The organism is Prevotella phocaeensis (genome assembly GCF_900065875.1).
GTDB classification, from domain to species: domain Bacteria; phylum Bacteroidota; class Bacteroidia; order Bacteroidales; family Bacteroidaceae; genus Prevotella; species Prevotella phocaeensis.
In genome coordinates, this window is the sequence record NZ_LT160625.1 from 235,344 (window position 1) to 350,686 (window position 115,343).

Annotated in this window: 98 protein-coding genes, 1 tRNA gene, 1 other RNA gene and 2 pseudogenes (2 of these 102 cut by a window edge); 51 read left to right on the top strand and 51 right to left on the bottom strand. The window is 40.8% G+C overall.

Annotation, left to right across the window (positions count from 1 at the left end; genetic code table 11):
* From BN3912_RS07650 to BN3912_RS07745, 19 genes are all read left to right on the top strand, one after another.
* Positions 1-226: the 3' end of a DUF3256 family protein gene (locus BN3912_RS07650; RefSeq protein WP_036859093.1), read on the top strand. The gene continues 383 nt to the left of window position 1, outside the view; 226 of the gene's 609 nt are visible here — the last part of the coding sequence; the start codon falls outside the window, past its left edge; it ends in the stop codon at positions 224-226.
* A gap of 487 nt (positions 227-713) precedes the next feature.
* Complete coding sequence (locus tag BN3912_RS07655; protein ID WP_064972296.1) at positions 714-1,958, top strand: MFS transporter; 1,245 nt, start codon at positions 714-716, stop codon at positions 1,956-1,958.
* Positions 1,958-2,506 carry a bifunctional nuclease domain-containing protein gene (locus tag BN3912_RS07660; RefSeq protein ID WP_023982998.1) on the top strand — a complete coding sequence of 183 codons (549 nt, stop codon included), beginning with the start codon at positions 1,958-1,960 and terminating at the stop codon, positions 2,504-2,506. The genes BN3912_RS07655 and BN3912_RS07660 overlap by 1 nt, the downstream gene beginning before the upstream one ends.
* Before the next feature lie 27 nt (positions 2,507-2,533).
* Positions 2,534-3,280, top strand: coding sequence for a 16S rRNA (uracil(1498)-N(3))-methyltransferase (locus BN3912_RS07665; protein ID WP_023982999.1), 747 nt, complete (start codon positions 2,534-2,536; stop codon positions 3,278-3,280).
* Entirely contained in the window at positions 3,277-4,638 is a 1,362-nt protein-coding gene (locus BN3912_RS07670) for a DUF4836 family protein (RefSeq protein WP_023983000.1), read from the top strand. The genes BN3912_RS07665 and BN3912_RS07670 overlap by 4 nt, the downstream gene beginning before the upstream one ends.
* On the top strand, positions 4,638-5,282 hold the full coding sequence (locus tag BN3912_RS07675; protein WP_023983001.1) for an ATP-binding cassette domain-containing protein: 645 nt from the start codon (positions 4,638-4,640) through the stop codon (positions 5,280-5,282). The genes BN3912_RS07670 and BN3912_RS07675 overlap by 1 nt, the downstream gene beginning before the upstream one ends.
* On the top strand, positions 5,279-6,478 hold the full coding sequence (locus tag BN3912_RS07680; protein WP_023983002.1) for a cell division FtsX domain-containing protein: 1,200 nt from the start codon (positions 5,279-5,281) through the stop codon (positions 6,476-6,478). Before BN3912_RS07675 ends, BN3912_RS07680 begins: the two co-directional genes overlap by 4 nt.
* 526 nt (positions 6,479-7,004) lie before the next feature.
* Entirely contained in the window at positions 7,005-8,069 is a 1,065-nt protein-coding gene (locus BN3912_RS07690; RefSeq protein ID WP_036859095.1) for an alpha/beta hydrolase, read from the top strand.
* Positions 8,070-8,164: 95 nt separating this feature from the next.
* Positions 8,165-8,407 carry a WG repeat-containing protein gene (locus BN3912_RS07695; RefSeq protein ID WP_081710354.1) on the top strand — a complete coding sequence of 81 codons (243 nt, stop codon included), beginning with the start codon at positions 8,165-8,167 and terminating at the stop codon, positions 8,405-8,407.
* A gap of 450 nt (positions 8,408-8,857) precedes the next feature.
* The gene (locus tag BN3912_RS07700) at positions 8,858-9,868 is read left to right on the top strand and encodes an iron ABC transporter permease (RefSeq protein ID WP_023983004.1); all 1,011 of its coding nucleotides are present in this window, start codon (positions 8,858-8,860) and stop codon (positions 9,866-9,868) included.
* Between the two features lie 198 nt (positions 9,869-10,066).
* Positions 10,067-12,661 (top strand): DNA gyrase subunit A, encoded by a 2,595-nt coding sequence (gene gyrA, locus BN3912_RS07705; RefSeq protein WP_023983005.1) that lies wholly within the window; start codon positions 10,067-10,069, stop codon positions 12,659-12,661.
* Positions 12,662-12,685: 24 nt separating this feature from the next.
* Positions 12,686-13,906: a tetratricopeptide repeat protein gene (locus BN3912_RS07710; protein ID WP_023983006.1), complete on the top strand. Its 1,221-nt coding sequence runs from the start codon at positions 12,686-12,688 to the stop codon at positions 13,904-13,906.
* Between the two features lie 492 nt (positions 13,907-14,398).
* Positions 14,399-15,622: a tetratricopeptide repeat protein gene (locus tag BN3912_RS07715; protein ID WP_023983007.1), complete on the top strand. Its 1,224-nt coding sequence runs from the start codon at positions 14,399-14,401 to the stop codon at positions 15,620-15,622.
* Positions 15,609-16,928: a DEAD/DEAH box helicase gene (locus BN3912_RS07720; RefSeq protein WP_023983008.1), complete on the top strand. Its 1,320-nt coding sequence runs from the start codon at positions 15,609-15,611 to the stop codon at positions 16,926-16,928. Before BN3912_RS07715 ends, BN3912_RS07720 begins: the two co-directional genes overlap by 14 nt.
* Positions 16,929-17,060: 132 nt before the next feature.
* On the top strand, positions 17,061-18,128 hold the full coding sequence (gene serC / locus BN3912_RS07725) for a 3-phosphoserine/phosphohydroxythreonine transaminase (protein ID WP_023983010.1): 1,068 nt from the start codon (positions 17,061-17,063) through the stop codon (positions 18,126-18,128).
* Between the two features lie 132 nt (positions 18,129-18,260).
* Entirely contained in the window at positions 18,261-19,178 is a 918-nt protein-coding gene (locus BN3912_RS07730; RefSeq protein ID WP_023983011.1) for an NAD(P)-dependent oxidoreductase, read from the top strand.
* A gap of 72 nt (positions 19,179-19,250) precedes the next feature.
* On the top strand, positions 19,251-20,498 hold the full coding sequence (locus BN3912_RS07735) for a DUF1015 domain-containing protein (RefSeq protein WP_023983012.1): 1,248 nt from the start codon (positions 19,251-19,253) through the stop codon (positions 20,496-20,498).
* 4 nt (positions 20,499-20,502) lie between these two features.
* Complete coding sequence (locus BN3912_RS07740) at positions 20,503-21,096, top strand: IMPACT family protein (protein ID WP_064972298.1); 594 nt, start codon at positions 20,503-20,505, stop codon at positions 21,094-21,096.
* Between the two features lie 43 nt (positions 21,097-21,139).
* Positions 21,140-21,230: transfer RNA gene (locus BN3912_RS07745), tRNA-Ser, on the top strand.
* Between the two features lie 496 nt (positions 21,231-21,726).
* Here BN3912_RS07745 and BN3912_RS12660 read toward each other — a convergent pair.
* The 4 genes and pseudogenes from BN3912_RS12660 to BN3912_RS07755 all read right to left on the bottom strand — a co-directional run.
* A pseudogene (locus tag BN3912_RS12660) lies at positions 21,727-21,813 on the bottom strand (DUF3408 domain-containing protein); the annotation flags it as partial.
* Positions 21,797-21,993, bottom strand: a pseudogene (locus tag BN3912_RS12520) (thymidylate synthase); the annotation flags it as partial. The pseudogenes BN3912_RS12660 and BN3912_RS12520, both read right to left, overlap by 17 nt.
* A gap of 103 nt (positions 21,994-22,096) precedes the next feature.
* Positions 22,097-24,967: an excinuclease ABC subunit UvrA gene (uvrA, locus tag BN3912_RS07750; protein ID WP_023983014.1), complete on the bottom strand. Its 2,871-nt coding sequence runs from the start codon at positions 24,965-24,967 to the stop codon at positions 22,097-22,099.
* Positions 24,968-25,030: 63 nt separating this feature from the next.
* Positions 25,031-25,753, bottom strand: a complete 723-nt coding sequence (locus BN3912_RS07755) for a T9SS type B sorting domain-containing protein (RefSeq protein WP_023983015.1) — start codon at positions 25,751-25,753, stop codon at positions 25,031-25,033.
* A gap of 97 nt (positions 25,754-25,850) precedes the next feature.
* Between BN3912_RS07755 and BN3912_RS07760 the strand changes: the two genes are divergently transcribed.
* From BN3912_RS07760 to BN3912_RS07790, 7 genes are all read left to right on the top strand, one after another.
* A complete protein-coding gene (locus tag BN3912_RS07760; protein WP_023983017.1) occupies positions 25,851-27,215 on the top strand; it encodes an amino acid ABC transporter substrate-binding protein in 1,365 nt (454 codons plus the stop codon).
* A gap of 2 nt (positions 27,216-27,217) precedes the next feature.
* Positions 27,218-27,958: a porin family protein gene (locus BN3912_RS07765; protein ID WP_036858873.1), complete on the top strand. Its 741-nt coding sequence runs from the start codon at positions 27,218-27,220 to the stop codon at positions 27,956-27,958.
* A gap of 10 nt (positions 27,959-27,968) precedes the next feature.
* A complete protein-coding gene (locus BN3912_RS07770) occupies positions 27,969-29,663 on the top strand; it encodes a peptide MFS transporter (protein WP_023983019.1) in 1,695 nt (564 codons plus the stop codon).
* Between the two features lie 377 nt (positions 29,664-30,040).
* On the top strand, positions 30,041-30,223 hold the full coding sequence (locus BN3912_RS07775; protein WP_023983020.1) for a hypothetical protein: 183 nt from the start codon (positions 30,041-30,043) through the stop codon (positions 30,221-30,223).
* Positions 30,224-30,348: 125 nt separating this feature from the next.
* The gene (locus BN3912_RS07780) at positions 30,349-31,461 is read left to right on the top strand and encodes a hypothetical protein (protein ID WP_023983021.1); all 1,113 of its coding nucleotides are present in this window, start codon (positions 30,349-30,351) and stop codon (positions 31,459-31,461) included.
* Positions 31,462-31,489: 28 nt separating this feature from the next.
* Positions 31,490-33,556, top strand: a complete 2,067-nt coding sequence (locus BN3912_RS07785) for an alpha amylase C-terminal domain-containing protein (protein ID WP_230204678.1) — start codon at positions 31,490-31,492, stop codon at positions 33,554-33,556.
* Positions 33,502-34,719: a DUF6057 family protein gene (locus tag BN3912_RS07790; RefSeq protein ID WP_230204679.1), complete on the top strand. Its 1,218-nt coding sequence runs from the start codon at positions 33,502-33,504 to the stop codon at positions 34,717-34,719. The genes BN3912_RS07785 and BN3912_RS07790 overlap by 55 nt, the downstream gene beginning before the upstream one ends.
* Here the strand turns inward: BN3912_RS07790 and BN3912_RS07795 are convergent.
* From BN3912_RS07795 to dinB, 7 genes are all read right to left on the bottom strand, one after another.
* A complete protein-coding gene (locus BN3912_RS07795; RefSeq protein ID WP_023983024.1) occupies positions 34,709-35,179 on the bottom strand; it encodes a hypothetical protein in 471 nt (156 codons plus the stop codon). The two genes, BN3912_RS07790 and BN3912_RS07795, sit on opposite strands and share 11 nt — an antisense overlap.
* A 73-nt stretch (positions 35,180-35,252) precedes the next feature.
* Positions 35,253-35,822 (bottom strand): crossover junction endodeoxyribonuclease RuvC, encoded by a 570-nt coding sequence (ruvC, locus tag BN3912_RS07800; protein WP_023983025.1) that lies wholly within the window; start codon positions 35,820-35,822, stop codon positions 35,253-35,255.
* 15 nt (positions 35,823-35,837) lie between these two features.
* A complete protein-coding gene (locus tag BN3912_RS07805) occupies positions 35,838-36,482 on the bottom strand; it encodes an MBL fold metallo-hydrolase (RefSeq protein WP_023983026.1) in 645 nt (214 codons plus the stop codon).
* Between the two features lie 35 nt (positions 36,483-36,517).
* Positions 36,518-37,144 carry a 16S rRNA (guanine(527)-N(7))-methyltransferase RsmG gene (gene rsmG, locus BN3912_RS07810; RefSeq protein ID WP_036858878.1) on the bottom strand — a complete coding sequence of 209 codons (627 nt, stop codon included), beginning with the start codon at positions 37,142-37,144 and terminating at the stop codon, positions 36,518-36,520.
* The gene (locus BN3912_RS07815) at positions 37,141-37,938 is read right to left on the bottom strand and encodes an RsiV family protein (RefSeq protein ID WP_023983028.1); all 798 of its coding nucleotides are present in this window, start codon (positions 37,936-37,938) and stop codon (positions 37,141-37,143) included. The genes rsmG and BN3912_RS07815 overlap by 4 nt, the downstream gene beginning before the upstream one ends.
* Before the next feature lie 296 nt (positions 37,939-38,234).
* Positions 38,235-39,686 (bottom strand): pyruvate kinase, encoded by a 1,452-nt coding sequence (gene pyk, locus BN3912_RS07820; protein WP_004370410.1) that lies wholly within the window; start codon positions 39,684-39,686, stop codon positions 38,235-38,237.
* A gap of 191 nt (positions 39,687-39,877) precedes the next feature.
* Positions 39,878-41,023, bottom strand: coding sequence for a DNA polymerase IV (gene dinB / locus BN3912_RS07825; RefSeq protein ID WP_051403414.1), 1,146 nt, complete (start codon positions 41,021-41,023; stop codon positions 39,878-39,880).
* Positions 41,024-41,310: 287 nt separating this feature from the next.
* Here dinB and BN3912_RS07830 point away from each other — a divergent pair, with 287 nt between their 5' ends.
* The 6 genes from BN3912_RS07830 (at position 41,311) to BN3912_RS12320 (ending at position 50,266) form a co-directional block, all read left to right on the top strand.
* On the top strand, positions 41,311-41,589 hold the full coding sequence (locus tag BN3912_RS07830; RefSeq protein ID WP_016665122.1) for an HU family DNA-binding protein: 279 nt from the start codon (positions 41,311-41,313) through the stop codon (positions 41,587-41,589).
* 301 nt (positions 41,590-41,890) lie between these two features.
* Positions 41,891-43,465: an Rne/Rng family ribonuclease gene (locus BN3912_RS07835; protein ID WP_004370416.1), complete on the top strand. Its 1,575-nt coding sequence runs from the start codon at positions 41,891-41,893 to the stop codon at positions 43,463-43,465.
* Positions 43,466-43,703: 238 nt separating this feature from the next.
* On the top strand, positions 43,704-45,209 hold the full coding sequence (locus BN3912_RS07840) for a tetratricopeptide repeat protein (RefSeq protein WP_023983030.1): 1,506 nt from the start codon (positions 43,704-43,706) through the stop codon (positions 45,207-45,209).
* 762 nt (positions 45,210-45,971) lie between these two features.
* Positions 45,972-46,433 (top strand): HU family DNA-binding protein, encoded by a 462-nt coding sequence (locus BN3912_RS07850; RefSeq protein WP_016665119.1) that lies wholly within the window; start codon positions 45,972-45,974, stop codon positions 46,431-46,433.
* 95 nt (positions 46,434-46,528) lie between these two features.
* On the top strand, positions 46,529-50,077 hold the full coding sequence (locus BN3912_RS07855; RefSeq protein WP_023983032.1) for a leucine-rich repeat domain-containing protein: 3,549 nt from the start codon (positions 46,529-46,531) through the stop codon (positions 50,075-50,077).
* 12 nt (positions 50,078-50,089) lie between these two features.
* The gene (locus BN3912_RS12320) at positions 50,090-50,266 is read left to right on the top strand and encodes a hypothetical protein (RefSeq protein ID WP_004370427.1); all 177 of its coding nucleotides are present in this window, start codon (positions 50,090-50,092) and stop codon (positions 50,264-50,266) included.
* Positions 50,267-50,570: 304 nt separating this feature from the next.
* On the opposite strand, the gene gap is transcribed toward BN3912_RS12320, so the two are convergent.
* The gene (gene gap, locus BN3912_RS07860) at positions 50,571-51,602 is read right to left on the bottom strand and encodes a type I glyceraldehyde-3-phosphate dehydrogenase (protein WP_004370428.1); all 1,032 of its coding nucleotides are present in this window, start codon (positions 51,600-51,602) and stop codon (positions 50,571-50,573) included.
* A gap of 207 nt (positions 51,603-51,809) precedes the next feature.
* On the opposite strand from gap, the gene mscL reads away from it, so the two are divergent.
* Positions 51,810-52,193 (top strand): large conductance mechanosensitive channel protein MscL, encoded by a 384-nt coding sequence (gene mscL / locus BN3912_RS07865; protein ID WP_023983034.1) that lies wholly within the window; start codon positions 51,810-51,812, stop codon positions 52,191-52,193.
* A gap of 148 nt (positions 52,194-52,341) precedes the next feature.
* Here mscL and BN3912_RS07870 read toward each other — a convergent pair whose 3' ends face one another.
* The 4 genes from BN3912_RS07870 to rnpB all read right to left on the bottom strand — a co-directional run bounded on the left by BN3912_RS07870 (position 52,342) and on the right by rnpB (position 55,033).
* Entirely contained in the window at positions 52,342-52,749 is a 408-nt protein-coding gene (locus BN3912_RS07870; RefSeq protein ID WP_004370431.1) for a YkvA family protein, read from the bottom strand.
* 21 nt (positions 52,750-52,770) lie between these two features.
* A complete protein-coding gene (locus BN3912_RS07875; RefSeq protein ID WP_023983035.1) occupies positions 52,771-53,175 on the bottom strand; it encodes a hypothetical protein in 405 nt (134 codons plus the stop codon).
* A 56-nt stretch (positions 53,176-53,231) separates the two neighbouring features.
* Entirely contained in the window at positions 53,232-54,557 is a 1,326-nt protein-coding gene (locus tag BN3912_RS07880) for a YihY/virulence factor BrkB family protein (protein ID WP_023983036.1), read from the bottom strand.
* Positions 54,558-54,628: 71 nt separating this feature from the next.
* Positions 54,629-55,033, bottom strand: an RNA gene (gene rnpB, locus BN3912_RS07885) — RNase P RNA component class A.
* 334 nt (positions 55,034-55,367) lie between these two features.
* On the opposite strand from rnpB, the gene BN3912_RS07890 reads away from it, so the two are divergent.
* From BN3912_RS07890 to BN3912_RS07915, 6 genes are all read left to right on the top strand, one after another.
* The gene (locus BN3912_RS07890; protein WP_023983037.1) at positions 55,368-56,834 is read left to right on the top strand and encodes a Do family serine endopeptidase; all 1,467 of its coding nucleotides are present in this window, start codon (positions 55,368-55,370) and stop codon (positions 56,832-56,834) included.
* Positions 56,835-56,989: 155 nt separating this feature from the next.
* The gene (locus tag BN3912_RS07895) at positions 56,990-57,850 is read left to right on the top strand and encodes a sigma-70 family RNA polymerase sigma factor (RefSeq protein ID WP_064972299.1); all 861 of its coding nucleotides are present in this window, start codon (positions 56,990-56,992) and stop codon (positions 57,848-57,850) included.
* Positions 57,851-57,871: 21 nt separating this feature from the next.
* Positions 57,872-58,348 carry a hypothetical protein gene (locus BN3912_RS07900; protein WP_023983039.1) on the top strand — a complete coding sequence of 159 codons (477 nt, stop codon included), beginning with the start codon at positions 57,872-57,874 and terminating at the stop codon, positions 58,346-58,348.
* Positions 58,349-58,413: 65 nt separating this feature from the next.
* Positions 58,414-59,310 (top strand): hypothetical protein, encoded by an 897-nt coding sequence (locus BN3912_RS07905; protein WP_023983040.1) that lies wholly within the window; start codon positions 58,414-58,416, stop codon positions 59,308-59,310.
* A 16-nt stretch (positions 59,311-59,326) separates the two neighbouring features.
* Entirely contained in the window at positions 59,327-59,827 is a 501-nt protein-coding gene (locus BN3912_RS07910) for a S24/S26 family peptidase (RefSeq protein ID WP_023983041.1), read from the top strand.
* A 14-nt stretch (positions 59,828-59,841) separates the two neighbouring features.
* Entirely contained in the window at positions 59,842-60,111 is a 270-nt protein-coding gene (locus BN3912_RS07915; RefSeq protein WP_023983042.1) for a PqqD family protein, read from the top strand.
* Between the two features lie 61 nt (positions 60,112-60,172).
* Here BN3912_RS07915 and BN3912_RS07920 read toward each other — a convergent pair whose 3' ends face one another.
* From BN3912_RS07920 to proS, 6 genes are all read right to left on the bottom strand, one after another.
* Positions 60,173-62,536 carry a bifunctional dihydroorotate dehydrogenase B NAD binding subunit/NADPH-dependent glutamate synthase gene (locus tag BN3912_RS07920; protein ID WP_023983043.1) on the bottom strand — a complete coding sequence of 788 codons (2,364 nt, stop codon included), beginning with the start codon at positions 62,534-62,536 and terminating at the stop codon, positions 60,173-60,175.
* Between the two features lie 51 nt (positions 62,537-62,587).
* Positions 62,588-63,880 (bottom strand): serine--tRNA ligase, encoded by a 1,293-nt coding sequence (serS, locus tag BN3912_RS07925; RefSeq protein WP_023983044.1) that lies wholly within the window; start codon positions 63,878-63,880, stop codon positions 62,588-62,590.
* 214 nt (positions 63,881-64,094) lie between these two features.
* Positions 64,095-64,385, bottom strand: coding sequence for a 50S ribosomal protein L27 (gene rpmA, locus BN3912_RS07930; protein ID WP_004370442.1), 291 nt, complete (start codon positions 64,383-64,385; stop codon positions 64,095-64,097).
* A gap of 21 nt (positions 64,386-64,406) precedes the next feature.
* On the bottom strand, positions 64,407-64,724 hold the full coding sequence (rplU, locus tag BN3912_RS07935; RefSeq protein WP_004370443.1) for a 50S ribosomal protein L21: 318 nt from the start codon (positions 64,722-64,724) through the stop codon (positions 64,407-64,409).
* Between the two features lie 238 nt (positions 64,725-64,962).
* Positions 64,963-66,657 carry a putative transporter gene (locus BN3912_RS07940; protein WP_023983045.1) on the bottom strand — a complete coding sequence of 565 codons (1,695 nt, stop codon included), beginning with the start codon at positions 66,655-66,657 and terminating at the stop codon, positions 64,963-64,965.
* A 13-nt stretch (positions 66,658-66,670) separates the two neighbouring features.
* The gene (gene proS / locus BN3912_RS07945) at positions 66,671-68,152 is read right to left on the bottom strand and encodes a proline--tRNA ligase (RefSeq protein ID WP_023983046.1); all 1,482 of its coding nucleotides are present in this window, start codon (positions 68,150-68,152) and stop codon (positions 66,671-66,673) included.
* Between the two features lie 126 nt (positions 68,153-68,278).
* On the opposite strand from proS, the gene BN3912_RS07950 reads away from it, so the two are divergent.
* From BN3912_RS07950 to BN3912_RS07960, 3 genes are read left to right on the top strand one after another with little or no spacing between them, the layout of a single operon-like run.
* Positions 68,279-68,968 carry a YiaD family glycine zipper/OmpA-like lipoprotein gene (locus BN3912_RS07950; protein ID WP_023983047.1) on the top strand — a complete coding sequence of 230 codons (690 nt, stop codon included), beginning with the start codon at positions 68,279-68,281 and terminating at the stop codon, positions 68,966-68,968.
* A 54-nt stretch (positions 68,969-69,022) separates the two neighbouring features.
* Positions 69,023-69,763, top strand: a complete 741-nt coding sequence (mtgA, locus tag BN3912_RS07955; protein ID WP_004370448.1) for a monofunctional biosynthetic peptidoglycan transglycosylase — start codon at positions 69,023-69,025, stop codon at positions 69,761-69,763.
* Positions 69,760-72,132: an ATP-dependent helicase gene (locus tag BN3912_RS07960; RefSeq protein WP_023983048.1), complete on the top strand. Its 2,373-nt coding sequence runs from the start codon at positions 69,760-69,762 to the stop codon at positions 72,130-72,132. Before mtgA ends, BN3912_RS07960 begins: the two co-directional genes overlap by 4 nt.
* A gap of 7 nt (positions 72,133-72,139) precedes the next feature.
* Here the strand turns inward: BN3912_RS07960 and ispE are convergent, their stop codons facing one another.
* Both ispE and BN3912_RS07970 read right to left on the bottom strand, forming a co-directional pair.
* Positions 72,140-72,982 (bottom strand): 4-(cytidine 5'-diphospho)-2-C-methyl-D-erythritol kinase, encoded by an 843-nt coding sequence (ispE, locus tag BN3912_RS07965; RefSeq protein WP_036859106.1) that lies wholly within the window; start codon positions 72,980-72,982, stop codon positions 72,140-72,142.
* Positions 72,983-73,050: 68 nt separating this feature from the next.
* Positions 73,051-75,339, bottom strand: a complete 2,289-nt coding sequence (locus BN3912_RS07970; RefSeq protein ID WP_016665114.1) for an NADP-dependent malic enzyme — start codon at positions 75,337-75,339, stop codon at positions 73,051-73,053.
* A 110-nt stretch (positions 75,340-75,449) separates the two neighbouring features.
* Here BN3912_RS07970 and BN3912_RS07975 point away from each other — a divergent pair, with 110 nt between their 5' ends.
* Positions 75,450-76,076: a TetR/AcrR family transcriptional regulator gene (locus BN3912_RS07975; RefSeq protein ID WP_004370452.1), complete on the top strand. Its 627-nt coding sequence runs from the start codon at positions 75,450-75,452 to the stop codon at positions 76,074-76,076.
* Between the two features lie 328 nt (positions 76,077-76,404).
* Here BN3912_RS07975 and BN3912_RS07980 read toward each other — a convergent pair whose 3' ends face one another.
* The 11 genes from BN3912_RS07980 to BN3912_RS08030 form a co-directional block, all read right to left on the bottom strand.
* Positions 76,405-78,993, bottom strand: coding sequence for a transglutaminase-like domain-containing protein (locus tag BN3912_RS07980; RefSeq protein WP_023983049.1), 2,589 nt, complete (start codon positions 78,991-78,993; stop codon positions 76,405-76,407).
* A gap of 13 nt (positions 78,994-79,006) precedes the next feature.
* Positions 79,007-79,765 carry a copper homeostasis protein CutC gene (locus tag BN3912_RS07985; protein ID WP_023983050.1) on the bottom strand — a complete coding sequence of 253 codons (759 nt, stop codon included), beginning with the start codon at positions 79,763-79,765 and terminating at the stop codon, positions 79,007-79,009.
* 60 nt (positions 79,766-79,825) lie between these two features.
* Positions 79,826-80,266, bottom strand: coding sequence for an RpiB/LacA/LacB family sugar-phosphate isomerase (locus BN3912_RS07990; protein WP_023983051.1), 441 nt, complete (start codon positions 80,264-80,266; stop codon positions 79,826-79,828).
* Positions 80,267-80,279: 13 nt separating this feature from the next.
* Entirely contained in the window at positions 80,280-82,295 is a 2,016-nt protein-coding gene (locus BN3912_RS07995; RefSeq protein ID WP_036859107.1) for a transketolase family protein, read from the bottom strand.
* 187 nt (positions 82,296-82,482) lie between these two features.
* The gene (locus tag BN3912_RS08000) at positions 82,483-83,643 is read right to left on the bottom strand and encodes an aldose epimerase family protein (RefSeq protein ID WP_023983053.1); all 1,161 of its coding nucleotides are present in this window, start codon (positions 83,641-83,643) and stop codon (positions 82,483-82,485) included.
* Positions 83,644-83,721: 78 nt separating this feature from the next.
* Entirely contained in the window at positions 83,722-84,882 is a 1,161-nt protein-coding gene (gene galK, locus BN3912_RS08005; protein ID WP_023983054.1) for a galactokinase, read from the bottom strand.
* 79 nt (positions 84,883-84,961) lie between these two features.
* Positions 84,962-86,278, bottom strand: a complete 1,317-nt coding sequence (locus tag BN3912_RS08010; protein ID WP_023983055.1) for an MFS transporter — start codon at positions 86,276-86,278, stop codon at positions 84,962-84,964.
* Between the two features lie 33 nt (positions 86,279-86,311).
* Positions 86,312-87,406 carry an aldose epimerase family protein gene (locus tag BN3912_RS08015; protein WP_023983056.1) on the bottom strand — a complete coding sequence of 365 codons (1,095 nt, stop codon included), beginning with the start codon at positions 87,404-87,406 and terminating at the stop codon, positions 86,312-86,314.
* Between the two features lie 349 nt (positions 87,407-87,755).
* A complete protein-coding gene (locus BN3912_RS08020) occupies positions 87,756-89,294 on the bottom strand; it encodes a DUF5687 family protein (RefSeq protein ID WP_023983057.1) in 1,539 nt (512 codons plus the stop codon).
* A 27-nt stretch (positions 89,295-89,321) separates the two neighbouring features.
* Positions 89,322-89,939, bottom strand: coding sequence for an outer membrane lipoprotein periplasmic chaperone LolA1 (locus BN3912_RS08025; protein ID WP_023983058.1), 618 nt, complete (start codon positions 89,937-89,939; stop codon positions 89,322-89,324).
* Positions 89,940-89,970: 31 nt separating this feature from the next.
* Entirely contained in the window at positions 89,971-92,406 is a 2,436-nt protein-coding gene (locus BN3912_RS08030) for a DNA translocase FtsK (protein ID WP_023983059.1), read from the bottom strand.
* Between the two features lie 105 nt (positions 92,407-92,511).
* On the opposite strand from BN3912_RS08030, the gene BN3912_RS08035 reads away from it, so the two are divergent.
* The 3 genes from BN3912_RS08035 to tilS are packed head-to-tail and all read left to right on the top strand — an operon-like array spanning position 92,512 to position 95,680.
* Complete coding sequence (locus BN3912_RS08035) at positions 92,512-93,150, top strand: 3'-5' exonuclease (RefSeq protein ID WP_023983060.1); 639 nt, start codon at positions 92,512-92,514, stop codon at positions 93,148-93,150.
* Between the two features lie 24 nt (positions 93,151-93,174).
* Positions 93,175-94,353: a class I SAM-dependent rRNA methyltransferase gene (locus tag BN3912_RS08040; RefSeq protein WP_023983061.1), complete on the top strand. Its 1,179-nt coding sequence runs from the start codon at positions 93,175-93,177 to the stop codon at positions 94,351-94,353.
* Positions 94,346-95,680, top strand: coding sequence for a tRNA lysidine(34) synthetase TilS (tilS, locus tag BN3912_RS08045; protein WP_023983062.1), 1,335 nt, complete (start codon positions 94,346-94,348; stop codon positions 95,678-95,680). The genes BN3912_RS08040 and tilS overlap by 8 nt, the downstream gene beginning before the upstream one ends.
* On the opposite strand, the gene kdsB is transcribed toward tilS, so the two are convergent.
* The 15 genes from kdsB to BN3912_RS08120 all read right to left on the bottom strand — a co-directional run bounded on the left by kdsB (position 95,643) and on the right by BN3912_RS08120 (position 109,036).
* Complete coding sequence (kdsB, locus tag BN3912_RS08050) at positions 95,643-96,386, bottom strand: 3-deoxy-manno-octulosonate cytidylyltransferase (RefSeq protein ID WP_023983063.1); 744 nt, start codon at positions 96,384-96,386, stop codon at positions 95,643-95,645. The genes tilS and kdsB overlap by 38 nt on opposite strands.
* Positions 96,387-96,400: 14 nt before the next feature.
* Entirely contained in the window at positions 96,401-97,117 is a 717-nt protein-coding gene (locus BN3912_RS08055; RefSeq protein ID WP_023983064.1) for a sigma-70 family RNA polymerase sigma factor, read from the bottom strand.
* 28 nt (positions 97,118-97,145) lie between these two features.
* Positions 97,146-98,018, bottom strand: coding sequence for a sigma-70 family RNA polymerase sigma factor (locus BN3912_RS08060; RefSeq protein ID WP_004370470.1), 873 nt, complete (start codon positions 98,016-98,018; stop codon positions 97,146-97,148).
* 454 nt (positions 98,019-98,472) lie between these two features.
* Entirely contained in the window at positions 98,473-99,315 is an 843-nt protein-coding gene (locus tag BN3912_RS08065) for a glycosyltransferase family protein (protein ID WP_023983065.1), read from the bottom strand.
* The gene (locus BN3912_RS08070) at positions 99,312-100,466 is read right to left on the bottom strand and encodes a glycosyltransferase family protein (RefSeq protein ID WP_023983066.1); all 1,155 of its coding nucleotides are present in this window, start codon (positions 100,464-100,466) and stop codon (positions 99,312-99,314) included. Before BN3912_RS08070 ends, BN3912_RS08065 begins: the two co-directional genes overlap by 4 nt.
* Positions 100,463-101,620 (bottom strand): diaminopimelate decarboxylase, encoded by a 1,158-nt coding sequence (lysA, locus tag BN3912_RS08075; RefSeq protein WP_023983067.1) that lies wholly within the window; start codon positions 101,618-101,620, stop codon positions 100,463-100,465. The genes BN3912_RS08070 and lysA overlap by 4 nt, the downstream gene beginning before the upstream one ends.
* A gap of 3 nt (positions 101,621-101,623) precedes the next feature.
* Complete coding sequence (locus BN3912_RS08080) at positions 101,624-102,943, bottom strand: aspartate kinase (RefSeq protein ID WP_023983068.1); 1,320 nt, start codon at positions 102,941-102,943, stop codon at positions 101,624-101,626.
* A 20-nt stretch (positions 102,944-102,963) separates the two neighbouring features.
* The gene (locus tag BN3912_RS08085; RefSeq protein WP_023983069.1) at positions 102,964-103,692 is read right to left on the bottom strand and encodes a cell division ATP-binding protein FtsE; all 729 of its coding nucleotides are present in this window, start codon (positions 103,690-103,692) and stop codon (positions 102,964-102,966) included.
* A 6-nt stretch (positions 103,693-103,698) separates the two neighbouring features.
* The gene (gene hisIE / locus BN3912_RS08090) at positions 103,699-104,313 is read right to left on the bottom strand and encodes a bifunctional phosphoribosyl-AMP cyclohydrolase/phosphoribosyl-ATP diphosphatase HisIE (RefSeq protein ID WP_023983070.1); all 615 of its coding nucleotides are present in this window, start codon (positions 104,311-104,313) and stop codon (positions 103,699-103,701) included.
* 8 nt (positions 104,314-104,321) lie between these two features.
* Positions 104,322-105,086: an imidazole glycerol phosphate synthase subunit HisF gene (hisF, locus tag BN3912_RS08095; RefSeq protein WP_023983071.1), complete on the bottom strand. Its 765-nt coding sequence runs from the start codon at positions 105,084-105,086 to the stop codon at positions 104,322-104,324.
* Entirely contained in the window at positions 105,079-105,795 is a 717-nt protein-coding gene (hisA, locus tag BN3912_RS08100; protein ID WP_023983072.1) for a 1-(5-phosphoribosyl)-5-[(5-phosphoribosylamino)methylideneamino]imidazole-4-carboxamide isomerase, read from the bottom strand. The genes hisF and hisA overlap by 8 nt, the downstream gene beginning before the upstream one ends.
* On the bottom strand, positions 105,792-106,382 hold the full coding sequence (hisH, locus tag BN3912_RS08105) for an imidazole glycerol phosphate synthase subunit HisH (protein WP_023983073.1): 591 nt from the start codon (positions 106,380-106,382) through the stop codon (positions 105,792-105,794). The genes hisA and hisH overlap by 4 nt, the downstream gene beginning before the upstream one ends.
* Positions 106,382-107,245, bottom strand: coding sequence for a formyltetrahydrofolate deformylase (gene purU, locus BN3912_RS08110; protein WP_023983074.1), 864 nt, complete (start codon positions 107,243-107,245; stop codon positions 106,382-106,384). The genes hisH and purU overlap by 1 nt, the downstream gene beginning before the upstream one ends.
* Before the next feature lie 156 nt (positions 107,246-107,401).
* Positions 107,402-107,926 (bottom strand): FHA domain-containing protein, encoded by a 525-nt coding sequence (locus BN3912_RS08115; protein WP_023983075.1) that lies wholly within the window; start codon positions 107,924-107,926, stop codon positions 107,402-107,404.
* Between the two features lie 36 nt (positions 107,927-107,962).
* Positions 107,963-109,036 (bottom strand): HU domain-containing protein, encoded by a 1,074-nt coding sequence (locus BN3912_RS08120; protein ID WP_023983076.1) that lies wholly within the window; start codon positions 109,034-109,036, stop codon positions 107,963-107,965.
* A 142-nt stretch (positions 109,037-109,178) separates the two neighbouring features.
* Here BN3912_RS08120 and rfbC point away from each other — a divergent pair, with 142 nt between their 5' ends.
* The 3 genes from rfbC to BN3912_RS08135 are packed head-to-tail and all read left to right on the top strand — an operon-like array spanning position 109,179 to position 111,892.
* Positions 109,179-109,727, top strand: coding sequence for a dTDP-4-dehydrorhamnose 3,5-epimerase (gene rfbC / locus BN3912_RS08125; RefSeq protein ID WP_023983077.1), 549 nt, complete (start codon positions 109,179-109,181; stop codon positions 109,725-109,727).
* Between the two features lie 11 nt (positions 109,728-109,738).
* Positions 109,739-111,052 (top strand): UDP-glucose dehydrogenase family protein, encoded by a 1,314-nt coding sequence (locus BN3912_RS08130; RefSeq protein WP_023983078.1) that lies wholly within the window; start codon positions 109,739-109,741, stop codon positions 111,050-111,052.
* A gap of 27 nt (positions 111,053-111,079) precedes the next feature.
* Entirely contained in the window at positions 111,080-111,892 is an 813-nt protein-coding gene (locus BN3912_RS08135; RefSeq protein ID WP_023983079.1) for a DUF4738 domain-containing protein, read from the top strand.
* Positions 111,893-111,952: 60 nt separating this feature from the next.
* Here the strand turns inward: BN3912_RS08135 and BN3912_RS08140 are convergent, their stop codons facing one another.
* Complete coding sequence (locus tag BN3912_RS08140) at positions 111,953-112,762, bottom strand: tRNA threonylcarbamoyladenosine dehydratase (RefSeq protein ID WP_023983080.1); 810 nt, start codon at positions 112,760-112,762, stop codon at positions 111,953-111,955.
* Positions 112,763-113,194: 432 nt separating this feature from the next.
* Between BN3912_RS08140 and ftsY the strand changes: the two genes are divergently transcribed.
* Both ftsY and rimO read left to right on the top strand, forming a co-directional pair.
* Entirely contained in the window at positions 113,195-114,148 is a 954-nt protein-coding gene (gene ftsY, locus BN3912_RS08145) for a signal recognition particle-docking protein FtsY (protein WP_023983081.1), read from the top strand.
* Positions 114,149-115,343, top strand: partial view of a 30S ribosomal protein S12 methylthiotransferase RimO gene (gene rimO / locus BN3912_RS08150; protein WP_023983082.1) — the 5' portion only. It continues 104 nt past the right edge of the window; only the first 1,195 of its 1,299 coding nucleotides appear in the window; the start codon lies at positions 114,149-114,151; its stop codon lies off the right edge, out of view.

Here is a 115,343-nt window from a genome sequence, read left to right on the forward strand (position 1 = left end):
CGATGGTGGGCAATTTATCGTCAAGCCCGATACCATGAGCGAGCAGCGTTTTGTCGAATTAAAGGCTATGATAGAGCCTGTTATGGTACAAGCGGAATTGTCTGCCGATTGCGATGAATTATTTCTGCAACTTTCTACGCCACTGCTAAATAGCGAAGACAAAAAGGCTGTCGGGAGTATAATTTCGCAAAGAAAGCTTAAATGGGATGGAGAAATATTTAAGTAATGTTATAAAACCGCACATTAATAGTATAAACACTTGTGAGTTTAAAATATTATAGTAAATTTGCACTGTGTTTTTCATGGTATTAGATTATTAAGGTTAATGAAGATTGGTTGTCGTGAGACAATCAATTTTTTTGTTTCTATATGTATTATGTTTATCAATCATTCAGACTGTATTCTCGTCGGTATGCGTTAAGAATTATCTTACGGCAGAACGAATTGTAATTTGTTGATTATAAAGATATCGCAGGCTGTTTTCTTATATGGTATTATCTAATGAGGATATATGGTCATCTGTCTGCCTTAGATGGTATATTTATCAGAAATAGGAAGTATGTGCTTTGCAAACAACTATATGGTACGACGTTATAAAAACATAAACAAATGAGAGCATGACTCATGCTTCTATGGTATAATTATTGCGTCTTTTGTTTTGTGCTTTCTTAGTTTTGCCGTATCTTTGTGGCAAATTAATACAAAACGCGGAAATGAACTTGAAAATACGTTTGGCAACGATGAACTTCCTTGAATTTGCAGTATGGGGAGCTTATCTGACGTGCATGGGAATTTATCTTGGCCGTATAGGCATGGCGTCGCATATCGGAACCTTTTATGCCATGCAGGGTATCGTGTCGATTTTTATGCCGGCTTTGGTGGGAATTATTGCAGATCGCTGGGTACCGGCACAGCGCATGCTGGGTATCTGCCATCTCTTGGCAGGACTGTTTATGTTTGCGGCTGCCTATTATGGCCTTACCAATGGTGCAAATGCTGCTTTCGGCGTACTTTTCTCGTTGTATTCTCTGAGCGTGGCATTCTATATGCCAACGCTTGCACTTACCAATTCGGTAGCCTACAGCGCCCTTACGCAAGCTGGTATGGATACGGTGAAAGATTTTCCTCCCATCCGTGTGTTCGGTACCGTTGGCTTTATATGCTCCATGTGGTTCGTAGACATCTTGGGTTTCAAGAACGATCATAATCAGTTTATTGCGAGCGGAGTGCTCAGCATCGTACTCTTTTTGTACACGTTCACGCTGCCCAAATGCGCTACGAATACATCAGGCAAGAGCAAAAGTTTGGTTGATGCTTTTGGGCTCAGGGCATTTACCTTGTTCAAACAGAAGAAGATGGCCATTTTCTTTATTTTCTCAATGTTGCTCGGAGTGAGTCTGCAGATAACGAATGGTTTTGCCACGCCTTTTATCGACAGCTTTAAGGTGCTGCCGGAGTACGCCGGAACATTCGGTGTGAAGTATCCGGTTATTCTTTATTCACTCTCCCAAGTAAGCGAGACGCTCTGTATCTTGATGATACCTTTCTTTATGAAGCGCTATGGCATCAAAAATGTCATGCTTATAGCCATGTTCGCTTGGGTGTTCCGTTTCGCCTTGCTTGGCGCGGGCAATCCCGGCAGTGGCGTTTGGATGTTTGTTCTGTCGATGATTATTTACGGTGTGGCGTTCGATTTCTTCAATATAAGCGGTTCGTTGTATGTGGATAAGTCTACCGATCCGCGGTTGCGTTCGAGTGCGCAGGGACTTTTCATGCTCATGACCAACGGCATAGGAGCGACGGTGGGGTCGTTTGCTGCACAGGCAGTGGTAGACAGCAACACGTTCAACGGCATAACGAACTGGCGCCCTTGCTGGTATACCTTTGCTGCTTACGCGCTCGTGGTAGGCGTGAGTTTTGCTCTGATGTTCCGGCCTAAGACGAGAGAGGCAGAATAATGGACAAAATAAGATTGAAATTCAAAGGCATTTCTGAAATCGTAGGCAGCGAGGAAGTAGGTTTGCTGGTTCTCACAGACGAGGAGGAAGCACGCCAGATTTCCATAACCTGCGACAAGGCGATGCTTTATCAGTTCGAACTGCGTATGCAGCGTGCCCCCGTCGTGGGGCGGTTGCTGCCTGAAGTGTTGTGGCAGATTATCAGCACGCAGAGCGAACTTGGTTTCGAGCTCATGATCAACGGCTTGATTGATGGGCAATACCGTGCCTTGATATATAATAAGGAGACGCTGGAGCCCATCTCGCTTCGTGCAAGTGATGCCGTGCTTCTTGCCTATATCAGCAAGATACCGCTCTATATCGAGGCTGGGTTGATGCAGAAACAAAGCGTGGAGTATTACAGGGGCTCCAAAGGAATGGCGCTGCCTGTGAACTCCATCAGCAACGAGATGCTTAGGAGTGCGCTCGATAAAGCTATCAAAGACGAGGATTACGAGCTGGCTTCGCACCTACGCGATGAAATGAGGCGGCGGAAGATAAAGGAGTAGAGAGGTGCTTGCTAAAAGACTGAACCGATGAAAGAAACGAGATATTTCTATGTTCCCGATGCCGGAAGACAAAGCGAATTGCCACCCGACGAGGCTGCGCATGCCTTGCGAGTGCTACGATTGAAAGCAGGAGATGAACTCTTCCTCATGGACGGTGCAGGTTCCTTTTTCCGTGCCGAGCTGACAGTGACGTCCGCAAAGCGCTGTATGTATGCCGTGAAAGCCGTTTTGCCGCAGATAAAGATGTGGCGCGGGCATATTCATTTGGCCATTGCGCCGACCAAGATGATGGAAAGAATGGAATGGCTTGCTGAGAAAGCTACCGAGATCGGGTTCGACGAGCTGTCGTTTTTGGACTGTCGGTTTTCGGAACGCAGGCAAGTAAAGATTGCCCGTGTGGAAAAGATCGTCGTTTCTGCCACCAAGCAGAGCCGTAAGCCGTGGAAGCCGCTCGTCCACGAGATGACAGATTTCAAGACTTTTGTTGAAAGCAGGCGGAAGGGCCGTTGCTTCATAGCCCACTGTTACGACGAAATGCCGAAAGAAGATTTATATGATGAACTAACGAAACATTCCGGCAACGAAGACATAACCGTACTAATAGGGCCCGAGGGCGACTTCTCCATCGAAGAAGTAAACTTTGCTTTGGAGCATGGCTGCGAGCCTGTGTCGCTCGGAGCCAGTCGGCTTCGCACCGAAACTGCCGGCCTATTGGCAGTGAGTATGGCGCAGCTTGCATTTAGAAAACGAACCAATGAAACAGACTTAAAATGAGAAAAATCAGCAGATTGTTATTCGGATACCTCTTATTCTTGGTGTTTGTTTTGCTGTTGGCATCATGCTCCGGCAACGATTATGTGAATGCCATCCCCCGCGAGAGCACGGCCGTAATTTCGATGGATATCAATAAGATGAGCGGCGTGAACAGCAAAGTTCTGTTCAAAACCATGCTCCGCGTGAGCGATCTTCATAGGAGTGGCATTGATTTCTCCTCCAAAATATTTCTTTTTGAGTCGGCTCAAGGCAATTTAGGTCTCTGTGCCAAGGTGACCGACGAGGGGGAATTGTCAGAACTGCTTGGCAGACTCGCTAAAGCGGGCGTGTGCACCGATGTGCAAAAGCGGCGCGGATACAATTTCTGCGTGTTGCACGACGCATGGGTGATGGGCTATTCTGATGAAGCCATGCTTGTGATGGGGCCGGTGGAGCCTGCCGGTCAAGCTGAATTGCAGAACGAAATAGCAAAATATCTCGGGCAGTCCGAAGAAGATGGTATCAGGAATAGCAAGCTCTACGCAAAGCTCGATTCTATAGAGGCTCCCATGGGCATGGTGGCTGAAATGCAGGCGCTACCGGAAAAGTTCGTCGCACCGTTTATGATTGGTGCCCCACAGGGAGCCGACGCCTCGCAAGTGCTGATAGCCGCACGGATGAACATAAGGAAAGGTTGTCTGCTGATCGACGGCGAGACATTCTCGTTCAACAAAACAATAGACAGGGAGCTGAAAAGCGCGGTAGCGACAGTTTATCGCCCCGTCGGCGGGAAGTTCCTAAAATCTATGCCGCGAGAGGCGCCGTTCGGTATGTTCGTGAACGTGAAAGGTGAGGACTTCCTCCGCCTCCTGCGCGCCAATAAGCCCATTCAGGCTATGCTTGCGGGTATTAACACTGCCGTTGATATGGACAATATAATTAAGAGTATCGACGGCGATATGTCGATCGTAATGTCAGAGTTCGCCGACGACCGGCTGAGAATGTCGATGGCTGCCGAGCTTGCCAACAACAACTGGCTGGCCGATGTGGGCTATTGGAAACAGTCGGTGCCACCGGGCGGGCGCATAGTAGACTGGATAAAGAATGCCTACTATTATACCGATGGCAATACGACATTCTATTTCGGCGTGGACGAAAACCGCCTGTTCTTCAGCGGAAGCAGTGCCCAAGAAGCGCTGGCCTCTGTGAAAACTGCAACCGAGCCCCTTCCTGCCGAGGTGCAGGCCGAGGTGCAGGGCAAGCGAATGGCGATCGTCGTAAATCTGTCTTCGGCAGCCGGCGGTAAGGCGGGTGCCGTGACGAGTATGTTGAGTCCTATCTTTGGCCGACTCAATACGATTGTTTATAGTTTTAAATAATGGAAACGATAAAACTACACTCCGTTGTTCCACAGGTCTTTGCGCGGCGCACCGACTGGGAAACCGACGTCTGGGGCATCGATGTGCTCTTCGAGAAAGGGCGGCTGTATCTTGTAGAGGCAGAGAGCGGCGCAGGCAAAAGTACTTTTTGCAGCTATGTCTTGGGATACCGCCACGATTACAGCGGAAAGATAACTTTCAGCGGTGCCGACATCACCGGTTTCAAGGTAAAAGACTGGGTAGACATTCGCCGCCGCCACATTGCGAACCTTTTTCAGGAATTGCGTTTGTTTCCCGAGCTGACTGCATTCGAAAATGTAGAAATAAAGAATAAGATTACTCGGATGAAGTCGCGCAGCGAGATTGCAGAATGGTTCGACATGCTCGGCATTGCTGACAAAATAGACGAGAAAGTCGATCGCATGTCTTTCGGGCAGCAGCAGCGCGTAGCCATGATACGTGCTCTGGTGCAGCCGTTCGATTTTCTTTTGGCCGACGAGCCTATCAGCCATCTCGACGATGTTAACTCGAAAGCCATGGGCGAGCTCATGACGGCCGAAGCCGCACGGCAGGGCGCGGGCATCATCGTAACAAGCATCGGCAAGCATATGGAACTAAATTACGATAAAACCTTGAAGCTATGAATTTGGTTTGGAAACTCCTTCGCCGCCACGTAAGCATTCCGCAGTTTGCAGGCTTTTTCTTCGCCAATCTGTTCGGTATGCTGATCGTGCTGCTCGGCTTTCAGTTTTATTGCGATATACTTCCGGTGTTTACTGAGGGCGACAGTTTCATGAAGTCCGACTATCTTATTGTAAGCAAGAAAATAGCTGTGGCAAATACTCTCAGCGGGCGCTCCAACACGTTCTCCAATGCAGAGTTCGACGATCTCGCTGAGCAGAAGTTCGTCAAGAATATCGGCCGGTTCACGTCTGCCGAATATAAAATCGACGCCTCCATGGGCATCGACGGCACGAATCTGCTTAACTCCGAAATTTCGTTCGAGAGTATTCCCAACGCCTTCATGGGCGCATCCGCGGCACAATGGAACTACCGCTCGGGCGAAACCGTGATACCCATCATTTTGCCCCGCTCATATATAACAATGTATAACTTCGGCTTCGCGCAGAAACACTCGTTGCCCAAAATTTCCGACGGGCTGGTGGGCATGATCGACCTGCGCATCTTCATACACGGAAACGGGCACCGCGACGAATACAAAGGAAAGGTGATTGGTTTTTCCAATCGCCTGAACACGATCCTCGTGCCGCAATCGTTCATGGAGTGGAGCAACGCCCGCTATGCTCCCGTTACCGTCTGCGAACCCAGCCGACTTGTACTCGAAGTTGTCAATCCCGCCGACGAAAACATTGCGAAGTATATCGAGCGGAAAGGTTACGAGGTAGAAGACAACAATCTTGCAGCCGAGAAGACGACCTACTTCCTCAAGCTCGTTGTCGTGATGGTGATGGCAGTCGGGCTGCTCATCTCTCTTCTTAGTTTCTATATCCTTATGCTCAGCATCTACCTGCTCGTGCAGAAGAACTCCACGAAATTAGAAAACCTCCTGCTTATCGGCTACAGCCCGTCCGAGGTGGCGTTGCCCTATCAGGCGCTTACCGTTTGTCTCAACGCAGTTGTGTTGCTCATTGCTTTAGCTGTGCTCTATGGCGTTCGGCTGGCCTACATGGATGTAGTCGTAACCCTATTCCCGAGCATCCCCGACGGTTCTCTGATACCCTCGCTTGTGCTGGGCTTGCTTCTCTTTGTTATTGTGAGCCTGCTCAACATTGTCGCCATCCGGATGAAAATCCTGCGTATCTGGCATCGGAGAGACTGAAACTGTTCACACGGCTGGCAGCATCTGCTGAAGCGATCATGATTTATTATGCATAAAGAAGGGTTGCTATCGTGTTTTGGCTCTTGAAATTCTTCTTCAAGTATAATGTTTACAAACCTTTAGGAGTAAACGTATTTTCTGTTATGACCTGTGACAGTAGAATTTGACGTATAGTATCTCTTTAAGGTATATTTATTTCAACAAGTCGAGAAGAAATTAAATATATATATAAGTGAACTTGTCCATACCACAACTCTGGGTGCCAAGACAGTTGTCAGATTTTGATATCCTGCCGAATAAACAATCAACAATCTTGAAAAAGACGAACGATAATAAAAGAAAATTATTATCTTTGCAACAGATGGGCTGCACTTTGGCAATTTCAAACAAGTTTGATTGCCCGCGGCTTGCACCATCTTTGCAAGTGGCAGGCTGCATCTCGGCAAATTGAAGCGAACTCCTTTGCCTGCGGCTTGCGCTATCTTTGCAGCAGAAAATAACGAACAATTATTTAATAACAAATCGTATGACGAAAAGAATAATAATGATGGCAATAGCCATACTAACAATAACACCAACAGTAACTATGGCAAAGAAAGAACAAAAACAAGTATTGAACCCGTGGGGACTGGTCTACGACGGTGCCCTCGCGGAGAACGTGGCGGGCGGGGTAAATATTCACCCCGTAACGTACGAAGTGGGCGGCGTTAGCGTGTCGGCCAACGTTTACACCCCGGCAGGCTACGACGCGAAGAAGAAATACGCTGCCGTGGTAGTTTCTCACCCCAACGGCGGCGTGAAAGAGCAGGTGAGCGGCATGTTCGCCCAAAAGCTGGCAGAAGCCGGTTTTATAGCCATTGCCTGCGATGCCCGCTGGCAGGGGCAGAGCGGCGGACAGCCGCGCGGCACCGACAAACCGGCCAACCGTATAGAAGACATCCACGGTATGATTGATTTCATATCCCGCTATCCCTGCGTCGACGCTTCGCGCATAGGCGCTCTCGGCATCTGCGGCGGCGGAGGCTACACCGTTGCAGCCGCACAGAGCGACAAGCGGATCAAGGCCGTGGCCGCACTGAGCATGTTCAACACAGGGCGCGTTCGCCGCAACGGATATTGCGACTCCCAGCTCAACACCATTCAAGAACGGCTCAAGCAGGCATCCGAAGCCCGCCGGAAAGAGGTCGAAACCGGTATCGCCGTTTATCCGCCAAAGGCCAAAACGCCAACAGAAGAAGAACTTAAGAAAATGCCCTTCGACCTTTACCGCGAAGGCATCTTCTACTACGCCACCTCTAAATACGCCCATGCCAACGACGGAGCCACCGCGCCCGTCAGCAGCCTGCTCGACCTGATGACGTGGGATGCCACCACGACAATGGAACTCATCGGCCAGCCGCTCTTGCTGATTGCCGGCGAAAAAGCCGACTCTTACTATATGACGGAAGACGCGATGAAGAAAGCCACAGGCACGGCAGACAAAGAGCTGTACATCATCCTCGGAGCCACCCACATACAGACCTATTACGTGCCTGAATACGTGGAGAAAGAGCGCGCAAAGATAGTAGATTTCTTCAATAAGAAACTGTGAAAGGCGCCCGTCGGCAGGCGGTTTCTTCTCCTCGGCAAGCTTGCAGAGCCCACCGAGTTGGCCCAATCCTCCCCACGCGGCTACGGCAGATCGCCATGATCTTTGCCAACGTTCTTTTGCTTGCCTGCTGCAAGAAAGCAGACAGCAACGGTCTGATCGGATTTGCTGACACCCGAGGAAACCTCGTCATACCGCCGAAATACAAATTTGCATACCCTTTTGTAAACGGAAAGGCAAAGGTTACCGACATGGGCATTTTGGTTGTCGACGGTCAGTCTGCAGAACATAACGAGTCTTGGCAGTCGGATAAATGGTATTTCATTTCGCGCAGAAACTGACAGCCCCGCGGTTATAATAAAATGAGCGGCAGTAATATTTGGTGAGGGCAGTTTGTTCGAGCAAAAGAACAATCCGTATGCAAGAAAATTTCTTTGCGGGAAGAAATATTTTTTCTCCCGTATGCAAATAAATTTATAAGCGGGAGGAAATATTTTCCTTACGGTATGTGTGTTAGCAAAATATTCGACACTGCCAAATATAATACGTTAAAAAGTACAGAGAAATTAAAGTTTCTCTGTATGCCGTTTACACCTTTATTATATATACTACACTTTTCTAACATTTCGGGGCAAAGATAGGTAATATATCTTAAACTTGCAAGTAAATGAATGAAAAATATTACAAATAAGATAAAAAGGATGCTTGTTGGGAGTGTTCTGATTAAATATTATGGATGTAGGATGAACGTTTGAAAAAAAATAATTACATTTGCACGTTCATGAAAAGAAATGAATAAAGGATTTTTATATTCGTTGGTCTTAGGTTTGTGCATTTTTATTCTGTTTGCACTGAACTTGTTGCTCGGCTCTGTTGCAATTCCGGCAGGGGATGTGTGGACAATCCTAACTGCCGGAGAAGGGGTAAAGGAAAGCTGGCGGTATATCATTACAGAGTCGCGACTGCCGCAGGTTATGACGGCAACACTATGCGGAGGGGCATTGTCGGTGAGCGGACTTATGCTGCAAACGGCATTCAAAAATCCGCTGGCGGGCCCGTCGGTTTTGGGTATCAACGGTGGAGCCGCGCTCGGTGTAGCATTGGTGATAATGGCAACGGGTGGAAGCGTTTCTGCTTTCATGTTCAGTGCGAGCGGTTTCATGGCCGTATTCACAGCTGCTTTTGTAGGAGCAATGGGTGTTACGGCTGTTATCTTTATCTTTTCGCTTGCCGTTCAAAATCGCATAATGCTGCTAATCATCGGTTTGATGATTAGCTATCTGTCTTCGTCAGTCATTTCTTTGCTCAATTTCTTTGCAACAGACGAGGGTGTGAAGTCTTTCACAATATGGGGACTCGGCGATTTCAGCGGAGTTTCTCTGCAGTATATGCCCATCTTCGCAGGCGTTATTGTTATCGGACAGCTTTCTTCTATCGCACTTATCAAGCCCCTCAATGCGCTTCTTTTAGGCGATAAGTATGCAGAGAGTATTGGCGTTTCGGTAACGAGAGTAAGGAATAGACTGTTGATTACAACGGGATTGTTGACTGCTATAACGACTGCTTTCTGTGGCCCGATAGCTTTTATCGGCCTTGCCGTACCTCATATTGCAAGGCTATTGCTCGGGACAGAGAACCACAGACAACTCCTTCCTATAACAATGCTGACAGGAAGTGCAGTTGCTTTGTTGTGCAATCTGATATGTTATCTGCCGAAAAATGGGGAAATTATTCCTCTGAATGCCATTACTCCTTTGATTGGAGCGCCGGTTGTGATTTGGGTGATGTATAAAAAGAGATAACCTTTTGGCAAGCATCTTATCCACAGTTTTATTTGCTTTGACACTTCTAATAATGCTTAATTTCGCCATATTTTTGTCGGAAATGCCTTATATATGAAAAAAAAATAGTAATTTAGCCCCTCGGAAAACGATATAAAACGGCTTAGAAGTAAAATAAAGGCCGTTCTCGCGAATATTCAACAAAATAACATAGATTAAATGGACGAAAATCAGACAATGGATCAAGACAGGATCATGAAGATCAACATTGAAGAAGAAATGAAATCTTCGTACATAGATTATTCAATGTCGGTCATCGTGGCTCGTGCTCTTCCTGATGTACGTGACGGCTTTAAACCGGTTCACCGCCGTATTTTGTACGGCATGTTGGGAATAGGAAATACGAGCGATAAACCTTATAAAAAGTGTGCGCGTGTAGTAGGAGAGGTGTTGGGAAAATACCATCCGCACGGCGACTCATCTGTGTATGGCGCATTGGTGCGTCTTGCACAAGATTGGAATATGAGGTACACCCTTGTCGATGGTCAAGGAAACTTCGGTAGTGTAGACGGTGATTCGGCAGCGGCCATGCGTTATACAGAATGTCGCCTCTCAAAGATGGGCGAGCATATCATGGATGATCTTGAAAAAGACACCGTTGATATGGCCAATAATTTCGATGATACCCTGCAGGAACCGACGGTTATGCCGACGAAAATACCTAATTTGCTCGTAAACGGAGGCAACGGTATTGCCGTGGGTATGGCAACGAATATCCCGACACATAACCTCAACGAAGTAATCGATGGTTGCTGTGCATATATAAATAATCCAGCTATTGATACAGACGGATTGATGGAGTATATCAAGGCTCCGGACTTTCCGACAGGTGCATATATTTATGGCCTTCAAGGTGTAAAGGATGCCTACGAAACCGGCCGTGGCAGAATAGTAATTCGTGCTAAGGCAGAAATCGAGGTTGGAGAGAACCATGATAAGATTGTTATTACTGAAATACCGTATGGTGTCAATAAGCAACAACTTATCGAATATATCGCAGACCTTGTGAAAGAAGGTAAGCTCGAGGGTATTTCCAATGCGAACGACGAGTCTGGCCGGCAGGGCATGCGTATTGTGATAGACGTGAAAAGAGAAGCGAATGCCAATGTTATCTTGAATAAACTGTTCAAGATGACGGCTCTTCAAAGCTCTTTCTCCGTAAATTGCATTGCGCTGGTGAAAGGTCGTCCGCGGTTGTTGGCATTGAAAGACTGTGTGAAATATTTTGTTGAGCATCGCCATGAAGTAACAATCCGCCGCACACAATTTGAACTGAAGAAAGCACAGGAACGGGCACATATCTTGAAAGGTCTTATCATTGCCTGCGATAATATCGACGAAGTGGTGCATATTATTCGGGCATCAAAGACTCCGGCAGATGCACAGAAGAATTTGGAAAACAGATTCGAACTCGACGAATTGCAATCGAAGGCAATTGTAGACATGCGTCTTTCGCAGCTTACAGGGTTGCGTATGGACCAGTTACACGCAGAATATGAGGAGTTGGAAAGGCTGATTGCTCATTTGCAACAGATACTTGATGATCCTGAATTATGCAAAAAGGTAATGAAAGACGAACTCAATGAGGTAAAAGAAAAGTATGGCGATGACCGTCGTACTAAGATCATTCCAGCAGAACATGAGTTCAATGCCGAAGATTTTTATCCCAATGATCCTGTTGTTATAACAGTAAGTCACCTCGGATATATCAAGAGAACTCCATTGAGTGAATTCCGAGAGCAGGCCCGTGGAGGAGTTGGTTCTAAGGGAGCACGGCATCGCGAGCAGGATTTCACAGAATTTATTTATCCTGCGACAATGCATCAAACTATGCTTTTCTTTACCAAGAAGGGGCGTTGTTATTGGCTGAAATGCTACAATATTCCAGAAGGAGCGAAAGATGCGAAGGGCAGAGCTATACAAAATCTGTTAAATATCGAAAGTGATGATTCCGTTAATGCTATTCTGCGTCTGCGCGGTCTTGATGATGAAGAATTTATCAATTCACATTATGTCGTATTCGCAACAAAGAACGGAACCGTTAAGAAAACAAGCCTTGAGGCTTATTCTCGGCCTCGTACAAACGGAGTTATTGCCATTAACATTGCTAATGGCGACGAAGTGGTAGACGTAAGATTAACCAACGGGCACAATGAGCTGATTATGGCCAACCGTAATGGTAGGGCTGTTAGGTTTGATGAGAAGACCATCAGAACTATGGGACGTACTGCAACCGGCGTGCGGGGTATTCGTCTTGATAAAGGGGATGACCAAGTCGTTGGTATGATAGTAGTTAACGATTCTGTTCAAGAAACGGTAATGGTTGTTAGTGAAAACGGTTACGGTAAACGTAGCGAAGTAGAGGATTACCGGAAAACAAATCGTGGAGGCAAGGGAGTAAAGACCATGAATATTACTGATAAGACAGGACGTCTCGTTGCAATAAAGAATGTTACGGATGATAACGATCTCATGATTATCAATAAGAGTGGTATAACGATCCGCCTTGCTGTAGCTGATTGTCGGGTGATGGGCCGTGCTACTCAAGGTGTACGCTTGATAAATCTGTCGAAAAAGAATGATGTCATTGCAAGCGTATGTAAGACTATGAGTTCTGAATTGGAGGCTACCGTTGAAGAGGAAAGCCGTTTACAGTGGGCGCAGAAGAATGAGAACGCTCCATTGAATAACAGCGAAGAAGGAGACAAAACCATAACGTCTCCGCTTGACTTTGATGACAAGGTAGATGAATAAAGTAAAATTTAAAATAATAAGCTTATGAAAAAATTAATGATTATGGCTTTATTGGCACTTGGTGCCACTACAGTCTTTGCAGGAGATAGCGAACCGTTAAAGGCTATTATAAAAGCTAATGATTTTGCTACGGCGCAAGAATTGGTTAAGTCGAGCCTTTCGCAACTTCCGAATGACGAAGAAAAGGCGAAAGCTTACAATAAGTTGGTAGAATTGGCTATGTCTAAAGTTGAGAAAGAACAGACCATCATTACCCAAAATCAATTGGCTGAACAGTTAAAACAAGGTAAGGTAGAACCTTTTGATACAGCTGGCTACTATTCAGCTATTTATAATGCAATCACTAATGCAATCGAATGTGATAAGTATGATCAGATGCCTAACAGTAAAGGTAAGGTAAAACCAAGGTTTCATAGTGCCAACCAAAGCAAGCTTTATCCTTTGCGTCCGAACCTGATTAACGCCGGTCAAGAGGCGATACAAAAGAAAGATCAAGAGGCTGCACTTAAATATTTCGGTCTTTATGCTGAAAGTGCAAGTGCTCCTCTCTTTAAAGAAGTAGATAGAACAAAAACACCCGATACGTATTTAGGAGAAGTTGCACGTGTTGCATCCGTATATGCTTTCCAAAATAAGAATATGGAACTTGCAAACAAGTATGTGGATATTGCGATGTCTGACACGGCCACTTATAAAGAAGCCTTGGACCTCAAGGTTTACTATATGCAGCAAGGGCTGAAGACGCATGAAGATTCGTTGCAATTTGTTTCAAAGTTGCAAGAACTTTATGTAAAGAACCCGAAGAGCGATCAAATATTTATGACACTGTCTAACTTGTATGGAAGTTTAGGTCAGAAGGGTGAAATGGATAGACTTATCAATGAAAAAATCGCTCAAGAACCTAACAATTTTACGGCATGGGCTATGAAAGGACAGGCTGAAATGAATGCTCAAAAATGGGATGAAGCCATTGCAAGTTTCAAGAGAGCTGTAGAAATCGATACGAAGAATGCCTTGGTATTGACTTATTTAGGGTTCTGTATCAATGCTAAAGCGCAAAATATGAATAATCCTCAAGAACAGAAGAAGTTGTATACTGAGTCTGTAGGATATTTGGAGAAGGCCAAGGAAGTTGATCCGAATAGGGAGAAAGCAAATTGGAGCTATCCTCTTTACCAATGTTATTACAATCTCTATGGGGCTAATGATAGTAGAACTAAAGAGATGGAAGGTATGAATAAGTAATTTATTTAGTATAGTTGGTACATATAGAATAGGTGTGTACCAACTATATTTATACTCTCTATGAAGAACGAAGTTTCTTATACTTTGTTTATCTTGTTGTCAATACTCTTAATATTTGTAAGAAACGGGAAGATTTTCAATCGGGCAAGTCGATATCGTTTGGAGGTAAATACGATTATGAATTAATTTCTTACGGTTAAAGATAACGATTTTTATAATGTACTATTGTGCAAAGTTATTGCAATAGCCTTACCATATAACAGAATATGATAAAGCTACCTGATAAAATAACAGGTATCTTAGAGTAAAATTTTCGTCTGTTTATCCCTCTTGTATCCATAAAATAAAGAATTATAAACCGGCTGAATGATAGATTGATATCAAATTCGTATTTGAAAAGATTAGCTGAATACTTTCATTATACAAAAAATATTGTGTATTAGGTAAAAGAGAGAAAGTCGGGAAAACAGTCTTACATAAAAAGAATAATATATGATAAAGGGGCGACAATATATACTATTGTTTCTATTTTTCTTTGCCTTGAATGCCATTTATGGGCAAAAGAAAGAAATCGCACAGGCCCGTCAGTTTATTAAGAACGGGAATAATTTAGAAAATGCAGAAAGCATGATGACTAAATTATTACAAGATCCGATAAATAAAAACAATACAAAGATATGGAATACTCTTTTTAATGCAGTTAAGAAGCAGTATGAGTTAGGGAATGAAAAACTATACTTGAAGCAACAGTATGATACAGCCCAGCTGTTTATAATAACAAGACGGATGTTCAATATATTAGAGAGTTACGATTCTGTAGAGGCAATTCCCGACAGGCTTGGGAATATAAAAATAAAAAACAGGGACAAACATGCTGATTTTTTGAACCAATATAGAGCGAACCTGTATAATGGGGGAAATTTTTTCATCAAGAAACAAAATTTTAAGGAAGCATATGCCATGTTCAATGACTATATAGATTGTACAAGGCAACCATTGTTTGCGAAATATAACTATTTGCAGAATGATAAAATTCTCCCCGAAGCTGCTTATTGGACTGTTTATTGCGGATATAAGATGAAAGATGCTAAAGCGACTTTGCTTTATGCCGATATTGCTGCAAAAGATACGACGCATTATATGTATATGTTGCAATATTTGTCAGAAACGTATAAAATAGAAAATGATACAAGTCGTTATGTCGATTGCTTGAATGAAGGGTTTAATAAATATCCGACTTCGCCATTCTTTTTTCCTCGTCTGATAGATTACTACAGTCATGAGAAAGATTATGCTACAGCAATGAAGATTGTGAATGTTGCTTTGCAGATAGATAGTGCTAATGTGGTATACCAATTTGCGAAAGCCTCTGTTCTTTTGAATACCGGCGATTATACGGAATGTATTAAGATATGTGATAAAATAATTCTTGAGAATGATACTTTGGCGGATGCTTTTCTATTTGCTGGTTTGGCCTACTTCAATCAAGCGGCAGAGTTAGAAAGAAATGTACAGATAAGTCGTAGTGATAGACAGCGTATAATCAAGTGCTACCAAAAGGCATATCCGTATTTGGAACGGTACCGTGAGTTAGCTCCCGACCAAGAGAAAAAGTGGGGAATGCCTCTTTATAAAATATATTACACTTTAAACATGGGGAAGAAGTTCGATGAAATCGATAAAATAATAAGGGGAGAGAATAATGCAAATAAATGATACGCTTTCTAAATTAAAAATAACACAATTGAACCGTATGCAGGAAGATGCTATCGAAATGATACTGCATAATGATAAAGATGTTATTATATTGTCTCCTACCGGTTCGGGAAAGACATTCGCCTATCTACTTCCTCTCATTCAGTTACTCGACAGTCAATCAAACTCTGTGCAAGCTATAATTATTGTCCCGGGCAGAGAACTGACTTTGCAGTCTGCCAATGTATTGAAGTCCATGAACTCCGGCATACGTGCATTTGCCAGCTATGGTGGACGTACGACAATGGAGGAACACAAAGCAATATCACAAATTAAGCCACATATAGTCTTTGCTACGCCGGGAAAATTGAATGATCATATAGATAAAGATAATTTTAATACGAAAGATGTTAAGTTTTTAGTTCTCGACGAGTTCGATAAATGTCTTGAAATGGGGTTTCAAGATGAGATGAAAGCTATAATCGATAAGCTCCGTTCGGTAAGACGTCGCATATTGGTATCTGCCACCGATGCAGAAATTATACCCGATTTTGTAAATATAGGTCGAAGTTGTAAGATTGATTATTTATCTTCTAAAGAACAGATACCTAAAAGGATAAAGGTATATAAGGTGAATAGTCCTACAAAAGATAAACTCGAGACCTTATCTGGTTTATTAAAAACCGTTGGCGGAAAAAGCAGTATTGTCTTTCTTAATCATAGGGAAAGTGTAGAGCGAACAGCAGATTTTTTGTATAACAACGGCTTTGTAGTGAGTTATTTTCATGGGGGAATGGAGCAAAAGGCGCGAGAAGATTCATTATATCGTTTCTCCAACGGTTCGACAAATATCCTTGTTTGTACCGATCTGGGTTCTCGTGGTTTAGATATTCCCGATGTAGAAAATGTAATTCATTATCATATACCTGAAAACGAAGATAGCTATATTCATCGTGCTGGCAGAACAGCCAGATGGAAATCAAATGGAAATACTTATTTCATACTTGGTCCTGAGGAAAATATTCCAGACTATGTAAATAGTGTTATCGAAAATTTCTCTATTCCGGAAGAATTGCCTGCTCCTGCTTTGCCGGTTATGACAACCCTTTATATCGGAAAAGGCAAAAATGATAAGATCAGTAAAGGAGATATTGTAGGATTTCTTTGTAAAAAGGGTAAACTTAATATGGGAGATATCGGAAAGATAGATGTAAGGGATAGATATTCTTATGTAGCTATAAAGCGAACAACAATGAATACTGTCTTAGACTTAATTTGCGGTGAAAAAATAAAGGGATTGAGAACAATTATAGAACAAATTAAATAATAAAACGTAAGAAAATCGATTATTCAAAAAATAGATGGTGAATAATTTGTTTGTATCATACAAAAGATGTATCTTCACGGTCGACATTATATATGAACCGTTATTTATTAATTTTTTAAATACTCTAATCAGATGAAGAAGTACAACTTTAATGCAGGTCCATCAATGCTTCCTCGCGAAGTAATTGAAAACACAGCTAAGCAAATTCTGGATTTCAATGGTTCTGGTTTGTCACTTATGGAGATAAGTCATCGTGCCAAAGATTTCCAACCGGTTGTTGATGAATGTGTGGCTCTTATCAAAGAACTACTCAGTATTCCTGATGGTTATTCGGTAATTTTCCTTGGTGGGGGTGCTTCCCTTCAATTCTGTCAGGTTCCTTATAACTTTCTTATCAAGAAAGCTGCTTACCTGAATACAGGTACATGGGCGAAGAAAGCTATGAAAGAGGCAAAACTTTTTGGGGAAGTTGTTGAGGTGGCATCTTCTGCTGATGCCAATTATACTTTTATACCCAAGGATTGGACATGTCCGACTGATATAGATTATCTGCATGTCACAACCAATAATACGATTTATGGAACAGAAATGCGCAAAGAACTGGATATTCCTGTTCGTTTAATTGGCGATATGTCTTCCGATATTTTTAGTAGGCCGGTTGATGTAGCTTGTTATGACTGCATTTATGCCGGTGCACAAAAGAACCTTGCTATGGCAGGAGTGACCGTAATAATTCTAAAAGATGACGCTCTCGGAAAGGCTCCTCGTGAGATACCGACAATGTTGGATTATCGCACACATGTAGAAAAGGGTTCGATGTTCAATACTCCTCCTGTCGTTCCTCTTTATTCCGCTCTTGAAACTCTTCGCTGGATTAAAAGGAATGGTGGGGTAGAGGAAATGGATCGCAGGGCAAAAGAGCGTGCTGATATTTTATATAATGAGATTGATCGTAGTAAATTATTCCATGGAACCGTCAAAGAAGAAGACCGAAGCCTCATGAATATATGCTTCGTTATGAACGAAGAATACAAAGAACTAGAGAAGCCTTTCTTAGACTTTGCAATAGAAAGAGGTATGGTTGGAATTAAGGGACATCGTTCTGTGGGTGGTTTCCGTGCAAGTTGTTATAATGCACAGACAGTAGAAGGAGTTCAAGCCTTGGTAAAGGCGATGAAAGATTTTGAAGCGATGCATTAATTAATAAAAAGCCAAAGGTGTAATTTATGTTATGCCCATTATTATTAATCAAATTAGGGGAGTTCGTAATTTATATTATTTGAATTGTTCTAATTCCTTTCCTGAATGGAGAGATTTATTATAATATAGACTATGAAAATATTAGTAGCAACAGAAAAGCCCTTTGCCGCAATTGCGGTTGAAGGCATAAAAAAAGAGATAGAAAATATTGGTAATCAGGTTATTATGCTTGAAAAATATACGGGTAAGCAACAATTACTTGATGCGGTAAGTGATGCAGATGCCATGATTGTGCGGTCTGACAAGATTACCGCCGAAGTCCTTGACGCTGCGAAACAATTAAAGATAATCGTACGTGCAGGAGCCGGCTATGACAATATTGATACAGAATATGCAAAAGGAAGAGGAGTGATTGTGGAGAATACTCCCGGGCAGAATTCCAATGCTGTTGCCGAGTTGGTGTTTGGTTTGCTTGTATTTACCGTTCGTAATTTCTATAATGGTAAATCCGGTACGGAACTTAAAGGAAAGAAGTTGGGTATCCTCGCTTTCGGGAATGTAGGACGTAATGTGGCCCGTATTGCCAAAGGCTTCGATATGGAAATATTTGCTTACGATGCATTTTGCCCTGCAAGCGCAATCGAAGAAGCTGGGGTACATGCAGTAGCAAGTCAAGATGATCTTTTCAAAATGTGTGATATCGTATCGTTGCATATTCCTGCAACAGCAGAAACTAAAGGTAGCATTGATTATAAGACCGTTGCACAAATGAAAAAGGGAGGTATTCTTATTAATACGGCCCGTAAGGAAGTTATTAATGAGCCAGAATTATTGAAACTTTTTTCAGAGCGTGAGGACTTGAAGTTCATTACAGATATCAAGCCTGATGCTGACGAAGAGTTTGCAAAGTTTGAAGGCCGATACTTCTCTACTCCGAAAAAAATGGGAGCACAGACAGCCGAGGCGAATATCAATGCCGGTATTGCTGCCGCACGACAAATTAATGCGTTCTTTAAAGATGGCTGTACTAAATTCCAAGTAAATAAATAATTTTTTATCGTATTCGCACGGCAACAATACTCTTAGCCGTGCGAGTTTATTAATCAACTAAAACACAATATCATGGCAACAATAAAGCCTTTCCGCGGTCTTCGTCCTCCAAAAGATTTGGTTGAGAGAGTAGAATCTCGCCCATACGATGTTCTCAATTCTGAAGAGGCAAGAAAAGAAGCCGGTTCTAATGAGATGAGTCTTTATCATATTATCAAGCCTGAAATCAATTTCCCTGTTGGAACATCTGAATATGATCCGCGTGTTTATGAGAGCGCTGCAGAGCAATTTCAAAAATTTCAAGACAAAGGATGGCTTGTGCAGGATGAAAAAGAATTGTATTATATTTATGCCCAAACAATGAATGGCAAAACACAATATGGTCTTGTTGTCGGAGCTTATGTCAACGACTATCTTACAGGTGTTATCAAAAAGCATGAACTTACACGGCGCGATAAAGAAGAAGATCGTATGAAACATGTACGGGTATGCAACGCAAATATGGAACCTGTGTTTTTTGCTTATCCGGACAATAAAACTCTTGATGATTTGATTAACCGTTATGCTACAGAGAAACCTGAGTACGATTTCATTGCGCCTATAGACGGATTCCGCCATCAGTTTTGGCTTGTTAGCGATGATGCAGACATACAGACGATAACCGATGAGTTTGCTAAAATGCCGAGTTTATACATTGCGGATGGGCATCACCGTTCTGCTGCCGCAGCTTTGGTTGGAGCAGAAAAGGCAAAACAAGACTCTCATCATACAGGCAGAGAAGAGTATAACTATTTCATGGCCGTATGTTTTCAAGCTTCTCAACTGACAATCCTTGATTATAACAGAGTGGTGAAGGACTTGAACGGAATGACCTCTGATCAGTTTCTTGAAGCATTGAGCAAGAATTTTGTTATCTCATGTAAGGGAAAGGATAATTACAAACCGACAAAACTTCATGAGTTTTCATTATACATAGATGGTAAATGGTACAGTCTTATTGCAAAAGAAGGAACTTATGATGATACAAATCCGATAGGAGTGCTCGATGTGGACATCTCATCGCGTCTTATTCTTGACGAGTTATTAGGTATCAAGGATTTACGTTCCGACGAGCGGATCGACTTTGTTGGTGGTTTGCGTGGGCTCGGAGAGCTGAAACGGAGAGTCGACGACGGCGAAATGAGAATGGCTTTGGCTCTATATCCTGTGACTATGAAGCAAATTATGGATATTGCCGACAGCGGAAAGATCATGCCTCCTAAAGCAACATGGTTCGAGCCTAAACTGCGTAGTGGTCTTGTTATCCATAAATTATCTTGATTTGATGGTAGCCGAAGACACCTTTAAAACGATAACCAATAAAGTGGGCGAGGGATATTACACAGAGAAGCGGAGTAAATTCCTCGCCTTTGCGTATCATGTTACAACAATAGAACAAGTTAAAAACATTATATCCGATTGTCGTAAAAAATATTATGATGCCCGACATTGCTGTTATGCATATATGCTCGGTTTCGAACGAAAAGAGTTCCGTTCGAACGATGATGGCGAACCCAGCAGTACTGCAGGTAAGCCCGTATTGGGACAGATAATTTCTCATGAGCTTACCGATATTCTCATTATCGTAGTGCGTTATTATGGTGGTATCAACCTCGGTACTGGCGGACTCATCACGGCTTATCGTGAAGCAGCAGCAGACGCTATCTTGCATTCCGAAATAGAGACAAAGGTGGTAGAAGAAGTTGTTAACTTTTCATTTAGTTACGCGATGATGAATTCCGTAATGCGTGTAATCAAAGAATTGTCACCACGCATCATTAGTCAAGAGTTCGATAACACGTGCACAATCTCGCTCGCGATATCTCGGAGCAGGGCCGATCAGTTGCGCGAACGCCTGCGTAAATTATCCTTTGAATAATTTTGTTATATCGGAAATAAATATTACTTTTGCAAAACTTTTAGGAAGGTTGGCAGAGTGACCGAATGCGCTGGACTCGAAATCCGGTATACTCATTACGGGTATCGGGGGTTTGAATCCCTCACCTTCCGCCACCGTTAAAAATAGTGTTTCAGAAATGAAGTTATAATAACGGTTAAATAATAGCAAAATCGTTGTAAAATCAAGGTTTTACAACGATTTTTTGTATTCTTATTTCTACAGCTGAATAGCAACATATATGGGTTGACAGTCATAAAACGGTTTTTACTGCTATACAAAATTTTCAGGATGAAAAATGTAGCAGTGACAGTAAAATGAATAGCACATTGACTATCATGATCCTCTTGTTATCAGTGATTTATAGAGAATTTTGCAACATTGTTTAAGCATTAGATTATGAGAATAATTTTCAAGGTATCCTTCTACCTACGTTCAAACTATGAGAACAAAGAAGGGAAAGTCCGGTTCTGTATCTCGGTAAGACGAAAAACGAATACACGTATAAGGAGCATAAAATCTACATGTTTTCCCCTCGCCGAATTGACGCATTCGATGGATGTGGTAACTTGGCACAGGCTTGTGTTCCGTGAATGTAGTATTCCTGAGTTTCTACCACGTTTCCACATAGCCTGAAATGCCCGCTTCCTGTTCTCCGATTCTCTGCACAACGAAATCTAATCTCCGCCGTGTTTCCTCCAAGGAACAGAACAAAGTTCTTGCTGTTGCGCTTCTTGTGATTTATTTTTGTGATCGGTGGAGACAATTTCTCAAAATAGGTCGGATAACATTTACCAAAACAGAATTGCAATAGTCTCACCAGTTTATACCCGCTTCACAATACTTTTCAATCTAACGCTCGCCCTGCATAAATAGGCGTGGGAGTAGTTGCATGCAGGTCGGCAAGGCTTTTCCGGGCTTCCTTGTGGTCGGGACGGTCCAGAAGTCACGACTATGATCTAAGAACAGAAAAATATTACTCTTATGCTTTGAGTGCTTTAGCGAGGAACTTTGGGGTGAACCCTAAGGGGCTTCGGGCCACTTCTTCGGGCGAGCCGGTGGCAAGAATGGTTCCGCCACCACGCCCGCCTTCGGGCCCCATATCGATGATGTGATCGGCCAGTTTTATTACGTCGAGATTATGTTCGATGATAATAACGGTGTTACCTTTATCTACGAGTTTTTGTAGAACATTCATCAGGATGCGGATGTCTTCGAAATGGAGGCCTGTGGTGGGCTCATCAAGAATATAAAGCGTTTTGCCCGTGTCGCGTTTGGATAATTCTGTGGCGAGTTTTACGCGTTGGCTTTCGCCGCCGGAGAGTGTTGTGGAGGATTGTCCGAGTTTGATATATCCTAATCCGACGTCTTGGAGAGTCTTGATCTTTTGCAGGATGTTGGGTACGGTTTCGAAGAATTCTACAGCTTGGTTGATGGTCATATCAAGCACATCGGCAATGGATTTTCCTTTATAGCGTACTTCGAGCGTTTCACGATTGTAGCGCTTACCGTGGCAGACCTCGCAAGGGATCATTACATCCGGCAGGAAGTTCATCTCGATAGTTTTGTATCCGTTGCCTCCGCATGCCTCGCATCGTCCGCCTTTCACGTTAAAAGAGAAGCGTCCGGGCTTGTATCCTCTGATTTTAGCCTCGGGCAAATTAACGAACAGAGAGCGTATATCGCTGAATACACCTGTGTAAGTAGCGGGATTGGAGCGCGGTGTACGGCCGATAGGACTTTGGTCTACGTTCACTACCTTATCTATGTATTCGATGCCTTCGATCTTCTTGTATGGCATAGGCTTTTTGAGTGATCGATAGAAATGGTGCGAGAGGATGGGTTGCAATGTTTCGTTGATAAGTGTAGATTTCCCTGAACCGGAGACACCTGTTACTACGATCAGCTCTCCAAGGGGGAAACTTACGTCTATGTTCTTCAGGTTATTGCCACGAGCCCCAATGATGCGGATATGTTTACCATTGCCTTTTCTCCGATAGACGGGGAGAGGCGTGGTGTTGTCTTTGTTAATATCTCTTATTCTCGGAAGATCTATTTTTAGTTCTCCATTCAAGTATTGCGAAGTAATGGTGTGTTGTTTGAGCATATCTTTCGGTGTGCCTTGGAATACAACTTCGCCACCTTTACGTCCGGCCTTAGGACCGATGTCGACAATATAATCGGCTGCTAACATCATATCTTTATCGTGTTCTACAACAATAACGGTATTGCCAAGGTCTCTAAGTTCTTTCAGAGAATTGATAAGGCGCTCGTTATCTCGCTGATGCAGACCGATACTCGGTTCGTCGAGTATGTATAATACATTTACGAGTTGGCTTCCTATCTGTGTGGCAAGACGTATGCGCTGGCTTTCTCCACCCGAGAGGGTGGCCGATTGGCGATTGAGGGCCAAATAATCCAGTCCAACTTCAAGCAAGAAGTTTACCCTTGTCAGGAGTTCTTTCACTATTTCGGAAGCAATCTTCCTTTGTTGAGCATCCATATGTTCTTGCACATGTTCGAGCCAAAGCCGCAAGTCTGTCATATCCAAATCGGCAACTTCGGATATATTCTTTTCCCATATCTTATACGACAGCGATTCCGGTTTGAGCCTCATCCCATGACATTCCGGACATAAGGCTGTGCCAAGAAATTGGTCAGCCCACTTCTGACCGGCAGTGGAATCGTCGTTTTCAATAACTGTGCGTAAATATTTGACGACACCGTCAAAAGTAACAAAGTAATCTGATGATGTATGTACCAGTTCTTTACTAATCTTTACATTTTCGAGAGTGCCGTAGAGAATTTCGTCTACTGCCTCTTGTGGGATATCCTTGAATGGGGTTTTCAATGTACATTCATATTTTTGCAATATGGCATCAAGCTGCCAGAATATCATTTGGTTTTTATATTTGCCGAGAGGAACGATAGCTCCCTCGTAAATACTTAGTTTGTTATTGGGAATAACTTTGTTTAGATCGATCTCGTTCACATATCCCAATCCTTTACAATGTGGACAAGCTCCTTCCGGAGAATTGAAAGAAAAGATGTTGGGAGCAGCCTCACCATACGAAATTCCTGTTACAGGATCCATCAGTCGTTTGGAGAAATTACGTACTTTTTCCGTATCTTTGTCCATAATCATAATAACGCCATCACCTTGTTTCATTGCCGTTTGTACACTTTTTTTAAGCCTTTCGTTGTCTTTGTTTTGTACTTGCAGCTTATCGATAACAACTTCTATGTTATGGTTTTTGTAGCGGTCTACTTTCATGCCTCGTACGATTTCTTTAACTTCTCCATCTATGCGAATATAAAGATACCCCTTTCGGCGCATGCTTTCAAATAATTCACGATAGTGTCCCTTACGTTGACGTACGAGCGGGGCAAGGATATAAATGGACTTCTCTGCATAATCGGTCATAATCATATCCAATACCTTCTCCTCCGTATACTTTACCATTTTCTCACCGGAAAGATAACTATATGCTGTTCCAGCACGTGCGTAAAGTAGACGTAGGTAATCATATATTTCGGTAGTGGTGCCAACAGTCGACCTCGGATTTTTATTGGTAGTTTTCTGTTCGATACTGATAACAGGACTCAACCCCGTGATTTTATCAACATCGGGACGCTCCATGTTTCCGAGGAAATTACGTGCGTAAGCAGAAAAGGTTTCGATATAACGTCGTTGTCCTTCGGCAAAAATCGTGTCGAAAGCAAGAGAAGATTTGCCAGAACCGGATAGACCGGTGATTACAGTTAAAGAATTTCGCGGAATTACTACATCTACATTTTTAAGATTATGTACACGTGCTCCCCAAACATATATTTTTTCGTCTTCACGATCCATTTGCCAATTCCTATTTGAAAGATTAATTGTAGGATTTTTCTTTCCGAATATTTTCGGATGATATCAATTATTTCCTGATGTCGAGTTTGTGCCTTCTGTATATCCGCGTAATAAATTCACATCTCTCTTGATATTGAATGTACGCCCGTCGGCACCCTTTGCTTTCACTAAGCAGAAGTAAACGCCTTGTTTTACATCTTGTCCTTTATATTTACCATCCCATCCTTCAGACGGATTTGTCCATTCGTAAAGCAACTGTCCCCAACGGTTGTATATATAAGCATGAAAATCTGTAATACTCTGAAAACCATCTTTAGCCTTGTAAATATCGTTGATACCATCTCCATTCGGTGAGAATGCATTGGGAAATTCAAGTTTGCTTTCGGATATTGAAACTGTGATAGGCACATTCTCGGCCCAATATTCTTTTGTAAAAGCAACAGTGTCTGTACCTTGGGTGAATATAGCGTAAAGTATAATTCTATGGGTTCCTGCGGATGTGAATGTGTATTCGGTATCTTGCTCATATCTGACAAGATAAGGAGAATTTTCTCCTTCTTTTGTAAAACGCCATTCGTAATATGTTGTCCAGCCATTGGTGTTCTCGGCATTCGCTTTAAATTGTGCGACTATAGGGGCAGAACCTTGAAATGAGGTGACATCTTCAGCGGCTTCACCTGTCGAAGGAGTGAAAGTACCTGTAGGATTGATGGATGGCATTTGCTGTGCATCAACATTCAAGGTGCATGCAGCTAATATGATAGACAGAATAAATTGAAATTTCATTTTGAATGAATAATAATAATGCAAAAATACTCAATAAAGTTGATTTAGCCACTCTTTTTTTGTATTTTTGCACACATAATACGAAATAAATCATGTTATGAAATATATTTTAAGGTACTTTTTATCTTTAATATTTATCAGTTGCATTTCTTGGGGCTTTGCCCAAACCAAGACATGGCGCGAGATATATAAAGTTAAAAAGAAGGATACTATCTTCGGTATTGCAAGAAAATACGAGATATCCATTATGGAATTGATGGATGCCAATCCTGATATGAAGCTCGAAGGCTATTCTTTAAAAAAAGGAGATAATGTTTATATTCCTTATGCAAAGGATAAGAAAGTGGAAACGAAAGTGCCTGTTGTTTCTGAAAAGATAAAAAGGAGCGCCGATGATGTCCGTAAACGGGCAGTGCATATCGGTGTTATGTTACCTTTACATGATGCAGATGGCGATGGTAAACGTATGGTGGAATATTATCGTGGTATATTAATGGCATGCGATAGTTTAAAGAAAGAAGGAATATCTACAACTGTTTCTGCTTGGAATATTCCTCAGGAAGCTGATATAACACAAACACTTGCTACCGATGGAGTAAAAGATTGTGATATTATCTTTGGCCCACTATATACCAGACAGGTAAAACCTCTTGCGGGTTTTTGTAAGAAAAATGGTATTATGATGGTGGTGCCATTCTCGATATCGGGCAACGACATTGCTTCCAATCCCGAGATGTTTCAAGTGTACCAGTCGCCAGAATTGTTTAATGATATGGTATTAAACGCTTATATGGAACGCTTCTCCGGTTATCATGCCGTATTTGTAGACTGTAATGACACTACAAGTAAGAAAGGCGTATTTACATTTAGCCTGCGTAAACGTCTTGAGTCGAAAGGTTTGAAATACAGCATAACGAATTTAAAGTCAAGTGAGGTGAATTTTGCAAAGGCTTTTAGCCGCACCCAACCTAATATTGTTATTCTGAATACAGGCCGTTCACCGGAATTAAATGTCGCTTTTGCCAAATTAGATGGACTGAAAGTAAATGAGCCTTCTATATTCATATCACTGTTCGGCTATACGGAATGGCTGATGTATACGAAAGTTTATCTAAATTATTTTTATAAATACGACGCTTATATCCCAACTTCATTTTATTATAATGCCGTGGATAGGAAGACGCAACATTTGGAAAACGGTTATCGCCATTGGTTTAAAACCGACTTACAATATGCATTGCCAAGATTTGCCGTCACCGGTTATGACCATGCAAACTTTTTTATTAGAGGGTTACACCTACAAGGAAAAACATTTAGCGGTAGTAAGTATGCTGTCAGATATAAGGCTTTGCAGACTCCTCTTAACTTTAAGAAATTAGGAAGCGGTGGGGGAGCCGTGAATAGAAATTTTATGTTGATACATTACAATCGTAACCAGACGATTGAATCAATTACCTATTAATTATGAATATGCGCAAATACGCAATCATATTGTTTATGACTCTTTCGCTAAGTGCAACAGCACAGATTGGACAGCATCGTAACGATTTGTCGATAGGTGTAAATGGCGGTTATGCCATGAGCAATGTTGGTTTTACGCCCAAGGTTACCCAAGGAATGCACGGAGGCATTACTGCCGGTCTTTCTTTACGCTATGTCTGCGAAAAGTATTTCAGTACAATATGTTCGATCTATACGGAAATAAATTACGCACAAATAGGATGGAAAGAGCGAATAGTTGATATTACAAATGCGCCTGTAATTAATGCGGAAACCGGCTTGGCAGAGAAATACAATCGTACCTTAAATTATATTCAGATACCTGTATTTGCCCATCTTGCTTGGGGAAAAGAACATGCGGGAATTCAATTCTTTTTTCAGGCGGGACCTCAATTCGGTTATCTGCTTAGTGAAAGCACAAAGGCCAACTTCGATGTTGCTAAACCTAATTTAACCGATCGCTCCAATAAGGAAATATCGCAATATTCCATGCCTGTAGAGCATAAAATAGATTACGGGATAGTTGCCGGAATCGGTATGGAATATACTATACCCAAGGTTGGGCATTTTCTTTTAGATGGTCGTTATTACTATGGACTTGGAAATATTTACGGCGATTCCAAGCGCGATTATTTTGCTAAATCCAATTTAAGCAACATTGTTGTGAAACTGACCTACCTTTTCGATATAACTAAAACAAAATAATAATAAAACTATGTTTGAAAATCAACCTAAAGGTCTTTATGCTTTAGCATTGGCCAATACTGGCGAGAGATTCGGTTATTATACGATGCTCGCGATTTTTACGCTGTTCCTGCAGGCTAAGTTCGGATACGATGAATCGGAAGCCATCAAAATTTATTCAGGCTTTTTGGCCGGTGTATATTTCCTACCTTTGCTGGGAGGTATCCTTGCAGACAAGTTCGGATACGGCAAGATGGTTATATCCGGCTTTTTGGTCATGTTCATAGGTTACTTACTGCTTGCCATCCCTACTGCTGCCGATAACAGTGGTTATTGGATTATGATAGGAGCTTTGTCGCTCATTGCATTAGGTACCGGTCTTTTTAAAGGCAACTTGCAGGTGATGGTTGGTAATCTGTACGACGATAAGCGCTATAGTACCAAGCGTGATACAGCCTTTTCGCTGTTTTATATGGCCATCAACATCGGTGCAATGTTTGCCCCTACGGCTGCAACAGCCATCACCAATTGGATGATGGGCAAAGACGGATTTATTTACGATGGGCGCGTTCCGGCCATTGCGCATCAGATTATCGATGGTAGTGCGTCGGAAGCAAACCGCCAATTGGTGCAGGGATTAATCGATAACCATAAGATTGCCACCCATTTTACGGGTGACTTAGTTACATTCTCCCATCAATATATCGACAGCCTTTCGCAGGCTTATAACTATGGTTTCGGTATCGCGTGCATCTCGCTCATCGTTTCGGCACTGATTTATTTTACATGTCGGCGTACATTCAAGCACATAGAAGGTAATTCGAAACAGATGGCAGCTGCGGTAAAAGATGGGAACGATGTAAATATGACGGAGGTGAAGCTCACTCCGGCAGAAACTAAACAGCGCATCATTGCCTTGATATTGGTGTTTATCGTGGTTATTTTCTTTTGGATGGCATTCCATCAGAACGGCGCGACGCTTACTTATTTCGCGCGCGATTATACGGCCAGCAGCGTTACCGGCTTTACCCGCATCGGTTTCAATGTGTGGAGTATTGCACTCATAGCGGTTCTTGTTTATGCTTTGTTTGCGGTTTTCCAATCTAAGACAGGTAAAGCACGCATCATAGCAGGCGGGGTGAGTGTGCTATGTGTGATAGGTATCGGTGCTATTTATTTCGATATGGACAGTGTAGTGAACATACTTCCGCAACAGTTTCAGCAGTTTAATCCGTTCTTTGTAGTTGCTTTAACTCCATTTTCGTTGCTTCTGTTCTCATGGCTTGCCTCGAAAGGTAAGGAGCCATCGGCACCTCGCAAGATCGCATTAGGCATGCTTGTGGCAGCGGTGGCATATTGTCTACTCACATTCGGTAGTATTGGCATGCCTACACCGGCCGACTTAAAGACCGATGCAAACCTTCTAACCAATCCAGCTTCGCCCAATCTGTTGATCAGCACCTATCTGATCCTTACGTTTGCCGAACTGTTGTTGAGCCCGATGGGTATTTCTTTTGTCAGCAAAGTGGCACCTCCCAAACTCAAGGGAGCTATGATGGGTGGCTGGTTTGCCGCTACGGCCGTGGGTAACTATGCCGTTCGGGTGCCCGGACTCTTGTGGTTACACTTACCGTTGATTGCTATTTGGAGTATATTGATAGCACTCTGTTTACTTGCGGCGATGTTCATGTTCATTATGATGAAGCGTCTCGAGAAAGTTTGTTAGCTCAGATACTTTAACATTATCAATGAGGGAAAGTTCGTATATTATGAACTTTCTCTCATTTTGTGTTATTTCGATATATATCAGAAATATTCGTTTTCGCGTTGATATTCCGTTGTTATACATGATACGGTAACTGTGTGCTTTGGCGGGATATGGGGATAACGAACAATAGATAGTTGTCTTATGCTTAACAGGCCTGATGTATGTTGTTGATATATATCAGGCTTGTCGATAATAAAGAGGTACAGTATCTGTTGTATCGATTACTTCTGTCGACAGTATAAAGGTCGAGGGCATGTTCACAACACCCTATCAACAGACGTTTTTCCTAAAAAAGTGCGTGATAGCGGTATGTATTTATGTATTATAATACGCACATGAAAGACAGATATGTGTATTCTAATTCCGATACTCACAATAATTGGGCGAGATGTAAAGAGAAAATTCAAATCACCGATGGGAAGAAAATAAACGTAGATAGTCTGCCGGTTATGAAGTATTACACCGAGGAACATTTGTACGTGAGGCGCATTGAATATTATTCGTTACTGCAGAAATAGTCAAGTATGTAGTATAATTAGCTTGAATGTGCGCAAAGTGGAAACATGATTAAAAAATACTAATCTATTTGTACATGTGGCAATTATTTCCTATTTTTGACCATGAAAAGTAAAAACTTGTACAAGTGAAAAAACAGATATTTATAACTTTATTGCTATTATTCTCATTATATAGCTCTGCACAAAAGGTTACTTTGGGCTCTTGCATCACACATGACAAGGGCGTATATAAAGGCGAAATGGTTTCCGGAAAGCCGAACGGTAAAGGTAATACGCTTTGGAAAAATGGCGATACCTACGAAGGAGAATACGTAAAAGGTAAACGTCAGGGATATGGTATTTATGCCTTTTCCGACGGGGAGAAATATGAAGGGCAATGGTATCAGGATCAGCAGCACGGTAAAGGTACCTATTATTTTGCCAATAATAATAAATATGTGGGATTATGGTTCCGAGATTACCAACAAGGACACGGCACCATGTATTATTATAACGGCGATAAATATGAAGGAGAGTGGTATCAGGACAAACGTCAAGGTAAGGGGATTTATACTTTTGCGAGCGGTGCATATTACAAAGGGCAATGGGCTAACGACCAAAAAAGCGGCAAAGGTTTCTTTGATTGGGGAGACGGAACGACTTACGACGGTATGTGGATGAATAATCAGCGGTCGGGGAAAGGCGTAAACAGATATGCTGACGGCGATGTATATAACGGAGATTGGAAGAACGATATACAGAACGGACGCGGGGTATATAAGTTTCAAAACGGCGATATATATGAGGGTGATTACAATCAGGGCGAGCGTACAGGCGAGGGAATTTTTAAGTATGCCAACGGTGATAAGTATACCGGTCATTTCAACGAAGGCGATAAAGAGGGAACAGGAATATTGGCATGGAAAAACGGAGACTCGTATTCGGGCCAGTGGAAAAACGATAAACAGAACGGGCGCGGTAAACTTATCAAGCGAAACGGCGATGTGTTCGAAGGCAATTTTAAGAATGGAAAAATCGATGGAAACGTTGTTATCCACTATGCCGATGGCAGTAAATTCAAAGGAACATATAAGAACGGACTGCGTAATGGGCCAGCTATAGAGGAAACCAAAGACGGAGTACGCTTTGAAGGTTCGTATTCTAACGATAGAAGAAACGGCAAATTCGTTGAGAAAGATCGTAACGGACAGATAACGAAAAAGGGACGTTATGAAAGCGGACGGCGTTTCGAAGAGTAATCAATAATAATCGTAGCAGACTATGGCAATGAAAAAAACATCGAAAAAAAACGCAGTTTTGAAAGCTGCTATTAGGAATAAACAACCCGAACATATAGGTTTGGTGAATAAAGACGCTTATCTTGAACCTTTTGAAGAGGCCATACGCGGACGGCATGAACATGCACTGTGGAAGTTGAATGCACTGACTGGACAGGGAAAAAGAAGTTTATCAGACTTTGCAAATGGCTATAAATACTACGGACTCCATAAAGTTTCGCGCGGTTGGGTGTTCAGAGAGTGGGCACCTAATGCCACTGCAATATATTTAGTCGGCGATTTTAACGATTGGAAAGAGACCGACAAATTCAAGGCTACACGTATAGAAGGGACGGGAGATTGGGAGTTGAAACTTCCTGCCAAAGCTCTGAAACACGGAGATCTGTATAAAATGCATGTATATTGGGAGGGTGGCTATGGAGAACGTATCCCTGCTTGGACGCAACGTGTTGTACAGGATGAGCATACTAAAATATTCTCTGCACAGGTATGGGCGCCAAGTGTACCTTACGTATGGAAGAAAAATACTTTTCATCCGAAGACTTCTCCGCTGTTGATATACGAATGTCATATCGGCATGAGTCAAGATGCCGAGAAAGTTGGAACCTACAGGGAATTTAAAGATAATGTGTTGCCGAGGATAATCCGTGCCGGCTATAACTGCATTCAGATTATGGCTATTCAGGAACATCCGTATTATGGGAGCTTCGGGTATCATGTAAGTTCTTTCTTTGCCCCGTCTTCTCGTTTCGGCACTCCAGAGGAGTTAAAGGAATTGATTGATACAGCTCATGCCAATGGCATAGCTGTAATTATGGACATTGTGCACTCTCATGCCGTTAAAAACGAAGTGGAGGGCCTCGGTAACCTTGCCGGCGATCCGAACCAATACTTCTATTCGGGTGACAAACATGAGCATCCTGCGTGGGACAGTCTTTGTTTCGATTACGGTAAAGATGACGTCATACATTTCCTTTTAAGTAATTGTAAATACTGGTTATCCGAATTCCATTTCGACGGTTTCCGCTTTGATGGTGTAACATCTATGCTTTATTATAGTCATGGATTGGGCGAAGCCTTTACAAATTACGGTGATTATTTCAACGGACACGAAGATGATAACGCCATTTGTTATCTTACACTCGCCAACAAACTTATCCATGAAGTGAACTCACATGCCATTACTATCGCAGAAGAGGTAAGCGGAATGCCCGGGTTGGCAGCTAAGTTTGAAGACGGCGGATATGGTTTTGACTATCGTATGGCCATGAATATTCCGGATTTCTGGATAAAAACCATCAAAGAATTACGTGACGAAGATTGGAAACCGAGCAGTATCTTTTGGGAGGTAAAGAACCGGCGTGCGGACGAGAAAACAATCTCCTATTGTGAAAGTCATGACCAAGCTCTTGTCGGAGATAAGACGATTATCTTCCGTCTTATTGATGCCGATATGTATTGGCACTTCAAGAAAGGGGATGAAAACGAGCGGGTACATCGCGGTATAGCTTTGCACAAGATGATACGTCTTGTTACTGCGTCGGCAATCAATGGGGGATATCTTAACTTTATGGGGAACGAATTCGGGCATCCTGAATGGATAGATTTCCCGCGCGAAGGTAATGGTTGGAGCTATAAATATGCAAGACGCCAGTGGAACTTGGTTGATAATAAAGACTTGGATTATCATTATTTGGCCGATTTCGATAGAGAAATGCTAAAAATAATAAAGAGTATACGCAATTTTAACAGAACTGCAATCAATGAAATCTGGCATAATGACGGCGATCAGATACTTTGTTTCATGAGGGGAGATTTGGTGTTTGTGTTCAATTTCTCGCCTATACGTTCTTATACCGACTATGGTTTTCTTGTGCCGACGGGTAGTTATAGCGTTGTATTAAATACTGACTCCAAGGATTTTGGCGGTAATGGATTGGCCGATGACACAATGACTCACTTGACAAACTATGATCCCCTTTATGTCAATGAGCACAAAGAATGGCTCAAATTATATATTCCGGCACGTTCTGCAGTAGTATTGAAAAAGAATTAAAGATACGGATTTTGAATAATTATATGCGAAACTTCGGGAATAGCACAAAGGTAATAAGACTTTCGTGTGCTATTCTTTTTATCGTTTTTACGTTCGTCTATCTGTATTATTATCAGGCAGACATTCTCGCTGTTGCCCAACATATCTTATCTTCCGGACGCACACAATACGACAGAAAGATAGGAGCTGTACTTATTACAATAGTACTTTACTTGCTTCACATCGGCATCGCTTCTGTGATAAAGACAGGGAAAGTTGGTTATTCCTTAACGTTTTTCCCGTCATTGTTGGTATTGGCTTTTATCACCGATATAGAGGCTAAGTCTGCCAATCAGATATGTTTCGGTGTATCCGGATGGGTGTTTTTGTTGTTGAGCGTTGTTTATGGCATGCTTCTTTGGGCGTGTTATCGATTGAAGACTTTGAGTGAAAGCAGTTCGAAAATCCTTTTTAGCAGATTTGTATGGAGCGATTTCCTGATGATGTTCCTCATGTTTTTTATGGTAGGCACCGTGAGCAGTCATAACGAAGTATTTCATTATCGTGCCCATATGGAGCAAAGTCTGCTTGATAACGGCTATAATGAAGCATTAGCTACGGGTAGGAATACGTTGCAGACAGACTCTTCGCTTACGATGTTGAGGGCTTTTGCCCTTTCTAAAAAAGGAACATTGGGTGAATATCTCTTCGAATATCCGCTGATAGGAGGTTCCAAAGCGTTGCTTCCCCATAATAATGTAGGAACATTTATGTTACCGGAAGCCGTGATATACCGTAATGTGGGCGTTGTATTGAGGCAGAAGTTAAGCCCGTTGGAATACCTTGAATATATAGAAAAACATCATCTTGCAAAGAAAGCAGCAGCAGACTATCTGCTTTGCGGTTATCTGCTTGATAAGAAACTCGATGCTTTTGTAAATAACATATCGAAGTATTACGACATAAAGGGCACATTGCCGAAGCATTATCGAGAGGCTTTGATTTTATATACCCATCTGCGTTCCAACCCGAAGATCGTCTATCATAGCAATGTGATGGATACGGATTTTCAAGATTTCCAAGATTTAAATCGTAAATATCCCAGACGGGCAGAACGAGTGAATGCCGTTCGGGATATCTATGGAAAAACCTATTGGTACTATTATCTATATGCTACTTCTTAACTTCACGTAATGCTTTTACCCAATCGGTATCGACAGAGAATTGGGTTAGATATTTGGCATTATCTACATAGGCATAAACAGTTTCTTTGTCCATATCGTTGAATAATGCATTATGGGTTGTCGCATTCTTGAAGTTTGCCATAATTATTTCTTTATCGTCTTTCTTCTTTGAGTTGGAAAGACGTTTGAGATAAAGGTTTACAAACTCGATCATAGCATCTGTCTGTTGTCCGAGCTCATACTCTGTAAACGTCTTCGACTCGGCAGCTTTCATCAGCATATAATAAATAGCGTCCCATTTGAATGTTGCAATTTTCCTTTCCTCAATATCCTTGGTCGTATCGTTTTTAATCCTTTCTTGCTGTTTCATAATGTTTTTAACTTCCTTGAATATCTCTTGTGCAGACACATTAGAGACAGCCAACAGCCCCAGTGCAATCATTACTACTATTTTCTTCATAATTCTCTTCATTTATATATTTTTGTTAATTAATTCTTTTGTGAATATAAACTATCACCGCTACGGTAAATGTTCAATTCTTTATTCGGTCTTGGTTTCTATGTATAAAATCTTTCCATCCGTGGTAATGGTCCTCTGCCTGCGGCCTCCCCATTTGCATAAAGTGGCAGTAAGCAGCCCCTAAAGCATCTGTTGCATCCATGAATTTTGGCATGTCGTCGCCGTTGATACGAAGCAATCGTTGCAACATACCGGCAACCTGCTCTTTGCTGGCCTGTCCTTGTCCGGTGATAGCCATTTTGATTTTCAGCGGTGCATACTCGTGTATTGGCACGTCGTGGTGAATTGCAGCGGCGATAGCTACACCTTGTGCACGTCCTAACTTGAGCATCGATTGCACGTTTTTGCCGAAGAACGGGGCTTCGATTGCCATTTCATCAGGCAGATACTCGTCGATAATACCGGTTACCCGATCGAAAATCTTGCCCAATCTGATATACGGATCAAGTTCCCGTCGCATATCTATAACCCCCATAGCTACCATTTGGGCAGTCCGGCCATAAACTCTGATGACTCCATAGCCCATAACATTGGTCCCGGGATCTATTCCTAATATAATTTTTTCAGCCTGTCTGCTGTTCATAATTTTCTTAAACGTCTATCTATCCATATAAGGATTGCCTGCCAATTCTATGCCGATGGTCGTCTTATCGCCGTGCCCCGGGTAGATTACAGTATCATCCGGAAGCTGACATATCATTCTGATGCTTTGTATTATTTGGAACATTGAGCCGCCTTCCAAGTCTGTCCGTCCGATAGAGTAGTGAAAAAGAGTGTCACCAGAGAATGCAACATGCTCCTTTTCACAATACAGGAAGATGCTGCCCGGCGAATGTCCCGGCGTTTCGATAATAGTAAATATATGGTTTCCGAAAGCGATAACGTCCTTGTCGGTCAGGTATTTTCTGATCGGAGGCATATCGTATTCGAGCCTTACACCCATAATCTGTTCTGCTTGAAAAGCCGCCAGTTCGATGAGAAACTTATCTGCGGTATGCACTTCTGCCCTTAATCCAAACTCTTCGAAAATAGTATTGTTGCCGAAGATATGATCTATATGGCCGTGGGTAGCAACAAGATGTTTCGGAGTAAGTTCGTTCTTGCGGATATATTCCACAATGGCTTTCCTTTCGTTCGTATAATACGCTCCGCAATCTACAATGATACATTCCTTAGAGTCGTCGCTGACAATGTAGCAATTCTCTTGGATCATGTTGCATACAATTCGCTTAATATTCAGCATATTCTATATTTTCAGTTACATACATATTCCAAGGATCAGAAAGGTAGATACACCACATTTTTCTTCTTGAACCATTCTTCTTGGAACCAATTGGCGATAGGAGTTACCTGAACGATATTTCTAAAAGGCCTAATCTCCGCTGTCAAGTCTCCTCCTTTTAGGCACAACAGCCCGTTGGGAAGCGGGTTAACCTGCTTAGACGAAATGTTTTTTCGGATTAATTTAGCCATATCGGGCAAGGACATTACGGCTCTGCTTACCACAAAATCGTATTTTCCCTTTTCGTTTTCGCCTCTCAAATGTTCCGTATCGACGTTTTTCAGACCGATATGGGTGGCAATCTCGGCTGCTACTTTTACTTTCTTGCCTATACTGTCTATTAGTTTAAAGCGGCAATTAGGGAAAAGTATTGCCAACGGAATGCCCGGAAAGCCACCGCCGGTACCCACATCAAGAACCGTTGTGCCCGAAACAAAGCTGATTTCTTTGGCTATTGCAAGCGAATGGAGCACATGATGTTCATAAAGATGATCGATATCCTTACGTGAAATAACATTTATTTTTGCATTCCATTCCTCGTAGAGCGGCGCAAGTTGTTCGAATTGATATTGCTGCTCGTCGGTCAGATTAGAGAAATATTTCCTGATGATTTCCATTGTCATTTAAGTAGTTTTCCGATTTCGCTTTTATCTATCTTTATCCTTATTTCGCCTACATCGTGCGGAGCGATCTCGTCTTCGCAGTAGATAAACGTAATAGCATCATCATCGATCATGAAGTTTTCGGGTACATATATGTAATCGTTGGCAAAGATATGTTTTTTCTTCAATTCATCAATACTGTTCAGATTGAAATTCTTCAACAGATGTTCGATAATAATATCTTTAAGAGCTGCATTGTAACCATCTACAAATAAGTCTTTTAAATTGATTGTACTACCGGTCTTCAGATCAATGTTCTTAACGAGTGTTTGATTAATCCCGTGCTCGCCTCCGGCATACATATAAAGTTTGGAGATATAAGTTAATATACCTTCAGACGGCATCTCAACGGATGTTTTCAGTATATAAGAACAATTATACGAGGCGGCATTCTGCCTGTCATCGCGGTATAAATCGCCATATTCTTTCTTATAATCGGCAATATATTGTGCGGCGAAAGCATGGACAGCTGCGTTCATGTCTGCCTGTTGAGGATTACCGATAAGATAATCCGACATTAAAATACCCGAATTGATTATCTCGTGATTGATTTTTTTATCGTTCTTTCCTTTCACATATATTACGTGCAACGACACGTCACATTTTGGGGAATGAGCCTCAGAAGTAAGCGCAATCGTAGAATCCACGCATATGGAGTCTATTTCCAATCCGCTTTTGTATATGTCGAACTTGTTTTTGTTACTACACGAACATACTAACAATGCCGTAAGGGCTATCGTTAACAGATACTTCATATTTATATATTTGCGGACAAAGGTACAAAATATTTACATACTGCTATGTTCTTATAAGATATTTTTAAGGTAAAAAACCATAACGTCAGCATGAGATGGGGAGATTATGTACGGCATGTAACGGCAATAGACATATCGTTTGTTTTGCTTATTTCACACATGCAACGATTATAGGGCTATGGGACAGGTAATAAAGAGCCGTAAGCGCGCTATAATGAATGGTGATAATGGGTATTATAAGGGCACCGGAAAGAATGGGAAGAGAACGGTAATGCGTGTTCTCTTCCCGATAAATATCAGTTTGCGCTCCTATAATCAGGCAAGTGGAACTCGTAGGATTTATCGAATACCTGACTTACCTTGTTAATCTCGAGGAGTGTTGTACCGCCGCCTTCTCCAAAGCTACCGCTCAAATATGCTATCTTATCTTCGAGTCCGATGTATCCCTTTTGGCGAAGCATACGGATTGCAGCAATGAAAGTGTGTTCAGGTGTGGTGTGTTCTTTTTGATATACCGGAATTACACCATAGCTCAAATTCAGCCAACGCTGCGTTTTTTCCTTGTAGCAGATGGCAAGTACGGGCGTAGGACCGCGAAATGCTGCCAGATTACGGGCCGTCTGTCCGGTTTCGCTGTCGGTGATAATTCCCTTAACTCCCAATTGTGTGGTAGATTCAATGGCAGAGTGAGCAAGGAATTCCCTTTGATCTTCGCATCCATCGATAAAGGGATTGATGTCGTTTGTACGTATCTTATCCTGTTCGGCCTGCTCTGCAATGCGCGCCATTGTCTGCACTGCTTCGAGAGGATATTTGCCCGAAGCGGTTTCACCACTCAACATAAGGGCATCGGTGCGATAGTAGATGGCATTCGCGATGTCGGTAACTTCGGCACGTGTGGGACGTGGATTGTTGATCATCGTGTGGAGCATCTGTGTTGCCACGATTACCGGTTTCTTCTTGATGGTACATTTACGGATGATTTCGCGTTGTATACCGGGAATACGTTCTATGGGTACTTCAATTCCCAAGTCGCCTCGGGCAATCATGATGCCGTAAGAAGCCTCGATAATTTCGTCGATGTTGTCTACACCTTCTTGGTTTTCAATCTTCGAGATGATTTTGATGTCGCTGTTATGCTCGTCGAGTATGTCTTGCACAGCTTTTACATCGGCAGCATTGCGTACGAAAGAATGGGCGATGAAATCGATGTCTTGTTCGATAGCAAATAAGATATTGTGCTTATCTTTCTCCGTTAATGCCGGAAGATCGATATGTTCACCCGGCACGTTTACACTCTTATGGGCACCCAGTTCACCGTCGTTCTGCACTTGTGCAACGAGCATAGGGCCAATGTTCTCAATCACTTTCATGTCTAAAGCTCCGTCGTCGAAGAGTATATCGTCGCCTACTTTTACGTCTTTGGCAATATCAGCGTAGGAAACATTTACGATATCATGCGACGAATCCATCTCCGGACGACCGAAAACCTTAACTATGTCGCCGGTCTTATATTTGATAGGTTCCGCCACATTGGTAGTTCGTACTTCCGGCCCTTTGGTATCGATGAGTATACCGATGTGGGGCGAGACCTCTCGTACATTCTTTATAATGTTTTCCATGCCCTCCCGAGTGGCATGGGCAGTATTCATACGTACGACGTTCATTCCTGCAAAAAACAGTTTTCGTAGGAAATCGACATCACAATGCCTGTCGCTGATAGAGCATACTATCTTTGTTTGTTTCATTATATGTATGTTTTAATGACCTTTTATTTATTCTTATAATGTTTGAGTGAATGAATATATTACAATTCCCAAATAAATATATTAGACGCGCGATAATATTCTTGCGCAACGATACAATATATTTATATTCTGTAAATTATGAGTGCAAAAGTACGAAGTTTCGCGGATAAATCAAAGTATATTAGTACTTTTTATTGCTTGTCTGTTGAAAAATCAAGCCAACCTTCAACCCATTGTTTGCCGGAATGGTCATCGTTATCGTTGTAAAGATTAGATACGCACAAACCGAGCAGGCGTACCGATTGTCTTGTCAAGTCTACTTCGGCGAGCAGTTCTTTAGCAAGTGGCAGAATGTCGTCTTTGGATATCAGTACTTTGTGTACGGTTTTGCTCCGTGTTATTTGGGTGAAATCGGCAAATTTCACCTTTAATGTCAGCGTTCTTCCATTAAATTTAGACTTGGATATACGCCCAGAAAGTTCTGTAACAATATGATAGAGTTCTATCAGAATAGCAGAATTCAAACGTATATCTTCGAGAAAAGTATGCTCGCAACCGACAGATTTGCGGATTGCCGATGCTATAACAGGACGATTGTCTATGCCCCTTGCAAAATTATAATAGATGTTTCCGCTCTTTCCGAATGTTTCTATAAGATGATGCAACGATACTTCTTGAAGCTGTGCTCCGTTGAATATACCGATGTGATGCATGATCTGTGCCGTTTTTGGACCGACTCCCCAAAACTTTTCTATGGGAAGTTTTGAGATAAAGTCCAGTGCGCGGTGCGGATGGATAACCATCAAACCGTCGGGCTTTCTATAGTCTGATGCGATTTTTGCCAAGAACTTATTGTACGAAATGCCGGCAGAGGCGGTCAGATTTAGCCGTTTTCTGATTTTGTCTTTTATTTCTTTCGCTATATCTTGGGCGAGCGAAATGTTGAAACTGTTGTGAGTAACATCTAAAAACGCCTCATCGATAGAAAGCGGTTCGACCAAATCGGTGTATTCTTGAAAGATTTCATGCACCTCGTTGGATATTTCCCGATACACATTTCGTCGGTTTGGCACGATTATCAAGTGGGGGCATAGCTGCTTGGCCTTGGCTATCGACATTGCGGAATGCACGCCGAACTTCCGTGCTTCGTAACTTGCCGTGGTTACGACGCCTCGCGGACCGTCGTATCCTACAGCTATAGGTTTACCGCGCAGGTCGGGATTATCTCGTTGCTCCACCGCCGCAAAGAATGCATCCATATCAATATGGATGATTTTCCTTACAGGTTCATTCGATAGAGTGGGAGAGTTGGGCTCTATGGTTTCACGGAAACGCATTTTGCAAAAGTAACAAAAACATCCTGTCAGGCAAAATATATCCGATGATATATTATAAATATGTCATATAAAAAAACTCTGTTTCTTTTACATTTCAGTCAGATGTTTTCTGTAGCTGGTATCGCATAATTGCATGAAACAGCATATCGAGACTTTTGTCTTAATGAGTTTTTTGATTGTCTAATATCAAAAAAAACGAAATAAATTTCCTTATCAGCCAAAAAACTCGTATATTTGCACACCGAGAACGAAGGATAGTAATTTATTATAACAAAAAATATTTAGCGATGACTAAAGCTGATATCATTAACGAGATTGCCAATTCTACAGGAATGCAGAAAAAGGAAGTGGCCGTTGTTATCGAAAGTTTCATGAGTACAGTTAAAGAGAGTTTGCTTAAGCGTAAGGAGAACGTTTATTTGCGTGGCTTCGGAAGTTTTATCATTAAGCATAGAGCTGCCAAAACCGCACGCAACATTCTCAAAAATACGACCATGACAATCGAAGCACACGACTTGCCGAGTTTCAAACCCGCAAAGAGTTTTATCGATGAAATGAAAGCCTAAGTTACCGACATTCGTTTCTTGTTTCGGTTGAGTAGAAAATAAGGTAAACATACAAATAACATTTAAATTATTAGGCTATGCCAAACGGTAAGAAAAAGAAAGGCCACAAGATGGCAACGCATAAGCGTAAAAAGAGATTAAGAAAGAATAGACATAAGAGCAAATAATTGTTAGTATAATAGTTCTATTCAGAATAGAGGCGTGTCAATGTATCTGCCATAAGAGCTATGACATGCCTTTTTTAATATGAGTAATCCGAGACCGTTTGTGCCGAAGATTACAGAAAAACAAATGAAGTAATATGACCAGCGAAGTTGTAATCGACGTCCAAGAGAAAGAAATTTCGACCGCTCTGCTGGAGGATAAACGCCTTGTAGAGTATCAGAACGAGCCGAAGTCGGCCTCTTTTTCTGTTGGAAACATTTACATTGCAAAAATTAAGAAACTCATGCCGGGACTTAATGCCTGCTTTGTGGATGTAGGTTATGAGCGCGACGCCTTTCTTCATTATCTTGACTTGGGAAGTCAGTTTAACTCTTATGCAAAGTATCTGAAACAGGTACAAAGCGATAGGAAAAGACTTTATCCGTTTGCCAAGGCATCACATCTGCCCGATTTAGACAAAAGCGGAAGCGTTCAGCAAACGCTCACCGTCGGACAGGAAGTTTTGGTGCAGATTGTAAAGGAACCGATATCCACAAAAGGGCCCCGACTGACAGGGGAACTGTCTTTTGCAGGACGTTTTTTGGTTCTTATACCTTTCGGTGATAAGGTCTCCGTATCTTCTAAAATCAAAAGCGGCGAGGAGCGTGCGCGTCTGAAACAACTCATTCATAGTGTAAGACCGAAGAACTGTGGCGTCATTGTTCGTACGGTTGCAGAAGGGAAACGAGTTGCAGAGTTGGATGCAGAACTTAAAGTGTTGGCAAAGCGTTGGGAGGATGCTTTGGTGAAAGTTCAGAAAACACAAAAAAGACCACAGCTTGTATTCGAGGAAAAGGGCAGAGCCATTGCGTTGATACGCGATATTTTCAATCCAAATTTCGAGAACATCTACGTAAACGACAAAGACGCGTTCAACGAGATAAAAGACTATGTAACATTGATTGCCCCTGCCAAAGCGGGCATCGTCAAGATGTACACAGGTAAGGTGCCTATCTTCGATAACTTCAACGTAACGAAGCAGATAAAAGCGAGCTTCGGCAAAACCGTAAACTACAAGCACGGTTCTTATCTGATTATCGAGCATACCGAAGCTCTGCATGTGGTAGACGTAAATAGCGGAAATCGTGCGCGAAACGAAAAAGGTCAGGAAGCCAATGCACTCGAAGTGAACTTAGGTGCTGCCGATGAGTTGGCAAGGCAACTGAGATTACGCGATATGGGAGGTATCATCGTTGTAGATTTCATCGACATGAATTTGGCCGAAGACCGGCAAATGCTTTACGAGCGAATGTGCAAAAACATGCAGCAGGATAGAGCAAGGCATAACATCTTACCGTTGAGCAAATTCGGTTTGATGCAGATCACGCGTCAGCGTGTGCGTCCGGCTATGGACGTCAATGTAGAAGAGAACTGTCCTACATGTTTCGGCAGCGGGAAGATAAGATCGAGCATACTGTTTACAGAGCGGCTCGAAAGCAAAATTGACCAACTGGTTAACAAGATCGGCGTCAAGAAGTTCTATCTGCACGTGCATCCGTACGTGGCAGCTTACATCAATCAGGGAGTATTTTCTCTCAAGCGTAAATGGCAGCTGAAGTACGGATGGGGCGTGCACATTATTTCTTCACAGAAGCTCGCATTCTTGCAATATGAGTTCTATGATGCACAAAATCAGTTCATAGATATGAAAGAAGAAATAGAAACCAAATAAAGCCTGCCGCAAACTTGCGGCAGGCTTTTTAGTTTATATCACCGGGTTGGATAGCAACCGGCCCGCTCTCTTGTTTTTTGCTTTCCACACTTCTGTACTTGCATAATACAGAAATAAATACTATCTTTGCACCGAAACTCTAAAGAAGACTATGACTAATTTTAAATGCCCTTTTTACTTAGCACTCTGGGCGTGTGCTGTTTTGTGCTTTGCATCCTGCAATAATGATAAAAAGTTGATGCTGAAGATCGAAGATTATGCCAATCACATGGTGCATCCCGACTCGGCCATCATCCTTGTCGACAGCATCTTCGCCAACGACCACCCTTCAGAGAAGACGGTAGGATTATTGCAACTGTTCAAGGCCAAGGCCATGTTCCGTAAGTATTATTATACCATAGACTTCCCCACGGGAGTCGACTCTATCATCGCCAGTTCCGTGGCGATACTTGAAAAACATGGCGACAAGATGCGTATCGCCGAGGCTTATGCTTATCAAGGATTTATTCTGGGTACTTATTATGATAGGCCGGCAGAAGCATTGTTCAGTTTAGAGAGAGCCAGAAATGTGGTGGCAGATGTTGAGCAACCGTGGACCAATAATATAGTTTATGATGAGTTGGCTACCATCTATGAGTCGCTCGATAATCTCGATATGTCCATCGAGTGCGTCAAGAAAGGCCTGCAACTACAGAAGAAATACAAGGTAACTTCGGCCATTATTATGGGAAACCACAATCTGAACGTTCTTTACGATGAGAAAAATCAGCAAGACAGTGCTGAATATTATTTCCATAAAGTGATGCGCGATTCCGCTAACTTCGATTCAACCGAAGTTCCGCAGTTCTACGAAACGTTCGGGCAATATTATTTCAGGCACAACCAATTGCAATGGGCAAAATACTATTTCGAGCAAGTTCCTTTATCAAGAAATCTGGCTTTGGTTCAGCTTTATCTGGCTCGTATCGCACGGCGTGAACATCGGCCGAAAGACGAGCAGTTCCACATGGCCAAAAGCATCCACATAGCCGACTCGCTGGAAAAGACCAGCGACTGGAACCGGTTTGCCTTGCGGCGTTATTTCAGAAAACTGGCATATTATTATAAAGAAACGGGCAACTATCGGCAGGAAAGCAAGACACTGGAAAAGCTCGACTCGCTCAACGAGGCTGCTAAAGTCTATAGCATCACTGTGGGCAACAAAGCAAACCAAATGGAAAGAGATTACGAGAGCAACCTCTTGAAGGCGCAGCATCGCAAGCAGGTAAGAACCATGCTCGCCCTCATCGTCGTAGTGGCCCTTGTGTTGGGCTTCCTTATCTACGTCGGTGTGAGAAAAAGCCTCAAAGCGGTGAGAGAAAGATTAAATCGGGCCAAGCAAAAGAGTTATCAGCAAGCCTACCAAATCGGCAAGCTGAAAGTACAGATGGAGGAAATGCCGGCAACGCTTACTGGTAAAATAGCAGAAGGCAAGCTGCTGTTCGAAAATATTGCCACGGGTAAAACAACGATGAAAGACTGGAACCGCGCAGACTTCGATAGCTATATCAGCTACGCCCGATTTGTCGACAGAGACTTTTTCAGCGAACTGGATAAAACCCACCAAAAGCTATCCACAAAACCTTTAATCTTCTTTTATCTTTGGAAAAAAGGCATGACAGACAGCGAGATTGCCCGTGCTATGGAGGTAACCAACGGAAGCATCCGCACGATGCGTTACAATATCCGGAAGCTCCACAAGTAGGGAAAAGGCAATAAAAAATAAATATCCGAAGAGTGGGGGGATTATACCATTATGCAGCAGATGGATAATCCCCCTCTTTTTAATCATTCTCTTCTGCCTAATCTAATCGTTAACACCTTTTTTCTTTGTTTTTCAGTCATAATACCCGCCCTAAATGTCAAAATGTGGAATTTTGGCGTAAGTAACTGTGTGCCAGCACTTTTGCAGCCTCGCAGAATGTAATAATTTTAAATGTTTTTTTGACAAATCTTTCTCTCGGCATGATACTTTTGATAAATTTACCGTGCAAAAACGATTTAATTGGAATATCTTTGTGCCGTTTCTGCGTGAGTAGTCGCGAGAGCAAATAAAAGTCGGCGCCCATCCTATGGGCTGCAATTTCAAATAAAAGATGAAAAATAATAACTTAAAAGAGTGATGTGCTCAACCTCCGTGGTTCATCGTGTCAACCTCCGTGGTTCACAGCCTCAACCTCCGTGGTTCACAACGTCAACCTCCGTGGTTCATCGTGTCAACCTCCGTGGTTCACAGCCTCAACCTCCGTGGTTCACAACGTCAACCTCCGTGGTTCACAGCAGGCGGCACAACGGAATATCCTCGAAAGGGCCATGAAACAACAGGCAGGGGGAATAACAGCATTCCTCGCACGGCGAACTTCCGAACAATCATCTGCATAAGCGCTGCATGGAGAGAATAATCATTCCCTTATTTTACGAGAACGACATTAACTAAATATGAAAAATTAATTTAAAAAAGAAGACTATGGCTTTTTACAAGAAAGTAAAGAAAAAAATCAACGGAAAGTGGTATCCGCAGGCCGTGCTTGTGGGTAGGCAAATTTCCACAGAGCAGATTTCAAAGCGACTGGCCGCCGAGTCTACGGTGAGCCCCGCCGATGTGATTGCCGTACTCACGGCATTAGGTAGCGTAATGGCCGACTATATGTCGCAGGGCCATTCGGTAAAACTCGACGGCGTAGGTACGTTCTACCTTACTGCCACTGCTGCCAAAAACGGCGTGAGCAATGCCAAAGACGTAAATGCAGATCAAATTGTGGGCGTGCGTGTGCGCTTCCTGCCCGAAACCCATTACGAGGGCGGCAGGGCAAAGGGCAAGCGTGTAATGTCGCGTACGCTTACCAGTATGCCTATCCATTGGGAAGAGTGGAAAGCTGCCGAGGAAGAAAACAAACCGAAAGAAAACGAAACGCCTCCAAAGCCATAAAGTAGTAAGAAAACTATCAAACCTACTCGCCGTACAAATGTGTACGGCGAAAGGTTTTTCTTTATACAAACAGATTATAATTAACGAATACAATTATGATGAATTTTTTTACTTGTGCAGGGCATCATGCCCGCTCTGAGAATGCGGCATTGCATTCCATGCACCCATGCAGAGTTATAATGCTGCTCTTTGTTTTACTTTTAACAAATATCGGAGCCAAGGCCTATGTTGTAGGCGAATACTTCGTTAAAGACCACATTACCTATCGCGTAATCGATGCCAGCACGGCCAGTCCAAAGCTGGCCGTATATAATGTAAAAGGTGTATCGGGTACGGTAACTATCCCCGCAACGGTGTTCGACGGCATCGACACCCACTTCAAGGTAACGCAGATTGGAGGAGGGCACGATTCAGATAATTATGAATGGTCGTCGACTGTGACGGGAGTGACATTGCCCAATACCATAACAACGATTGATTCGAGAGCTTTCGCAGGTTCCGGTATTACTTCACTCACTTTGCCGGCTTCTGTGACCGCGGTCAAGGGAACGAAAAGCATGTTCTGGAACACTTTGATAAGTCAGTTAAAAGAGATACGAGTTGCAGCCGGAAACACCAGTTTCATTTCGGACAATGGAGTCTTGTACACAACAGGGCATAAGGCTTTGATAGCAATTCCTAATAAATATGACTTGTCTTCCACTACCTATATTTATTCCATCAATCCGAATTGTGTTAAGGTTTATCCTGATGCGATACCCTCTTATCTGAATATAAAGAAGCTAAATATCCCTGCGGCAACGACCGATTTATCTTTTGGCACGTGGCCTCAGTTTTCATATTCTACTTTCACTCTGGAAGAGTTTGATGTAGATACAGACAACAGTGCTTTCTGTAGTATAGATGGGGTTATTTATGATAAAGAGAAAGCACAGGTACTTCTGTATCCGCCGGGTAAACAAGATACACATTTTACGATACCAGATAATGTCACTACGGTTGCAAAATATGTATTCTATAATAATTCCTATTTGACTTCTATAAATTTTAATAATGTTCAGACTGTAGATGCGTGCGCTGTGTTTTCATGTTCGCTTTTGCAGACCATAACAATTCCATCCTCGTTAACGTCAATTTCTACTGGGGCATTTCAAACTTGCCCGAAAATGTCTAAATATATTGTTGAGGCGGGTAATCCCAATTATTCTACAGATGATAATGGCGTGTTGTTTGACAAAGATAAAAAGATACTGATTGCTTATCCGCTTGGTAGAGAAGGAAACTATGCTATTCCTAATACGGTTACGACCATCGGTTACGCAGCTTTCTATCGCTCTCTTAATATATCTTCTGTAACCATTCCTTCATCTGTCGTGAACTTGGAACAGTATGCGTTCCGACTTATGCCCAATTTGACCTCTGTAACTTTTGAAGAAGAATCACAGGTTAAGGTTTTCGGTTATCTTGCGTTTTATGAAAATCCAAAGCTCACTGTGGTTACTTTGCCGAAATCCTTGGCTACTTTGGGTAATAGTTTTTCAAAATGTTTAGCATTAGAGACCATCAATGTTCCTGATGGCTCACAATTGGAAACGATAGCGGCAAACGCTTTTTCAAGTAGTGACAACTTGACCAACTTCAACTTTTTAGGTAGCTGTAAATTAAAAAATATAGGAGTAAATGCCTTTGCCGATAAAACAAAACTCAAGGCTTTTCATTTTCCTGCCTCGGTAACTTCTATCGGTACCAACGCCTTCGGCAACACGCCTGCGATGGAGACGGTTACTTTCGCCGACAACAGTACAATTATCGCCTTTGGCGAAGGAGCATTTGCCAACAGTGGCATTAAGAGCATCAAGATACCTGCCGGCGTAAAATCTATTGCCAAAGAAGCTTTCAAGAATTGTAATGTACTTGAAAAGGTAACGGTGCCGGCCGGCTGTACCAATATCGATCCGCAGGCTTTCAAGTTCGACTCTAAACTGGCCGATATAGAGGTAGATGCCAATAACACGGTCTACTCCAGTGTGCAGGGCATATTGTTGAGCAAGGATAAATCGAAGCTTATCCTCTTCCCGCCGGGCAAAGCACGTACAGACTTCACGCTTCTGCCGCCGTCCATCACCAAGATAGGCGACTACGCTTTCTACGAGAGCGGTACCAACTTCACTAACCTTGTAATACCGGCAAAGGTGAACACCATCGGTCAGCGCGCCTTCGGCCTATGCCGCAGTCTGAAAACACTTACGCTGCTGTGCGACCAAGTTATACCGAGCACCAAGATAGACCAAGGTACTAACACCATGGCTTTCGACGACGGTACTGTGGCTTCCGACAAGGCCACCGATCACGTAACGGTGTACGTACGCAAGAACCTGTTCGATGCCTATAAGGCAGATGCCTTCTGGAGCAAATTCAACCTGAAGCCATCTTTCACCGTCAAAGCGGAAGGCACGACAACCACCGACGCAACAGACGAATACATACCGACCTCAGCCAACACAGCCGACCTGCTTTCTACTACAGCCAATGTAAAGACGTTCATCGTGCCCAAACAAATTAGTTATAGAGAAACGGGCGCTGCAGCTGCCACAACCTACAAGGTGGGCCTGATAGGCGACTACGCTTTCGAGAACGCCAACAGCAATATGAAAGAGGTTGTGGTAAAGGCCGATATAGACTATATCGGTGCTATGGCATTCGTTACCAAAACACAGCGTAATGCCGCCACGAATACCATCAGCCCTGTAAGCACCACTATCAGCCAAGTAGTGTTCACGGGTAACGCTCCCGCCACACAGCTGTCGCGTAACTATTTCGGTTTGGGTGCGCAGTTCAGCGAGTTCTTCAAGGGCACTGCGGGCACGGGCGCCTGCACACAGAAGATATACGTCAAGAAGTCGAAGCTGGCGGCTTATAAGACGGCATGGCCCGCCTATACCGATGCCCTCGACTACAAAATAAAGGGCGACGGCGCCGCTGACTTCCAGATTGCCACCAAGTACGCCTCCTTTGCACGCGAGTTCGATACCGACTTTGCCGACTATTTGGCTGCCAAGGGCAATACGAAGATTGCCGCTTTCGTGGCGGGTTCGCAGCTCATTCAGGGGCCGGGCGACTATGGCACGAGTACCTATCATGTGCGCATGACGAGTATCGACGAACACGGAGGCAACGCTTCGTATGCTTATATACCCGCTGCCACGGGCGTACTACTGAAAGTGCTCGACCGTGAGAAGACCGATGCAGATTTCTACTACACTATCGGCGAAGAAGACGATCGCACCTATAACATAACCGATAATGTTATGACGGGTATCACCGTAACCGACGCCCGTGTGGAGGCATCGTCTACGAGTCCCGTATATGTGATGCGCGATGGACTCTTCCGTAAGGTTGATACACCCATCGCAAGTTTCCCTGTGCACGGAGCATACATGAAGATTAAAGAGTTGCAGGGCGGTGCCAAAGTGATATTCGACTTCAAAGATCCCACGACGACGGGAATTGAGAGCATTTCGGCCGACGGCACGGCTGTTAACAGCGATGATGCCTACTATAACCTGAACGGACAGCGTTTCGTGGGTAAGCCCCAACAGGCAGGTATCTACATACATCAAGGAAAGAAAATTGTAATTAAGTAAATATTTTAAACAATGAAAAAGAATGTATATGTAAAGCCCAAGGCCGTTAAAGTTACCTTGGATGTGGATGAACTGATGATCCCCGCCAGTCCGGGGGTAGGTCCTGCTAAACCCTCTGGCGATCCGGACTTCCTTGACGAAGAGTGGGAAGAAGAAGATACTGATAACGAGGAACAGTTACTTTTATGAAGATAGAATTTGATTTCTTTTATAACTCTCTATTATAAATACGTGTGGAACTGGTAGGTGATCTATAGGTTCCACTTTTTTATTTTATATCGAAACTTTCTGCATAGTAGATACCCAATCTGGCTGCAATAGAAAAAAGGTATCGCTGTTTCTTGAATTAGAGGATAACACATACGGAAAAAGATTTCTTGTTACCTCTTCGGAATAATTCTCACCATGATAACTATTCTTAGAACTTCAGTATTAAAAAAGCCGCTTAGCATTGGGCTAAGCGGCTTATATAGTATCGAATGACTAAATGGGATTAGCCGTTATGCTTCTTCATGATTTTGATCAAATCGACAACTTTGTGAGAGTAACCGATCTCATTATCGTACCAAGAAACAACCTTGACGAACTTGTCTGTCAGATAAACACCTGCATCTGCATCGAAGATAGAAGTTAACGGACAGCCAAGGAAGTCGGAAGAAACAACTTTGTCTTCTGTGTATCCGAGAATTCCTTTCAACTCGTTCTCAGAAGCTTTCTTCATTGCGTTGCAGATATCTTCCTTAGAAGCGCCTTTCTTAAGGTTTACAGTTAAATCGACAACAGAAACATCCAAAGTCGGAACGCGCATGGAAATACCTGTGAGCTTACCGTTCAGTTCGGGAATAACCTTACCTACAGCCTTAGCAGCACCGGTAGAAGACGGAATGATGTTACCGGAAGCTGCACGACCACCGCGCCAATCTTTTAATGAAGGGCCGTCAACAGTACGCTGGGTAGCAGTTGTAGAGTGAACGGTTGTCATTAAACCAGTCTCGATACCGAAGTTATCGTTCAGCACCTTGGCGATAGGAGCCAAGCAGTTTGTTGTACAAGAAGCGTTGGAGACGATTTGCTGGCCTGCATATTTATCTGTATTTACACCGCAAACGAACATATCAGCCTGACGACCATCATCGCCTTTTTTAGAAGGAGCAGAAAGAACAACGTACTTAGCACCAGCTTGGATGTGCTTTTCTGCGCGATCCATCGTGAGATAGAAACCGGTCGATTCTACAACATATTCAGCTCCGATCTCGTTCCACTTCAAATCTGCAGCATCTTTCTCTGCAGTAACACGAATATGGTTGCCGTTAACGATCAGCTCATTCTTTTCAACATCAGCTTCGATAGTTCCGTTGAACTGTCCGTGCATTGTATCATATTTCAGCATGTAAGCCATGTAATCTACAGGCAGAAGGTCATTGATACCTACAACAACAACATCGTTCTTGTTTGCTTCTTCAAGCGTTGAACGGAAAACGAAACGACCGATACGACCGAAACCGTTAATACCAATTTTAATCATTTTACTTTTACTTTATTAAAGGGTTAAAAATATGTTATACCTATTAAATATTTTTACTGCCGCATTAGCCGAAAGTCTTTCCAATAAATCGAATGTTGAAAATATGGGGTATGTACGGCACATTTCTTTTCTATCGTGCGCAAAGTTACGATTTTTTTTCTATATTTGCACAGTATTTCAGTTTAAATAATATAAAATATTTCTTTTATGAATAAGTTTTTAAGTGAGTTTAAGGCGTTTGCCATGCGTGGCAATGTGATTGATATGGCTGTAGGTGTAATCATCGGTGGTGCTTTTGGAAAAATCGTATCGTCGCTTGTCGATGATGTATTGATGCCTTTAATTGGTACAATCGTCGGTGGAATAGACTTTACATCGCTTGCCATAACCATTGGAGAGGCTAAGATTACTTACGGAAATTTCCTCCAGAATATTCTCGATTTTATCATCGTAGCTTTCTCTATATTCTTGTTTATTAAAGGTATCAGTTCGCTGTCGAAGAAGAAAGAGGAAGAGCCGGCTTCGGCACCGGAACCAAGTAACGAGGAAAAATTGCTTGCCGAAATCAGAGATTTGTTGAAGAATAAATAATCGAATGTTGTGGATAGCTACGGTTATTTATTACTATGATTTAGGTGTCAGGAAATTTGATATACGATAAAAATACAAAATGTGGAAAATCCTAATTGTCGGAATATGAATGGCAGTTAGGATTTTTTTGATATAACTTTCGATGATATCATACAGGTGTATCTTCCGTGTTTTCTGTAAAAATATCGTCGGCCCGTCCGACTTCGTCTTCATCGAACCAAGTTTTAAGTTTGTTTTTAGCTTTATCTTTTACTTCTTCGGAAACTTCATTCCACACTTTGTGCAGTACGAATATGAGTACAGTGAGATCATCTCCTAAGCCTGCTATAGGTATAGCGTCGGGTACAATATCCAAAGGGCTGATCAGATATCCCAAAGCTCCTATGATTATTGCTTTATCTTTCATGGATATCTTGTCGCTTTCTAATATATAATAAAGTATAAGCGCGGCATAAACCAGTTTTACACCGGCTCTTTTGGCAATCCTTGAAATCTTTTCGACAAATCCCGTTTGCGAGAACCTGTCTTTATATTGCATAAAATCAGGTAAGTTCATATTTTATAATAGCTTTTGTGGTTATCGGCGATAATTCAGTATGGCTTCGATATAGGCTTCTACGTTGTCATTATGTAGTTTCTTCAATTTGTATTTGATAAAAAACTTCAACAATACTTTATAAACTGCAAATAGCAGCAGACCTATTAGTACCGCAATGATAACAGACCATTCGCCCCAAGGAAGTTGCTTTTCGGAAAATACGGACATGACAAGAACCGGTAACACAATAAGTATGCCGGCTATGGTATATTGTGTTCTTGAGCTGCCTGCCGAGTCGAGTATGGCCTGCTTGTCGAAGAGATAGTCTTTCAGCATAGTCTGCGTAATGTGGTATCGTTCCATTGCGGGGAAATCGGCATTGTCCTGATGTTGTTTGATTGTGTTTTCTACCAAGTGTTGATAATCATTCAATATCTCGCTCATGTCAACTATTTATTAAAACCGTTTGATAGAATAACGTAATATCGGCAAAATTATTGTTATAAATCTACGATAGCGATATTGCGCATAGATGCAAGGTAATTCTTACGGATGTTCAATACTTTTTGCCAAGTTGTCTCGTTCTCGAACTTATTATGTAATTCCATTCGAAGGTTCCATACACCTTTCGACTCCAATCGGTCGATCATGCTGCCCACTGTAATATTGACCAATGCTTCAGCCGGCTGATATACGGTATCATTGCTGCTATCAAGTCCGGAATTGGCTACTACTAAATTTACTTCAGACAATGTATAGAGAAGATCGTGGATAATATGAGTGGGAATACCCGTTTCGAGTTTCAATTCTACTGCTGTGTAAGGGTGTTTCCCTTCTTTGAAACGCTTGCAAATACGACTAAGCAGCAACGCACTCAACAGCATTTTATAACGATGACTGATATCGCTGGTCTTTGCAAGAAATGAAAATTCTTCAAGATTTTGGCTTGCATAGCTCATTTCCGCGCCGAACAGACAGATAGACCATGATATCTGTACCCATAACATAAAAAGCGGTAATGCTGCAAACGAACCGTATATGGCGTTGTAGCTCGATAGAAATATCTGAGAATGGATGTAAACATACTGTACCAGCTGCATTGCTACGCCTGAGATAATTCCGGGAATAATTACGTACTTCAGCTTTACATGAGTATTCGGCATGAATAAATAAAGCGAAGTAAACACACACACTGTCAGCAGGTAAGGCATGATATTGATCCCGAAGCGCACCACGGGACCGACGAGAAGTATGGAGTCTGTTTTTACAGCAACCATTGCCATGAACAAAGATATGCCCGAAGTAAGAACGATAAATACGGGTATCAAGAACAACATAGCAAGATAATCTGTAATCGTGCGCATGATGCTCCGCTTCTTTTTCACCTGCCAAATATCGTTAAAAGTCTGCTCTATGTTACGTATAAGCATTAAAACAGTCCAAAGCATGAATATCAAGCCAATTCCGAGTATAACTCCGCTCTTAGCGTGAACAAGATACGAGTTTACAAAACCGATAATAGCTTCGGCTGCTTGAGGTTGGCTACTGAGCGCATCTCTAAACCACACTTCGATATGAGAGGAAAAGCCGAACCCCCGTGCGATGGCAAAAACAACGGCACATATCGGTACAATAGCAAGTAGGGTGCTATAAGTGAGTGCCGAAGCCATATCCACAGTGCGCTTGGTCGTAAAAAATTGAATTGTTAGATATAGCCTCTTTATGACAGAATACAGCAGTCTACGAAAGGGAGATAGATTTTCGGGCGAAGCCTTCCAGATGTCTATTGTAAGAAAGTCTATAAAATGTCGAAGTTTTCCGGGCATTGCACAGATTTTTATAATGAAACATATTTTTGCCATATAGACTGCAGAAACTGCGTAGATATTTCAAGAAAAGAAACAGCGCTCCTATAAGCCGGGTTCTGTATCTTTCCTCATATTGCTATAAAGAAAGAGCCTGCCATTTATCTACCCTGTAAGTCGCCCTACAGTTGAAGCATTCTACCCTCCGTCGTACTTGTGTTCGAACGGGCTATTCTCAAACGACGGTTTACATGAACTTGCAGCCTCCAGCAGACACGGCACGGCGATCACCCGTCGTCCGGTGGTCTCTTACACCGCCTTCTCACCCTTACCCAAGCCGCATAGCGACAAAATGTCGTTAATATAGCCTTGGCGGTTATTTTCTTCTGTCTACACCTATTGTTGCCAATAGCTTCTATTTTCGGAAGTGGAGCGCCCTTTGCTGCCCGGACTTTCCTCTCGTTCCATCGGAACCAGCGGCAGAGCCGGAACACTGTTTCGTTTGCAAAGATACGTTTATTTATGAAAAATGCAAAGCAAATGCAGCTTTATTTCAGAATTGAGAGATTGTTTATCGGCGCTATATGTATGGTTTAAGCGTGATAGATGTACAACTTTGTATCATATTAAATGAATGTAAAATTCGAATAAATTCCGCTTAACAGCCGTTAATGTGTTAAAACGAATTGTTAAATTGGAATAAAGGACAGCGACAATTTGACAGTTTGTCACTTTTTGCGTCTATATTTGCAAACGTATTTCAAACGGTCTATCAAAATCGTTGCTTCAAATTATATAAAATAAGAATAGAAACATATAAAGAATAAAGACATGAAAAAGTTTTCTAAATTTTTGCTTCCGTCGCTGTGTGTGGTGGCGATAGCATTCTCAACAGGTGCTTTCATCAAAGTAAACGCTGCAGATGCACCGGTTGCAGCAGCCGGTCAGCCGGTCGACCTCACCTATGCTGCGGAGAAGTCTCTGCCCGCTGTTGTACATATTAAATATGTGCAGAACTCTAAGGTGCAGACTGTAGATGTGCAAAGAAGTGATCCTTTCAGTGATTTCTTCTCCGATCCATTCGGCTTTTTCGGTAATCCCAGACAAGGAGAATCGCAAAAGAGACAGTACAAGACTCCTAAACGCGAAGCTACCGGATCGGGTGTAATTATTTCGCCAGACGGCTATATCGTAACCAATAACCACGTTGTGGAGGGAGCCGATGAGCTTACAGTTACATTGAACGACAACCGTGAGTTTTCTGCACGTATTATCGGCACAGATAAAACAACCGATCTTGCGTTGATAAAGGTCGATGCAAAAGGGCTGCCGACGTTGCCTATCGGCGATTCTGATAAGTTGAAAGTGGGCGAGTGGGTAATCGCAGTGGGCAATCCGTTCAATCTGAATTCAACGGTTACCGCAGGTATTATCAGTGCCAAGGCGCGTTCGCTCTATGCGAACGATATCGAATCGTTCATACAGACCGATGCGGCCATTAATGCCGGCAACTCAGGCGGTGCTCTTGTCAATGTTCAAGGCGAACTCGTGGGTATTAATGCCATGCTATATTCGCAAACCGGCTCTTATTCGGGGTATGGTTTCGCTATCCCGACATCTATTATGAATAAAGTAGTTGCCGATCTTAAGCAATACGGAACTGTGCAGCGTGCACTTCTCGGTATCGAGGGAGGCGATGTACACAACTATATAGACGCGCAGAAAGAAGATGGCAAGGAGGTTGACCTCGGCACGAATGATGGTATTTATGTAAATAAAGTTGTAGAAGATGGTGCAGCAGAAGCTGCCGGATTGAAGAAAGGCGATGTTATTGTGGCTGTTGATGGAAAAAATATAAGTAAAATGGCCGAAATGCAAGAAATTATAACGAAGAAACGCCCGGGGGATAAGATCACTATTACTTATTTACGTAATAAGGAGAAGATAACCAAAACGGTGACATTGAAAAATGCTCAGGGCAATACAAAGGTTGTAAAGAAAGTAGAAGATCTTGATGTGTTGGGAGCAAGTTTCCGCCCTGTAACGGCAAAACAAAAAGAAGCATTTGATATTAAATACGGATTGGAAGTAACTAATGTAGGCAAAGGTGCCATCAAGAATGCCGGAATAAATAAAGGATTTATCATGATTTCTGCAAACGATGCGCCTTTAAAGAGCATCGGCGATTTGCAGGAGGTGGTAAAACAGGCCTCTACAAGCAAAGATCCCATATTTGTTGTGAAGGGAATTTGGCCTACAGGCAAACGAGATTATGTTGTAATTAAATTGTCAGAGTAAAGTTTATTTACAATATAAAGTTAAGGGGAACGCATGGAGAAGTGTGTTTCCCTTAATTTTTTAAGATGTTCTTAAAATAGAAAAGTGATAAAATATTTGCACAATCCGTTCAAAACGTTTAAATTTGCATGCATGCATTAAAAAAGAACCGGCTAATGAGACAACTGAAAATCACAAAATCTATTACCAATCGAGAAAGTGCATCGCTCGATAAATATTTACAAGAGATAGGGCACGAAGAACTTATATCTGTTGAAGAAGAGGTGGAGTTGGCACAACGGATAAGGAAGGGAGACAGGAAAGCTCTTGAAAAACTTACTAAAGCCAACCTAAGATTTGTGGTTTCGGTAGCCAAGCAATATCAAAATCAGGGACTGAGTTTACCTGATCTTATTAATGAAGGAAATGTCGGTTTGATAAAAGCTGCAGAGAAATTTGATGAGACAAGAGGGTTTAAGTTTATCTCTTATGCCGTGTGGTGGATCAGGCAAAGTATTTTACAAGCTATCGCCGAACAAAGCAGAATTGTGAGATTGCCATTAAACCAAGTAGGTTCTGTGAATAAAATCAATAGAGCCCTCAATAAATTCGAGCAGGAGAACGAACGTCACCCGAGCATTGAAGAAATTGCAGATCGTATTGATCTTCCTGAAGAAAAGATCATCGATGTAATGAAAATCAACGGTAAACACATTTCGGTAGACGCACCTTTTACGGAAGGGGAGGACAATAGTCTGTTGGATATCATGCCTAATACGGAAAGTCCCACGGCAGACGAAAGACTTGTATCGGAGTCTCTTCGTGATGAGATATCAAGAGTACTTTTGCTTCTCAATGAGAGAGAACGTATGATTATAGAAGCTTTCTTTGGCATAAATCAGCAAGATATGACGCTTGAAGAGATCGGAGACAAATTCGGTTTGACACGTGAACGGGTAAGACAAATTAAAGAAAAAGCGATAAGACGCCTCCGAAATAATACGAAGAGCAACTTGCTCAAATCGTTTTTAGGATGATTGAATTAGTAATTTAAAGGTATGAGATTGAAAAAAATATTATTGATAGTATTCGCGTTGGTTGCGATAACTTCAACAGTTCAGGCAAAAAATCGTAATAAGCAGGTGTATTTATATGGTTTTGCTGCTTCGTTTAATGATTCTACAGTATATTTTACTGACATTCAATTGTTGGATTCGGCCTATATTTCCAGAAATGGATTTTTGTATGGTAGAGATAGTTATTCTTATCAGTTAAAGCAATATATGGAGTCGAAAGGCGTTTTTCAGCCTACTTGTGTTACCTTTTTCGCAACATCTCGTAAAGTGATAGAAAAGAAATTTGTGTCGTTGAAGAAAAGATATGTCAAAGGGAGAAATTATAATATCAAGTATATCGCAACTACAGATTTTTTATATACCCCTGTTGTACCGGATCCATCCGAATTGAATAAGATTTCAGCAAAGAAAGAAAAGAAGAAAAAGGCAAAGGCAGCAATATCCACCTTTAAAAACTAAAGGAAGGGTGAAAGTCTCTTTTATAAAGTATTTTTCAATCCTTTCTTAAATCTCGATCGTCGATAATGGAGAATGTTAGTATAAACGACTTTATCGTTGCAGAACATCATATAAGAATTAATTTTAAAGGACAGCAACCGAATGATATGCGTTTGCTCCCATCTTTCGAACCATTTAAAACAGAAAATAAATCGGAAGAGATATTTTTTGAATTGACTGTCGATGATAATTTGAAAGTTATTTCCGAAGAACATCGGGAAAGAATAAGAACATTTGATACAGGAAATGGAGATATCATTGTGGATTTATTGGATAATGGTGGATACCAATACATTATAAAAGACATCGACGGGGTTGGGTGTTGTCTGTTGCAGACAAATAAGAATTTCTCTAAATGTGTCTGTGCGCTCAATGGAAATTACAATATGAGATGCTTCGGCCTGAATAATGCACTTATGCTGATTTTCGCATTTGCCGGAAGTCTTCATGATACGCTCCTCATCCATGCTTCGCTTGTAAGGAACAACGGATATGGGTATGCTTTCATTGCGAAGAGTGGTACGGGGAAAAGTACGCAAGTAAGTATGTGGTTGAGATATATAAAAGGGTGTGATCTTATGAATGATGATAATCCGATTATTCGTATAATAAATGGAATATCTTATATTTACGGGAGTCCATGGAGCGGCAAAACACCTTGTTATCGTAATGTGAAGGCTCGCCTTGGAGCTATAACACGTATAGACAGGGCTACGGAAAACAGTATAGATAAGCTATCTCCAACGGAATCATTTGCATCAATTCTTCCCTCATGCTCTTCGATGATGTGGGATAAGGATATTTACAGTCGTATTTGTGATACCATCACAAAGATTATCGAGACTACGGATATCTACACATTGCATTGTCTTCCCAATGAGGATGCGGCTGTATTGTGTCATGAAACCATAGCAAAAGCATAATCGATAGTTTTATTTCATGAAAGAGCATCCATCACCACAGACAGAGTTAGGAGTAAAGGAAATACAGTTCGCAAATGCAGAGTTTCTACCGGAAATAGTGAGGTTTTTGAAAGAGGGGCATACTGTTACGTTACGCCTTAAAGGATTTTCTATGCGGCCTTTTTTAGAAGATAATCGCGATAAAGCATTGATAACCAAAGCGCAAGACATTCATATCGGAGATGTGGTTTTGGCAGAAATTGCTCCAAAACATTTTGTTTTGCATCGTATTATTGCTTTCGATGGAATTAATGTGGTATTAAGGGGCGATGGTAATCTGTCTGAAGAGTATTGTAAAAGAGTAGATGTAAAAGGTTCTGTTGTCGGATTTTATCGTAAAGGACGAATACGGTTAGACCGCACGGATGGGAGGAAATGGAAGTTATATTCTGTAATTTGGATGAGACTATATCCCATACGTCGTTATCTTTTAGCCGCTTATCGTAGAATTTGGCTCAAATTATTTAAACCCATTTAAAGTAAATATCAGAGATGAAAACGAAAAAAGGATTTAATCTTCGTACAGTATGTGGAGAACATATTATTGTAGCGGAAGGAAAGGAAAACATAGATTTCAGCAATATTATCAGCATGAATGAAAGTTCTGCCTACCTTTGGAAAAATATTCATGATAAAGAATTTACGGTAGAAGACCTTGCAAACCTACTCATGCAGGAATATGAAGTAGAGAAAGAGACCGCACTGAATGATGCACGCACTCTTTCTCAACAATGGGCTGTTGCTGGTATTATAACTGAATAGTCGCATCTTGTTAGAGACGTTACTTTCCCGTTTAGACGTTTAGAGAAATAAACATTTCTTGTTATTTACAATGAGTTGTACTGCTTAGACTGTTATGCATGTTCAAAGCAGCACGGCGCCCATCGCCCATGGCAAGGATAACAGTAGCGCCACCTCTTACGATGTCGCCTCCAGCATAAATATTCTCAATGGAAGATTGCATTTGCTCATTAACGACAATCGTATTTCTTCTACCAAGCTCAAGTCCTTTTATGCTCTTTGGTACAAGTGGATTTGGAGATACGCCGACGGCAACAATCACTTGATCGAAATCAATAGTCTTTGTTGAACCCAAAATGGGTTCTGGACTGCGCCTGCCGCTTGCATCTGGTTCACCTAAACACATCTCTTGGAGTACCGCTGCTTTCACAGCTCCGTCTTCATCCGCTAAATATTCTATTGGATTGTGTAAGGTGAGAAACTTGATACCTTCCTCCTTAGCGTGCTTCACTTCTTCGATACGTGCTGGCATCTCAACTTCGGATCGACGATACACCAATGTTACATCGGCACCGAGACGTTTAGCCGTACGACACGAGTCCATTGCTGTGTTTCCACCGCCTACTACGAGAACTTTCTTGCCGATATTGATGGGGGTATCTGTGGAAGGATTGGCGGCATCCATTAGATTAACGCGAGTAAGATATTCGTTGCTCGACAGAATGTTGATGCTATTTTCTCCCGGTATTCCCATGAAGTTCGGAAGACCGGCACCCGAGCCGACAAATACTCCCTTGAACCCTTTTTCTTTTAGTTCTTCTACGGAAATAGTCTTACCTATGATGCAGTCGGTCTGGAAATGTACGCCCATCTTCTGTAAATTCTCTATCTCGACATCCACAATCCGATTAGGCAATCGAAATTCGGGAATACCATACTTCAATACGCCTCCGATTTCGTGTAACGCTTCGAATACATAAACGTCATATCCTCTTTTGGCCATATCACCAGCAAAGCTCAATCCTGATGGCCCAGAACCAATAACTGCAATCTTAATACCATTCGCAGGAGCGATTTCTGGTAATGATATGTTACCACTCTCTCGTTCATAATCGGCGGCAAAGCGTTCCAAATAGCCAATGGCAACAGCCGGCTCGTTCATTTTCAGATGAATGCATCTGCTCTCGCATTGTTTCTCTTGCGGACATACACGTCCACAAACAGCGGGCAGTGCCGATGTATCTTTCAGCACTTTGGCGGCTGCAAGGAATTGTCCACGTTCGATGTTCTTGATAAACGACGGAATGTTAATATTAACCGGGCAGCCTTCCACACAAGTCGGCTTGGCGCAATCAAGACATCGTTTGGCTTCCATTAATGCCATCTCCTTGGTTAATCCCTTGTTTACTTCTTCCAATCGTGTCGTGGCACGGTAAGTAGGTTCCAATTCAGGCATGATAACTCGTTTAATTATCACTCTTTCCTTGGGTTTCATGGAAGAGCGCAGGTCCTTACGCCATTGCGAGTTTCGATCGGTAAGCATCTCTATCGTATCATCGACAGGCTTTTCATCCATGCTGATTTGATATTCCTCTATGCCGGAAGCAATGCTACTCGTGATATTGAGATGTTCTTCATACCGTTCTAACTCTTCTCGTTCTACCTTCTTGAATGTACCCATTCGTTTGAACATCTCGTCCCAATCAACAAGCGTACCATCAAATTCGGGGCCATCGATACATACGAATTTCGTCTTTCCTCCGATTGTCAGACGACAAGCTCCACACATTCCAGTACCATCTACCATAATAGTGTTAAGCGAAACATCGGTAGGAATGTTGTATTTCTGTGTCAATAGACAACAGAATTTCATCATGACGGGAGGCCCAATTGCAAAAACTTTGTCAATATGTTCTTGATTGATAAGTTTTTCTATGCCGATGGTTACGACGCCTTTCTCTCCATAGGAACCATCATCGGTCATAATGATAGTTTCATCAGAATTATTTCGCACTTCGTCTTCGAGGATAATTAAATCTTTTGAACGTCCCGCAAGTACGGAGAGCACTCTGTTACCAGCAACTTTCAACGCTTTGATAATCGGCAACATAGGTGCAACTCCCACGCCACCTCCGGCACAAACCACAGTACCGAAGTCCTCGATGTGGGTTGGATTGCCCAAAGGACCTACTACATCTGTAACGTAATCTCCTTTGTTTAAATTACAAAGCTTGATAGAAGATAATCCAACTTTTTGCACAACAAGGGTTATTGTGCCTTTTTCAATATTGGCATCGGCAATGGTGAGAGGTATGCGTTCACCTTTCTCACCGACTCTTACGATGACAAAATTTCCGGCTTTACGACTCTTGGCAATCAGTGGAGCTTCAATCTCGAAGAGGAATACTTTTTCAGAGAATTGTTCCTTGCGTGCGATTTTATTCATAAATGTCTTTGTATCAGGAGAATAGTTGTAAGTATCTAACCTAAACCTCTATTACCCGAAGTTTTTATCATCTATCAAGTCGAAACCACAATAGGGGATGAGTACTTTGGGGACACGGATACCTTCCGGTGTTTGGTTATTTTCAAGAATTGTAGCAACGATACGTGGCAAGGCCAATGCTGAACCGTTTAATGTATGGCATAATTCGATCTTTTTATTATCGAAACGGCGATAACGGCAATGCAGACGATTGGCCTGATAGCTTTCGAAATTCGATACAGAACTTACTTCCAGCCAGCGTTTTTGTGCTGCGCTCCACACCTCGAAGTCGTAACAGATGGAAGAGGTAAAACTCTGATCGCCGCCACATAGTAGGAGAATATGGTAAGGAAGTTCTAATTTTTTGCATAAACCTTCTACATGATCAAGCATTTCTTGTAACGATTGGTAAGAATGTTCAGGGGTATCGATACGCACCAATTCTACTTTATCAAATTGATGTAGGCGATTCAATCCACGTACATCTTTGCCATAACTTCCTGCTTCACGACGAAAACATGCAGAATAGGCACAACGTTTAATAGGAAGTTCTTTTTCCTCAAGAATGGTATCACGGAAAATATTTGTTACAGGAACCTCTGCTGTAGGTATCAGATAGAGATTATCTAAATTAGCATGATACATCTGTCCCTCTTTATCAGGCAACTGACCGGTACCATAGCCACTGGCCTCGTTTACTACGAAAGGAGGCTGCACTTCGAGATATCCGCTTTTACGAGCTTCGTCAAGAAAAAAGGCTTCGAGTGCACGTTGCAGACGTGCCATTTTGCCGATATATATGGGAAAGCCTGCTCCGGTAATCTTCACGCCAAGGTCGAAGTCCACAAGATTATATTTTTTACATAAATCCCAATGACATAATGCATTTTCCGGTAAAACCGGTTTCTCTCCGCCTTCTTTTACAACAACGTTATCGTTGGCATCTTTACCCTCAGGAACTTTATCATTGGGAATATTCGGAATAGTTAGCAGAATATCGGTCATCTTTTTTTGAGCATTATCCATCTCTTCTTGCAGTTTCTTGTCAAATGTCTTTAATTCTGCAACTTGAGCCTTTACCACTTCAGCCTGTTCTTTCCGTCCTGTCTTCATCAGCATGCCTATATCTTTTGCCAAAAGATTTGCCTGTTGTTTATTCTTATCAAGTTTTTGTTGAGCACCACGACGGTGTCTATCTATGATAAGAACATTTTCAATTGTTTTGCGTGCATCTTCAAAATGTTTTTTCTCTAAACCTTTTATCACCCGTTCAGTTTCTTCACTGATAAGTTTAAGTGTGAGCATGTACTATTCCTTTTTATATGTTGTAATTATTTAAACGCAAAAATACAAAAAAAATATATTAAATCGTAATATTTCGTGTCAAAATCCTTTTTGCAAAATATTTTGTCTGTTTATATGCAATATGCATAATGTCTATAACGCATAAATGCCAATCTTTCTTGTGAAAGATTGGCATTCTGTTGTTTGTTTGGAATAAGTTATTGTTTTTTATATACTATGCTTCAGCTTTTTGAGTTTTAGCACGATACGCCTCTTCAGACAGTACGGAAACCGTACTCTTGTCTCTACGACCTTTATGGAAATATACAATTCCGTCTGTTAGAGCATACAATGTATCATCTTTGCCGATAGCAACGTTTTCTCCGGGATTGTGCTTTGTGCCCCGCTGACGAACGATAATGTTGCCTGCGATAATCTTCTGACCGCCCCAAATCTTTACGCCTAATCTTTGTGAAGCTGATTCACGACCGTTCTTGGAACTACCTACACCTTTTTTATGTGCCATTTCTGAATTCCTCCCTTTGCTTTAAGCGATTACTTGTTTAACTTCTACTTCGGTGAACTGTGCACGATGACCATTCTTTTTACGATAGTCTTTTCTGCGCTTCATCTTGAAAACGATGACTTTGTCACCTTTTACAAGTGGGTTCACAACTTCTACTACTACCTTTGCACCCTCTACTGTCGGTGCACCGACTGTTACTGTTCCTTCTTTGTCTACGAGCAGTACTTTGTCGAACTCAACAGTTTTGCCGGTTTCAACATCTTTGATGTGATGAACAAAGAGCTTTTTACCTTGTTCAACCTTGAACTGTTGACCGTTAATTTCTACAATTGCGTACATTTATTTTTCGTAAAAACGGTTTTTCCGCAAGGCGCCTGACATTTATCAAGACTTATTCAAGCCTCCACGGACTAAATCGGATGCAAAATTAATAAGAAAAGTTGATAGATGCAGTATCTATCTCTGCGCCTTTCATTTATTTTATGAGATATTAACAAATCGGGGCGTCATTTCTTAAAGAAGAAGATAATAATTAAATAGGTCGAATTGTTTAAATGGCAAATTCGACCTATTTCTCTTACGCGTGGCAGCAGAATAATACGATGAGCTGAGCTATAAATATTCTTAGGAACATACTCAATGGATAAACAGTAGAATATCCTACAGCAGGAGCCTCTTTGGAACATATCTGACTTGCATAGGCTAATGCCGGTGGATCGGTACATGTTCCGGCGATCATACCCATTATGGTATAATAATTGAGTTTATACGTTAGGCGGGCAATGGTTCCTACGATGAGAATCGGGATTATAGTAATGAGAAAACCGGTATATACATATTTCAGTCCGTCACCTTGTACTACAGTCTCCCAGAAGCCGGCACCAGCTTTTATGCCTACACTGGCTAAAAATAGCACGAGTCCTATCTCACGGAGCATCATATTGGCTGAAGTTGTAGTGTAAGTAACCAATCGAAGTCTGTCACCGTATCTTCCAATGAGGATTGCTATGATCAGAGGTCCGCCGGCAATACCGAGTTTCAACGGTACAGGCATGCCCGGAATAGCCAAAGGAATACTCCCGAAAATGATACCTACAATAATTCCGATGAAAATGGTTGCGATATTCGGAGTGTTAAGATGTTTATTAGAATTGCCCATCAGTTCGGCAACACGATTTACATTATCTTCCGGTCCGACTACCATCAGACGGTCGCCGACGTGGAAATGATGGTCTCGGCTTGCAAACAAGTCTATACCCTGACGGGTTATTCTCGTTACATTCACGCCATAGACACTAGAAAAATGCATCTTTCCGAGTACTTTACCGCTCATAGACGATCGTGTAACAATAATACGCTTAGATACTAACGGCTGTGTCTTGTCTTCATAGTCCCAAGAATTGCTTATCAAGGGGCCGATGAATGCTTGTATGGCATCAGCATCAGCTTCTGCACAAACGATAAGAACCTCATCTTCAAGATTAAAAACCGTATCTCTCTTGGGGATTGTCACCTTGCCATCGTGTAGGATACGGGTGCATACAATGTCGCGATTGAGGAACTCCGAAATCTGCGCCAATGTACGTCCGGCAATGAATGAGTTCTGTACTTTAAGATGAATTTGGTGGGGTTTGGCGTGCGGATTATCATCTTCAGCCACATTTAAATCTTCTTCTTCTTTTTCCAGACTGATGTGACAGATGTATCTAATTGCTATTGTGGCACCGATGATACCCAGAACTCCGAGAGGATAAGCGCAGGCATATCCGCTGGCGATCTGTGGGATGGAGCCTTTCTGAAATACGGAAGTCAACGCCTCATTGGCAGCACCGAGTCCCGGTGTATTGGTTACGGCACCGTAAAGCGTACCAACCATCATCGGGAGATTATTTACATCTGTTGTGTCGAAAAAGATAAAATAGCAGGCAAACATTACTCCGACATTGAGAATAATCAGTACCGTGGAAAGCAAATTCAGCGTGATACCCCCTTTGCGGAAGCTCTCGAAAAAGCCCGGACCAACCTGCAGACCAATGCAGAAAACAAAAAGAATCAAACCGAAATCTTGTATAAAAGTGAGAATATTAGTCGGTGCGGTAAAACCGATATGCCCTGCAAGAATACCGGCAAACAGTACAAACGTGACTCCTAGCGAGATACCTCCGACTTTTATCTTGCCCAATAATACACCGACAGAGATAACTACGGCATACAGCAATGCGATATGTGCAACTGAATCTGTCGATGTAAAAAGATTTATTAACCAATTCATATTTCAAAAATGTTTAATAGCTGCGTGCAATAATAACTCTGTGTTTCGACGGTTTACCCGAAACCATGTCTATGCCTTCGGTCTGTTCATAGGCAAAAGGCACGCAGCGAATGGTTGCCTGCGTATCTTCTTTTATCTTAGCCTCCGTCTCTTCCGTTCCATCCCAGTGGCACAAGAAGAAGCCTCCATTCTTTATTCTTTCTTTGAAATCATCGTAATCATCGCATTCGTAAACCCTTTCATCGCGATATTTACGTGCTTTGTCGAAAATATTCTTTTGCATATCGTCGAGCAGGTGTTTTACATAGTCTACGATACCATCCAAGGAAACAGTTTCTTTTTCTAAAGTATCACGACGCATTACTTCAATCGTATTGTCTTCAAGATCACGTCCACCCATTACAAGACGTACGGGGACTCCCTTTAGCTCGTAATCTGCGAACTTAAATCCGGGGCGTTTGTTATCGGTATCGTCGTATTTAACATTGATACCCAGCTCTCGAAGAGAGGCTATAATGGGGGAAAGCTTGGCAGAAATAGCCTGTAATTGCTCTATACCTTTCGTGATCGGAATGATTACCACCTGAATAGGAGCGAGCCGTGGAGGCAGTACAAGACCATTGTCATCGCTGTGAGTCATAATTAGAGCACCGATCAAACGGGTTGAAACTCCCCATGATGTAGCCCATACATATTCCGGTTTGTTCTCTTTATTTAAATAGGTAACATCGAAACTCTTAGCAAAATTTTGTCCTAAGAAGTGGCTGGTGCCGCTTTGCAAGGCCTTACCGTCTTGCATCATCGCCTCTATTGTATATGTATCGAGTGCTCCTGCAAAGCGTTCCGTTTCGCTCTTCACGCCTTGCAATACGGGGACAGCCATCCATTGTTCTGCAAATTCCGCATATACACGAAGCATTCGTTGAGCTTCTTCTTCGGCTTCTTCACGGGTAGCATGTGCGGTATGTCCCTCTTGCCACAGAAATTCTGACGTACGGAGAAATGGACGAGTACGCATTTCCCATCTCATAACGTTGCACCATTGGTTACACATCAACGGCAAATCGCGCCAAGAATGTATCCAGTTTTTATAAGTATTCCATATAATTGTTTCAGAAGTCGGACGAATGATCAACTCTTCATCGAGTCGTGCCGATGGATCTACTTCGACAGAACGCCCATCTTCCGACGATTTAAGTCTATAATGCGTAACGACTGCACATTCTTTGGCAAATCCTTTTACATGTTCAGCCTCTCTGCTCAAGAACGATTTCGGAATAAGCAGTGGAAAATACGCATTCTGTGCACCCGTTTCTTTGAACATTTTGTCCAGTTGTTGTTGCATTTTTTCCCAAATCGCATATCCGTAGGGCTTAATAACCATACAGCCACGTACGGCTGATTGCTCTGCCAAATCGGCTTTTACCACCAAATCATTGTACCACTGACTGTAATTGTCGGCCCGCTTGGTTAATTCTTTTAATTCTTTTGCCATGTATATAAATGCTTACGTTTTTAAATTTGTCCGCAAAATTACAAAAAAATGTTGTAATGATGACATTATCATGAAAAAACAATTACCTTTGCAAGCAGTTTATTTAAACAATAAAGATTAGAGATTATGAAGAAAATGAAGATTACAACACTTTTCATGTGTTTTGTGTTGATGTTTGATAGCTGTGCTACCAAGCAAGGTTCCGGTGCTCTTCTGGGGGCAGGAGGTGGTGCCGTTATCGGCGGTATCATCGGTGCGATAGCCGGTCATGGCAAGGGTGCAGCTGTAGGCGCAGCAATAGGTGGTGCTGTTGGAGCCGGTGCAGGTGCTATTATTGGAAAGCATATGGACAAAGTTGCAGCCGAGACCGCTGCACAAGTAAAGAATGCCAAAGTAGAACAGGTGACCGATGCAAACGGCTTAAAAGCTGTAAAGGTTACTTTCGATAGCGGTATCTTGTTCGCTACGAATAAGGCGGAACTGAATCAGTCTTCCAAGAATGAGTTGGCAAAATTTTCCACTATTTTAAAAAAGAATGCCGACTGCTATGTTGACATTTACGGACATACCGACTCTACTGGTAACGATGGTATCAACATACCTTTGAGCAATCAGCGTGCACAGAGCGTTGTGGCATATTTAGAAAACTGCGGAGTGAGTGCATCCCAATTCAAGAATGTTGTTGGAAAGGGAAGTTCTGATCCGGTGGCGAGCAATGATACCAAGAGCGGACGTCAGCTAAATCGTCGTGTAGAAGTATATATGTATGCTTCTCAAGCAATGGTCGATGCTGCAAATGCTGGAACTCTTAAATAATTCGTATCTATCATTCGATGGGCGCATGGTATACATGCGCCCATTTTTATTCATATGCAGTTAGTAAGAAAGATATTTCGATGGGCACTGGCTTTTTTCTTTAGTACTACTGTTTTGGCGGTAGTCGTTTATCGATTTGTACCCGTATATTTCACACCTTTGATGTTTATTCGTACTTTTGAGCAACTTGCTGATGGTAGAAGCGTGGAGTGGCATCACCATTGGGTGTCGTTGAGCCACATATCTCCCCATATGCCTGTTGCTGTAATGGCGAGTGAAGATCAGCGTTTTTTACTTCATCATGGTTTCGACTATGCTGCGATAGAGAAAGCTGCCAAGCGTAATATGACTGGAAATAAGCGCAAATTGGGTGCAAGCACCATTTCACAGCAGACGGCAAAGAATGTATTTCTATGGCCCGGCCGCTCTTGGATCAGAAAAGGATTGGAAGTGTACTTTACTACGCTCATAGAACTGATGTGGAGTAAACAACGTATCATGGAAGTATATCTGAACTCTATAGAAATGGGCGACGGTATATATGGCGTAGATGCCGTTGCTAAGTATAATTTTGCTAAAGATGCCGAGAGTCTCAGTCGTTCAGATTGTGCACTAATAGCGGCAACACTACCCAATCCGCGTAAGTTTAGCAGTAAAACTCCAAGCGGTTATATACGTTTACGTCAAATAAAGATAGGAAGAGAAATGAGATTTATCCCCACCTTTCCTAAAGAGGGAGAGGATATTAACCCTAATACAACTTCGGGAGGAATATATCATCGTAAAAGAAAATGAACAGCATATTAGATCAATTGAACGATAGTCAACGCAAAGCTGTGGAATATACCGATGGTCCACAACTCGTTATTGCCGGTGCCGGATCGGGTAAAACGAGGGTATTAACTTATAAGATTGCTTATTTGCTGCACAGTGGAATGAAACCTTGGAATATTTTGGCACTGACATTTACTAATAAGGCTGCAAACGAAATGAAGAGCCGAATTGGCAATCTGATAGGGCATGATGCAGTACATCTGTTGCAGATAGGTACTTTCCATTCCGTTTTTTCGCGCATTTTACGCGTAGAAGCAGAATTACTTGGTTATAATTCTAATTTCACCATTTATGATGAAGCTGATTCCCGTTCCCTAATAAAGAGTATTATTAAAGAAATGGGCTTGGACGATAAACTGTATAAGCCGGCCGGTGTGCACAACAAAATAAGTATGGCTAAGAATCGGTTGATAACAGATGTACTGTACAACTCCGATAAAGAGGCTATCCGCCGCGATCAGGAAGCACGTGTACCGATGGTAGGTGCCATATATGCTGCTTATGCTCGGCAATGCAAGCAATCTAACGCTATGGACTTCGATGATTTGCTATTGCTTACATATAGACTGTTCAATGAGCACGACGACATTAGAACAAAATATGCCGACCGTTTTCGGTATGTACTCGTGGACGAGTATCAAGATACAAATTACGCACAGCAGTGTGTCGTCTTGCAATTAACCAAGGAACACCGGCGGATTTGTGTAGTCGGAGACGATGCACAAAGTATTTACGGTTTTCGTGGAGCCAATATCGATAACATATTGGGATTTCGACAAATATATAAGGAAGCCCGTTTGTTTAAATTAGAACAGAATTATCGTTCAACTCAACGTATCGTTCAGGCGGCCAACAGCTTGATCAAGCACAACGAAAGGCAGATACCAAAGGAAATTTTCAGTAGGAATGATGAGGGTGAGAAGATAGTCTATAAACCTGCCTATTCGGATAAAGAGGAAGCAATAATCGTTTGTAAAGATATCAAGCGCATCAAACGACAAGACGATTGTGAATACAATGATTTCGCAATATTATATCGTACCAATTCTCAAAGCCGCAGTTTTGAGGAAGAAATGCGCCGGCAACACATCCCATATCGCATTTATGGCGGATTAAGTTTTTATCAGCGCAAGGAAATCAAGGATATTATTGCATATTTTCGTATGGCAGTAAATCCATTCGATAGCGAGGCTTTGAAAAGGATTATCAACTATCCGACACGCGGAATCGGCAATACAACGATGTCGAAGATTACCTCTACGGCAAATAAACATAGCGTGAGTCTTTGGAATGTGATTTTAGATCCGCTGCAATACGGTTTGGATATTAATAATACTACGTTGCAGAAACTGCACGGTTTTAAAACTTTGATTACGGAATTTGTCGAACGGGTGCCCACAGTCGATGCATACACGTTAGGAAAAGAGATGATTAAAGCAAGTGGCATTTCAGCTGAAATATACTCAGGAACCGATCCTGATGATCTTTCACGGCAGGAAAATCTCGACGAATTCCTTGCAGGAATGCAAGATTTTGTGGAAGGAAGGAAGGAGGAAGGGCTGGAAAATGAAGTCTACCTAACCGATTTTTTACAAGAGGTGTCGTTGTTAACGGATATAGATAGTGAGGATGATTCTGATAGTAAGGTTTCGCTTATGACTATTCATGCTGCCAAAGGCCTTGAGTTTTCCACGGTATTTGTCGTAGGTCTTGAGGAGAATATTTTTCCCAGTCCGCTCTCGTGCAATTCCATGCGAGAACTTGAGGAAGAACGCCGTCTGTTGTATGTTGCCATTACGCGAGCCAAAAAGCATTGTATATTGACGAATGCCAAAAATCGTTACCGTTTTGGGAGGATGGAATTCGATACCCCGAGTCGTTTCTTGCGGGATTTAGATGCTAAATATTTAAAGATTGAGAGCGAAACAGAAGAAGAAGATGTGACAGCATCCTATTTTGCAAGAAGCCGTGACCAATGGAGTGAAAGGAGAGAACAGAAATATCCTGCCAATCGGTCGTACACGGAAAAACACTCATGGGGTGATGCCAATTATGGATATAACGACCATATACAGAATAATCGTCCTGTAGCCAGTCAGTTTAGAGCCGATATAAAACCGAAGATAACGGGTAGGCATCCATCCGATATGCCTACTGCAAATTCTGTATTGTTGAGTGAGGGGGATGTTATAGAACATCAAAGATTTGGTGTTGGCACTGTGATCAAGGTTGAAGGAACTGGCGAGAATACTAAGGCTACCGTTGAATTTAAGAATGTCGGAACCAAGCAATTGCTTCTTAAATTTGCCAAATATAAGGTGCTTAAATAGTTGTTTGTTACAGTTTCATACAAGAAAAAAAACAGGCATTGAAATCTTGTGCTAACGACGGAGCGGGATCATTTTGGAAAATGCCATAGATGGCGCTTCCACTTCCTGACATAGATGCATACACAGCTCCGTTATGATATAATTCTTCTTTAATATCTTTAAGAACGGGATATCGGGCAAATACGGGCAGTTCAAAATCATTTTTTAGTTCGTTTTTCCATGTTTCGATTGGCTGTTTTACTATATCTCGACAGCATTTTTCTGCTTTGTGTGGAACGATATCAGCGTAAGCATCTTTAGTCGAAACGGCAACATCGGGCTTTACGATGCAAAGATAGTAACCTTTGAGATTGCCTTTGGGAGTATCGACGGGCGATAGACAGTCGCCAATACCGGTGGCAAAAGAAGGTTCGGATGTGATGAAAAATGCACAATCCGCACCTAATTTGGCCGCATATCTTTCCATTTCTGCATTTCCGAGGTTGAGTCTGAAGCGTTCGTCAAGCAATCTAATCATATAGGCTGCATCACTTGAGCCGCCTCCCAGCCCTGCCTGTGGTGGAATTTGCTTATATAGATGAGCATGCACACGTGGGATTTTGAAATCTTTAGATAATAACTGATAAGCTTTGATTACAAGGTTATCGCTCTCGTTGCAATCGATAACGTTCCCTGTTGTCTTTAAATCACACGGTTGTTCCGATGGAAAATGCTCATCCATAGACTTTATTTCGAGAACGTCATATAGTGGAATAGGGTAGAAAACCGTTTCTAAATTATGGTAACCATCGGTTCTTTTCTCAATAATATTAAGACCTAAATTGATTTTTGCACAAGGAAATGTAATCATGTTGCGGGGTATTATAATAATAGGGATGTTACCTACGCGAGATAGCATCCCCATTGTATCTTTATAAATTATTTCTTTTCTTTTATTTTCTCTACATAAGCATCGATTACGGCGACAGCTGTAATGTTGACGATATCACGAACTGAACATTCGAAGTCTGTAAAGTGTATCGGCTTATTGAGTCCCATTTGTATCGGGCCAATGATTTCTGCCTCTGGTGCCAAGGCCTGCAAAAGTTTATAGCAGCCGTTTGCACTGCTCATATTCGGAAATACGAGTGTATTAACATCCTTGCCTTTCAGCCTTGTAAACGGATATTTGTCATCACGGAGCTCCTTATCTAAAGCGAAGTTTACTTGCATTTCTCCGTCAACAGCTAAGTCCGGATATTCTTGTTGCAGTCTTTCTACAGCAGCATGTACTTTCATTGGGCTTCCAACTTCATCCGTACCGAAGTTAGAGTAACTGATCATGGCCATGACAGGTTCATCATTGAAAAACTTTACAGAATGCTTGCACAGTTTTGCAACATCGTATAGTACGTTCTCATCCGGATGCCGGTTAATCAATGTGTCTGCAATATAGTATGTTCCTTTCTTAGTGTTAAGAATGTGCATAGTAGCAAACGTCTTATATTCTGGTCTTATACCGACAACCTCTTTAGCCACCTTGATCGTATTAGAATATTTTGTGTACAGGCCTGTTATGAAGGCATCGGCATCTCCGTGGTCTACCATAGACATGCCGAAATAGTTACGTTCGTACATTTTATCGTATGCCTCTTCGAAAGTGTAGCCTTTTCTTGCGAGTTTCTCCGCCAAGTGTTTTGCAAATGTAGCACGCCGTCCTTGTTCTTGATCTGCACGCATATCGATGAGTTCTATACCGGTAAGATCGAGTTTCAAGCGCTGTGCCAGCCGTTTCAGCCTGTCTACATTGCCAAGAAGGATAGGGTTGCAGATGCCTTCGAGTTTGGCCTGAACAGCAGCTTTCATCATTGTAGGATGTCCGCCTTCGGCAAATACAACACGTTGCGGATGAAGGCGTGCCGTATCATGAAGCTTACGAGTGAGCTTGGTTTCTTGCCCTAATAGTTGCATCAAGCCTTTTTTATAAGCATCCCAATCCGTTATGGTCTTACGGGCTACACCGCTTTCTATTGCAGCCTTGGCAACTGCAGCACTTACTTCGGTAATCAATCTCGGGTCTACGGGCTTTGGAATGAAATATTTTGGTCCAAAAGTTAAATCGTTTACTCGATACACATCATTTACTACATCGGGGACCGGTTGCTTGGCAAGATCGGCAATGGCTATAACTGCGGCCAATTTCATTTCTTCATTGATGGCCTTTGCATGTACATCGAGGGCTCCACGGAAGATATATGGAAATCCTATGACATTATTGATTTGATTGGGATAGTCTGACCGCCCTGTAGACATCAATACATCGGGGCGACTTGCCATAGCATCTTCATACGAAATCTCGGGAACAGGATTTGCCAAGGCGAACACGATAGGACTGTCGGCCATCGAACGAATCATGTCTTGGGTAAGAATATTGCCTTTTGATAAGCCTACAAATACGTCGGCACCTTTGATTGCTTCTTCCAATGTGTGTACATCTTTGCGTTTCGTAGCAAATTGTTTTTTCTGAGAAGTCAGGTCTTTCCTATCTATAGTGATTACACCCTTGGAATCGAGCATAACAATATTTTCTACTTTCGCTCCAAGAGCCACATATAATTTGGTGCAACTAATGGCAGCTGCGCCCGCTCCATTGATAACCAATTTTACTTTGGAGATATCTTTACCTGCAACCTCCAGTGCATTTTTCAGTCCTGCAGCAGAAATAATCGCCGTACCGTGTTGGTCGTCATGCATAACAGGAATATCTAGTGTCTTCTTCAGACGTTCTTCTATGTAGAAACATTCGGGTGCTTTAATGTCTTCTAAATTTATTCCTCCGAAAGTAGGGGCTATTTTTTCTACGACTTCGCAGAACTTTTCAGGATCTTTCTCGTCTATTTCGATATCGAAAACATCAATACCTCCATAAATTTTAAATAGCAATCCTTTGCCTTCCATCACCGGTTTACCGCTCGTGGCACCTATATCGCCGAGCCCTAACACGGCAGTACCGTTCGAAATTACGGCAACAAGATTACCTTTATCCGTATATTTGTAAGCGTCGTCTATATTCTTTTGAATTTCGAGGCATGGATATGCCACACCGGGAGAATAGGCTAAACTAAGGTCGGTTTGTGTTCTGTAAGGCTTGGTAGGCTTTACTTCTATCTTGCCCGGCCGCCCGTTATGATGATAAGCTAGGGCATCTTCTTTTGTAATCTTTACCATGATAATAATGTTTATTTCGTTTCTGAAATAATGCAAAGTTAGTAAAAAACCATTAAAACTAAGTGAGTTTTTTGTTTTTTTTGTACCTTTGTAATGTTATTATATACATTATGAAGAAAACTTGCACTCAAACGCTTTACCGCCAAGAATTAAAAGGTAAAATATTACAGACGGCAATGGAGGAGTTTACGCAGAAAGGTGTTCGTGCCGTAAAGATGGATGATATAGCTACAAGATTGTCTATATCTAAGCGCACTTTATACGAAATATATTCGAATAAAGAGGATTTACTATTGGAAGGTGTGCGCCTTTACCATAATGAGAGTGCTGCCTATATGAAATTTTTTAGTATTCAACCCGAACACAATGTAATGGATATCATCATAGAATTCTATCAGAAGAAGATGGGAGACCTTGCTAGGACCAATCCGGTGTTCTATTCCGATATTCATAAGTACGAAACAGTTACTGCGTTTTTAGAAGAAGAGCATGAAAGGAATGAGGAAGAGGCGTGCCGTTTCTTCGAACGAGGGATACATGAGGGCTTCTTTCGTCCTGATTTCGATTATGGTATCATATCCAGAATAGGCAATGTCGCCATGAAGTATGTAATGGAAACAAAGATGTATCAGGAATATGACATGCAATATATATTCCGAAATATCGTATTTACGTTAATTAGAGGCTTCTGCACCCAAAAGGGAATCGAGATTATCGATAAGAGGTTGAGTGCATAAGGAGTACAGGCACATGTCTTTTATTGTATTCGGGTATAACATAAATGCCGGAAATATTCCATATAGCATATATTTTTTTCTATTATCGATTTACCGGTTTGATTTATTCTACTTTGTATAAAAAATGCAATGCAACTTATTTTTATTTCTGATAAATGCTATGTTTGGTGCTAATATAAAGTGAATATATCGGAAGTAGAGATTGTGTTTATCGGAAACAAAATACATGCCTCGCCGTAGAATGTTCTTAATTTGGTTCTACGGCGAGGTGTTGTTGTTATTGTATCTTTTAATGAAAATACAATAAGGGTTATAAGAATATAGCCGATTACAGTTTATGGATCACCTTTTCAATCTGCTCTCCCAATCCGATAGTGTAACCTTGCGAGGAGAATACAACACGGTTAAATGTGTCTGCAATGATAAAGATAGGTAACAGATTTTCATTCTGAAGTTTCATTTGAGCCACAATCTGCTTTTTGATCCGTCCGTCTTTATCGATACCGAGAATTGTTTTTTGAGGTAGTATGCCGTAATTCTCCGACTTGAATTTATTCAGTTCTTTTTCATTTTCGAATAATAAAACGAATGGTCGTTGCCATTTATCCAATTCTATTTTTGCTCTTGAAATGTCTCGTAACGCGTGGTTAGTAGGTTCTTGTCCTACATCTAAGATGCCTATAACGAAATATCCTCGGCCTGTTTGTGATAAGATGCTCGTATCTTTGCCGTTTTGCAGGAACTTGGCTTCGCTGTCGAAGTTGCCGATAACGCTGACTTCTGTTGTTGATGTGCGAAGATAAAGATTGAGTTTAGTCTCTTGATTCTTATAAATGCTGAATATTCGACAGGTAGAAAGCACACTTCCGTTGGCAAGCCGCGTACCCGTAACAAGCAGATAGGTGCCCACATCGAGCTTGATTCCATTTTTAAAGGTATTATCCCAACTGGTTCCGCCCCCCATGTCAACTTGTCCTTCGTCGAAGTTGAGCAATGTGGCGTGTCCATTCTCAATTTTACTGATCGTGAAATGACTGTAATATTTCGGATTATCAAGATATTTTGTTGGTGAATACTGCAAAATCAGTGTTCCCGTATCGGCAATTTTCTGCTCATCCTGTTCGAAATTGACGTCTATCCACTGTCTGTCTTTCTGGTATTGAACCTTTGATGTTATTACATCTTTGCGTGCAGGAATGTTCAGACTTCGTGCCATATCCACGAAAAAGATATCTCGTGATCGGACATCAGTAAGTCTTGACCGCCAAACACCGAGCGGTGTTTGTGCAATATTCAGTGCTTTCTTATCCGGATTTATCTTGATGTTTTGTTTAATCCACTTTACCAAAAGGGCAGGATCATTGCGGAATGCAATGGCTGTTTGGGGCGGAAAAGCATCAGTAAATATATGTTTGAAGGGCGAAATAATCATTTCGTTCTCGACACGTGGGCAAAGCTGATTGCTCGGAGCACTGTAATTATCTTCAAGAATTTCCATGGTAATATCACAGAAATCCTTATCGCTTAATGTATTCAACAGTTCCGATACCCGTTCAATATTATCTTTATGATGATCGAGGAATTGACTGATAGTATGCCAATTACCACGCGCTTTTTTCAGATACGCGTTATTCCCTTGGTAAAAGGAGCCCTCGTATGCCTTTCTGATAGAATCTTCTATTGCGAGTCTCTGTTTGTTACGGTCGTTTTGTTCTGCGGTAATCTTCGGAAGAATAGCGTGCTCGACTGGCGGGACAATATCCATTGAGTCGAGTGGTAATACCACATGGGCTGCATCTGCAGTCGGTGTGTGTGTTAGAGTGATAGTTACTATCTTATCTTTGCCGAAAGAGGCTTTGGCAAATCCATACTTGCCGTTTTTCGAAGCCCATACTATCATGTCACCTTTTCCTGCTGTAAGGAATGTCTTTCCTTGTGCATCGGTGTATTTGTTTACGGCTGTATAGAACTCAGCATAGTTGTATATTTTGAATTCTACACGAGCCTGTTCCACAGGCAGTCCTTTTTCATCAATAACACGGAAATCGATCTTTGCTGACGAACCATAATTATCGATGAGATTAATCTCAGTGTAGTTGCTGGTTCGCAACATCACTTCTTCTGGTCCTCGGTAATCTCCGAATGCTCGTGTATGCATCAATAGTGCACGGGAGGCCGGTGCATTGAACCAGCCCATGTTCAATACCGCTTCCGGTTCGCATGCTCCAATAAAATACCATTTGCCATCAGCCCAAGCTTCTACCCATGCATGGTTATCATCAGTATGGGCCCAGCGCGGAGTATATACCTGTCGGGCGGGAATACCGATAGATCGTAATGCCGCCACAGTAAACGTACTCTCCTCACCACATCGACCAATAGCTGTTTTCATACAGGCTAAAGGGGAAAGTGTACGGGCATCCGACGGGTGGTAGGTTACATGCTCATGGCACCAATGATTTACTTCTAATATAGCTTCTTGCATAGACATACCTTTAACACGCCTTGAGAGTTCTGTATACATAACAATGCGTGAACTGTCTAAATTTTCATTATTAACACGTATCGGCAATACGAAATGTCGGAAAAGAAGTTCGGGAATTTTCTTTCCCCAAGCCATTGTTCGCCTTGTTTGAAAGCTTGATCTAATATTTTCAAGATAGAACGAAGTCGGATAATCTGTGATATCGGCAATGGGCATATAGGCATAAAGAAACTCGAGAGCTTCCTGTTCTGGAGTGGTAAGATGAACATCTTTGGTATTTAAAAACTTGTTTCCAAAGAGCTTCATCTTATTGTTATATGCCTCTCTGACTATCATTCGATAGGAGATATCTGTGATGAAATGTGCATTGTCAGTGGCAAAGGCTGTAATTCCGACAAAACACATGACGACCGGAATAAGTAGTTTCTTCATTATTCTATTAAGATTATAGATTATCTATTAATGCAGAAATTGTTTTCTTAACTCTTTCTGTGGTTGTTAGTTCGTAACTGTTTTCATCGATTCTCTGTGCTCCCATATAAACGGGACTGTTCATGTATGTAACGGAGGAGAGGAATTTTTCACGAGCAGAAAAATGATATTCGCGTACACCGGTTTCTGTATATATTTTGAAAATGTTGTTTTCATTAACACCGCACCCGGCAATGATATGAATACGGTGGTCTGCTTGTGTTTGTAATTGATGGAGTAGGGGGGTACCTAATTCCACGGTAGGTTGTTGTCCTGATGTCAGTATTCTGTTGAAACCGAGTATGGCTAACTGGTCTAAGGCTTTAAAGGGATTTCTGCAACGATCAAAAGCACGATGGAATGTAACGGAGAGTCCTTGACAATGCTTTAATAACATGGCGTTGAGTTCCATATCTATATTTCCATCATTAGTAAGACAGCCGAACACAACACCATCAACATTAAGCTGTTTACATACTTTTATGTCGATAATCATTCTTTGAATTTCAGAAAATGTATAAGTGAAATCACCCCCGCGTGGGCGTATGATAACATGTAACTTCGTCTTATCCAGAACTTTTCGAGCCATAGTAATCTCTCCGTATGAAGGTGTGGTTCCGCCTTCGGGAATATCTGCACACAGTTCTACACGATGGGCTCCGCCGGCTTGAGCTGCCAAACAACTCTCTACATTGTTGGCACAAATTTCGAATTGAAAGTTTTTGATATCCATAAAGGGATTAGTGGTTTATGATAAGAAAAACAAAAAGAGTTCCACGAGGGAACTCTTTGATTATTGTAATGGTATTTTATTGATTCGCCTCACGTGCCGCCCTCCTTCAAAATCTGTATTGAAGAATTCATCCATAATCAGTCGTGCAGTTTCTTGATTAATAAATCTTCCTGGCATTACCAATACATTAGCATCATTATGCAGTCTTATCAGATGAGCGATTTCTGGCATCCATGCAAGACCTGCTCTGATCTTCGGGTGTTTATTAAGTGTCATGCTGATACCCTCTCCGCTTCCACAAATTCCTATTCCGAAATATACTTCTCCGTTTTCTATACCTTTTGCAAGAGCGTGCCCATAGTCTGGATAATCACATGAATCCTTACTGAAGGTGCCATAGTCTTTGTAACGATAGCCCTTTTCTTTCAGATACTGTATGGCGAATTGTTTCAATTCATATCCGGCATGATCGCTGGCCAATCCTATTATTTTAATATCCATATATATGCGAAGATTAAGATAAAAATTCCTTTACTTGCCGATATACATTCTCAGCGGTAAATCCTAATTTCTCATTCAATACCTTATAAGGTGCAGAATAACCAAAGCTACATAATCCAAATACTTTTCCGTTTTTTCCCACAAGGCCTTCCAAAGTTACAGGAAGCCCTGCTGTTAAGCCGAATATCTTTGCGTCATGAGGTAATATTTTTTCTTGATATTCTATACATTGTCGACGGAAAAGTCCCTCCGACGGTACACTCACGATTCTCACCTTTATATTATCTTTTCGTAAGAGATCAGCTCCTGCCACGAGCGTAGATACTTCAGAGCCGGATGCCAGCAATATTACATCAAATTTCTCGTCAGAATTGGCGATAACGTATGCTCCTTTACGCACTCCATCATAATCGTTTCCATCGGGAAGGTCGTCTATTGTCTGTCGTGAGAGTATCAGTGCAGTGGGCGTCTCCATGTTTTCCATAGCCATTTGCCAGCAGATCGTCGTCTCATGTACATCTGCAGGACGGAATACACGCATGGAATCTTTTCCATGATGGTTTTGTAGCTTTTCCATCAAGCGTATCTGTGCTTCTTGCTCCACAGGCTCATGTGTTGGACCATCTTCACCAACGCGAAATGCATCATGGCTCCAAATGAATTTAATTGGAACTTCCATAAGAGCTGCCATACGTATCGCAGGTTTCATATAATCAGAGAAAACAAAGAAAGTTCCACATGCAGGAATGACGCCTCCGTGCAGATACATTCCGATGCAGACGCATGCCATAGTTAATTCGCTGACACCCGCTTGGAAAAAGGCCCCCGTAAAGTCTCCCCTTTGGATATTGTGGGTTTTCTTAAGGAAACCATCGGTTTTATCAGAATTACACAAATCGGCAGAAGAACAAACCATATTTGGCACCTGCTCTGCCAGTACGCTAAGACAGTTTGCTGAAGCCGTACGAGTGGCTGCATTAGCAGGTTGTACAATACTGTTCCAATCAACAAATGGGGAGTGAGCTGTAAACCAATCTTTCATCTGCTGCGCTTTTATTGGATTTTTCTTTGCCCAAATCTCTTCCTCTTGATGACGTTTGCCTACGATATGCATGAGTTCTTCATGCCTTCGTACATAGATATCACGTGTCTCTGGGAAGATAACAAAAGGATTTTCCGTATTGCCTCCAAGGTTTTTCACCGTATTTATATAAGCGTCTCCTCCAAGTGGTGCTCCGTGTGTTTTTACGTTGCCTTCATAACTTGAACCATCTGCTTGTAAAGCGCCTTTTGCCATGACAGTCTTTCCGATGATAAGGGTGGGGCGTTTTTTTTCAGAAAGAGAAGTGTTGAGTGCCATGCGTATCTGGTCTATGTCGTTACCGTCAATAGTAATAACATTCCATCCCCAAGACTTATATTTCATCTCTGTATCTTCGGCCATTACAACATCACAACCTGTAGATAGCTGTACATCGTTAGCATCGTAGAACATAATGAGGTTATTCAGTCCTAAAAGACCAGCGATTCTACCTGCACCTTGTGAAATTTCTTCCTGTATGCCACCGTCGGAAATATATGCATATATCTTATGTTGCATTACCTCATGTCCCAAACGTGCTTCAAGAAATTTTTCGGCAATGGCAGCACCTACAGCGTATGTATGTCCTTGACCGAGTGGCCCCGACGTATTTTCAATTCCTCGTTCAATATTACGTTCTGGGTGTCCGGGTGTCGGTGATCCCCATTGCCTGAAATTCTTCAGGTCTTCAATGGTATATTTTCCTTGTAATGTAAGAACAGAATATAACATGGGCGACATATGTCCCGGATCCAAATAGAAACGATCACGTCCCTCCCATGTAGGATTTTTAGGATCATAAATCAAATATTCAGAAAAGAGCACATTGATAAAATCGGCACCTCCCATAGCACCACCGGGATGTCCCGACTTTGCTTTTTCTACCATAGACACTGCAAGTATGCGAATATTATCCGCTGCTTTTCGCATTAGTTTATTGTCGTTCATCATATTAGTTTTCCCATTTTAATTTTATGCAAATATACCATTTTATATTGAGAAAGACTATATATTTATTTGTTTTTTATATTAACGATTATATTTTTGATCTATATTATCGCTATCAAATAAATTAATATAAATAAAAAAACAGACCAATCAGCAAATCTGATCGGCCTGTATGATTTATTACATATTATTTTACACTGAATTTATAAGCTGCGTGGCTGTAATATTTCTCTCCGGATTTTAGGTAAGGAGAAGGCCAATTACTTTTGTTGGGAGAATCAGGATATTTTTGAGTCTCAAGGCAAACAGAGGCTTGGCGTGGATAAGCAATGCCTTTTTTGCCCTTAATTCCTGAGCCGAGGAAGTTGCCCGTGTAGACTTGGATACCCGGTTCATTAGTGAAAACTTCCATAAAAATACCAGATTCAGGGGAGTAAAGGCTTGCTGCAACTTTCGTATCATCTCCTTTACCATTCTTATAGGTGTTCAATACCCAGTTATGATCGTAGCCATTGGCATTCTTTATTTGCTGGAATGAGGTGTCGCCAATAGTTTGATAGAGGGCGTGACGTTTGGTGAAATCCATTGGGGTGCCGTATACTGACTTTACTTCACCGGTAGTCATATATGTACTGTCTGTTGGCGTGTAATTATCTGCATTGATATACAACACCATATTCGTTCCCGGTTTCGATGGATCTCCGGATAGATTGAAATATGAATGATTTGTCATATTGATAACAGTCTCGGCGTCTGTGGTTGCTTCGAATATCATATCTAAAATGCCATCGTTTTTAACAGTATAGGTAACTGTTGCCGTTACATTTCCCGGAAAGTTATTGTCGCCATCGGGAGATTTTATGGTTAATTGAAGGGTTGAGTCGTTTAATTGTTTTCCATCATATACCTGATATTGCCATCCTGATGGACCACCATGTAAACAGTGTCCGTAATTATTGGTTGGCAATTGTATCTGTTTACCGGCAACCGTAATCTTTCCTTTATTAATACGGTTAGCATAACGTCCGATTGCAGCGCCGAAATCACTGGGACTATTCACCGAATCTGCATATTGGGCAATATTATCATAACCTAATACGACATCGGTTGGAGTTCCATTTTTATTTGGAACACAGATAGAAACAATTCTCCCACCGAAATTAGTAACGCAAACTTCCATGTTATTTGCATTTTTCAGAACATAGAGCTTCACCGGCTTATTATTGATTGTAGTATCAAATCTTGCGGGATCTAATCCCGATTCTGTGAATTTGTTATTTGAAGAACATGCAGAAAAAACTGCGAATAAAATACCTATTCCCCAAATAGATCCTTTTGCCTTTTTCATATCAACAATTGTTTTTAGTGAAAGAGCCTGTACCAAAAATATGATATCAGGCTCCTAATTAAGTCTATTAATATAGTGTTAGCAAATTTTTCGTGAGCCATCGCTGATTACTACATCGTAAACAGCCGGAGCATGACCGAATTTTGCTGCATATTTATTTTTAGCATCTATAATAAATTTATCATAGAGATCATTCTTTACTAAGTTGATAGTACAACCTCCAAAGCCGCCTCCCATGATGCGACTTCCGGTAACACCGTTTTCTTTGGCCAATTCGTTTAAGTAATCAAGTTCCGCACAAGACACTTCATATTCCTTACTCAATCCATAATGTGTTTCGTACATCTTTTGGCCCACAGTTTCGTAATCACCGGCATTCAGTGCATCACAAACGGCAAGCACACGATCTTTTTCGCCCAAAACATAATGAGCTCGTTTATAATCTTCTTCAGATACATCGGCCTTAACTGCTTCTAGCATCTCCCAATCTGCATCACGTAAAGTTTCTATCTTTTTGTTTGTAAACTTCCTTTGAAGTGCAGCAACTACGTTTTCACAGCTTTTACGACGATCGTTATAGGCAGAAGATGCCAGCTCATGTTTCACTTTACTATCTAAAAGAACAAGCTTATAACCTTCCGGATTGAATGGGAAATATTCAAACTCACGGCTTCTGCAATCAAGACGCATAAGTTTACCAGCCTGTCCGAATACTGAGGCAAACTGATCCATAATGCCACAATTCACACCACAATAATTATGTTCAGTAGCCTGACCAGCCAACACCATATCCCATTTCGAGACCTTATTGTCTCCGAACAAATCGTTCAAGGCAAAAGCAAAGCAACTTTCAAGAGCTGCAGAAGAGGACATACCAGCTCCCAATGGAACATCTCCTGAAAAAGCAGTATTAAATCCTTTGACATCTACTCCTAACTTTTTCATTTCTTGAATGATGCCATAAATATATCGTGCCCAACTGGCTCTTGGCCCTTTAGGATCATCCACCTTAAATTCAACACGGTCTTTCAAGTCAATAGAGTAGCACATAACTGTATTCGTACCATTCGGACGAAGTTCTGCCATGATACCTTTATCTACAGCTCCCGGAAATACAAATCCGCCATTATAGTCTGTATGTTCGCCTATAAGATTTATACGTCCGGGAGACGCGTAAATATTACCTGTCTTACCGTCAAAATGCTTGATAAAACGACTCCTTACATGTTCAATGTCCATAATAATCTGATTTAGATAGTTAATATTCAATATATTTGGCGCATTGAAAAATAAAATAATCAATGCGCCAATACCAATTTTATTCTACAGGGATATTTTTATTGACATTCTTACTGCCTGCAATAGCATAGAAGCAGAGGTATGCCAATCCGATGAGTGGTACAATGTAGGATATCAAGTAGCCAGCATTATCTGCAATGAAATTTTGTAGTAATGGAAGAATACCTCCACCGACTACCATCATCATAAAGATACCCGATGCTGCTGCCGTATATTTTCCCAAACCCTCTGTGGCAAGGTTGAATATACATGGCCACATAACAGAAGTACATAGACCGCAAAGAACAAAGAGTAGGGCAGCAATAGGAACAGTTACCATTTCAAAAGAAGAACCGGTAAATACCGGCATGGAAACAGTAATGGTTTTTCCAAGCATGATTGCAAAGACGATAAGAGTTATAGCGCAAATAGTTGTAACTGTTACCATCGTTTTGCTTGATATTTTGTTAGCAATAAATCCGGCAGTAAAACGTCCTACCAACATCAAGAACCAATATGTTGCAGCCACGGTACCGGCAATAGCAACGGCATTTTTAAGAAGTCCTCCACCGGCTGTTGTCGTATCGGAAAGATAGAATATCATTGTTCCGGGGATACCTACTTCTATTCCTACATAAAAGAAAATACCAATAACTCCCAACACAAAATGGCGAAAGGCCCAAGGGCTGTGTTCGAATACGGTTTCTGCAGTAGTTTTTCCAACTTGTGGATCTTGGATAGGAATAAACATCAGTATAATAAAAACTACTGCAAATACTCCCATTGCAATGTATAGAACAAGATTTATGTTCACCATAGCAGTATCTTTAGTTACTGTGCCAATCAGTGCGCCGACCAATAGCGGTGTAAGAGTACCCGTCAGAGAGTTCAATGTTCCACCGATGAGGTTCAGCTGATTGCCTCTATTCCCACCTCCACCAAGAAGATTAAGCATTGGATTGACAACAGTATTAAGGATACATACACAGAAACCACCGATAAACGCTCCCAAAAGGTAGATAACAAATCCGGTTACTCTGGCGTCTGCTTCAAAAAATCCTGATAAAAATTGAACGAATACGCCTACAAAGCCAAGGATGATACCGGCGAGAGCAGTCTTCTTGTAGCCTATTTTAGACAACATCTTACCGGCGGGTATTCCCATAAAAAAGTATGCAAGGAAGTTCATCGCATTACCGAGCATTCCTACTGTATTCGCACTATCACCTTGGAATGCATTTTTCCAAATAACTCCAATAGGTGCTGCCAGATTTGTTACAAATGAAATCATGGCGTAAAGAAACATCATTGTGATAATCGCAATGATGCTACTTTGGTTTTTTGTTGTATTCTCCATTTAATTTAAAATGTTTTTAGTTATATAATTATGTTATTGTTTTTCTACTCCAAACTTATAAATTGTTTTTTGCTTATACATTTGCCCTTCTTTCAAAACAACCGAGGGGAAGTATGGATGATTGGGGCTATCGGGGAAATGCTGCGCCTCGAAACAGACAGCACTTCGGCGGGGGAATGTGGCTCCATGCTGTCCTTTATATCCGTCTGCCCAATTGTCTGTATATAATTGTACACCGGGCTCGGTTGTATATACTTCCATTGTCCGACCGCTGACGGGTTCTTTTATTCTTGCTGCAAAACTGAGTTCGCCTTCTTCTTTCTTATTCAGCACATAGCAATGATCGTATCCTGCACCGTTTTGTATTTGTTCATCTTTTGCATCAATATCCTGCCCAATGGTTTTAGAGTGTCTGAAATCAAAGGGGGTGTTTTCTACAAAGCGGATTTCTCCTGTTGGGATGGAAGTTTTGTCGATTGGCAAATAGAAATCTGCATTGATTTCACAAATCAAATTTTCAATGGTGGGTGTGGGATTGCCGATACCGGCTAAAGAAAAGAAACCATGACTTGTAAGATTGATGATGGTATTCTTATTAGTGGTGGCCATATAATCAATGACCAGTTCGTTATCATTGTTAAAGCTATAGACCACAGTAACTTTAACTTCGCCCGAGAAGCCTTCTTCGCCATAAGGACTGACATATTTCAGAACCAGCGTCTGTTCATTCATTTGGAGAGCTTCCCATACCTTGGCATTAAAGCCCTTTTTCCCTCCATGAAGGCAGTTCGGACCGTTATTAATCGGTAGACTGTATTCTTTTCCATGCAGTTGGAATTTGCCTTTTGCTATTCTATTGCCATATCTTCCAATCAATGTGGAAAGGTAAGGCTCCGGAGATTCTATTACATCTTTAATATTATCGTGCCCCTGAATTACATTAGCATGTTTCCCGTTTTTATCGGGTACCATAATTGCAACAATGGCTCCTCCGTAATTTGTGATGGCAACTTCGTTGCCAACTTCATTTCTAAGAATATATAGGTCTACTTTCTTACCGTTGATTGTAGTCTGAAAATCCTCACGTTTCAGTCCACAGAGATTTTCTCTTTCCGTTGTGTTTGTCATAAAAACAAGTTTTTAGTTACTTTATGTTGTTGCAAAGTAACTGAAAAAAAACGAATGCTACAAATTATAATCTGGAAATTACAAATGCTTATGAGTTAAAAACAATTAATTTATACTGCTTTTGCAGGTTCGGTTGTTAGCGATTTAGAAGAAACGTGTGTGGGCGGAGCGAGAGATTAAAAAGAGGTGTAATCCTGTAAAATCTTTTACATTTTTTACAAACTTATTGTAGGTATGCATAATAGATGGTATATTTATCACAGATATACATGGCGGATATTTACAATAGGCGGTATTCTTTAACGTGTTAGAGGCGGCATATTGGTTTAATGTAAAATATATGTGGAATTTACTTTGATGTATGATAGCTGTCAAGTAGTTTATATTTTCTTTTCATCATTCGTGTATAGATATTGCGAAGCCATACTTTATGTAATGCGATGAATACTGTTCCTAACGCAAGCATCAGTATATATGCCTTCGTATCTCCGATCAACGTTTGCAGAAAAGAGGCCAATGTCATCGGGATGAATAGGCATATCATTTCTACTCCAACTTGGAAATAATTGTTTTCAAATCCTGAACGGCTGATGTATTTTGTATTAAGTGGTATCGTTTGAGTATTATACACAGCCATTTGAAAGAGGATGAAATATTGTACGCCTGCAGTGAATACAGCATATGAAACTAACATGAGTAAAGACCATTTTTCCATAAAAACTGTGGGTAACATCAGCAAGAAAGGGAATATCAAAATGATGGAGTAAAAGAAATATTTTGCTCTCAGCAGCAAAAGAATATTTTCTTTTTTAACCATCAGACAGTCTATGAAATTAGCTTCATAGCACATAATTTTGATGAGTATCATTGAACCGAAGATTACGTAGTTGTAAAGACAAAAGAAGTTGGCATAATACTTGGAATCATATATTCTGCTGAATGAGATAAGAAGGGAAAATATTAATATTATTAAAGACGAGAAGATGAAACTCTTCCTTGGATTTTTATTTCTAAGAGTCATTTTTACCTCTAATTGAAAGTATTTTCCATACTCACCTAATGTGCTGAGAAAAGAGTAATTTCTAATTTTATGATGGATATTCTGGTCTGCATGCGACAGTTCTTTCATGATATGGCTGTATTGTAACTTCCTGTTACAAAATATAACTATGAACAAGAGGATAGCTGCAACGATGTATGGAAAGGGAGAACCGTCGGTGATGGAGGTCCCGATCTTTGCATATGTATCGCAAAGATTATCTATTCCTGATTTTTCACCAATATAGCTTGGACTGTACAAAAAGGCATATATACCCATCGGTAATATCCACCACGCGATGTGATCGTTAATCAGAGTTCTTACGATGGCATACCATTGACTATTTGCGAAAATAATAACGACATAGAAAAGAAGTAGCCCTAATGATAATAGTAGACCATAACTGAAAAAGACGGACATGATAATATAGGGAATAAGTAGGGCAAACCATATGAAATTTCCTATGGAGAACAAGGAGCTGACAATAAAACTATCAATGCATAAATGTCGAGGTACAGGTAAAAGAACATAAGGCTTAATAAGTTGCGCAGGAGTTTGCTGAACTATAAACCTGAAAAGGAAGTCGAGAGTAAGGATAAAAGGACTGATACCAAGAATAAATTCTATCGGCGTTATCGATTTATCATTGTTTACCGCTAACGACAATGTTACGGCAATAAGCATTAAGTATGCAATGATAAAAAGACATATAATACCGAGCATAAACTTAGCAACGCGGTTTTGTTGATAGCTGAAACTGCGTTTTTGAGAAAGTCTCCTATGTCGATAAAGGGTATAAAAGAATTCAATCGTATATTTAACGGAACAAAAATTCTCCTTGATATTCATTATCGTACGGAATATTGATACCGCCTTTTATCTTAAATCAATGATCTCTGCTGTAGGATAATCTTTAGCTCTAAAGATAAAGGTGGAGTTGGGAATACTCTTTGTTTTAAAATTTGTGATGTTGACAGTTATCCATCCATCTTTCTGATGCATCTTAATTTGAACTGGTTGGTAAGAATTTTTATTAATAAGAATATACATTTCTTTGATGACTTTATGTGTATCTGTCGCCGATAAATATACTTGATAATTATTGCCGATAGTTTTCATTGTGAGGTTGTATCCTGAACGATACATATTAATAAAAGTATAGGGATTCATAGAGATTTGCTGTGCTGAGGTAGGAGTTGAAACGTTTACCTCGTTCGTCTTTTTCATATAAGTCCACTGCGTCTTTCCATCATACCAAACGATAGCTTGTGCAGTCTGGGCATAAAATTTCTTCCCTTTTATGGCAATAAAACCGCTTGTTGTCGCAATTTTACCGCTTGACATTTGAAAATTGGCAGATGCGCCATCCTTATTACTGATGCAGGCTGCAGTTTTATCTAATACAACTTTCGCCTGTGTGTCATTAACAGCACTTATTTTACCTAAGAAACTTAAAAGAAATATGATGAATAACAATCTTTTTTTGAAGTCCATATTTTTTTAATAAGTTTTAGAATTATATTTATTATTGGCGGAAAGAATTGATGATTGTAATCAAAGTGTTCTCGTCTTGTACCAATACATCTCTCGGCTTACTGCCTTGTGCAGGACCGACAATTCCAGCAGTTTCTAACTGATCCATCAATCTTCCGGCACGATTATAGCCAATGGAGAACCGCCGTTGGATCATACTTGTAGAACCTTGTTGTGATGTCACGATAGCGCGTGCAGCCTCTTCGAAATAAGGATCGATCATTTGTATGTCACCTCCTCCTTTGACTTCCCCATTTTTTCCATCCGATATGGGTTCTGGCAGCAATATAGGCTCTACGGGGCCGGGTTGATTTGATATGTATTCATTGATTTTCTCTATTTCCGGAGTATCCACAAATGCACACTGTACGCGTACCGGTTCATTTCCACTAAGAAAGAGCATATCACCTCGACCGATTAATTGATTGGCTCCGGGACGGTCGAGTATAGTCCTTGAATCAATCATAGCACTGACTTTAAAAGCCATTCTACCGGGGAAGTTGGCTTTAATGCTGCCTGTAATAATATTGGTGGTAGGACGTTGTGTTGCAATGATCATATGGATACCGACGGCACGTGCGAGTTGAGCAATTCTTGTTATTGGCAGCTCAATTTCTTTTCCGGCAGTCATAATAAGGTCTCCATATTCATCGATGATGACAACGATATAAGGCATGTATTCATGTCCTTTTGTCAAATTTAACTGATGATTTATAACTTTTCGGTTGTATTCTTTAATATTCCTTGCCCCTGCCAACTTCAACATATCATACCTATGATCCATTAGCGTGCATAAAGAATTTAGGGTTTTGACAACTTTTGTAACATCTGTGATGATCGGTTCATCCTCATTATCCGGTACTGTTGCCATGAAATGATCGGCAATTGGGCTATATACACTGAACTCAACTTTCTTAGGATCGATCAGAATAATTTTTAATTCATTGGGATGTTTCTTATATAGCAGTGATGTGATAATAGCGTTCAAACCTACAGACTTGCCTTGACCGGTTGCACCTGCAACCAACAAATGAGGAATTTTTGCTAAATCTACCATGAACACATCGTTCGTAATGGTTTTACCAATGGCAAGAGGAAGTTCCATAGTGGTCTCCTGAAATTTTCTGGAATTGAGGATACTCTCCATAGAAACGGTATTAGGTTTCTTATTCGGAACCTCAATGCCTATCGTTCCTTTACCGGGTATCGGGGCTATGATTCTGATCCCAAGAGCTGATAAACTAAGAGCTATATCATCTTCGAGATTGCGTATCTTCGAAATCCGCACACCTTCAGCAGGAGTAATTTCATACAGTGTTATGGTTGGGCCTACAGTGGCTTTTATTTCGCGTATCTCAACACCGAAGTTATGCAATACCTCTACGATGCGAGCATTGTTAGCACGTATTTCCTCTTCATCCACCTTGGGTTTATCGTCATGACTGTATTTCTTGAGTAAATCCAACGTGGGAAACTTGTATTTGGTAAATGGTTCACGTGGATTGATTGGAGTATTGAGCGCTTCCGTTGCTGTTAAAGTTGCTCCAAGTGCTTTTTCATCTGCCTGTGCAACTTCTATTGTGAGCTTCTCTGTTGACTTATTATCAGAGAAATTACTTTCATTTTTTGGAGTCATCTTGGTCTCCGATGATTTAAAATTTGTCAGATCAATAACCGGAGACCTTTCATCTTCAGTGGATATACTCGTATCTTCTTGAGCATATTTTTCCGTATATTCAGAGGTAAAATTGTTAATCTCCTCTTTTTCGTTATGGTTGTTTGTTATGGTAAGTTTTACTTTTGAAGTCAAATATTTTACAGGATTCAGTGCTTTGCGGACAATATTAATAGTCTCAGCACTTAAATAAGTTAGAAATGCTAAAGCAACAAACAGAAGTAAAGCAGTAAGTCCGGGAGGACCTATTAGGTTTTCTATCTTCTGTACACAGAAGAGCCCATGATTACCTCCGGGATTAAAGACTTGATCTCCCATAATCGGTGTTAGGAATTTTGCAAGTGTAATTGAACTCCAAATCATGATAAGCATTGTACTGAAAAACCACTTCCATAAATTTATATTATATACTTTCATCAGTTTGAGACTGACAATAATGATAAAAATAGGAATGAAAAATGCCGGAAAACCAAAACTTTCTGTAATTAAAATATAAGATATGATGGCACCGAAGCTACCGCAGTAATTAGAAAATTCTTTATTATTATTGAGCCATTCTCCCGGCCTCATATCTTCAAGAATACTTTGATCTGCCCGCCCAGTGTTGAAATAAGAGACCATAGCTATAATTACAATGACCGATACCAGCATTAAGATAATGCCAAGGAGAAAATCTGTTTTTTCGTTACTTAGTATATTGTTTGAGACACTGAGCGCATTCTTTGTTTTGCGCTCAGATTTTTTTCTACCCATATTCCGCTTTGATAATGAATTTACCTGCAAAAATAGTGAAAAATGTTAGAAATGAGTATATTTTCATAACTTTTTTCTATTTTTGCAAATCGTTAGAATGTAGAAATGAAAAAAAGCATATATAATAAATTTGATAAGAAAATAATATCCACCCTTCCACAGGTTCTTTTCCAAGGAAAAATAGTCGTCATTTTGAATGATACGGACGCGAAGGAAGCCGTAGATTACTTACTGTCAAGCGATATTTTGGGAGTAGATACAGAAACACGGCCTACATTTAAAAAAGGACAGATACATAAAGTTTCTTTACTTCAGGTTGCGACAAAAGACATCTGTTTTCTTTTTCGGTTAAATATGATTGGCATTAATGATGATGTGAAGCGACTTTTGGAAAATAAGTCGGTGCCAATGATTGGTTTGTCGTGGCATGACGACATTTTGGCTTTACATAAAAGGAGAGCATTTAATCCCGGGTATTTTATTGATCTCCAAAATATTGTGGGAGAATTAGGTATTAAAGATTTAAGTTTACAAAAGTTATATGCTAACATTTTTCATCAGAAAATTAGTAAACGGCAGCAACTTACCAATTGGGATGCAGACGTTTTGAACGATAAGCAAAAGGAATATGCTGCTACAGATGCATGGGCTTGCGTCATGCTTTATAACGAAATCATGCATCTTAAACAATCCGGAGACTATGAACTTGTATCAGGAAATGAAAACGAAAATTATCATTTCTGAAAATATTCAATAAGTATTAATCTCATGTATAAATCTGTCTACTTGAAAAAGGGAAAAGAAGAATCGATAAGACGTTTTCATCCATGGATATTTTCTGGGGCAATCGATCATGTCGACGACCAACTCGAAGAAGGAGAGATTGTTCGTGTGTTGACTTTGTACGGAGACTTTTTAGCTGTAGGACACTATCAAATCGGGACGATAACAGTTCGTATTTTATCTTTTGAAGATTGTAAAATAGACGATAAATTCTGGAAAACAAGGATACAGACAGCATTTGAACTTAGATTAGCTATAGGAGTTGTAAGAGAAAGCAATAATGCTTATCGTCTCATTCATGGTGAAGGAGATAATCTACCCGGTCTGATAATCGACTGTTATGGACATACTGCCGTCATGCAAGCACATAGTGTGGGCATGCATATTTCCCGTCATACCATTTGTAATGTATTGATGATGGTAATGAAGGATATTATTTTTAATGTATACTACAAAAGCGATACCACTTTACCACATAAGGCTGCTCTTGGACAAGAAAACGTTTTTTTAGTGGGAGGAGACGAAAAGAATATTGCTATTGAGAATGGATTAAATTTTCAAGTAGACTGGTTAAAAGGACAAAAAACTGGGTTCTTTGTAGACCAACGCGATAACCGTTCTTTATTGGAGAAATTTGCTAAAGGGCGATCTGTACTTAATATGTTTTGTTATACCGGTGGTTTCTCTGTGTATGCTATGCGGGGTGGGGCTAAATTAGTTCACTCTGTTGATAGTAGTGCAAAGGCTATTGAGCTGACCAATAAAAATATAAGTCTGAATTTCCCAAATGATGACCGGCATAAGGCTTTTTGTGAAGATGCATTTAAATATCTTGATCGTAATAATGACAAGTACGATCTCATCATTTTGGATCCTCCTGCATTTGCAAAACATCGTGCAGCATTGCACAATGCCTTAAAAGGATATATTCGGCTAAATGTGAAAGGATTTGAAAAAATTAGGCATGGTGGTATTCTTTTTACTTTCAGTTGTTCTCAGGTTGTTACCAAAGATAACTTCCGCAATGCTGTCTTTACTGCAGCAGCACAAGCCGGTAGGAATGTACGTATTTTATACCAGTTGCATCAACCAGCCGATCATCCGATTAACATTTATCATCCAGAAGGAGAATATTTAAAAGGATTAGTTCTATACGTTGAATAGTTTTACACAGATTGTATCTGCCTATATTACATCAGAATCTCTTCTATCAAAAGATTCCAAGTATGTAGTTGCATTGTCGGGCGGCGCTGACAGTGTAGCCCTGTTGCTCACACTCAAGAGATTGGGATATGTAATCGATGCTGCACATTGTAATTTTCACCTTCGGGGAGAAGAGTCACAACGCGACGAAGAATTTTGTATATCGTTGTGTAAACGTGAAAATATACGATTACATCGCAGCCATTTTGATACGAAGGCCTATGCAGAACTTCACAAAATAAGTATCGAAATGGCTGCACGTGAACTGCGCTATCATTATTTTAACCAATTAATTCACGATATTGGAGCACAAGGTGTATGCGTTGCACATCACCGTGACGATAGTGTGGAAACCGTATTGATCAACCTCATCCGAGGAACCGGTATTCATGGATTGTGTGGTATCGCCGCCCGTAATGGAAATGTTTTGCGACCGCTACTTTGTGTCAGCCGTCTTGATATTTTGGAATATCTTAAGCAGCTACATCAAGAGTTCGTGGTAGATAGCAGCAATTTAATAGACAATGTGCAGCGTAATAAAATTCGTTTGGATATTTTACCGGTCATGCAGAATATCAATCCTGCCGTATATACCAATATTGCAAAAACAGCACAGTATGTGGGGGAGGCGGTTAAAATGTTAGATGATCTACTAAAAGATAAAATTGTATGGCAGAATAAGGGCAGCTATAAGTCTTTCGATATTATAAACATCCATACCGAATATGAATTATGGTACCTTTTAAGAGGTTGCGGTTTTACATCTATCCAAGTAGAACAGGCCTATCATAGCCTTAAATCAACTTCAGGAAAGAGATGGATATCAAAAGAATATCAGCTATTAATAGATCGCGGAAGACTCCTTCTTGACAGAAATATCCCTAATCAAAGATCGTTGCATTCCAAAAAATTAGTTATTCCAGAGTGTGGTACCTATATCTATACGGAGTATCTGAGTTTTAAAATCTCATTGATAACGGTCGATAAAGAGTTTGAATTAAGCAGAAAGCCAGACTGTGTATGCCTTGATGCAGCTATTGTTACTTTTCCTTTAACGATACGAAAGACTGCAACAGGGGACCGTTTCGTCCCATTGGGAATGAATGGATCTAAATTAATCAGCGACTTTATGACAGATAAAAAACATTCCTTATTTGAAAAGCAAAGGCAGCTTGTTGTAGAAGATGCTTCTGAACGTGTCGTTTGGTTAGTAAACGAGCGACCTGATAATCGCTTTCGTGTGACACATTCTACAACATCTGTTTTAAAAATAGAGATGCTCTCTTGAGGTCATCAGGAGTATCTATTCCTACAGTTTCTATATCGGTTATACCCACTTTTATCTTGTATCCGTTTTGCAACCATCTTAATTGTTCTAAACTTTCAGCCTTTTCAAGTGTCGATTGGGGAAGTTTGGTAATCTCGTCAAGTACCTCTTTTTTGTATGCATATATTCCCAAATGTTTGAGAAAGGGGTAGGAAGTTAACCATTCTCCAGCATCAATTCCTCTGATAAAAGGTATGATAGACCGCGAAAAATACATAGCATAGCCATTATTATCAAGTACGATTTTGGGTGAGTTAATGTTTTCCACTTCTTTCATCGTGCTAAAATATTTGCCAAGTGTGGCTATTTGGGTAGTCGGATCATCAAAGCAATGACACAACACTTCAATCTGCGTCTTTCTGACAAACGGTTCATCACCCTGTATATTCACAACAACATCCCATTTTCCCCCTATTTTTCCTATCGCTTCAGCTATTCTGTCAGTACCACTTTGGTGATCTTTGCGTGTCATCACAACCTTTCCCCCGAATGATGCTACACAATCGTATATTCGTTCATCATCGGTTGCAACATAAGCATTTTCAAGTGCTGATACAGCTCTCTCGTATACATGTTGAATTATCGGTTTGTTTCCAAGTAAAGCAAGCGGCTTACCCGGAAAGCGCGTAGAGGAGTATCTCGCAGGAATAATCCCAATAAATTTCATCGTAGTTGTAATTTCTATTTGTCTATGCCGGAAGTCTTGGCTATCTTGCGTATTTTCTGCAGAGCTTTATCACGTATTTGACGTACTCGTTCTCTCTTCAAGTTCATAAAGTCGCCTATTTCCATGAGCGTGTGTTTCTCGCACCCAATACCGAAGAAAAGGCTTATCACTTGTTGTTGTCTTTGGTCTAACACTCTCCTCATAAGTCGTTCCAACTCTGCCTTGAACGACTCGTCATTAATATGCTCATCAGCCATCAGCGCATTTGTGTCTTTCAGAACATGCAGCAAATTGAATGAATTACGACTTCCGGCAGGTATAGGTGCTTCTACCGAAACAACCTTTCTACTTTCTGAGTTTAGTGGCGCAGAAAGCCGGCTTTGCGAGTCTGCGCCTTGACGGAGCAATAACTGTTCTATTTGTTTCCTAATAAAAGGAGCTGCAAACGGAGCAAAGCGCTTCTCTTTGGAAGGCGTATATTTTTTTGCGGCATAAAGCAAACCGATATTACCCTCGCTCACGAGGTCTTCCATATCGACACCTTGATGTTGATATTGCTTGGCAATGAAGACAACAAATTTTAGATTTGCTTTGGTCAGTCTTTCCAAAGCAGCCTCGTCGCCATTCTGAATTTTCTCTGCAAGTTTCATTTCTTCCAGACTTGTCAGAAAGCTTTCGCCGCCGATTTCGTCAAGATAAAGTTTCATAGAAGATTTTCCCGTCTGTTTCATATATCCTAACTTTATGCCGTTAAAGTTCTTATCCTAAGTATTTCACCAAGATGCGTGCGTAACCACTTTCGCGTAACTTCTGTATACTCTTTTCCCGAATTTGTCTCACACGTTCACGTGTAAGGCCGAATTCTTCTCCTATCTCCTCGAGCCCTTTCTCGGTACATCCGATGCCGAAGCTCTCTTTTAAGATAGCTACTTCGCGCGGTTTCAGTGCATTGGCCATAGCATCATCAAGATCACTATTCATTGATTCGCGGTCTACGATACGATCTGCTCTCGAGTCGTCCCCAGAAGCTAAAACGTCTGCCATGCTATTTTCGTCATCATCACTGAATGGCGCATCAATGCTCATGTGATGATTATCGGCGCGCATGGTTTGGCTGATTTTATTCTCGTCTATATTCGTAAGGCTTGCAAGTTCTTGGGTTGACGGGCGTCGCTGGTGCTCCTGTTCGAATTTGGCAACTTCGCTATTGATTTTACTTAGTGCTCCAACTTGATTAAGAGGTAGTCTTACAATGCGACTTTGTTCGGCAATGGCCTGTAAAATGGACTGTCTGATCCACCAAACAGCATAAGAAATGAATTTAAAACCTCGTGTTTCGTCGAATTTTTCAGCAGCTTTTACCAAGCCAATATTACCCTCATCGATTAAATCTGTTAAAGAGAGCCCCTGATGTTGATATTGTTTGGCCACAGAGACTACAAATCGAAGATTAGCATTAATAAGCTTTTCTTTAGCACGTTCGCCTTCTTTTCCTCCTTTCCGTATCAATTGCGCCAGTTCAGTCTCCTCGTCAATGCTTACCATTGGTAGACGTCCTATCTCCAATAAATATTTGTCAAGCGACTCACTCGAACGGTTTGTTATGCTTCGCTGGATTTTTAATTGTCTCATTCTTGTTTCCTCTTTTTACTCATACTTGGCAAAGGTAGGTGTACTTTTTGTAATATACTTCCCCTTATCTAAAAACATTTAGCAATCTGTTCGCCGAAATACTCTTACTACATAGCTTGCATGTAGTCAGTACTTCGAATTATAGAGCATGTTCATGTTATTGTTAGCCTCACTTTACTAATTGAACTGCAAAATTATTCATTTATTTTCTAATAACCTAATTACTTTCGCACGAATTACATTTTTTTGCATCATATGCTTTGATATTTTCGCTTATTTTTACTATTTCGAATTACGAAATGAAGTGTCGGCAACAAAAACTTTCTATAGACATTCTATTTAAGTTTGCTAAAAGTTATGTCTATTGCTGATATTTTATACATGTATGACTGATAGATATAAAAAAGACGTTTTAATCCTATTATTTCTTTCCGTTGATGGGCGCTTACTATCTTTATTCGCCTTTTGATATTCTGCTCCTTATTTGCTTAGTTGTCTTGTCGTTTAATTTATTTATAGGCATGAAACCTTCTGTCAATAGTGAGTATTCTTCCGCTATATTCTCTATTCGTGCAGTAAATTCTTTTATGCCAAGTTCTTGTAATACCTCTACCATACGGCTCTCATTGTAGGGTAGAGAGGTCATCAGGCCTGCAATTTCGGCAAGTGTTTCTTGTAATATTTCCCCTCTGCGGAATTGATATTCTGCATAGAGCAGCAATGTGCAAATACGGATGATATTCGTTTCTGCTCCGCTTATTTCTTTCATTCTTTGGTCTATTTGTTGGCGAATAAGACGGTCGTGTTCTTGTATAGTATCGGTATACAGATCATATATTTGCTGTGATGCATCGGCGGCACTAATATCATTTGTAATTATAGGGTTCTTAATCAATACGATCTTGCCGTTCCAACCTGTTGCTTTCAATGTTTCGAATTCAATTGCACTGAATGCATGCAAGACAGAAACCCGTTGAAGGGTGCTCTTCTGAAATGATGATTGCCAGAGTTGATTACGAATATTCCTCTGATGCAACGTCCAAGGTTGGAAGCTACCTAAAGGAGAATAAACAATCGGTATCTGCAATTTATAGGCTTGCTTGATCAGTTTGGCACAAGTATCACTCCATGTACTGAAAATATGTAGAATGGTTGTGTGCTGTTTCGAAAGGTCTACAGAACGATGATGGATGTCAACTTTCACATTATCGCCCATGCTATGAGTAATTTGGGCGATAAACTGATGAAAATATTCTATAGAGTCGATTTTTTTAGATACATAGAGAATTACATTCATAGCTTGTGCGTTGTAAAATCGTACTTGTCGGCTTTCTTGTATTTTAGCAGATGGGCGATATTATACACTATAATGCCGAATTCAAAAGGAATAATTTTGAAAGGAGATATCTTTTCGCCGAACCTCGATAAGGCTTTACCAGCTATATGGATACGGAGGATGAAAGTAATAAGTAATGATAGTCCGGCTACGCTGCAGATAATCCAATCTTCTTGTATCAGTGAATACACGATTGCAACAACAATAAACATATAATTGACAAGCATGGCCGACATATCAATATTGAATAAGGCCCGAATTCTACGAGAACGCCGAAGGAATTTACGCGAGTTTAAATAAAAAAGATGTTTATTTATCCATGCTTCATGAGTAGGAGAGGTATCTTTTATCCATGATTGCGGTCGTAATTCTATAGCAGTTTGCCTCTTATGTGCAAATTTGTTTACAAGAAAATCGTATTCTCCACGTATCGCATGCAGATTTCCGCGATAACCGCCACCGGATATAAACTCACTCTTTTTGAAGGCAAGATTGGTTCCGTTGGTGCGATAGGCAGTTCCTTTTAACGCCTGCCGCATAAGGTAATACGATGTGTGAAGCCGTTCGAACCGTTGAAAAGCATTGCTATCGGAAGAATAATTGCTATAACCGATCACCAAATTGGTTGAAGACGTGAAGTTCTCAGCCATACTATATAGCCATTTGTCTGACTGTGGAGAGCAGAAAGCATCTGTCAGTATGTTCCATTCATACTTCGATGCTTTAACACCTACGGTAACAGCTAATTTTTTACGACTCATATATCGGGAGCCTGCAGGTATGAAAGTAACATATAAATGAGTATTATCGGCAAACCTTTTTATAACATTTTCTGTTTCTACATCTCCCTTTTCCATGACGATAATGACTTGAAAGTCTGCAGGATAGTCTTGAGATAGGAAAAGCGGTAAGTGTTTTGATAAATCATCAGCATTGCCATGCACGGTTATAATCACCGAAAGAGGAGGAGGTGCCGCTATTGGTTCTTTTCCTTGGGGAGTGGTTTTATTACCAAAATCGATTTTTCTGAAAAAGGGATTTAATAGGGGAGTAAGTCCTGCAAATAAAAAGAGCAAGCCACAGACAACAAGCGTTATTTCGCTGAAAATCATATTTCTTCTGTTATATATCCTTTAGGTAATTTCCTACAATTATATTGACTTGCCATAATTTCTCCGTAGGCACCTGCAGAACGGATGGCAATTAAATCGCCTCGATGGGTAGTGTTGAGATCGATGGATTTAGCAAAAACATCGCTCGACTCGCAAATGGGGCCGACTACATCGTAGGTTTGTAACTTCTCGTCACTCGATATATTTTCAATTTTATGATACGCTTGATATAATGCCGGTCTTATTAAATCTGTCATACCTGCATCTACAATCACGAATTGTTTGTGAGTTCCTTGCTTCACATATAAAACACGAGTGATTAAACTACCGCATTGACCAACTACAGACCGTCCTAACTCGAAATGAAGGATTTGACCGTCTCGCAATTTTAAATGGCGATGATATGCATTGAAATATGAATGAAAGTCGGGAATAGGTTCTCTATTGGGATGCTCGTAATTTATTCCTAATCCTCCTCCTACATTAATATGTTTCACAAGAAAACGGTTTCGTTCGAGATGTTCTTGCAAATCATTGATACGATTACATAAAGCTATGAAATCTCCCATGTCGAGTATTTGTGAGCCGATGTGGAAATGTAAGCCGATAATCTTTATATTTTTCATTGAAGTGGCTTGGGTTATCACATTTTCTATATCGATTATAGAAATACCGAACTTATTCTCTGCAAGTCCTGTTTTGATATTGACATGAGTATGAGCACCTACATCGGGATTGATTCTAAGGGCAATCTTTGCCGTTTTGTCTTTTTTTTCGGCTAATTCGTTAATAACCTCAAGTTCTTCTAAACTTTCTACATTGAAGCAAAATATATCTTTATCCAATCCGAGATTTATTTCCCAATCGCTTTTTCCTACCCCTGCATAAACAATCTTCGACGTAGGAAAACCGGTGGATATTGCTGCATTAATCTCACCACCGCTTACACAATCTGCGCCAAAACCAGACTGACAAATAATATTGAGAATTTTCGGATTGGCATTTGCTTTGATAGCATAATGAACTTTATAGTTCTCGTATTTATCGACTTCCTTATGAATTACGTTCAAAGTTTCGCGTAAAATATCTGTATCATAGTAATAAAAAGGCGTTTTAATACTATGAAATTTAGTAAGAGAAAAAACTCCTTTCATGCCTTATTTATTAAATAGAACATTACTAAGATTTTGTAACGCTTGTTTTTTGTCTTCTTCTTTAATTAAGAATGAGATATTATAATTCGAACCTCCATAAGATACCATTCGTACTGGAATATTCTTCATAGCATCTAAGGCAAGCGTTTCAAAACCGACATTACTCCATTCGAGATCTCCAACTACGCACACGATGCACATGTTTTCATCGACAGTAACCGTACCGTATTTCTTCAATTCGTTTACAATATCATTGATGTGAGTAGGATTGTCGATACTCATCGATACGCCGACTTCGCTTGTTGCAATCATATCGATAGGTGTCTGATAGCTTTCGAATATCTCGAAAACTTTACGCAAAAAGCCTGTTGCCAAAAGCATACGTGAAGACTTTATTTTTATAGCTGTAATATTATCTTTAGCTGCAACCGCTTTAATTTTTCCTTTAACTATTTTATTATCGATAATAGTGCCTTCTGCATCAGGCTCCATTGTGTTTTTCAGCCTTACAGGAATGCCTGCATACTTTGCAGGCTGTACGCATGTAGGATGAAGAATCTTTGCACCGAAATAAGCTAATTCTGCAGCTTCTTCGAAATTAAGTTGTTTAACAGCCTCCGTCTTATCTACGATCCGAGGATCATTATTATGCATACCATCAATATCTGTCCATATAACGATCTCTTCTGATGATAGTGCTGCGCCAATCAACGATGCCGTATAATCCGAGCCACCACGTTGAAGATTATCTATTTCACCATATGCATTACGACAGATAAAACCCTGTGTGATATAAATCTGGTAGCCCTCATTGGCATTCATTAATACCGATAGTTTATCTTTGATATAAACGGGATCAGGCTCCGCATTTTTATCTATTTTCATAAAATCTAACGCATTAAGTAACAAAGCCTTAATACCAATTTCTTGAAGGTAATTAACAAGCAAGTTCGTACTGATAATTTCACCTTGCGCAACAATACTTTTTTCTTCAAAGGAAGTGAATATACCTTTGCCAAATGAGCGGAGATAATTAAACTCATCAACTAAAAAATTATGCATTTTCTCCTTATATTCACTTGTCGAATACAGTTCATTGATATGGTTGAAATATTTATTTTCAAGATGATTGATAATTTCATTTGCACCATCAGGATTTTTCTTATATAGGTAATCGGAGATTTCAATAAGAGCATTTGTGGTTCCCGACATGGCAGAGAGTACTACAAAAGTTGATTCTTCCGATTTTGTTATCAATGAAGCTATATTTTTTATGCGCTGTGGTGTTCCAACGGAAGTACCACCAAATTTCATAACTTTCATAAGTTCGTAATATTTAAAACTTAATTATTGTTCTTTGTTGTATCGTTTTCGCTCTCGATGTTTATTCTATTATATTCTTTTGTAACTTCGATAATATGTTTGTTGACACATTGATAAACTACTCCGGGAAATTTATCGAGCATGGGAATATTATGAGTAGACATAATGACAGCAGTTCCTGTTTGGCTGATTTTTTTAAGTAAACTTATAATATTATATGCTGTGTCTGGATCTAAATTACCCGTAGGCTCATCGGCAATAATCATTTGAGGATGATTCAATAACGCTCGAGCTATTGCTATACGTTGCTGCTCTCCTCCGGACAATTCGTATGGCATTTTATCTTTTTTATTAGACATCCCGACTTCTTTCAAAACTTCCTCTATTCTATCGTTTATTTTATTCTTGTCTTTCCACTGTGTCGCTCTTAAGACAAATTGCAGATTTTTATACACGGATCGGTCGTAAAGGAGTTGAAAATCTTGGAATATAATTCCCATTTCTCTTCTCAATGCAGGGATATTCTTATACTTAATTCTTTTCAAATCATGTCCTAAGACCTCCACGGTGCTGTCTTCTGTAGCATCAATATCCAATTCACAATATATTGTTTCAAGTAAAGAACTCTTTCCCGATCCCACTTTTCCGATAATATATACGAATTCACCTTCATCTACATGGAAATTTATATCCTGTAAAATCAGGGACTCTCCTTGATAAACATTTATTTTCCGATAATCGATTAACATGATATTTTAGTGTTTATGCCACGTTTGAATATGACGAGTTTGTAATTCTTTTGCTATGTCTTCAATTCGTAAACCTTTACTTGTCAGCAACACTATTAAGTGATAAAACATATCCGAAGCCTCGTAAATTAATCGTTCACAAGTTCCATTTGTTGCTTCGATGACAGTTTCCAAAGCCTCTTCTCCGACTTTCTGGGCCATACGGTTCATTCCTTCTTTAAATAAAGAAGTAGTATAACTATCTTCTGGCATTTCTTGATAACGCTTCTCTATGAAATCTTGGAGTTCTGTAAGAAAGAGAAGAGGGTTGCATTCATTTACTTCACCCCAACAGGTGTCTGTCCCCTTGTGACATATTGGACCTGTAGGATGTACTTTGATAAGCAATGCGTCGTTATCACAATCTGTCTGTATACTAATAAGATTTAAATAATTTCCCGATGTCTCCCCCTTTGTCCATAAACAATGACGGCTTCGGCTCCAAAACGTAACTTTCTTTGTTTCGACAGTTATATCGTAAGCGTCTTTGTTCATGTATCCAAGCATCAACACTTTCTTTGATGTGGCATCTTGAATAATTGCCGGCACAAGACCTCCCGATTTCCTAAAATCTATTTTCATATTTCCTTCTATAATCTTACATTAACCCCATTTTCTGAAAGATATTTCTTAAGATTTGGTATTTTAATTTCTCCAAAATGGAATACCCCAGCAGCTAAAACTGCGTCAGCTTTTCCCAATATGAATGCATCTTTAAAATGTTCCAATTTTCCTGCACCGCCGCTTGCAATGATGGGTATTGAGAGCTTATCGGCAAGCATAGCTAGTGCTTGGTTCGCATAGCCTTCCCTTACGCCATCATGACTCATGCTGGTGAATAATATTTCACCGGCACCTCTATCTTCAACTTCCTTTGCCCATTCCGACAATTCACGATTGGTTCGCTCACGTCCTCCTTTTGTGTAACAATACCATTTTTCATTTTCAAAGCGGGCGTCAATAGCACATACGCAAACTTGCGAGCCGAATTTCCCAGCAATTTCGTTAATTAAATGTGGTGTTATGATTGCTGCAGAATTTATACTGATCTTGTCTGCTCCGGCATAAAGGAGCTCCTCCACATCTTTAAAGGAGTTGATACCTCCGCCAACAGTAAAGGGGATATTGATTTCTTTTGCAATCTTCGTCACAATTCCTTTAAATGTCTTTCTGTCTTCTATACTTGCTGTAATATCAAGAAATACAAGTTCGTCAGCTCCAGATGCACTGTATGCTTTTCCAAGTTCTACGGGATCACCAGCCTTTCTCAAGTTGATAAAGTTGGTACCCTTCACCGTTTCACCGTCTTTTACATCGAGACAAGGGATAATCCGCTTTGCAATACCTCTACCCATGGGCGGTCTCCTCTATATTGATCCTTCCTTCGTAAAGTGCTTTTCCAACTACGACAGCAGGGATACCGATATTGTCCAGTTCATATATATCATCGTTTGAAGAAACGCCTCCACTTGCAATCAGATAAATGTGGGGAAATCTTTCAATCACTTCTTTATATAAGTCGGTAGATGGTCCTTGCAGTGTGCCGTCTTTACTTATATCAGTACATAAAATATTATTTACTCCATGAGAAATATAGTAGTCGAGGAATGACATCAACTCTACACCCGAATTATCTTTCCATCCGTTAATAGAGATATTTCTTCCTCTCACATCGGCACTAAGGATAATACGATCAGCCCCAAATTTCATCAGCCAACTACAGAATTTCTCTTTTTCTGTCACGGCAATGCTGCCTACTGTAACCATTGCACTTCCATTGGCAAATGCCAATTCTATATCTTCTTCACTTTTGATACCTCCCCCAAAATCAATTGTTAATCCGGTATAAGAAGTAATATCTTTCAAAACGTTGATATTGACGATATGATCGGACTTGGCGCCATCTAAATCTACGACATGCAAACGTTTAAATCCCATCTTTTCAAAGGCTATGGCAGCCGCCACAGGATCATCGTTATATACGGTTTTATGGGAGTAATCTCCTTTTGTAAGACGCACGCATTTTCCACCAATCAAATCTATTGCAGGTATAAGCTCTATCATAACTCCAAAAAATTTTTAAGTATTTTTTCTCCAACATCCCCACTTTTTTCCGGATGAAACTGTGTGGCGTAGAAATTATCTTTATGAAGAGCTGCACTATATGGCTGAATATAATCAGTTGTTGCAATTGTATATTCACAGAGAGGTACATAGTAACTATGTATAAAATACACATATTCTTCCTCCAGAAGTCCATTAAACAAAGACGTACGCATGTCGTAGAGAGCATTCCATCCCATTGCGGGTACTTTTTCTTCATGTTTTTGCGGGCAAAACCTTTTCACATTTACAGGAAAGATACCGATACAATCTGTATTATATTCTTCGGAATACCTGCAAAGAAGCTGCTGTCCAATACATATACCAAGGACAGGTTGTTTCAATTCTCGTATTACATTGTCTAAGCCATGCTCTTTCAAAAACGACATGGTAGAGCGTGCTTCTCCTTGTCCGGGAAACAATATGCGGTCTGCCCTCATAAGCTCTTCAGCCTTATCCGTTATCATCGGTTCTGCTCCCAACCTGTGTAGAGCATTGACCACGGAATAAATATTTCCAGCATTATATTTTATGATTGCTATTTTCATCAACTGAAGATAATCGTTTTATTATGATAAGTAAGAATTTTACGTTCTATATGTTTGGTAACAGCCCGTGATAGAACGATCTTTTCAAGATCACGTCCTTTTAATATAAGACTCTCAGGTGTGTCTTTGTGTGATATTCTAACAACATCTTGCTCGATGATTGGACCTGCATCTAATTCCGCTGTTACATAATGACTGGTCGCACCTATGATTTTCACCCCTCGTTCCCATGCCTGATGGTAGGGGCGTGAACCAACGAAAGCCGGTAGGAATGAGTGATGTATATTGATAATATGATGAGGATAGACCTTAATCATATCATCAGTAATAATCTGCATATATCGGGCCAAGACCACAAATGTAACCTTTTCTCTTTTTAGAAGTTCCATTTCTGCCTTTTCTACCTCTTCTCTATTGGAGTGATCTTTATTAACAGACCACACATAATATGGAATTCCGAATTGCTCTGCAACCTCTCTCAAATTTTCATGGTTACTGACTATACAAGGAATATCTACATTCCATTCGCCGGCCTTATACCGTGCAAGCAGATCATAAAGGCAATGACTTTTCTTGCTTACGAATATAGCCATACGCGGCCTTTCATCATTGAAATATAAACTAAATGTCATTCGGTAGCGTTGTGCATATAACGTTTCTATATATTCATTGATTTTACCACGTGGAATTTGAAAGTCTGCAAGTTCCCATTCTATACGCATGAAAAATCTTTCGTCTTCATGATCTACGTATTGGTCGAGATAGACGATATTGCCTTTATTATCAGTAATGAATTTTGTAATTTCCGATATAATTCCTGATTCATCCGGACAGTGAAGAAGCAATATGGCCGTTGATTTCATCTTTTTTGTATATATTAATCGTTATTGTTCTGTGCAAAGATAGTAATTTTCTTTCAGATTAAAAGGAAATGAAAGGTAAAATAACATGAACAATAATTTCAGAAAGAGAAATCTTAAAACTATGATAGTCTTTTAGTTAATACTTCCTATTATAACTTATTCTTTCTTTGTATGGAGAATGATACTTGTGGCTCCAATGGTAAAAAGAGCGTCATTTTCTATAACACGTTGTTCACGCTCGTTGAGTATCTCATTGCCAACAAACGTACCTGTATAGCTCGGTCCGTCGCGTAAGATATATTTTAACTTGCCATGTTTGTCTTTACTCACATTAATTATGCAATGTGTCATATCTATACTCGGATCATTTGTTTCTATAGGACAGTTAATTCCACTACCTTTCATGTATCTTCCTATAACATTGTCACCAAATTTTAAAGGAAGTATTTGTTTGTAATGGAAAATATTTTCAATAACAACAATTTCTCCGTAATTATTTGAAAGTTGATATTCTTCTGGTTTGTCATTTTTTTGTAGATCTCTCAGTTTGGATATACCAATACGTATTCCAAACTCTTTACCACATTGTGGACACTCGAATATTAAAGACTGTCCGGATTGGTATTTGGTTTCATCAAATGTGATATAATTGTCACATTTAGGACATCTGACTCTTTTCAAAATGGAATTCTCTATTTGACAAACTTGCGAAGAGGGTTAATTTTCTGTAATTGTAGTCAACCAACAATCCGCAAACTCAGAATTATCGTTTAATTTATTTAAAATCGTTCTGGCTTTCATTTCGCTATCATATTTTCCCAAAACAACTTTTGTTCTATGCTTATTCGTATATACCCGAACATCATTGAAACCACGCTTATGCAATCTATCCGCATATTCTCTCGCATTTTTAAGAGTGACGTGGCTTGCTATTACGATCGTATGGTAAGTACTTTTTGTTATTCTCCGCGTGTCTGTAGCAATGGATTTTTTATCTGTGGTCTTTCTTTCTACTGTTTCATTACCCAAATTGATTTTAGTTAATACTGGAACTGTTGTGTAATCTTTAGGTAAAATTCGGTAGAGTAGGTCTGTATTAATCTGTGTTCCTGATGTTGTCAATGTAGATTGATTGCCTAAAGGTGAAGAAAATAAGAAAAAGATAATAGTAGCAATAAACACAGCTGCAACATTTCGCAAAATACTTATTTTAACATAGCCGTGATGTGAGGGTTCGGTTTCTTTGTTCTGGCAATTATATATTTGCTCTGTTTCAAGAGTTGTTGTTCTTTTCTCTTCAACAGTTTGAACATTTTCGGTATCTATGACAAGATTATGGAGAGCATCTATTTGTGCCGTCGACTTTATGTGTTCAAGCGGCAAGAACTCAATAGAACTTAAGCCATAAAGGGCCGGTGTAAGAATACCGGCATTGCATGCTTCGAAATAGTACTTTCCATGCTCATTAATTCCAAGTACACCAACGTTGTTCATAATGTATTGTCCATTAATTTCGATACATTGTTTTAATTCTGCAACGTCTTCTTCTATTCTCTTGATGGCATCAGGATAGCTAATGTCGTAAGCTTCAATGTATGATTGTACTAATAATGAGTCGTTAAGCTTTAATTGAGGATTGAAACCTATTGTACGGATAGGTGGAAAAAACATAGTATCGGATTCGTCATAATATGCCTCGATATGGTGAGTCACGAAACCGCCGAATTCCGGAACAATAACACAGTCGTTACTTAAAAGAAGTATTTCTATATGTCTTTCTAATTCTATCACATGCGCAAAATTATTCTTTTTTCTTGAACTTTGCAACTAAATAAAAGAAAAAGTATCGGATATTGATTAAAAACATTTATATTTTTTGTCAATTTATGTTTTTATATTATCTTTGTCCGATATAATAACAAGAAAGTTACTGATGAACTATAAAGAGACAGAAATTCAAGGCGTATGGATAATAGAGCCTGAAATTTTCAACGATACTCGTGGATACTTCTTTGAAGTGTGGAAGCAATCTGAGTTCAATAAGCATATCGGAGAAATACATTTCATACAAGATAATGAATCCAAATCAACTTTTGGTGTCTTACGAGGATTACATTATCAAAGGGGTATATATTCTCAAGCTAAATTAGTAAGAGTTATCAAAGGAAAGGTTCTTGATGTAGCTGTGGATATACGCCGAAGTTCTCCTACTTTCGGTAAATATATAATGGTAGAGTTAAGCGATGACAACAAAAAGCAATTCTTTATACCACGTGGCTTTGCTCATGGGTTCTTAGTATTGAGCAATGAGGCTATTTTCACCTATAAAGTGGATAACGGCTATGCACCCCAGCATGAAGCTAATATATGTTGGAATGATCCTGAACTGAATATAAAGTGGCCTATTGATCCTGCTAAAATTATAACAAGTCAAAAAGATTTAGCCGCACCACTTTTGAAAAATGCAGAAGTATTCGATTAAAAAATAATTCTATGAATATTGCAATTGTGGGCACCGGATATGTTGGGCTGGTCTCTGGCGCATGCTTTGCCGATACGGGAGTTAACGTTACCTGTGTAGACATAGATTCGAACAAGGTAGAGAAATTAAGACGAGGAGAGATTACAATATACGAACCCGGTCTTGATGAGCTCGTTCTAAAGAATATCAAAGCCGGCCGACTGAAATTCACAACTTCGCTGGAGAAGGTGTTAAATGAGCAGGATATTTTGTTTTCTGCTGTAGGAACCCCACCAGACGAGGATGGTAGTGCAGATCTCAGTTACGTGTTGCAAGTAGCTAAAACTATTGGACAACACTTGAATAAATATCTTGTTGTTGTTACAAAGAGTACGGTGCCGGTAGGAACATCGAGTAAAATCAAGCAAACCATCCAGCATGAACTTGATCTTCGCGGGGTAAAAGTAGAGTTTGATGTGGCAAGTAACCCCGAGTTTTTGAAAGAAGGAAATGCCGTTAAAGATTTCATGAGCCCAGCAAGAGTTGTTGTGGGAACAGAAAGCGAAAATGCTAAGAACCTTTTGTCTCGTTTATACAAACCATTTCTAATCAATAATTTTCGCGTTATATTTATGGATATTCCAAGCGCGGAGATGACAAAATATGCGGCTAATTCTATGCTTGCCACTCGTATATCATTCATGAATGATATAGCTAATTTGTGTGAACTTGTGGGCGCTGATATAAATATGGTACGCGCGGGAATAGGAAGCGACGAGCGTATTGGGCGTAAATTTCTCTATGCCGGTTGTGGGTATGGAGGTTCTTGTTTCCCAAAAGATGTAAAGGCATTGATAAAAACAGCCGATGATCATGGCTATTCTATGAGTGTATTGAAAGCGGTAGAATTGGTAAACCAAAGGCAGAAAGAAGTTGTATTCCATAAACTCAATAAAGCTCTCAATGGAGCATTAAAAGGGAAAACCATTGCTATTTGGGGGCTATCTTTTAAACCGGAAACGGACGATATGCGGGAAGCTACCGCCTTAGTCGTTATCAACATGTTACTTGATGCCGGATGCAGGGTACGTGTATATGATCCGGTTGCTATGGATGAGTGCAGAAGAAGGCTCGGAAATGTAGTTACTTATAGCAAAGACATGTACGAAGTCGTACTCAATGCCGATGCTCTTTTATTGCTTACAGAGTGGAAAGAATTCAGACTTCCCAATTGGGAGGTTATTGCCAAGCTTATGAATAACAAATTTATTATAGACGGTCGTAATATTTTTGATAAAGAAGAATTAGAACATTTCAATTTTGAATATCATTGTATCGGACGTTAATTTTTTTCTATAGCTTGTGTTTTTTATATGATGGAGAGTTTTAAAAGGGTGTTTATTTGTTGTTTACCGCTTTTTTTGTTACAAAGTTGTAACGATAAAAATGGTAAGAACACGGATGGAAGTGTTCGGGAAGATCATAATGCCAAGCATATGTTACAGGGCATATGGGGAGATGAAGAGGAAAATGATGTGAGATTTAGGGCTAAGGGAGATACCATTTTCTACCCAGATACGACAAGTCAGCCGGTGTATTTTCAAATTGTTAGCGATACGCTTGTGCTCCATGGAGCAAATGTGATGAAATATGCTATTGTAAAGCAGACGCCTCATCTCTTCGAATTCAAAAATCAGAATGGGGATGTGGTGAAGCTGATTAAAAGTAATGATCCGAACGACATACACCAATTTGAACATCGTAGGCAAATGGCGTTGAATCAAAATCGATTGATTAAGCGTGATACTGTGGTGATCCAAGGTGATAAACGTTATCATTGTTATGTTCAGGTAAACCCTACGACCTATAAAGTTCTCAAAACCGTTTACAATGACGATGGGGTAGAAGTGGATAATGTATATTATGATAACATCGTACATATCAGTATTTTTCAAGGAACATCTAAAGTTTTTTCTAAAGATTTCTATAAGAATGACTTCACGAAATATGTACCTCAACAATTTTTGAGACAAAGTATACTTAGCGATATTCCTTTCAGTAGGGGCGATAAGCGAGGATTGCATTTTATTGCTAACTTATGCATTCCTGATTCATACTTGAGCTATATCGTGGAGATTATCGTTTCATTCGATGGAAAAATGAGAATGCAAATAAATAAAGAATAAAAATAAATGGAGATGAAACGAGCCGTTCGTCTCCATTAAAGTATTTAAACAACTTTCATCTTACAGACTTCTTTTCCTCTTATCTTCTTTCTCCAAAGTAGAACGCATAGTTCCGGCATCACGAATAAGGTCTTTTATTACCTCGCCTCCAACAATAATTCCGGCAGCTGCAGGGACGAAAGCATTGCTGGCAGGAATAGTTCTGCGCCCCACAAATTCGTGCATATTCTTATCTGAATAAACATCATGGAGACGACAAGCATTTGGAGTGATGTTTATTGGAGCAATCGGTTCTTCTGCACTATAAACTACTTTCAAATGGGGTATGTGCAGTTTTCTTAGTTTTTTACGGATAATCTTTGCCAACGGATCCATCTGAGTTTTATTAATATCAGTTACCCTAAAAGCCGTAGCGTCCATTTTATTAGCTGCTCCCATACAGGAAATGAGTGGTATTTGCAAAGCATAACACCTTTTAATCAATTCGAGTTTAGCCGAAACCGTATCAACGCAATCTATCACATAATTATAGACAGAAAGGTCGATCTCATCGGCATTCGACGGTAGATAAAACATTTGAAATTTATGTACAACACATTCTGGATTTATATCATGAATACGTTCTTCAGCAATGTCTACTTTCAATCTGCCAACAGTGGACAAAAGTGCATATATCTGTCTGTTTATATTGGTTGTGCATACATAGTCATTATCAAAAATGTCCATTTCACCGATACCACTTCTTGCCAATACCTCAGCGACATATCCACCTACGCCTCCTATGCCGAATACGGCAACTCTCGATTCTTTTAAAGTATCTAAAGCTGCCTTGCCAATCAGCAATTGGGTTCTCGAAAATTGATTTTGCATTCTTAATATTCCAGATTTTGGTTGCAAAATTACAAAAAGAAATACATTTATTTGGTATCTTTTTCATATATTTTTCATTTGTCTGTTCACATTGTTCTCTTATTGTTTAAACAGAAAAACGTCGTTTTAAATTATCCTATAAATTATTGTTGTACAGATAGATAGTATATATATATTAATTATATACTATATATAAATACCATATAAGTATTGTTTATATGCAATATATGTTACCCCTGTCTTTCTTATTATATATAAACGTCCATTTCATCGTGAGTATATGACGATACTAAATATATCTGTGTATAAAAATAAAAACATGCGATAAAATGGATGAAAAATGTAGTTTGCTATCCCAAATATGCAGATATTCTTTTGAATATCAAGTAAAATTACAAAATTCTTTGTATTTTTGCAGAAAGAAAATGAAGTATGGGTATTTTCGGTTTATTTAGTAAAAAGGAAAAAGAGACACTTGACCAAGGTTTAGAAAAGACCAAACAGAGTGTGTTTTCTAAGTTGGGCAGAGCTATTGCTGGTAAATCTACCGTTGATGATGATGTGCTTGACAATTTAGAAGAAGTGTTGATTACATCGGATGTCGGTGTAGATACGACATTAAAAATCATTCACCGTATCGAGGAAAGGGTTGCAAAAGATAAGTATGTATCTACTTCTGAATTGAATGGGATATTGAGAGAAGAGATTACTTCGCTGCTTGCAGAAAACCATACCGTAGATAATGATAACTGGGATTTGCCATCTGACCATAAACCTTATGTAATATTAGTGGTCGGAGTGAATGGAGTTGGAAAAACCACCACTATAGGCAAACTTGCTTGGCAGTTTAAAAATGCAGGGAAGAAAGTATTTCTTGGTGCAGCAGACACTTTTAGAGCTGCTGCTGTAGAGCAAATCCAGATATGGGGAGACCGTGTTGGAGTACCCGTAATCAGGCAACAGATGGGGAGCGATCCGGCTTCTGTAGCATTTGACACATTACAGTCGGCGAAAGCGAATGGTGCCGATGTTGTGCTGATAGATACTGCAGGGCGTTTACATAACAAGATCGGCTTGATGAATGAGCTAAAGAAAATCAAGGATGTCATGAAGAAAGTGCTTCCTGAAGCGCCCGATGAGGTTATGTTGGTGCTTGATGGTTCCACCGGACAGAATGCCTTTGAACAAGCAAAACAGTTTTCTGCAGTTACACAAATTACTTCTCTTGCGATCACAAAACTCGATGGAACTGCTAAAGGCGGTGTGGTTATCGGTATTAGCGATCAACTAAAAGTTCCCGTAAAATACATTGGACTCGGTGAAGGAGTTGAAGATTTACAACTATTTAATAATCGGCAGTTTGTAAATTCTTTATTCAATGAATAGATGAAGCAAAATCAGATCGATATTATCACGATGGGATGTTCGAAAAACCTCGTCGACAGTGAGTTGCTGATGAAGCAATTCGAGGTAAATGGCTACCATTGTGTGCACGATAGTAAAAATCCGCAAGGCGAAATAGCGGTTGTAAACACATGTGGTTTTATAGAGAGTGCCAAGGAAGAAAGTATCAATACGATTTTGGAACTTGTTGCTGCAAAGAGCGAAGGACGTCTTAAGAAACTCTATGTTATGGGATGTTTGTCGCAGAGATATAAAGAAGAACTTGAGAAAGAGATACCGGAAGTCGACAAATTTTACGGCAAATTCAACTATAAACAGTTATTGAGTGATTTGGGAAAGGCGGAAATTATTGCATGTGGAGGTAAACGCCATCTTACTACACCACGCCATTACGCCTATTTGAAAATAGCAGAAGGCTGCGATCGTCATTGCGCCTATTGTGCCATTCCGCTTATCACAGGAAAACATGTCAGTCGACCTAAGGCAGAAATACTGCAAGAAGTGGAGGAACTGGTAGCCAATGGAGTGAAAGAGTTTCAGATTATAGCGCAGGAACTTACGTATTATGGTGTGGATATCGATGGCAAACGTCACATTGCCGATCTCATTAGTGCTATTGCAGATATAAAGGGAGTGAAATGGATACGCTTGCATTATGCTTATCCTAACCAATTTCCGATGGAGTTACTCGATGTGATGAAAGAAAAATCCAACGTCTGCAAGTACTTGGATATTGCTTTGCAACATATCTCAGATCATATACTTACCCGTATGCATAGGCATGTAAGTAAACAGGAAACGATAGACCTAATTAAAGCTATCAGGACAAAAGTGCCTGATATATATATACGTACGACATTATTAGTAGGCTTCCCGGGAGAAACGGAAGAAGACTTCGAAGAATTAAAAGAGTTTGTGAAATGGGCACGCTTTGAACGTATGGGTGCATTTGCCTACTCAGAAGAAGAAGGTACATATAGTGCCTTGAATTATAAGGACGATGTACCTGAAGATGTAAAGCAACAGCGACTTGATGAGCTAATGCAGATACAACAGGATATCAGCGCCGAGATTGAAGATGAAAAGATCGGCTGTAAGATGAAAGTAATTATAGACCGCAAGGAAGGCAACTATTATGTTGCACGTACAGAATTCTGTTCTCCGGAAGTTGATCCCG

What these genes read in the sequence shown, in the direction of transcription:
- BN3912_RS07795 (WP_023983024.1), bottom strand. Translation starts at nt 35,179, where the DNA reads ATGAAGAAAATAGTAGTAATGATTGCACTGGGGCTGTTGGCTGTCTCT.
- BN3912_RS07835 (WP_004370416.1), top strand. Translation starts at nt 41,891, where the DNA reads ATGACCAGCGAAGTTGTAATCGACGTCCAAGAGAAAGAAATTTCGACC.
- BN3912_RS07765 (WP_036858873.1), top strand. Translation starts at nt 27,218, where the DNA reads ATGAATATGCGCAAATACGCAATCATATTGTTTATGACTCTTTCGCTA.
- BN3912_RS08130 (WP_023983078.1), top strand. Translation starts at nt 109,739, where the DNA reads ATGAATATTGCAATTGTGGGCACCGGATATGTTGGGCTGGTCTCTGGC.
- BN3912_RS07850 (WP_016665119.1), top strand. Translation starts at nt 45,972, where the DNA reads ATGGCTTTTTACAAGAAAGTAAAGAAAAAAATCAACGGAAAGTGGTAT.
- purU (WP_023983074.1), bottom strand. Translation starts at nt 107,245, where the DNA reads ATGAAATCAACGGCCATATTGCTTCTTCACTGTCCGGATGAATCAGGA.
- BN3912_RS07710 (WP_023983006.1), top strand. Translation starts at nt 12,686, where the DNA reads ATGAAAAAATTAATGATTATGGCTTTATTGGCACTTGGTGCCACTACA.
- BN3912_RS07715 (WP_023983007.1), top strand. Translation starts at nt 14,399, where the DNA reads ATGATAAAGGGGCGACAATATATACTATTGTTTCTATTTTTCTTTGCC.
- mtgA (WP_004370448.1), top strand. Translation starts at nt 69,023, where the DNA reads ATGCAGTTAGTAAGAAAGATATTTCGATGGGCACTGGCTTTTTTCTTT.
- BN3912_RS08040 (WP_023983061.1), top strand. Translation starts at nt 93,175, where the DNA reads ATGTATAAATCTGTCTACTTGAAAAAGGGAAAAGAAGAATCGATAAGA.
- BN3912_RS08055 (WP_023983064.1), bottom strand. Translation starts at nt 97,117, where the DNA reads ATGAAACAGACGGGAAAATCTTCTATGAAACTTTATCTTGACGAAATC.
- BN3912_RS07695 (WP_081710354.1), top strand. Translation starts at nt 8,165, where the DNA reads ATGATCTTTGCCAACGTTCTTTTGCTTGCCTGCTGCAAGAAAGCAGAC.
- BN3912_RS08020 (WP_023983057.1), bottom strand. Translation starts at nt 89,294, where the DNA reads ATGAATATCAAGGAGAATTTTTGTTCCGTTAAATATACGATTGAATTC.
- BN3912_RS07740 (WP_064972298.1), top strand. Translation starts at nt 20,503, where the DNA reads ATGGTAGCCGAAGACACCTTTAAAACGATAACCAATAAAGTGGGCGAG.
- BN3912_RS07960 (WP_023983048.1), top strand. Translation starts at nt 69,760, where the DNA reads ATGAACAGCATATTAGATCAATTGAACGATAGTCAACGCAAAGCTGTG.
- rpmA (WP_004370442.1), bottom strand. Translation starts at nt 64,385, where the DNA reads ATGGCACATAAAAAAGGTGTAGGTAGTTCCAAGAACGGTCGTGAATCA.
- BN3912_RS07880 (WP_023983036.1), bottom strand. Translation starts at nt 54,557, where the DNA reads ATGCCCGGAAAACTTCGACATTTTATAGACTTTCTTACAATAGACATC.
- BN3912_RS07900 (WP_023983039.1), top strand. Translation starts at nt 57,872, where the DNA reads ATGAGATTGAAAAAAATATTATTGATAGTATTCGCGTTGGTTGCGATA.
- proS (WP_023983046.1), bottom strand. Translation starts at nt 68,152, where the DNA reads ATGGCAAAAGAATTAAAAGAATTAACCAAGCGGGCCGACAATTACAGT.
- BN3912_RS07985 (WP_023983050.1), bottom strand. Translation starts at nt 79,765, where the DNA reads ATGGATATCAAAAACTTTCAATTCGAAATTTGTGCCAACAATGTAGAG.
- gyrA (WP_023983005.1), top strand. Translation starts at nt 10,067, where the DNA reads ATGGACGAAAATCAGACAATGGATCAAGACAGGATCATGAAGATCAAC.
- BN3912_RS07995 (WP_036859107.1), bottom strand. Translation starts at nt 82,295, where the DNA reads ATGAACGACAATAAACTAATGCGAAAAGCAGCGGATAATATTCGCATA.
- hisA (WP_023983072.1), bottom strand. Translation starts at nt 105,795, where the DNA reads ATGATAGAGCTTATACCTGCAATAGATTTGATTGGTGGAAAATGCGTG.
- BN3912_RS07665 (WP_023982999.1), top strand. Translation starts at nt 2,534, where the DNA reads ATGAAAGAAACGAGATATTTCTATGTTCCCGATGCCGGAAGACAAAGC.
- mscL (WP_023983034.1), top strand. Translation starts at nt 51,810, where the DNA reads ATGAATAAGTTTTTAAGTGAGTTTAAGGCGTTTGCCATGCGTGGCAAT.
- BN3912_RS08010 (WP_023983055.1), bottom strand. Translation starts at nt 86,278, where the DNA reads ATGGAGAATACAACAAAAAACCAAAGTAGCATCATTGCGATTATCACA.
- BN3912_RS07735 (WP_023983012.1), top strand. Translation starts at nt 19,251, where the DNA reads ATGGCAACAATAAAGCCTTTCCGCGGTCTTCGTCCTCCAAAAGATTTG.
- BN3912_RS07660 (WP_023982998.1), top strand. Translation starts at nt 1,958, where the DNA reads ATGGACAAAATAAGATTGAAATTCAAAGGCATTTCTGAAATCGTAGGC.
- BN3912_RS07890 (WP_023983037.1), top strand. Translation starts at nt 55,368, where the DNA reads ATGAAAAAGTTTTCTAAATTTTTGCTTCCGTCGCTGTGTGTGGTGGCG.
- BN3912_RS07855 (WP_023983032.1), top strand. Translation starts at nt 46,529, where the DNA reads ATGATGAATTTTTTTACTTGTGCAGGGCATCATGCCCGCTCTGAGAAT.
- BN3912_RS07910 (WP_023983041.1), top strand. Translation starts at nt 59,327, where the DNA reads ATGAAAGAGCATCCATCACCACAGACAGAGTTAGGAGTAAAGGAAATA.
- BN3912_RS08065 (WP_023983065.1), bottom strand. Translation starts at nt 99,315, where the DNA reads ATGAATGTAATTCTCTATGTATCTAAAAAAATCGACTCTATAGAATAT.
- lysA (WP_023983067.1), bottom strand. Translation starts at nt 101,620, where the DNA reads ATGAAAGGAGTTTTTTCTCTTACTAAATTTCATAGTATTAAAACGCCT.
- BN3912_RS07670 (WP_023983000.1), top strand. Translation starts at nt 3,277, where the DNA reads ATGAGAAAAATCAGCAGATTGTTATTCGGATACCTCTTATTCTTGGTG.
- rsmG (WP_036858878.1), bottom strand. Translation starts at nt 37,144, where the DNA reads ATGACAATGGAAATCATCAGGAAATATTTCTCTAATCTGACCGACGAG.
- BN3912_RS07720 (WP_023983008.1), top strand. Translation starts at nt 15,609, where the DNA reads ATGCAAATAAATGATACGCTTTCTAAATTAAAAATAACACAATTGAAC.
- hisF (WP_023983071.1), bottom strand. Translation starts at nt 105,086, where the DNA reads ATGGGTAGAGGTATTGCAAAGCGGATTATCCCTTGTCTCGATGTAAAA.
- BN3912_RS07950 (WP_023983047.1), top strand. Translation starts at nt 68,279, where the DNA reads ATGAAGAAAATGAAGATTACAACACTTTTCATGTGTTTTGTGTTGATG.
- BN3912_RS07700 (WP_023983004.1), top strand. Translation starts at nt 8,858, where the DNA reads ATGAATAAAGGATTTTTATATTCGTTGGTCTTAGGTTTGTGCATTTTT.
- BN3912_RS08140 (WP_023983080.1), bottom strand. Translation starts at nt 112,762, where the DNA reads ATGCAAAATCAATTTTCGAGAACCCAATTGCTGATTGGCAAGGCAGCT.
- BN3912_RS07840 (WP_023983030.1), top strand. Translation starts at nt 43,704, where the DNA reads ATGCTGAAGATCGAAGATTATGCCAATCACATGGTGCATCCCGACTCG.
- BN3912_RS07990 (WP_023983051.1), bottom strand. Translation starts at nt 80,266, where the DNA reads ATGGATATTAAAATAATAGGATTGGCCAGCGATCATGCCGGATATGAA.
- BN3912_RS07805 (WP_023983026.1), bottom strand. Translation starts at nt 36,482, where the DNA reads ATGCTGAATATTAAGCGAATTGTATGCAACATGATCCAAGAGAATTGC.
- BN3912_RS12320 (WP_004370427.1), top strand. Translation starts at nt 50,090, where the DNA reads ATGAAAAAGAATGTATATGTAAAGCCCAAGGCCGTTAAAGTTACCTTG.
- BN3912_RS08070 (WP_023983066.1), bottom strand. Translation starts at nt 100,466, where the DNA reads ATGATTTTCAGCGAAATAACGCTTGTTGTCTGTGGCTTGCTCTTTTTA.
- hisIE (WP_023983070.1), bottom strand. Translation starts at nt 104,313, where the DNA reads ATGAAAATAGATTTTAGGAAATCGGGAGGTCTTGTGCCGGCAATTATT.
- BN3912_RS07905 (WP_023983040.1), top strand. Translation starts at nt 58,414, where the DNA reads ATGGAGAATGTTAGTATAAACGACTTTATCGTTGCAGAACATCATATA.
- pyk (WP_004370410.1), bottom strand. Translation starts at nt 39,686, where the DNA reads ATGAAACAAACAAAGATAGTATGCTCTATCAGCGACAGGCATTGTGAT.
- uvrA (WP_023983014.1), bottom strand. Translation starts at nt 24,967, where the DNA reads ATGGATCGTGAAGACGAAAAAATATATGTTTGGGGAGCACGTGTACAT.
- BN3912_RS07920 (WP_023983043.1), bottom strand. Translation starts at nt 62,536, where the DNA reads ATGAATAAAATCGCACGCAAGGAACAATTCTCTGAAAAAGTATTCCTC.
- BN3912_RS07785 (WP_230204678.1), top strand. Translation starts at nt 31,490, where the DNA reads ATGAAAAAAACATCGAAAAAAAACGCAGTTTTGAAAGCTGCTATTAGG.
- BN3912_RS07730 (WP_023983011.1), top strand. Translation starts at nt 18,261, where the DNA reads ATGAAAATATTAGTAGCAACAGAAAAGCCCTTTGCCGCAATTGCGGTT.
- BN3912_RS07790 (WP_230204679.1), top strand. Translation starts at nt 33,502, where the DNA reads ATGGCTCAAATTATATATTCCGGCACGTTCTGCAGTAGTATTGAAAAA.
- BN3912_RS07770 (WP_023983019.1), top strand. Translation starts at nt 27,969, where the DNA reads ATGTTTGAAAATCAACCTAAAGGTCTTTATGCTTTAGCATTGGCCAAT.
- BN3912_RS07875 (WP_023983035.1), bottom strand. Translation starts at nt 53,175, where the DNA reads ATGAGCGAGATATTGAATGATTATCAACACTTGGTAGAAAACACAATC.
- rfbC (WP_023983077.1), top strand. Translation starts at nt 109,179, where the DNA reads ATGAACTATAAAGAGACAGAAATTCAAGGCGTATGGATAATAGAGCCT.
- BN3912_RS07870 (WP_004370431.1), bottom strand. Translation starts at nt 52,749, where the DNA reads ATGAACTTACCTGATTTTATGCAATATAAAGACAGGTTCTCGCAAACG.
- BN3912_RS07680 (WP_023983002.1), top strand. Translation starts at nt 5,279, where the DNA reads ATGAATTTGGTTTGGAAACTCCTTCGCCGCCACGTAAGCATTCCGCAG.
- hisH (WP_023983073.1), bottom strand. Translation starts at nt 106,382, where the DNA reads ATGAAAATAGCAATCATAAAATATAATGCTGGAAATATTTATTCCGTG.
- BN3912_RS07760 (WP_023983017.1), top strand. Translation starts at nt 25,851, where the DNA reads ATGAAATATATTTTAAGGTACTTTTTATCTTTAATATTTATCAGTTGC.
- BN3912_RS08015 (WP_023983056.1), bottom strand. Translation starts at nt 87,406, where the DNA reads ATGACAAACACAACGGAAAGAGAAAATCTCTGTGGACTGAAACGTGAG.
- rplU (WP_004370443.1), bottom strand. Translation starts at nt 64,724, where the DNA reads ATGTACGCAATTGTAGAAATTAACGGTCAACAGTTCAAGGTTGAACAA.
- ispE (WP_036859106.1), bottom strand. Translation starts at nt 72,982, where the DNA reads ATGATTACATTTCCTTGTGCAAAAATCAATTTAGGTCTTAATATTATT.
- BN3912_RS07970 (WP_016665114.1), bottom strand. Translation starts at nt 75,339, where the DNA reads ATGGTAAAGATTACAAAAGAAGATGCCCTAGCTTATCATCATAACGGG.
- BN3912_RS07895 (WP_064972299.1), top strand. Translation starts at nt 56,990, where the DNA reads ATGAGACAACTGAAAATCACAAAATCTATTACCAATCGAGAAAGTGCA.
- kdsB (WP_023983063.1), bottom strand. Translation starts at nt 96,386, where the DNA reads ATGAAATTTATTGGGATTATTCCTGCGAGATACTCCTCTACGCGCTTT.
- BN3912_RS08025 (WP_023983058.1), bottom strand. Translation starts at nt 89,939, where the DNA reads ATGGACTTCAAAAAAAGATTGTTATTCATCATATTTCTTTTAAGTTTC.
- BN3912_RS07940 (WP_023983045.1), bottom strand. Translation starts at nt 66,657, where the DNA reads ATGAATTGGTTAATAAATCTTTTTACATCGACAGATTCAGTTGCACAT.
- dinB (WP_051403414.1), bottom strand. Translation starts at nt 41,023, where the DNA reads ATGCGTTTCCGTGAAACCATAGAGCCCAACTCTCCCACTCTATCGAAT.
- ruvC (WP_023983025.1), bottom strand. Translation starts at nt 35,822, where the DNA reads ATGAACAGCAGACAGGCTGAAAAAATTATATTAGGAATAGATCCCGGG.
- BN3912_RS07915 (WP_023983042.1), top strand. Translation starts at nt 59,842, where the DNA reads ATGAAAACGAAAAAAGGATTTAATCTTCGTACAGTATGTGGAGAACAT.
- gap (WP_004370428.1), bottom strand. Translation starts at nt 51,602, where the DNA reads ATGATTAAAATTGGTATTAACGGTTTCGGTCGTATCGGTCGTTTCGTT.
- BN3912_RS07655 (WP_064972296.1), top strand. Translation starts at nt 714, where the DNA reads ATGAACTTGAAAATACGTTTGGCAACGATGAACTTCCTTGAATTTGCA.
- galK (WP_023983054.1), bottom strand. Translation starts at nt 84,882, where the DNA reads ATGGACATTGAACATGTAAGGAGTCGTTTTATCAAGCATTTTGACGGT.
- serS (WP_023983044.1), bottom strand. Translation starts at nt 63,880, where the DNA reads ATGCTCACACTTAAACTTATCAGTGAAGAAACTGAACGGGTGATAAAA.
- BN3912_RS07675 (WP_023983001.1), top strand. Translation starts at nt 4,638, where the DNA reads ATGGAAACGATAAAACTACACTCCGTTGTTCCACAGGTCTTTGCGCGG.
- BN3912_RS08135 (WP_023983079.1), top strand. Translation starts at nt 111,080, where the DNA reads ATGATGGAGAGTTTTAAAAGGGTGTTTATTTGTTGTTTACCGCTTTTT.
- BN3912_RS08035 (WP_023983060.1), top strand. Translation starts at nt 92,512, where the DNA reads ATGAAAAAAAGCATATATAATAAATTTGATAAGAAAATAATATCCACC.
- BN3912_RS07815 (WP_023983028.1), bottom strand. Translation starts at nt 37,938, where the DNA reads ATGAAGTATCTGTTAACGATAGCCCTTACGGCATTGTTAGTATGTTCG.
- BN3912_RS08030 (WP_023983059.1), bottom strand. Translation starts at nt 92,406, where the DNA reads ATGGGTAGAAAAAAATCTGAGCGCAAAACAAAGAATGCGCTCAGTGTC.
- BN3912_RS08060 (WP_004370470.1), bottom strand. Translation starts at nt 98,018, where the DNA reads ATGAGACAATTAAAAATCCAGCGAAGCATAACAAACCGTTCGAGTGAG.
- BN3912_RS08080 (WP_023983068.1), bottom strand. Translation starts at nt 102,943, where the DNA reads ATGAAAGTTATGAAATTTGGTGGTACTTCCGTTGGAACACCACAGCGC.
- BN3912_RS08085 (WP_023983069.1), bottom strand. Translation starts at nt 103,692, where the DNA reads ATGTTAATCGATTATCGGAAAATAAATGTTTATCAAGGAGAGTCCCTG.
- serC (WP_023983010.1), top strand. Translation starts at nt 17,061, where the DNA reads ATGAAGAAGTACAACTTTAATGCAGGTCCATCAATGCTTCCTCGCGAA.
- ftsY (WP_023983081.1), top strand. Translation starts at nt 113,195, where the DNA reads ATGGGTATTTTCGGTTTATTTAGTAAAAAGGAAAAAGAGACACTTGAC.
- BN3912_RS07775 (WP_023983020.1), top strand. Translation starts at nt 30,041, where the DNA reads ATGAAAGACAGATATGTGTATTCTAATTCCGATACTCACAATAATTGG.
- BN3912_RS08000 (WP_023983053.1), bottom strand. Translation starts at nt 83,643, where the DNA reads ATGAAAAAGGCAAAAGGATCTATTTGGGGAATAGGTATTTTATTCGCA.
- BN3912_RS07830 (WP_016665122.1), top strand. Translation starts at nt 41,311, where the DNA reads ATGACTAAAGCTGATATCATTAACGAGATTGCCAATTCTACAGGAATG.
- BN3912_RS07975 (WP_004370452.1), top strand. Translation starts at nt 75,450, where the DNA reads ATGAAGAAAACTTGCACTCAAACGCTTTACCGCCAAGAATTAAAAGGT.
- BN3912_RS07690 (WP_036859095.1), top strand. Translation starts at nt 7,005, where the DNA reads ATGACGAAAAGAATAATAATGATGGCAATAGCCATACTAACAATAACA.
- BN3912_RS07980 (WP_023983049.1), bottom strand. Translation starts at nt 78,993, where the DNA reads ATGAAGAAACTACTTATTCCGGTCGTCATGTGTTTTGTCGGAATTACA.
- BN3912_RS07755 (WP_023983015.1), bottom strand. Translation starts at nt 25,753, where the DNA reads ATGAAATTTCAATTTATTCTGTCTATCATATTAGCTGCATGCACCTTG.